Genomic DNA, 106,295 nt, shown 5'->3' with positions numbered 1-106,295 from the left:
ATCATATTATTACGTAATAAATTCGACAGTCATAACTTTTATATTTGATATTGGCATAAAAATTGCTTCCTATTCATGGCTTGCATGTGGTTTGCTTAAGAAGACACGTGCCGAACGAATATTGAAATACTAGAGGAACGTAATTTAATTATTTTTCAGACAGAAAATAGCCTATTGAGTCTTGTTTATAAACAACTATTTGCATGACGCAATATACAAGTACAAATCTTGTTTTGCTATTTCTTTCAACTTGTCAGTGGAGAGAATGAGAGAATGACGAACAATAGCTATGAAGTTATATTGGCTGATACTGAAGAAAGTAAAAGTATTCACTACAACCTAAGGTATCAAATTTTTTGTATGGAAAAGGGGTTTGAGGAGGCGAGCAAATTTCAGGATAAAATGGAAAAAGATGTTTATGACGATAATGCTATTCACTTTCTCGTCAAGAGAAATGATCGCTGGATAGGTACTTTCCGTCTTGTAATTGATAAGTTTGGAAATTTACCCTTCCAAAAGGTTTCTGACTCTCAAAAACTCATTCAAAGTGATCTTCTAGCAGCAGAATTTTCTAGGCTGGGGATACTCCGTCCCTTTCAGAAGCTCAGAAATAGCCAGCTGCCAAATGAAACTTTTGAGAACGAAACTGATGTCATGCTGAAAACGTTGCATGCAGCCCGTGATTACTGTCGCGCAAATGGAATCGGACACATTATTTGCTTTTGCCGACGTTCTATATCTCGCGTCCTCAAGCAGTTCGGACTTCAAGCTCACTCAATCGGTACTGTAATCTCTTACCGTGGGCCAAGAATCCCTCTTGCATTCGATCTGGCTGATATACAAGCTTTTGACTCCATTGTAAATTCATCTTTAACTGCTGGAAGAGCTTACTCAGTTTATTCTGAAATATTCTCCAACGAAGTTCCGCTACCGCTTGCAGCTTAGCGACCAATTGTCGTTGGCTGATTTTCAGATACTGAACTGAATAGCAGTAGTAATTGCTTAACAGCGTGGAAATATCAGTATTTAAATATATTTTACAATATCATTAGGTTATCTATAGTCTCCTCAGAAAGTTAGCAGACAATACGACAGTAAACTGATCTTTCCATGAGACTTTGAAATATGTTAAAGCAGCCTCAAACATAAGAAAGCAATATTTATTGCTGCACGTACGTAGGCAACTAAACAAGTTCGACTGCACCATCAGGTTCATAACCAGAATAATTTTTTTTCAGGTAGTGTGTGGTCGCTCTCGATTGCCATAAAGGTGTCTCCCATACACTTTGCGGATAATACCCATAACGTTGTTTGTAGACTGCAAACTGTGCTGGCAGATTATTGCCTTCATTGAAGGCACCCCAGCTGATGTGGTTAACACTGGCAATGCCTGCTGTCGTTAAGATTACATTCAGCTTGGTATGTGGTTTACTGAGCGTCATCGCATTAACGAACACTTGCTGGAAATGTTCAAAGGTCTCTTTCCCCATGCGTTGACAGATTGCTACGATAGTGAAGAGAAAAGGATTGTTTTTCTTGATAAGCAGAGAACCTTACAATGTATTGTAGATAGAAGTTTTCACGGGTCTGCGGACAGATTTTCTAATCGATTAAACGCAACTTGTGTTTAACGATTGCCACGCCAATTGCCAAACGCGCTACTTTTGCAGGCTGACCATATGTTGATGATAGTCTTTAATAATAACCGCTCGCATGCTCATGCAAGAGTATACATTGGCTAATGTTCACCTAGCGATTATCTGCATCCAGCTTTATGTCACATGGCGTTTCTAAGCCTTCGAAGGGAACTTGCTTCTGGTTTTTGTATATGATCATGTGCAAGCTATTTTGCTGGTGCTATTACATCATATAGTTTATATTATATGTAATATATTCAATATGTTATTATTTGTAGGCGGTTCTGCCTAGTATAGTGCAACACTAGGTTCGCTCATTTCAAGCTGGTTTACGTGCTGATGGTACTTGGCGACGAAAGTTTAACGCGTCGTCGGATCTAGCAAAGCTTGTCGATAATTTTGGACAATCGTTTTTTTGAGCTCCTGCCGACCGTCACCAAGCTCACGCATTTTAAGATTTGTAATTTCCCATTGGGTAGTCGATCTGTAACATCAACAATGTGTGATGCTTCGTCAATGCTAAATGTAATTTGCTCTTTAGTTTTCACCCAAAATCATGAAATCTTATTCTTGATAGATTATTTTTTTCAGGAGGTTGGGTAACTTATTAAAGTTGTTTTAGCAAGGCTCGCGCTTCTTCAATCTTGGAAAAATTTTTCTTGCTACCTAGAAGGTTCTCAAGTTCCTTTCGTGCCTTAGTTGTGTCGCCTGATTTAGCCAATCCAAGTGCCAAATGATATTGAATTTCTGCAGAATTCGGCGCTAATGAGCTTGCTTTTTGCAGAAGTGGCAAGCCGCGTGATGTGTTGCCTTGCTCTACCAGCATCCAACCCAGAGTGTCCAGTATTGCGGGGTTATCTGGTGCTAATTGATTGGCTTTTTCGGCAAACTTCAAGGCGCGAGGGTCTTTTTCCTGCTGATAAAGCCAAGCCAGGTTGTTCAGTGCCGGTACGTTTTTGGGCTCTTGCTGCAGGATGATCTCGTATTGCTCAATGGCTTCCTTGCTTTTCTTTTTAGCAAGATAGGTCCCGGCAAAGTAGTTCCGAGTTGCAGTATCAGCAGGGTGTTCCTTCAGCCATTGGGTCAAGCGGGAGTTTGCTTCGTTGTTTTTTCCTGCAAGGGTGAGCGATGAATGCAATTTTATAACCAATGGTCCATTTTTGCTGATAGCGTATGCTTGCTCATAGGCTTTCACAGCCAGATCTGATTTTTTTTGAGCCATCAACACATCACCTTCCAGCATGTAGCCTAAGGGTGATTTTGCGCTTTGTTTCTGAATTTGCCGGGCAATTGTGATGGCTGGTTCATAATTTCCTTTGTTGACCTCGAGAGAGGCTAAAGCCAATTGTGCTTTTAGATAATCTGGTTGTAATGTTAATGCCTTGTTGAGGGCATTTGATGCTGCAGATAGGTTCTGCATTGCCATGTGAACAGAGGCGAGAAGGAATTGGGCGGGAGCGGAGTCCGGCTTCATGGCGGCAAGTCTGTTATAAGTTTCCAGTGCGGCTGGCTTATCGTCGTTGGCGAATTGGGCTTGTCCCAAGATATTCAGGACATCTGGGTTGCTTGAGTTGGAGCCTTGAAGTTTTTGGGCGAGGGAAAGTGCTTCTTGTTTTTCGCCGATACGTAGATAGTGAGCTGCCAGTAGAAGGGCCGGTTGCAATTCGTCTGGATTTTCTTTGCTGGCATTTTCTAACCAAGTGGTGGCTTCTTTGGTTTGGTCTTGGGAGAGAGCAAGATTGGCCAACGCAGTCATAATTTGAGCATTTTTCTTGTCTTGTTCGAGGCTAGCTGCAAGGCGCTTTTTAGCTGCTTCTGGCTTCTTGTCCCATAGGTCAAGTTGTACAAGGTTCATCACAGCCGGAAAGTTAGTGGGTTGCATGGAAAGTGTTTTTTCGAAGCTTGTGCGCGCGGCAGTTCTATCATTTTTCCCTATGTAGGCAGCACCTTGCAGGTTATGAACCAATGGGTTGTCAGGCTGATCTTTCTCAAGGGTTTTCGCTGCTGCGAGAGCCTTATCGTATTCTTTAAGGCGAATGTGAGTCATTACAAGCAAGATGCCTGCTTTGGGTGATTGAGTGTCTAATGCTACAGCTGTTTCCATTTCGGCCACTGCGCGGTCATTCTCACCTAGCGCAAGTTTACTTAAGCCAAGGGCGGTGTGAAGTTCTGCAGCTTTGGGGGCAAGCGTGCTGGCTTTTGTAAAATATTCCGATGCTTTAGTGAAGTCTCCGGCCTGCATATATGATTCACCCGCGAGGGCAAACAGTTGGACATCATCTTGCTGTTGCGCGTCTTTAAGCGTAGGCGACAATACGTCAATTGCGTCTTGTGTACGACGGCTTTTCAATAACGTGGATATCATCAATTTACGAGCGTAGAGATTGTCGGGATTCTTTTCAAGGTATTTTTTCAAGTGTTGTTCGGCTTGTGACATTGATCCAAGCGAGTGTTGAACGGCTCCAGCCAGTAGGATGCTAGGCATGTGTTCTGGTGCTATCCGCAGAACTTGCTGCAGTGATTCCATCGCTACTGTATGCTTCCCTTGGCGGAAATCAAGCAGAGCTTGCGCATAAATAGTAATTAGGTTGTTTGGCGATGCTTTGCGTGCCGCGTCGAGCTCTGCCTTGGCGACATCGAATTTCCCTGCGTCAATTTCCAGAAAAGCCTTGTTGATGTGGGCTGAGTGATTGTCTGGCTGTAATTTTAAAGCTTGGTCGTAGGCTGCAAGAGCGGGACCGGTTTTTCCTTGGGCACGCAGAAGGTCACCTTTAAAGAGCAAAGCGTTCGCGTCTTGTGGATTTTTTGTTACCGCTTGATCTGATAAAAATATTGCTGAATCAATGCTTTGTTCGCTAATGGAGTGTTTGGCTAGCCCGATGAGCGCGTCAGGGAAGTCAGGTTTATGTTTTAGGGCTTGCTCAAAAGATTCTTTGGCTTCCTTGCCTTTGCCTAAGGCTAGGTAAGCATTGCCACGTAAGCTTGATATTTCAGCAGATTCATTTTCTCCTGTGGTTTGTTTAATTTCATCCAGAACCATTTGAAATTTGCCTTGCATAAGCAAGGTTTTTCCTAGGTAAGGAGACACCTTGGCCGGGCTCATACCCAAGCTCAAAGCCTTGCGGAGTTCCTTCTCGGCAGATAAAAAATCCGCATTTTCATTGTAGATAGAACCCAAGAGAAAGCGGGCTTCAACATCATCTGGATTTTTCTGCAATGCATTTTTTAGTTGGATGATAGCGGCCTTATTGTCGCCCTTTTGTTGATATTGCTTGGCTTCAGTAACTAGTGTCTCAGAGGTCTGCGTTTTGCCGCAGGCGGTCATGCCTCCCATGAACAGGATTGTTCCAGAAATTAAAGTAACAGATATTTTTTGCCTGTTTATGGTGGACATAACTTTTTTCCTTTTAGTTTTGCGGTGGCTTTAATTTTATAAGTGATTAATGTTAACCTGCAAGTAAAGTGTACATGCTCTTCCAAGGCTTTAAGTTATTTATTTCAGGTACTATGATAAATAAAGAGGGCGATCAACATTCAACCGTTAGTAGAATAAATAAATCCGTTCGTCGTACGCTTGTCGAAAGAGGTGCGACATTATTTTTCTCTAAGCGAGAAATTTACGTCCAGTCATTGCGCATCATAGCTCCATTATCTTTTTGCGGCTTAAATTTTTTGTTTGTATTTTGACCGAAAATTGGTATGGCTGGTGTAATAATGATTGTCGGCACAATGAAAAATTACTACCCAGAACATTCGTTTGTCCATTTTAGCAATCCATCTATCTTTAAGATAAGCGTAGGTCGAGCGCATGTTGAATTTTCAGTTTTTTTAGGTGATCACTTTGCATGTATCGAAGGGTTAGCAATTAAGCAGCGTGTGGCACGACCTACTTTAGTCCGTTTCAAATTGCAGTTATTCTTAGGGAAGAGCTGGCTTCTCGGGTTGCACGAAGCGGTATATTGCAGGCTCATAGGATGGAAAAGTTTCGGAGAGGGCGAACTGGCATATTGAGTGCCTCTAAATATTAAATTTTGAGAGCCACCGCTTGTTTGCTTACCCGTTTCGTCACAATACGGCGTTACTATTAGAAAATAATTGCAAACATATTAACAGTATGCAGCGTTAATCACTTTACTCCTGCCTTGTCATGTTTGGAAAAATGAATTTTTAGAGACGTCCTCTAGTTAAATCTAATTCCACCGAAAGCCACTCTGTTCGTTTCCGGAGATTGAATTGAATTCCTGCAAACTTCGCGGTATTTTTATTGTTGTCATTATCGCTGCCATGTTGGCGGCAGGGTACTGGTTGTTGAACCGCAATTCTGGTCCACAAAATTCACTCATTCTTTATGGGAACGTCGATATTCGAGAGCTTGATCTAGCTTTCCGTCAACCTGGTCGTCTGGCAAAGGTATTCTTTGACGAGGGTGCCACGGTAAAGACAGGCGAAGTTATGGCTGAGCTTGATGCTCAGCCATACCACGATGCACTGGCAGTCTCGGAGGCCGAGGTGCTACATGCTCGTGCCGAACTCGAAAAGTTGCGTCATGGAAATCGCCCTCAAGAAATTGCACAAGCAGGTGAATCAGTGCGCCAAGCCAAGGCAGTGTTTGAAAATACGGATAGCAATTTCAATCGTCAAAGTGCGCTTGTGAAATCAGGGTCGGTAAGTCAACGTGTTGGCGATGCCGCTCGTGCAACTCGTGACCAGGCAGAAGCGGCCCTTGCCTCAGCGAAACAAGCATTAGCTTTGAAAAAGGAAGGTTCCCGTCGAGAAGATGTCGCTGCCGGAGAGGCACGGTTAGCTGTAGCAGAGGCTATGGCTGCACAGTCTATGACAGCATTGGCTGATACTCGCTTGGTTGCTCCAATCAATGCAACCGTAATGTCTCGAGTACGCGAACCTGGTAGCATGGTGAATGCCAATTCGGCCGTCTATATCCTGTCGCTTCGTGATCCGGTCTACATAAGAGCTTATGTGAGCGAACCGGATCTTGGTCGGGTCATCCCTGGCGTCAAGGCGACTATACGAACTGATTCCTCAGAAAAGGTTTACCAAGGAGAGGTCGGGTTTGTCTCTCCACGAGCAGAGTTCACACCGAAATCTGTGGAAACTACAGACCTAAGAACTGATCTTGTATACCGCATACGAATTGTCGTTTCGAATGCAGATGGTGCCCTTCGCCAAGGGATGCCGGTGACGATTCAAGTTGCTACTGAAACAGATGTACATGACCAATGAGATGAGCGCTCAAGTTTCTCAGGCCAAGCTGTCATCACAGCCGGCAGTCAAAATTGTCGGTGTTACAAAAATTTTCGGAGTTGTCGAGGCTCTACACGAAATTTCGGCAAACATTTTGCCGGGCAGGCTGACTGGCTTGGTTGGACCTGATGGAGCAGGCAAAACCACTTTGATGCGTTTGATGGCAGCGCTAATGGCGCCAACCGCAGGACGCATCACAGTCGCCAACTGCGATACCGTGCGCGACAGTAACCGCATTCACACCTTAACGGGTTATATGCCGCAACGTTTCGGGCTCTATGAGGATCTATCGGTGATGGAGAATCTGCGTCTGTATGCGCAGTTACAGGGAGTCGAGCCTAACACCCACCAGGACATATTCGAGCGCTTGCTCACGTTTACCCGACTCGCGCCCTTTACACAGCGTCTAGCTGGCCGCCTCTCTGGTGGTATGAAACAAAAGCTGGGGCTTGCCTGCGCGATGATGGGGAAACCCCGCGTCTTGCTGCTGGACGAACCAAGCGTTGGGGTTGATCCCGTGAGTCGACAAGATTTATGGAAAATGGTGCGCGAACTAACTGACGAAGGCATGGCGGTGGTGTGGTCAACGGCATATCTCGACGAGGCCGAACGCTGCGCAACCGTACTGCTCCTGAATGATGGCAAAATCGAATACGATGGTCCACCAGATAAGCTGACGGCGACTCTGAAACACCGATGTTTTCGTCTGCTCGATCCAAAACAAGAGCGCCGGATCGTTCTGTCACGGGCACTGAACCTGAAATCAGTTTGTGATGGCGTAATTCAGGGTAATTCCGTTCGAGCCGTTCTGCGTAAGGAAGCTACCCGGGAAGAGATTGATGCTTTGGCCAAGGAAGTCGGCGCAGAAATTGCACCCGTTACTCCAAGATTTGAGGATGCCTTTGTCGATTTGCTCGGAGGGGGGCCGGGCGGGACATCAGCACTGGCAGAGCGTATGGAGCCCGTAAATCTCAAGGGGGACATTGCTGTCGAGTGTCATGAGCTCACTCGCCGTTTTGGAGATTTCATCGCTACCGATCATGTGAGTTTTCAGGTGAAGAAAGGCGAAATATTTGGTCTTCTCGGCCCCAACGGTGCAGGCAAATCAACGACTTTCAAGATGCTTTGTGGCTTACTTAAACCGACCTCGGGTGGAGCGCATGTAATGGGGTTAGATCTGCGCACAGCAAAGAGCGAAGCCAAGAGCCAGCTGGGCTATATGGCGCAGAAATTTTCCCTGTATGGTCTGCTTTCAGCACGACAGAATCTCGAATTCTCGGCAGGAGTCTACGGATTTGACGGCGCTACCAAGCGGGAACGTATAGAAGAAATGATCGAGATATTCCATCTGCAGAAATATGTTCGATCGTCGCCAGAAGACCTCCCGCTTGGCGTCAAGCAGCGGCTGGCACTGGCATGTGCGCTGATGCACCGGCCACCAGTTTTGTTTCTTGATGAGCCTACCTCAGGTGTTGACCCAATAACACGCCGAGAATTTTGGACGCACATCAATGGGCTAGTACGCAAGGGGGTGACTGTGCTAGTGACCACTCACTTTATGGACGAAGCCGAATATTGCGACCGTGTTGCGCTGATGTATCAGGCGAAGGTGATCGCGCTGGACACGCCTGACGCGCTGAAGCGGAGCGTATTCAAGGGCGGGAGCGATGAACCGACTATGGAAGACGCGTTCATACAGCTCATTCAATCAGCAGATGCAGAGAACGCTACCAGCCGGGCCACGAAGGCACCATGAGCGTCGCCGAAAAGCATGCTTCCCGATTCAATTTCCGGCGCCTATGGGCATTGGTGCAGAAAGAAAGTTTGCAAGTAGTCCGTGACCCTTCAACGATTTTAATAGCATTCGTATTGCCTGTGGTAATGCTCTTTCTTTTTGCATATGCTGTATCGCTTGATACCCAGGAAGTGCCCATCGGCATAGTTTTGGAATCTGACAGTGCCGCTGCGCAATCGTTAGCAGCGGCTTTTTCCGGCACCCGGTATTTTACCGTAACGCCGGCGCGTGACCGACGTGAGGTTGCTGGGGAGGTTGTTGGCGGGCGGCTTCGGGGTTATGTGGTAATTCCCCAAGACTTCGATCAGAGGCTAGCATCTGGTGCACGCCCCCCTCTTGTTCAGATCATAACTGATGGGGCGCAACCTAATACGGCTAGCTTTGTCGCAAATTATGCGCAAGGCGTGATTAAAATATGGCAGTCAGCTCACTCCCCAGCCGTAGGCAGTGTGCTTTCACTCGAGCCACGATTCTGGTTCAACCCAGAGATTGAAAGCCGTCGCTTTCTCGTGCCAGGCGCGATTGCTATTATCATGACGATAATTGGTACCTTACTAACGGCGTTAGTGGTGGCGCGAGAATGGGAGCGCGGCACCATGGAAGCGATCATGTCCACTCCCGCGTCAGTTGTTGAAATTTTGGTTGGTAAGCTATTGCCTTATTTTGTATTGGGTCTGGGCGCGACAGTCATCTCCGCGCTGCTAGCAATAACTGTTTTCGGCGTGCCTTTGCGCGGCTCATGGCTTACCTTACTGTCCCTCTCATCCGTTTTCCTTGTGCCCGCACTGGGTCAAGGTTTACTGATATCAGCAGTTACAAAGAATCAGTTTATTGCTGCGCAAATCGCACTCTTGTCCGGATTCCTCCCCGCATTCCTGCTCTCAGGTTATCTGTTTGAAATTGATTCAATGCCAGCACCGCTCCGTGTCCTGACTTATGTGATTCCGGCGCGCTATTTTGTCTCCTCGCTACAGACCGTATTTCTTGCTGGTGACATTTGGACTCTCTTGCTCCCAAATATGCTGGCGATGCTGGCCATTGGTATTGTATTTTTCGCAGTTGCACTGGCAAAAACGACTAAAAGTCTGGATAACTAGATTATGCGCCTGTTCTCTCCGCGTCTGATGGCACAAATTGTCAAAGAGTTACTCAGCGTGTTGCGCGACCCCAAGAGCCGTTTTGTATTGATCGTACCACCATTGGTACAGCTTTTTGTCTTTTCATTTGCTGCAACACTTGATGTGAGGAATGTCGATATTGCCATTTACGATCGCGATGCTGGCAAATGGTCACACGAACTTGTAGAGCGTATTGGCGCAGCTCAATTCGTTCACCGTTTGCTTCCAGCGCAAAGTCCTGCTGAGTTCAAAAAGATGGTTGAACAGCGTGAAGTCATTGCAGTGATCAACATACCAGAATATTTTTCCCGAAATATCGACGCCGGCCGCATAGGAAAAGTACAAGTTATTCTCGATGGCCGCCGTGCCAATACAGGGCAAGTCGTGCTGGGGTACCTGAATAACATCGCAGGCGGGCTTAATGCCGAATTAACTACAGAGTCTCGGCTCACAAATGAAAGTGCTGTGGTGAACCATTGGTTTAACCCGAACCTTATCTACCGTTGGTTTATTGTGCCGAGCATAGGTGGCATACTGGTAACATTTATAACGTTGCTCGTCACAGCGCTGTCAATTGCCAGAGAGCGTGAGCTCGGGACATTCGACCAGCTACTTGTGTCCCCATGTACACCCATTGAGATCATCGTATCCAAAATGGCACCAGCCTTACTCATCAATACCGTGCTTGGCTTGTTCATGGTGGCGGCAGGCATTTTTTTGTTTGGTATTCCATTCACTGGAAATTTCTTACTATTGCTAATCAGTATGGTTCTCTTCATCCTCTCTCTAGTGGGTATTGGATTGATGATTTCAGCAGTTTGCTCAACCCAGCAGCAGGCCATTCTCGGAACCTTCGCCATTGGTGTGCCCGCCGTCCTGATGTCTGGCTTTGCGACACCCGTTGAGAATATGCCAACCTTCCTCCAGTGGCTAGCGCAGGCGATTCCGCTCAAACACTACTTAATTATTCTTCAGGGCAGCTTCCTAAAAGCGCTACCTCCATCTGAAGTCTTTGCGAATGCTTGGCCGATGGCCGTCATTGCTATGGTCACCCTCACCGCCGCGACTTTATTTGTTCGCGGAAAGTTGCAGTGAGGTTTTAATGCTAATGACCCAGACTACCCGAGCACTTATATCATTCCGATTTAGCCATATGATGTTGGGGCGCTGTGCTATGGGCGCATTCGTTTGGCTGCTTGCTGCGTGTACGGTCGGTCCCGAGTACCGAGTTCCCGAAATAAACATTGGAAAAGGTTGGTCCCAGCCGTCAGTAGCTGGGGTGGTTGACCCAGAACTTGCCACATGGTGGCACTCCTTGGGCGATCCTATGCTGGATCGATTGATTGAAATGGCGCTCGCACAGAACCTGGACATTCGTCAGGCTCAATCACGTATCGCCGAAGAACGTGCATTGCGCGACTTAGCAATTGGTGCGAGAGTCCCCACGCTACAAGCCGATGTAAGTGTCAACCGGCGACGCCAAAGTTTGAATGGCCCACTTCCGATCGGAACTATTCCGGGGCTCAATCGCGACCAGACCATACACGATGTGGGCTTTGATACAACTTGGGAAATCGATCTTTTTGGACGCATACGCCGGATGGTGGAATCTGCCGAGGCCAATTTACAAGCTACCGAAGAGGCAGCAAGCGGTATACAAATAAGCATCGTCGCCGAGGTGGCCCGCACATACCTGACTTTGCGAGGAACTCAACGCGAGTTGGTTGCTCGCTCAGCGTCGGTCGAAACGCTGCGTCGAATTACTGATACGGTCCGGCGGCGTGCAGTCGAGGGTGATCTGGCACCGAGTGACTTTGATCGGGCGCAGGCCCAATTCGATACTGCCGCCGCCGTGTTACCTGGCATCCGGGCACGCATCCGGGCTGCCGCACTAGGTATTGGCGTTTTGCTTGGGGAATTGCCTGAGAGTCAATTGGTGCTCGCTGAGAGCGAAAGCGCTGAGATCATGCTTAGGCATATCCCTGTTGGTGAACGTGCCGACGTACTTCGCCGTCGCCCTGATGTACGTTCTGCTGAAAGGCGTCTTGCAGCCACTACAGCCAATATTGGAATAGCCACAGCCGAATGGTTTCCACGATTGTCGATTTCTGCGAATGGCGGATTCCAGGCGCTTGCTATAGACGACCTGATTAAGCCTTCCAGCCAGACTTTGTCCATCATCCCGTTGATTTCCTGGCGAATCTTCGACGGCGGCCGGATAAAAGCACAAATTCGGGCATCAGAGGCACGCCAAAAGGCTGCGGCACAAGTTTACGAAAAGACCATATTGTCAGCTTTGACAGATGCTGAGCGGAGTCTCAGTAATTACCAACTTTCACTTGAGTCGGTCCACGTTCAGCGCGCTGCCATTGAATCTGCTCGCCGCAGCTATGGCCATGCCAAGCAACGTTTCAAGTTTGGAGACATAGCGCTGGCAGACCTGTTGGAAGTTGTGCGCATTTTGCACGAAGCCGAATATTTATACGCAAAAACACACACAAACGCGGCAACTGATCTGGTTGCTCTGTACAAAGCACTTGGTGGCGGATGGTAGGGTGCTCGTGATAGAGTGGTCTGGCCAGTTGCCGTAAGCTTGTTAGGGCACCTATAGTTTGCACAGCTCCACGCTAAACTTAAGAGGCGGGTGAAACCGAATTAGAAGTTGAGAGATTATCAAAGTAATACGACGGCAAAGCTGGATCAAATGTATGAGTTATCTCATATCATTTAAATAATTAAATTTAATATTCAGCAGTTGTTCTAAGTCTGATTAATACTGGAAAACACTAAATTCTTTCAGAAGTAAAATAATTTACAATTTACCCTTATGAGACCCGAAATCAATTAATGAAGATAGATTATTCATAAAGAAGTTCTGTAAATGTGCCGCTTTTTCTAAGTTTCTTTAAACTCGACGGTTGCAGGAAGCTTTAATTAACTTATTGGCTTGAAGGGCAGCGCTGAACCCAAAATTCTTGTAAAAAAACAAGTGTTTTTTATTTCGCAATAATAGCTTTACTATTATACGTAGTGCTAAACCAGCTGTTCGGAGAGGTAAACAATGTTTAAAAACATTAGAAACGACTTGCCTGCCAGTATCGTTGTGTTTTTTGTGGCTCTTCCTTTATGTCTCGGAATTGCTTTGGCATCGGGTGCGCCTTTATTTTCGGGAATTATCGCAGGTATTGTTGGTGGTATTGTGGTTGGTATTGCCAGTGGCTCGACTCTTGGCGTTAGTGGTCCCGCCGCTGGTTTGGCTGTGATAGTGCTTTCAGCTATAGCGACGCTTGGCTCTTGGCCTGCCTTTTTATTAGCAGTGGTTATAGCCGGTATTATCCAACTTATTATGGGCTTTGCTAAAGTTGGTTTTATTGTCTATTTCTTTCCTTCTTCGGTGATTAATGGCATGTTATCAGGCATTGGCTTGTTGATTATTCTAAAACAAATCCCGCATGCATTGGGTTATGGAAAAGATGCTGTAGGTGCTGATGCGTTTTGGCAAGTAAGTGGAGAAAACACCTTTACATCAATTGTCAGTGCTTTAGATGCATTTTCCCTAGGCGCGTTATTAATCTCAGCACTGTCCTTGGTTATTCTGATCCTATGGGATACGGTTTTAATCAAAAAACATAAAGTATTTCAATTGATCCAGGGGCCAATCGTCGTCGTTGTGTTAGGCATTATTATGAACATGGCTTATCAAAATGGATTATTTAATTTTAGTTTGAAGGCTGATCAAGTCGTGAGACTTCCCGTACCTGATAGCTTTGCTGGATTTATTAATCAGTTTACTTTCCCTGATTTCTCGGCTATCAGCAATGTTGAAGTTTTGAAAGTTGCGTTTGTTATGGCAATTGTCGCCAGTTTAGAAACCTTGTTATGTGTGGAAGCAACCGATAAGTTGGATCCTGATAAAAGAGTGACCCCCGCAAATAGAGAATTAAAAGCGCAAGGATTGGGCAATATTCTTTCTGGCTTGATTGGCGGTTTGCCTATTACCCAAGTGATTGTGCGTAGTTCAGCAAATATTTCTTTTGGTGCTAAAAGCAAACTATCCACAATACTTCATGGCATTTTTTTATTAATTAGCGCAATTACTATTGCGGGTTTATTGAATCAAATTCCGTTAGCTAGTTTAGCGGCAATCTTGCTTATAATCGGCTATAAATTGGCTAAGCCTGCGCTGTTTAAAAAAATGTTCAAGTTAGGGTGGGAGCAGTTCGTGCCTTTTATTGCGACGATAATCGGCATATTAACGACCGATTTATTAATCGGGATTTCGATTGGTATGGTTTTTGGTATTTTTTTTACATTACACCACAGTTATCGAAATTCACATTTTGTAAAGAAAGTTATTAGCTCAGAGAATGGGCAAGAAGTTCATCATCTTGTTTTGGCAGAAGAAGTGTCATTTATCAATAAGGCGGGGATCTTAAATACCTTAAATGGAATCCCTAATAATGCCAAAGTGATTATTGATGCCACCTATTCAAAGTTCATAGCTTACGATGTTGCTGAGATCTTAAAAGATTTTGAGAGTAATGCTAGAACAAAAAATGTAACGGTTGAAACAAAAGTAAAAACATTAACCAAAATGCTACAGTCTGCCATTAGCCCTAGAATGGCATTAGGTATATTAAAAGAAGGCAATGAACGCTTTATCAATAATTTGAAAGTCAATCGCAATTTGTTGCTACAAGCTAATGAAACCGCAGAAGGACAGCATCCGTTTGCGGTAATTTTGAGTTGCATAGATTCCCGTACATCTACTGAGTTGATTTTTGATCAAGGGTTAGGCGATATCTTTAGTGTGCGTATAGCTGGCAATATCATTAATGAAGATGTATTGGGCAGCATGGAGTTTGGCTGTAAAGTCGCCGGTGCGAAGATCATCGTGATTTTAGGTCATACTAAATGTGGTGCAATTAAAGGAGCTTGCGACCATGTGGAAATGGGGAACCTGACAGCCTTGTTAAGTAAGCTTCAACCCGCTATTTATGATGAAAAAACTGTCACCGAAAATCGTACTTCAAGCAATGATGAATTTCTAGAAAAAGTGTCCACAGTTAATGTTAAACGATCAGTCCAAGCCATTATGGAATGTAGTCCGATTTTAAAAGAAATGATTGAAAAGGGCGAATGTGGGATTGTCGGTGCCACTCATAATATCAATACAGGCCAGGTTGTTTTTTATGAAGACACGTTAGTCATTCACTGATGTTACACATACGCCATTTCGATACAGGAAGAGTTCTTATTTCTTATCGCGCAATGACTCAATATTACTCCTAAAATTAGATCGACAAAATTGGCTCAAATGCATGAGGTATCAAATCTCATTGAAATAGTTAACTTTAATATTCAACAATTTTCTAAGCTTTATTAATACTGGAAAATACTAAATCTTCCAGAAATGAAATAATTTCCAATTCATCTTTATGAGAGCCGAAATCAGTTAATGAAGGTAGATTATTCATAAAGAAGTTCTGCAAATGTGCCACTTCAATGATCGTAGAGGCTAATGATTTCGGGTATTTGTAATTTGGATTACACTCTGTAATTATATTTCCGATGACAGCGCAAAGGTCTTTATAAGGTTTAAATAACTGATCTTTGTTATCTTGGGATACATTTTTGGTTAAATAGGTTTTTGAACCTTCAGTAATGATAATCTGATGCAGACAACGCTCATCTATATGGGCAGTACTGATATCATCCTCGACTGCGCTAGCGAGTAATTTAATAACTACTTTAAGCTTAACTATCGAATCTTTAATATTGTTGGTCTGGAAGCTAACCTGATATTCTAGCCAACTCCAATACCAAGCTGTCAAATAGATTAATATCTTGTGCTTATTCTCGAAATACCGATAAATACCGGCCTCGGTAGAGCCCATTTCTTTTGCCAGCTTTTTAAATGTAAAGTCTTCAAAACCATTTTTATGGATTAATTGAATGCTGTGCAAGATGATTTTTCTACCCAGCTCAGATTGTTCTGGGTTCCTGAGAAATAATTTCTCATTCATATTAATTTGTAATTGTATTTCCATTGCGCTACCTATTTATGCTTTGTACTAGCAGCTTGTTGGACTTAAGGGAAATCAGCAGTAAGTTGAACTGAGCGGTGAATTTATCGCCGCTTGTTGGGTAATAGTTAAACTAGTGCCCTGCAAAATCGTTAAGTGGGGTAAGCAGGCATTTCGCCCAAGGTGAAAGCTTGCAAAATGATCCCTCGTGCAGCTCAATTTTCGCTACGATTCTTTAAGTCCGACAGGTTGTTAAAAGCATTAATTTATTTGGAGTACTTTAAGGACATAGTTAGTTTCCAAAATTTTGTAAAAAAACAAAACAAGTGCTTTACAATCCTGTAATGATAGTTTTACTATCTCTGTAAAATGGCATTGCTATTTTACGTAATCCTAAACCAGCTGTTTGGAGAAGTAAACAATGTTTAAAAACATTAGAAACGACTTGCCTGCCAGTATCGTTGTGTTTTTGTTGGCTCTTCCTTTAAGTCTTGGAATTGCTTTGGCATCAGGTGCACCTTTGTTTTCGGGAATTATTGCGGGCATCGTTGGAGGTATTGTGGTCGGTATCGCCAGTGGCTCGTCTCATGGCGTTAGTGGTCCCGCCGCTGGTTTGGCTGTGATTGTGTTTTCAGGTATTGCGACTCTTGGTTCTTGGCCTGCCTTTTTATTAGCGGTGGTTTTAGCCGGAATTATCCAGCTTATTATGGGCTTTGCTAAAGCAGGTTTTGTTGTCTATTTCTTTCCCTCTTCAGTGATTAAAGGCATGCTAACAGGCATTGGCTTATTGATTATTTTAAAGCAAATCCCTCACGCATTAGGTTATGGCAAAGATGCTGTAGGTGCTGATGCTTTTTTGCAAGAAAGTGGAGAAAATACTTTTACATCAATTGTCAGTGCTGTAAATGCATTTTCCCCAGGCGCGTTATTAATTTCAGCGTTGTCTTTGGTCATTCTTATCTTATGGGATACTGTTTTAATCAAAAAATATAAAATATTTCAATTGATTCAGGGGCCGATCGTCGTCGTAGTGTTGGGCATTATTTTAAACATGGCTTATCAAAATGGGTTGTTTAATTTTAGTTTGACGGCTGATCAACTCGTGAGACTTCCCGTACCCGATAGCTTGGCTGGATTTATTAATCAATTTACATACCCCGATTTCTCAGCCATTAGCAATGTTGAGGTTTTAAAAGTAGCGCTTGTTTTGGCAATTGTCGCTAGTTTGGAAGCCCTGTTATGTCTTGAAGCAACCGATAGATTTGATCCTGACAAAAAAGTGACCCCTGCAAGTCGAGAATTAAAAGCGCAAGGTTTGGGCAATATTGTTTCTGGCTTGATTGGCGGCTTGCCGGTTACCCAAGTGATTGTGCGTAGTACAGCTAATATTTCATTTGGTGGTAAAAGCAAACTATCAACGATACTTCATGGTGTTTTTTTATTGATTAGCGCAATTACTATTGCGGGTTTATTGAATGAAATTCCGTTAGCGAGTTTAGCGGCAATCTTGCTTATAGTCGGTTATAAATTAGCCAAGCCTGCGCTATTTAAACAAATGTACAAGTTAGGGTGGGAGCAGTTCGCACCTTTTATCGCGACGATAATCGGCATATTAGCGACCGATTTATTGATCGGCATATCGATTGGTATGGCTTTTGGTATTTTCTTTACGTTACGCCACAGTTACCGAAATTCGCATTTTGTAAAAAAAGTTATTAGTTCAGAAAATGGGCAAGAAGTTCATCATCTGGTCTTGGCAGAAGAGGTGTCCTTTATCAATAAAGCGGGGATCTTGAATACATTAAATGGAATCCCTAATAATGCCAAAGTAATTATTGATGCCACTTATTCAAAGTTCATTGCATACGATGTTGCAGAGATCATAAAAGATTATGAGAGTAACGCTAAAACAAAAAATGTAACGGTTGAAACAAAAGTAAAAACATTAACCAAAACACTACAGTCTGCCATCACCCCTAGAATGGCATTAAGTATCTTAAAAGAAGGCAATGAGCGCTTTATCAATAACTTGAAAGTCAATCGTAACTTGCTGCAACAGGCTAACGAAACCGCAGAAGGACAACATCCGTTTGCAGTAATTTTGAGTTGCATAGATTCCCGCACATCTACAGAGTTGATTTTTGACCAAGGGTTGGGCGATATCTTTAGTGTGCGTATAGCTGGAAATATCATAAATGAAGATATATTGGGTAGTATGGAGTTTGGTTGTAAAGTCGCTGGCGCTAAAATTATCGTGGTTTTAGGTCATACTAAATGCGGTGCAGTAAAAGGGGCTTGCGATCATGTAGAAATGGGGAATTTGTCAGCCTTGTTAAGTAAGTTGCAGCCTGCTGTTTATAATGAAAAATCAGTCACAGAAAACCGTACTTCAAGCAATGATGACTTTGTAGAAAAAGTGTCCACGATTAATGTTAAACGAACCGTCCATGCCATTATGGAACGTAGTCCTTGTTTAAAGGAAATGATTGAAAAGGGTGAATGTGGGATTGTCGGTGCTACTCATAATATCACCACAGGCCAGGTTGTTTTTTATGAAGACACGTTAGTCATCCACTAATGTTACACATGCGCTATTTCGATATGGGGAGTGTGCTTGTATGTTTGTTATCGCGCAAAGACTCACATATTTATCCTAAAATCAGAATTACAAACATTTTGATAAATTCTATAGATACGTATTCAATGCGTTGACGTTGTATTTATTTCAATTACAACAACAGCTACTCTGCTGTATTAGGTGCAAAATGCGCATTGGGCGCATTAACGATGTGCGTCGATGCTGATCTCCCAAGCCCGTACGACCGCTATCTCAAGTTATGCATACTCTCGATAGGTAGCAGTAGAGGGCAAAAGTCCTCGCTGTACTTTGCCATCGAGTACATTCAGTGCAGAAATAGAGTTATCTTACCGTTGCGTTTTTCATCGCAGCACAGCACCAGCTATTTATGGCGCACTACAATAGATGTTTTGGTTGATCATGTCTTCTACCAAGGCACTGCCTGGGGGCAATGAACGCATGCTCAAAGACACGAATTGCCCGAGCATATTTTTGTTTACCACAGAGACCAGAGAATCATGATCCAAGTCAGAATGGCGTTCGTCAGTGCCAACAAAACGGCAGCGCCACCCATGTCTTTTGCTTTTTTGGCCAATGGATGTATATCGAGGGATATTCGATCCACTGTGGCTTCAATGCTCGAGTTGATCATTTCCATTATCAGTACCAACATGACGCTAGCCACCAACAACACTCGTTGAGTCATATCCACTGGCATCATGAAGGCCACTGGTACAAGAACGATGGCGAGGATAACTTCTTGGCGAAAAGCGGCCTCTTCTCGCCAAGCAACTAGTAGTCCAGACAGAGAACAGCTTAGGGTCTTTAACAGCCGTCGTGACCCGGTAAATTTATGGGGGTTCACTTTTGTCATGTTTGCAAATCTTATGCTGTGAATACAATTTCGAAGTAACGCATTGAATGGTGGTTTGTTCAGATGACTCGTTGTTCAGATGAATCCCACTAAGTTTCATTACTTCACGATTATTTCAAGATACCATCAAATTACCGATCTAATATTACGTATGGTCAGTTTTTTTCGTTTGGCTTTCCTATTATATGTCATTGCGGTTACACCGATCCTGTTGGGGCCTTGTCAAACGTGTTAAAAACTTGAACGAGAGCTATATTTAAAACGAAAAATGAGCTTTAAGCGATCAAATTTGGCAAGAATGGTTATGATAGGTCAAGTTACATGGTCCATTGTTTTAGTTGATGTAGATGAGATGGATGGCGAGCGGAGATTGACTGGTTGGGTATCACCGCTAGCTCGAGCGATGCAAAAGGCGCGCCGATGTACCCCGTTCCGAGTGACCCTGTCTCAGTCCGTAGCTTCTTAACGTTTAAAGCCCGTTGGCTGATGCGGGAAAATATTGAATCGTTACAGTGAGTGATGAAGTCTTGAGTCAAGATCATTCACTAGCCCGAACAACCCTGCGTACGAGGTCTGAAATCTGCAAGTGTCACGATTTACAGCATCACTGTTGCTTATGTGCGCAAGTGGAAAGGTTGTGAAAATTAACAGGAATGCTCTCATCGTCCACGTACATTCAATACAACGCTGATATTTGGTCATGCATTGCTCGTCGTCGAACTGCACCACATGTTTCTGTTACCGATGAATGATTTGCTGGCGATATCCGTGATCCATCAACGTGGATATTCCCAGTGCGAGCCTGGATCGTTGACCACGCCGTCATGAGGTATTCAATCTAATAAATAATCAGCCTCAAATCGATAAGAAAACCGCGCCATTCAAAACCTTCAAAGTCGATGTATTTAAATGTCCAAATCACCGTATCACATAGCGTGCTTTGAATTACCTGATGCTCATTCGGTAATTGAAAAAATAATGCCAATAACCGAGTTTATTGGTTAAACGCGCTTACAAAGAGGCGGGACTTGACAGCTAAAACTTTACATACTGGAACTCAAAAATAAACGACGGAAATTTTGTGTAGTAGCATGCCCCACCTCTGATAGAGAAATGCCACGTAATTTAGCTATTTCTTCCGCTACATGCTTAACATAAGCGGGCTGATTGAGTTTACCGCGATATGGCACCGGAGCGAGATAGGGCGAGTCAGTTTCAATCAATATGCGCTCAAGTGGAACATGCTGCGCTACTTCTTTCAGCAAAATAGCATTTTTGAACGTGACGATGCCGGAAAAAGAAATGTAAAAGTTCATCTCAATAGCGGCTTGGGCTACTTCCAGGCTTTCGGTAAAACAGTGCATGACGCCTCCAATCTCGGCGGCGCCTTCTTCAGCCATAAGACGCAGAGTGTCTTGTGCTGCCTCACGGGTGTGAATAATGAGCGGTTTGCGACATTCACGCGCAGCACGAATATGAGTACGGAAGCGCGTACGCTGCCACTCTAAATCACCTTTTAAACGAAAATAATCGAGACCAGTTTCCCCGATAGCAATGACTTTAGGGTGTTGTGCTAGCTGTACTAGCAGTGCTTGCGTTGGTTCGGTATCTGATTCGTGGTCTGGGTGTACGCCAACAGAAGCATAGATGTGTTCATATTTCTCTGCGAGAAGTTGAATTTGTGGAAAGTTTTCTAAATTTACAGAAACACATAGCGCGTGAGAAATTTCGTTCTGGCGCATGTTCGCCAGAACTTCATCGAAGATGGCGGTTATTTCCGGGAAATTGATGTGGCAATGCGAATCTATAAACATAAAGTGCTTTTGAGTAATGAATGATTATGGCGATTTTGGTGACCATCCAGCGTTATTTGTCGGCCTCCAACATCATGTGCCGGTAAGATAACAGAATGGATTCAAATAATAATTTTGGATTCAAAGGATGCAATGCCTCGCGTTTTGCGATTATTAACTCATTTTGGTAACGTAACAGATTGAATATGGCAACATTATTGGATAGGTTTTGAATTAAATCAGTAAGGTCAGGATGATACCTAACTTTTCCTGTTAGGATTGAGCTGCTTAGATCGTAGCACCATTGCTGTAACCAATGGATTACATGAAACGGTTCTATGCGTTGTAACTTTTCGGCTAAAGCAAACACATCGAACTGGGCCGGCTGTCTAATTTCCTGCAAGAAAATATTGTACTCCACGTCTCCTACAGTTTCCTCAGCCAAGCGTGCCGCTAATAAAGGAGCAAAGCTGGCTCTTGCCAATATCGCTACTGGATCGACATATTTCTGCAGTTGCAGCCAAGCAGCGCTGGCCTCGAGTGAAGGCATTGGAGCAACGAGCGTCAGGCATCGGCTTACGATGGTAGGCAGCAATTGTTGTGGTTTATGGCTAACCAAAATAATCAGCATTCGCTCGGGTGGCTCCTCCAGCGTTTTGAGCAATGCATTGGCTGCATTGGTATTCATGGTTTCTGCGGGATAAATCAGCACAACACGATGGCCACCCTGATGTGTGGACAGATTTATGAAATTGGCAAGTGAGCGCACTTGATGAACAGAAATCTCTTTGCTCGGTTTTTTTCCTTTTTTTTGTTGTTCGTCCAATACTTCTTCAGCGATATTCTTTGTCCAATTTTTCAATATCGAAGATGTTTGAGTTGCACTGGATTCTTGCATTTCAAGCGACTGTGAGCCTGATAACAGTAAACGGAAATCAGGGTGAGTACCTTGTTCAAACCAGTGGCAGGAAGTGCAACCTTGGCAAGCCAATTCGCTCCCCAATGATTTTTTGCATAGCAAAGAACGGGTGAGATTCATTGCGAAATCTAACTTACCTATTCCTTGCGGCCCTTTCAATAGGATTGCATGAGGCAAACGAGTTCGCAACTCTATCCAGCGCTGCCAAAGTGCATCTTGCCATGCGTACAGTTCACCCATTTAATAAATTACTCTATGCTGAATAAATTGAATTAGGCTAACGTGGTTACTGCTTGATTTCTGTTTCAGTATGTTTAATGCACATTTTGTCGAACTGAATCGGCCACTTGTATAACTGTACGTGGAGGAACTTCGCCAACCACCGTCACCAAGTAATCGTCCTTTATTTTACGGTAAACATGGATCGCACCTCGACTGGAAAGACCGAGTCTTTTTTTAAAATTATTCACTGATGTTTCGATAAAGACTGAAATGCCAGCCAATCCGTCGGAGAATACAATATGTATTACGTTTGTTTTTTTACCGTGAAGTAGGCGTCGCTTTTCCATAATTTTTTTAAATCCGGTAGGCACAGCAGCTACCTTCCACTCACTCGTTTCAAACTGTTCGCTGGTTTCGGGCGGCGTGGCAGAATGAGATTGTTGCTCCAAAGAACCATCGGATTGACCGAGCATCACTTGCGTACGCTCAATTTTACCGCCTATTTTCAACTCTATAAAAGTATATTGCTCAACTATCTCTTGACGTTCGTCCAGCACAGCAGCTTTCAGCAATAAGCCGGAATCCATGTGAGCCCACATTTTTTGGGTATAACGCAGAGAATCTTTAGGCTGGAATACGATAGCTTGAGTGTCAAAACCAGAGATACGCGCCTGTTCGGCAGTTTGAATCAGGTAATTCTCGTTAAGCGCGGACAGTAGTTCTGGCTGTAAAGCAGGGAAGCGCTTACTGCTGTATTGCCTTTCCACCTTTACGGCATTTTTGTCACCCGAATACCACTGTACTTCATTGTTATTACGGATGAATGCACGGCGTGGGCCGTCCATACTTTCAAGCTTCTCATGCTCACCGCTCTGGTCAGAAATGTGAGTAATGCGCGCGCTCTCCATATGGCCGTCATGTTGATATACATAAGTACCACTGTAATTGGTTTGGTGCGCTGCGAAAGCAATAATTTGTGGCCAATCCAAGTCAACTTGCCTGCCAATATCGGCAAACGCTGGAACGGCAACAAAATACAAAACTACGGTCAGCGAAAATCTGGCCTGCATAGCTACTGATCCTCCTGCTGGCTTGCTACTGTACTAACATAAGTCGGCATGCCATGCACGTTTAAACTGGGTGAAAGTTCTTGATGTGCCATCAGATAATCGTCCAATCCGTTTGCGGGCAGGTTGGCTGGACGCACAGTATTTGACTGCTGCATGGCGATTTGCGGAGCGGTCTCTGTTCCAACTTGTACCGATAGCCATGCTACTAGGGTTAATGCCATGACAGATGCAGCTGCAGAAAGTGCGAACCATCTGGCATTATGGCTAGCGCGGGTGCGCGGTGAGAGAATTGTGGGTTCGGCCTGTAAACGTTCATGTATGTTAATACTGATATTGGCATGAACGTTTTCAGACTGGCGCAGTACATCGCTAATCAGATGATAAGTTTGCCATTCTTCATGTTTGTCAGGATTTCGCTTCAGTTCGTCGAGAGTTTCTTCCGCATCGTCATCGAACAATTCACCATCCATCAATGCTGAAATTTCCTGTTTCATGTTTACCACCTCTTATCTTTACTAGTACCCAACAATGGGCGTAAATTCGTTGCAATCGCCTCACGTGCTCGAAAAATACGAGAACGCACGGTGCCTACCGGGCAATTCATCGCGGCTGCGATTTCCTCATAGCTCAACTCTTCAATTTCACGCAAAGTGAGTGCGGTACGCAGATCATCAGGCAGCTCTTGCAAAGATGAGTTCACTACGTTGACCACTTGTTTACTCATTAATTCATTTTCAGGTGTGCTAACTTCATGTAGCAACCCCGCATCTTCGAAGCCTTCTGACTCTTCAGCATCGAAGATGGTAGTGGTCGGAGTCCGTCTCTTAAGCGCCTGCAGATGATTTTTTGCGGTATTAATACCAATGCGATACAGCCAAGTGTAGAACGCACTTTCCCCGCGAAACGTCGGCAAGGCGCGATATGCTTTTATAAAAGCCTCTTGAGTTACGTCCTCAACCTCGACTGAATCGCGAACAAAGCGTGAAATTAATCGCAACAGCCGACGCTGGTACTTAGCGACCAGCAATTCGAAGGCGTGTTTATCCCCGCGCTGCGCGCGATCAACCAATTGCTGATCGACCTCCCTCTCGCTCATTCTATTACCTTAAGTATTATCTGCCGCCCCAACGGCGGTTCATAAGTATAACCGGACAGGCGAGTGGAGTCAGGTTTACCATTAAGGGATGAGGGTTCAATGTCCAATTTTGATGCATTCCATCGTTAGTTTCTTTCTTATGTGGTTAAGCATAGTAGCAAGAAACGCTTAGCAGCCTGTCGGTCAAATAGGATATCGGCGGCAATCCTCATAACATCTGCCGTTAAAGTTATTTAACATGAGTTTCGGGTAGAATAAACAGTTTTCAAGTTCATCTTTAAAGGCATCTTATTAATGTACAAAATTGCATCCAGTATTATTTCCGCCAATTTCGCCAAGCTTGGAGAAGAGATTGTCACTGTCATCGCATCAGGAGCAGACATTGTTCACATTGAAGTGATGAATAAGCATTTCATACCAACATTCAGAAATGGTTCGAAGGCATGTGCGGCCATCCGCCCTATTACTCAGGCACCGATCGAGATACATCTGACGAGTGGGTACAATGTAGATCATTCATTGAATGACCTTGTGCCGGAGTATGCTGATGCTGGTGCAAACATTATAACTTTTCATCCGCAAGCCGTTGATCGAGATGCGTACAATCTGCCATCCTTCGAAAACCTCGACAGTATCATTGATTTAATTCACGAACATGGATGTAAAGCTGGGTTAGCATTTAATGCTGGCACGCCTTTTAGCTACCTTGACCATGTTATAAGCAAGATCGATGTTGTCTTGATTATGTCGAAACAGACTGGCTTAATTGTTGGCCAAAAATTTATTCCCGAGTCGATTAATAAGATTTGCATGGCACGCAAAAAAATCAATGATAGTGGGCGCAATATCGCCTTAGAAGTTCACGGTGACCTGAATTTAGGCAACATCGCAGCAGTTGCTAAGGCTGGTGCCGATACTTTTGTGCTCGGATCTGCTGTGTTCGAAGCAGGCAATGAAAATGACCCGAATCGCTACGATTCCATTATAAATGCCTTGCGTGCGAAGATTGAAAAGGCTGGTTAACAAATGTTGTAGGTGACTTTTCTGCTCGGAATTTTACTATTTTTATCATGCTAAATTATGTCTTTGCCCATACCAGCATAGCTTTTAGGCTCGACATCGCTCGTTGCGGGACATTGGATGGTTAACTGTGTTAAACATCGCTGATGTTTTACATCGATTGAGTAATGCTTAATAGTGAAATACGCGGTGGTCGTTGATATTCACGTTGATGCAGAATTACGACGCTGAGTGACAGCAGTTAACTGCGCGCTTTCTTCATTGCTTGCTGAACCTCGCGAGTGGCATCGCGTTCACGTTCGGAGTCACGCTTGTCGTGTAGTTTTTTCCCTTTCGCAAGGCCGATATCCAGTTTGATGTGACTGCCTTTAAAATGCATATTTAATGGCATTAGCGTGTATCCGGCTCGTTGCACTTTGGCGATCAATTTATTGATTTCGTTTGCATGCAATAATAATTTGCGCGTGCGAACAGGGTCAGGGTATATATGAGTGGAAGCGGTAGTCAATGGGCTGATATGGGAGCCAAATAGATACAGGGCGCCATCTTTCACCGTAATGTAGGCTTCTTTGAGATTGGCGCGTCCGGCGCGAATCGCCTTGACTTCCCAGCCTTCCAGCATGATGCCAGCCTCATAGCGATCTTCGATGAAGTAGTCGTGGTATGCTTTTTTATTTTGGACTATGCTCATAATTTGTATATTCTACCAGCTTTGCATGGACGTACTGCTAGAATGGCTTTAGTTGAGAAATCAGTGCTGGTTCCCTACAGCGCGAAGCAGATGTTCGTTTTGGTGGATAATGTGGTGGATTATCCACGATTTTTGCCGTGGTGTGGCGGAGCCAGTGTTGTTCCGATGGGTGACGATACCGTGCATGCGACAGTACACATTAATTTTCACCATATTAAGCAGAGTTTTACAACTGAGAATGTGCGTCAATTTCCTCATCGTATTGACATCACGCTGAAAGATGGGCCGTTCAAGCACCTTGACGGGGATTGGCATTTTATACCGCTTTCCGAATCTGCCTGTAAAATAGAATTTAAGTTGCATTATGAATTTTCCAATAAGTTTTTGGAAAAAGTTTTCGGTCCTGTTTTTCATTTTATTACCAATAGCTTTGTGGATGCCTTTGTTCATCGTGCACAAAAGGTTTATATAGAAAATGAGAGACTGGATTAGATTCTATAATATCTATATAAACATATAGTTATGTTTTGTGCAATTCGAAATTACATAAGGTTACCAAATGTTAGATTACGACCTGCATTGTCATTCAACTGTTTCGGATGGATTGCTATCGCCCACAGATCTGGTTGCGCGTGCTGCTGAGCGTGGAGTGAAGGTTCTCGCTTTGACTGATCATGACGATATTTCCGGCTTGGCTGAAGCAGCAACTGCCGCTGCACAGCACGGTATGCAATTTATCAATGGAGTGGAAATTTCGGCAACTTGGCGCAACTACACTCTGCATATTATTGGTTTACGTATTGATCCGGCAAATAAACCACTGGCGGACGGCCTGCGTAACATTCGTAGTGGGCGTGGAGCACGTGCGCAACTGATGGCAGATTCACTGGCCAAAAGCGGTATTAGCGGGGCATTGGAAGGCGCTTATCAATATGCAGATAACCACGGCATTATTGGACGCACGCACTTCGCACGATTTTTGGTCGAGAAAGGCTACTGCAAGGATGTACGTAGCGTGTTCAAAAATTATCTGGTTAAGGATAAACCTGGATATGTGCCTCATCAATGGGCTACGTTACCAGACGCAGTCAGTTGGATATGCGGCAGCGGTGGTGTCGCCGTGTTGGCACATCCAGGTCGTTATACTGTGGCGCGCAAAGGTATGGGGCAGAAGACCTTGCGTGAATTGCTGCGTGAGTTTATCGACATTGGTGGGCAGGGGATCGAAGTAGTGTGTGGTAGTCACACGCCAGAGCAATATGCAGAATTTGCCCGCTATGCTAATGAGTTTAATTTACTGGCTTCGTGTGGTTCGGATTTTCATGGGCCAGGTGAGAGCTATCGAGATTTAGGGCGTTTGCCTGACTTTCCATTGGATTGCCGTCCTGTATGGTTGGCGTGGGAGGCTGATCCATCTCCGGCTTCAGAAGCCGCGTTCATCTCTTCAGAGGAGAACCAAAGGGGAACAGATAGAGTTAACCGTTGATCATGTCACAATTTTTTACGATCCACCCAACAAATCCACAGCCACGACTGATTAAGCAAGCCGCCGATTTAGTGCGCAATGGCGCGGTAATTGCCTACCCCACAGACTCCTGCTACGCCTTAGGTTGTCATCTGGGAGATAAGGATGCAGTGGCACGCATCCGCCAGATACGTGGTGTGGATGATAAACACCATATGACGATGGTTTGCCGTGATTTGTCCGAACTCGCTCGCTATGCGCGTGTAGATAACGTGCAATTTCGATTGCTGAAAAATAACACCCCCGGTAGTTATACGTTTATTCTTCAAGCTACCAAAGAAGTTCCCAAGCGCCTGCAACATCCCAAACGCTGCACGATCGGTATGCGCATCCCCGATCACCCGGTAGCGTTGGCGCTGCTGGAAGAGCTAGGTGAGCCGTTGCTAAGTTCAACATTGATTTTGCCAAATGAGGAATTTGCACTGAATGATGCCGAACAGATTCGCGACCTGTTACAGCATCAAATTGATTTAGTGATGGATGGTGGTGCGGTTGGTTTAGATGCGACTACGGTAATTGACCTAACCAAGGACGTACCTGCATTGGTGCGGCTCGGCAAGGGTGATGTTTCACCGTTTTTAATTGAGAAATAATTATTAAATGCAGATCGACCAATTAATACAAACCATTGCCATTGCAGCTATTCCGGTTTTATTCGCAATTACCTTGCATGAGGCGGCGCATGGCTATGTGGCACGACATTTCGGAGATATGACGGCATATCAGCAGGGGCGTATAAGTTTGAATCCCATCCGCCACATTGATCCTGTCGGTACTATATTGTTACCGATACTGACGCTAACGATGGGCGGAATCTTATTTGGTTGGGCCAAGCCAGTGCCTGTGAACTTTGCCGCTCTACGCCGTCCCAAGCAAGATATGCTTTGGGTGGCGCTAGCTGGTCCGCTTGCCAACTTGTTCATGGCCCTACTATGGGCGATGATGGCCAAACTCGCATGGATGTTACCAACAAATTATTTTGCCTCGCCGTTGCTGGAAATGGCTCAGATCGGCATTAAAATAAATATTATTTTAATGGTGCTGAATTTGCTGCCATTACCACCTTTAGATGGTGGGCGTGTGGCCGTTAGCCTGCTGCCACATCGGCAGGCATCTATTCTGGAGAGAGTTGAGCCCTATGGTATATTCATACTGATCGCTCTTGCGATTTCGCCTGTTCTCGGCTGGATATTGGGACCGCCTGTAATCGGGCTTATTCTGTTAATTAATTCTATTATTGGACTGTAATATATAGCTATGCTGGTTGATCGAGTGTTATCTGGAATGAGGCCCACGGGTAGTCTGCACCTTGGGCATTACCATGGCGTGTTGAAAAATTGGGTGGAGATGCAGCAAAAATATGAATGCTTTTTTTTTGTTGCCGACTGGCATGCGCTGACCACGCATTACGATACCCCTCAGATTATTGAGCAAAGTGTATGGGATATGGTTATTGACTGGTTGGCTGTAGGAGTTGATCCAGCGCAAGCCACGTTGTTTATTCAATCCAAGGTGCCAGAACACGCTGAACTACATCTGCTACTATCCATGATCACACCGCGGGGGTGGCTAGAGCGTGTGCCGACTTATAAAGACCAGCAAGAGAAGCTGTCAGAGAAGGATTTAGGTACGTACGGTTTTCTCGGCTATCCGCTATTACAAAGTGCGGATATCCTTATTTACCGTGCTGCCCAAGTGCCAGTTGGTGAAGATCAGGTGCCTCACGTTGAGTTCACGCGCGAAATTGCGCGTCGTTTCAACCATATTTATGGGCGTGAATCGGGATTCGAAGATAAAGCCAAAGCTGCTGTCAAAAAGCTGGGAAGCAAAAAAGCAAAACTGTATAACGAGCTGCGTACTCGCTATCAGGAGCAAGGTGATGATGAGGCGCTGCAATCAGCCAAATCATTACTCGACGAACCGCAAAGTCTAAGCATGGACGAGCGCGAACGTCTGTTCGGCTATCTTGAAGGTGGTGGAAAAATAATTTTGTTAGAGCCGCAGGCCATGCTAACTGCGGCTTCTAAAATGCCCGGGCTAGACGGTCAGAAAATGTCGAAATCTTACAACAACACAATTAGTCTGCGCGAGGACGAAGCCAGTGTAACCAAGAAAATTCGTACCATGCCGACCGATCCGGCGCGTATACGTCGTACAGACGTGGGAAATCCGGATAAATGTCCGGTGTGGCAGTTACATCAGGTATATTCCAATGAAGATACTAGGCATTGGGTGCAACAAGGCTGTACGAGAGCGCACATAGGCTGTATCGAATGCAAACAACCCGTGATTGATGCTGTGCTGGCTGAACAAACTCCCATGCGCGAGCGCGCTCAACTCTATCTGGATGATCCTACGCTGGTGCGTGATATTATCTCTGATGGTTGCGAAAAAGCGCGCAAGCTGGCGGCCGAGACCATGCGTGACGTGCGTGAGGCGATGGGTCTGAGTTACAGCTAAACATGGCAAAAGATAGGCCTGACTTATCGGTGCTGGCATAACGGTAAATATTTTGGAGCACTCTCCAGTCAATGCGCACGACGTTTATATCCATGGCCAACCGCTGTTGGAGATGCCGCATGACCTTTTCATTCCGCCAGATGCATTGGAAATCGTTCTTGAGACTTTCCAGGGGCCGCTGGACTTGTTGCTGTACCTGATTCGAAAGCACAATTTGGATGTGCTCGATATACCGATGGCACAGTTGACGCAACAATACATGATCTATATTGAGATCATGCAGCGTGGCCGCTTAGAATTGGCCGCTGAATATTTGCTAATGGCGGCGGTGCTGATAGAGATTAAATCACGCATGTTGTTGCCACGCTCGCCCAAGCTTGTGGATGAGGGTGAGGAAGATCCGCGTGTCGAGCTGATGCGTCGTTTGCTGGAATACGAACAGATGAAGCTGGCTGCACAGAAACTGAACGAATTGCCACTGGCCGGGCGTGATTTTGAGTTAGTTCAAGTCCTGATCGAACGTGTTGAAGAGCAGCGATTACCGAATATCACAGTGGAAGATTTGCGCCAAGTCTGGCTGACACTGCTAGCGCGTGCAAAACTGAATATTCACCACACGGTGCGGCGAGAGGAGCTGTCTGTACGCGAACAAATGACACGTGTATTGCGCCAGTTGCGGCACGGTGAATTCGAAGCATTTGAGAATCTTTTTGAAGTGAGCGATGGTATCGCGTCGCTAGTGGTAGCTTTTATTGCAATTCTGGAGTTAGCCAAGGAAACATTGGTCGTCATTACGCAAGCCGAAGCATTGGGAAATATTTATGTCCGGGCAAGCAATAACCTTACCGTTGAGTGAAGAAGGCACTGTACAAATTAATGCTGTGCAACTCGAGAAATTATTAGAGGTTGCGCTGTTGACTACTCCAGAGCCACTGTCACTAGCAGAGCTGAAAAAACTTAGTGATGAGCCGGTAGAAAACAATATTATAGAAAAAATTCTGGAACAGTTGGCCCAGAAGTATGCAGGCCGCGGAGTGGAGCTCAACCGAGTGGCGAATGGCTGGCGATTTCGCGCATGTCCTGACATGCAGCCGTATTTAGATCGCCTCAGCCCACAGAAATCGCCGCGCTATTCGCGTGCGGTAATGGAAACACTCGCAATTATCGTTTATCGTCAACCGGTAACGCGTGGCGATATCGAAGAAATTCGCGGGGTGGCAGTCTCATCACAAATTTTGAAAACGCTGGAAGCGCGCGGCTGGATAGATACAGTCGGCACACGCGATACACCCGGCAAACCAACACTGTTTGCTACCACCAAACAACTGCTGGATGACCTTAACCTACGTTCGTTACAGGAACTGCCGCCGCTTGAAGAAATAAGCAATTTGCTTGAGCTCGATGAGGCATGAATTTTACATGCAAGCTGAACCATGAAACACATCAGTTCGCACAGCAATCCTTTCTTTAAAGAACTGCTCAAGCTGGCCGGTTCAGCGCGCCAGCGCCAAAAGACTAAGCAGACTCTATTGGAAGGTGCACATTTATTGCAAGCTTATCATGCATCCGGCAACCAACAGCCACAGCATTTGTTGGTAACTGAAGCGGCAGTTAAAAACCGAGAAGTATCTGAATTGTTAAAAACATTTCATGACGTACCACTATCTCTATTGGACGATAGCTTGTTTGCAGAACTGTCCGAGCTCAAAACGCCCAGCTGTATACTTGGTCTAATTGAAATACCTCGAATCCTAACCTCATCAATGCAAAGTGGTTTTTGCTTGTTGCTGGAAGACATCCAGGATCCTGGCAATCTTGGTTCCATTCTGCGTTCCGCTGCTGCAGCAGGTTGTGATGCAATTTTTTTGTCGAAGAGCTGCACAGATGCATGGTCGCCTAAAGTGCTGCGTGCCGGGATGGGTGGGCATTTTGTATTAAGTATTCATGAATCAGTTGATTTGCTTGCCATGGTTAATGCATTCCAAGGGACGATTTTTGCTACTGTAGTAGGTGCGAAAAACAATCTGTATGACTGTAATCTTCGTAGTAATATTGCTTTTGTGCTTGGAAATGAAGGGGCAGGGCTGTCTGAAAGTTTGCTGGCAGCGATCAGCCGGCACATCACCATCCCGATGCCTGGGCGCAGTGAATCATTAAATGTTGCTGTGGCAAGTGCTATATGTCTGTTCGAAGCGGTGCGGCAACGCAGGTAATTATGGATCTTGAAATTACCTGTATAGATTAAGGAAATTGTTGCTTTGAGAACTACTCCAGTTGAAGTTGAAAGGATATGTTTATTTACGCAGCATTTTATGGCGTCCAAGTGTGCGACTTGATTTGCTCAGTTTTGATTGTTATAGTGGAAACAGTAAATAGCGCTTCTTAATGAAAGGAAAATTTAATAATGGGCACGCTAGGGGCGACAACATCCACCGTGGATATTTCAAAGGAGAAACTAATGGACGATATGAAAGTAGTGGTGGCAGATGCTGAAGAACTACTTAAAGCAACTGCTAATCAAACTGGTGAACGCATTACGGCGGCACGCGCCAAGGTGGGAGAGTCATTGCAAGCAGCCAAGGTTCGGGTCGCAGACGCTCAAGCAGCGGTGATGGATAAAACTCGAGCTGTCGCTACGGCCACGGATGACTACGTACGTGTTAATCCATGGCAGGCCATAGGGATTGCTGCGGCTGTCGGCATCCTTCTCGGCGCGCTGATTTCTCGTCGCTAAGTCCACTTTTGAATCCTGAATCTCGGGATTCTGTCTCAGGTCAACAAACTGGGCTGTTTGGTTCTCTCTAGTTACGTTATTCGTAATAGTTGTTTTGGGATACTCACCGTTTGTTGATCTTGTTCATTTTAGCGTTTCTGTCTCTGCTGGTAATGATATCTACTTCGCGGAGTAGCACTTAGAAAAGCTCAGGTTAGACCAGAATGGTTTTCAGCCAGCCTTGCAGAATAGTTAAAAGACTATGAACACAGTTAACCCCCCTTCTGTATAAACATTAATATGATCAAATTGGTGAGGTAATAGGGCGAAAGGTTGATCTCGGCAAAGTCAATATTAACGCCTTTACGCAGTAAGCAACGATACTCACATTCCATCGCGTAGAATAAACCTGCATCAATTTTTTGGGTATGGTCAACAAAGTTTTGCATGACTATCACAGTAATGCGAAAGCAGCGTCCAGCTTTTCACTATCTATTCTGGCTGATATGAAGGTAAAGTTGATCGCATTCACATCTAGCTTCACACAAATAAAAAGACTGCGTACATCAAGAAATGAAGATGGTAAAATATTTCGAATAGATGATAACAAGTTAATGCTTTCTTTCGTTGAAATCGGTCACAGGGCCATAACGAGATTCGTATGACTTGAAATTGTCTGAGTGATCAGATCAGTATTTTCCCTTTAAGCAATGTCTAAAATATTCGCACTTGTTCCCGCCGCTGGTTGTGGTTCTCGCATGGGTAGTGAATTACCAAAGCAATACATGCTGCTGGCTGGACATCCGATGATCTATCACGCACTAGTAACGTTATGTGCCAGCCCAGAGATTGATACCGTCTTTGTCGTGCTTTCTCCTGATGATGCGTACTGGCTTAGTTATGACTGGTCACCATTAGGAGATAAGTTGCAGCCGTTATTTTGTGGTGGCGCAACGCGCGCTGAAAGCGTGCTGAATGGATTAATAGCTGCAGAACTTGAACGGGATGACTGGTTGTTGGTACATGATGCTGCGCGGCCTTGTTTGAGCCATAAGCAACTTGCACGCTTGATTGAAGCATTGCGTGACGATGACGTTGGCGGCATTCTTGCTGTGCCTGTGGCGGATACTTTGAAGCGTGCCGATGCGGAATGCCGAATTGTGCAAACTGAGGATCGTGAGGGAGTATGGCAGGCGCAGACCCCGCAGATGTTTCGAACAGGGTTATTGCTGCAGGCGCTACAAATCGCCCCGAATGTAACGGATGACGCTTCTGCAGTCGAGTCGCTAGGTTTCCATCCCAAGCTCGTGACAAGCAGTTCCAGCAATTTTAAAGTAACCTATCCGCAAGATGTCGAGTTGGCGGAATTGTTGTTAGGGGTGAGGAAATAGCCAAAATTTCGTTTTTGAGGGACTGACGAGATATAGTGCTAGACATTTAGTGCAGTGTGGCTAGTCACACGAGCAAAAAATAACAACACAATATGCCTATCAGCTCCTTAAATAGAGGTGTTGGTTATTTCATTATCCCGCAACTACTAAAAGTAAGCTCAAGGAATACAAACATGAGAGTCGGACAAGGTTTTGATGCTCATCAATTGGTCGAGGGTCGCAAGCTAATTATTGGCGGTGTGGAGATATCCCATGATAAGGGGCTGCTGGGCCATTCCGATGCTGACGTGTTGTTGCACGCCATCTGTGATGCGTTGCTGGGTGGCGCAGCACTAGGCGATATCGGGCGTCACTTTTCAGATACGGATGCCAAGTTTAAAAATATTGATAGCCGCATTTTATTGCGCGAAGTTGCGCGTATGGTTACCAATGCGGGATTCCGCATTGGTAATTTGGATGCCACTATCATTGCACAAGCACCCAAGATGGCACCTCACATTCCACGCATGGTAGAGAATATTGCCGCTGATTTGGGCGTAGCGGTGAATGCGGTGAATGTGAAAGCAACCACCACTGAAAGGCTGGGCTTTAGCGGGCGCGGGGAAGGAATCGCGGCACAGGCTGTCGCGCTACTGTTGGTCTGAATTATTCCCACTTAAACGGGAATATTAAAAGTACATATTATTTGATGGAGTAATTCTTAATAATGGTGCGTATATTGGCGCTGGAAACATCCACTGAGTATTGCTCTGTCGCATTATGGCAGGACGGTAATGTAGTCAATCGTTGCGAGCTGGTTGGGCAACGCCATTCCGAATTGTTGATGGGAATACTGGATAATTTATTGCATGAAGTGGGTATAAAGCTCTCCGAGTTAGATGGCATTGCATTCGGTGCCGGGCCGGGTTCATTCACGGGGGTGCGTATTGCCTGTGGGGTGACGCAAGGCTTGGCGCTGGGAGCAAATTTACCGGTGGTGGGAGTGTGTACGCTGCAAGCATTAGCGCAAGCCGCTGGTCACGATAAAGTGATAGCTACAATAGATGCGCGCATGGGTGAAATTTATCATGCGGTATATGAAAAACGAGCGGGGTCATGGGTGACGATTTGCGAGCCGAATTTGTGTTTGCCGCAACAGGCTCCCCAAGTTCAGGGTACTGGGTGGTTTGGCACAGGGAGTGGTTTCGCTAAGTATGGTGCTGAGTTAGATAGTTGTTATGCTGGGCAAATTGCTGATAGCGATACTCAGGCCGTACCACAGGCCATTGCTGTTGCAGAATTTGCCGCGCCTTTTTTTGCTGCTGGTCGAGGCATGGATGCGGCGCAAGCCATGCCATTTTATTTACGTAACAAGGTGGCGCTGAAAACCAGCGAGCGATGAGTTTCCCTCAATTGCTTGACCGCGCCGTCTTGCGTGATATGAATTCAGCAGACTTGGCTGGAATAGTGCGCATTGAGCAACACGTGCATGCTTGTCCGTGGACTTGCGGGAATTTTAGCGATGCGCTTAAAAATAATTATGTATGCAAGGTGTATGAAGCAGATGGTGAAATATTAGGCTATGTTGTGCTCATGCTTGCAGTTGATGAGGCCGACTTACTTAATATCAGCATCGTCGCCGAATATCAACGCAAGGGGCTGGGTCGTCGGTTATTGGGTGCAATAATGGAAGTTGCGCGCGGTTGTAACATGCGACGCATGTTGCTCGAAGTGCGTCCTTCGAACCTAGCGGCGCTGGGACTATACCTTGATGTTGGATTTCGAAAAATTGGTCTGCGCCACGGCTATTATGCGGCAGACAATGGGCGCGAAGATGCGATCGTGATGGAGTATTTACTGTGAATCGAGAAGAAGCAATATTACGTGAGCTCAATCTCTATCCGCAGTGGCAACGGCGCGGACAAGCCAATTCTGTGCTTGAGCAAGTGACTGTAGCGACTCAATCTATAGCTGAGCAAGTAGTAAGTGAGTCTGATTTAGAAAAAGAAGACAAGCAGACCCTGGGTAGCCACAACTGGCCTGAGTTAAAAGCATTGGTTAAAAATTGCATGGCCTGTAAGCTGCGTGCGGGTTGTACACAGACAGTTTTTGGTACGGGTGATGTGCGAGCAGACTGGCTGTTCGTGGGCGAATGGCCAGGTGCGGACGATGATATTCAAGGTGAACCATTCGTTGGGCAATCCGGCAAGTTGCTCGATAATATGCTGGCTGCAATCAAGTTAAAACGTGGCCACAATGTGTACATTACCAATATTCTTAAATGCTACCCAGCTGGTGCTCGTACGCCAGAAGCCAATGAGCTTGCTCAATGTATGCCCTACCTGGAACGCCAGATTCAACTCATCCAGCCCAAGCTGATTGTGGCTCTGGGTGAAACAGCTGCCTTATTGTTGGGGCATGACGCCACGTTGTCTGAGCTGCGTGGCAAGCTATTTGATTATTGTGGTTCATCCTCTCAGTGCTGGGTGAAAAGTATTCCACTCATCATTACTTACCATCCAGCCTATCTGCTACACGCCCCTTTGAAAAAAGCACAAGCATGGGATGATCTGCGCTTGGCAGTTGCTACGATGCAGAGGTTGGTTTGAAATTTAAAGGTTACATCTCCCCTGTGTCTTGATCATGACGGTGCTTTTTATACAGCATGGTCATGATGCTGGAGAGGAACAGTCCGAACACTAAAGTAATAGTGAGAATATCTAGTTCCATTTTTTGCATTAAGGCAAACAATGCGAGCATGGCAAAAATGCTTATATTTTCATTAAAATTTTGCACTGCGATTGATCTACCGGCACCCATAAGCAAGTGACCACGATGCTGAAGCAGGGCATTCATGGGGACCAAGAGGTAGCCACCCATTGCGCCAATAATGATGAGTAGCACGATGGCAAGTGGTGAGCTGGTAACCGGGATCATGGCCAGCACCATTAGCCCCATGGCGATGCCTATTGGTAGTACTTTCACGGCGTGATCCAGTTTGACGAATTTAGCGGCTAGTACAGAGCCGATGGCGATGCCGATGGCGACCCAAGCGGTGAGTTGGGCGGCTTCGCCAATATCGTAGTTAAGTACGGTGACAGCCCATGCCAACACGATTAACCGTAACGTGGCGCCTGCCCCCCAGAAAAGCGTGGTAACGCTCAACGATACTTGTCCTAGCGGGTCTTTCCATAGCAGCTTGAAACAATATGCGAATTCAGTTATCAAGAAAGCTGGGTTACGGTTTAATGGCTTGTGTTCTATTGAAACACGCGGAATGTAAAGATTGAACAACGCGGCGATGAGATAAACAACAGTGACGATAGAAATAGCCAGTTCCGGCGCAGAGTCGATGCCGGTTTCTATCATTGGTACGTCCCACCATTGCAGCATTTGACTTGAGATGGTCGGGCCGATGAGTATGCCCCCCAGCACTGCGCCAAGCACAATAGCGGCGACAGTCAACCCTTCTATCCAACTATTTGCCAGTACTAATTTTTCGGGTGGTAAATATTCGGTAAGGATGCCGTATTTTGCTGGGGAATAAGCCGCTGCACCCAAACCCGTCACTGCATAGGCGAGGAGCGGATTTACCCCGACCAGCATGGCGATACAGCCGAACAGCTTAATGCTATTGCTGATGAACATCACTTGACCCTTGGGCAGCGAATCAGCGAAGGCGCCTACAAAAGGTGCCAGCACGATATAGGACACCACAAATGCTGCTTGCAATATAGGGGTGTGCCATTCTGGCGCTTGTACTTCGTGAAGTAAGGCAATGGCGGCAAATAGCAGGGCATTATCTGCGAGCGCAGAAAAAAACTGCGCCGCAAGTATGATATAAAATCCGCGATTCATGAGGAGGCGCAATTTTTAAGAGCACGTTTTATATCACGAAAATTGCATGCCTGCTATCATTAACGGTAACCTATCTTATCCCGCAATATTTCATCCATGCCCCGTCCGATCCAAGCTCGCATTGATCTTTCAGCGTTAGAGTACAACCTGCAGGTCGCACGTCGCGTGAGCAGCACACGCATCATGGCGGTGATCAAAGCTAATGCTTATGGCCATGGTTTATTACGTGCTGCTGAAGCGCTAAATGCAGCAGAAGGTTTCGCGCTGCTGGATATCCGCGATGCGATAGGTTTGCGTGATGCAGGGTTCAATCAGACTATCCTGTTACTGGAAGGATTCTTCTCTCCTGACGACTTGTCTCTGGTGGCCGAGTATGACCTCGCCTGTGTGATTCACAGTCAGCAACAGATCGATATGCTGGAGGCCTATCCGAGTCGTGGCAGCTTGGAGGTGTGGTTCAAGATCGGCAGCGGCATGAATCGCTTAGGCTTTGCTCCAGATAAGGTTCCCACTGCGTTGGAAAGACTCAAGGCTCACCCTGCTGTACGCAACATCACACTGATGACGCATTTTGCTCAGGCTGACGAAGCGACAGGTGTGGCTGCGCAATTAGACGTGTTCAATACACTAGTTGCACCCTATCGCATGGCGCGCTCGCTGGCCAATTCTGCAGCCCTGTTGCGCTATTCTGCAACCCATGCTGATTGGGTACGCCCTGGCATCATGCTGTATGGCGCATCACCGTTCGCAGAAATCAGCGCGCAACAACTCGGCTTGCAGCCAGTGATGACACTGCAAAGCCGCATCATTGCTGTACAAGAGTTGCGTGCGGGCGAAAAAGTCGGATATGGTGGGTTATTCCGTACTGAGGCTCCCATGCGCGTCGGCGTGGTCGCTTGCGGATATGCCGATGGTTATCCGCGCCATGCGCAGACAGGCACACCAGTGCTGGTGGGAGATCAGCGTACGCGCATTTTGGGGCGAATCTCGATGGACATGCTGAGTGTGGATTTAAGTGCGTTACCCGCTGCTGACGTAGGTAGTCGTGTGACGTTGTGGGGAGAAGGTTTGCCAGTGGAGCAGGTGGCCCATGCAGCAGACACTATCAGCTATGAGCTGCTGTGTGCGCTAACAGTACGTGTTCCGATCGTGACTTCTGATCTGACCCGATGATATGTCAAATTGTTTATAGAACGCACATTTCCTGAACGTTGCTTAAAAATTGATCAGGGGTTTGCTTCAGCTTCACGATATCCGTCAGTAGCTTCGCGAAACTGGCTTTGGTTAGTACTAGCGCAAATTCCCATTTCCTGCCAATGATTAGCATTGAATCGTTCCTCTGGAATGAGCTGGGGCTTTATAACTTGGCAGGTAGAATAGCTCAATCAGTTTGTTGAGTTCGGCCACCCAGGCTTGCACTATTCTGCTGCGGTGTTCCCGCAGTTCGTCCAAAAACAAAAACTTTCTTTCTTGCATTCTTGACCCGATTTTAGTAATTGGACGAGCTTGTAATGATCATACGTCATCAATAATCATGTATCGTGCCTTGCCCTAATGGGTCACTTTGGCGATCGTGGAAAGCTTCCGCCAATGTACCTCTTAGAAGTTGCCAAACTTGCTGCATGGTTGGGACACGACTATAGGTGGACAGCCGTCTATGCCAACGATAAAAAAACGCTTAAGCACTTCGCAAGCAAGGTAAAGCATTTCAGCAGAAAGCGTGCTTACTCCATCAAACCGCCTCCAGATGCTAATATGGGAACCACCCCCAAGAAGATTGCATATGTGTACAAGAGTCGATTAGGCGGATTCAACTCTGAAGTGCATTTTTTGTAAGTGAATTTAGGAGGCGAGCTGGGTTAATTTCGTACCTATGAATACTGTGCAGCGTTTTCCCCTTTGTTTATTTTAGTTTGTCCAAGTTATTAAAATAAAATCATAACAGGATGCAATCTATACTAGCGATTTGATACTGACACCAATGGCTATTAAAAATTGTCAGAATTTTTATTTTTAGGACTATAACATTAAGGTTAATACTTTGAACTCACAGTGTTCGATTTCGTCACCAAGCGCTGACTGTAATGTTAGTGAGCCAATTTTCTCTACAAATGAAGTCATGCGTCTTCATGCTGTAAGAAGATACGATATATTAGATACACCTCCGGACGGTGCTTTTGATCGAATTACCGCTCTTGCAGCGCGTATATTCAATGTTCCAATCGCCATTGTAAGCATCGTGGATACTGATCGAATATGGTTTAAGTCCCATTTTGGTATTGAGGGAACTGAAGTTAGCCGCGAGCCTGGTCTTTGCGCATCAGCTATATTGCAGAATTGCCCATATATTATTGAAGATGCTGCTCATGACGCACGCACTTTAACCAACCCGCTTGTTGTCGGGGAACTGGGTTTTAGGTTTTATGTAGCCATTCCATTGACCACCAGCGATGGCTTTAACTTAGGAACGCTGTGCGTGATTGATAGAAAACCCCGTAATCTAAATGATGGGGAGATAACGAATTTACAAAATCTCGCGTCACTTGTTATTGATCAGTTGGAGCTTCGACTTAACTCAATTCGTGCTTTAGTCAAATTGAATAACGCTAAATGTTCAGCTGAAAATGCCAGCTTAGCAAAATCAGATATTATTTCCAATCTCTCCCATGAACTGGGATCACCCCTTAATTCTATGCTTGGCTTTGCCCAATTGCTGCAGTCGGATGACTCATCACTAACTACATCTCAATTGTTTAATATTAATCAAATTATTCAAGCAGGTTGGCACCAAAAAAAAATTGATTGAAGAGCTTCTTAGTCGTGAGGCCATTGAATCAGGGAGGTTGCCAGTCAGGGTAGAGTCGCTATGCCTGCATAGCATTTTAAGGGAATGCCAGGCAATGATGAACCCGCAAGCTAAAATAAAAAGCATTCATGTGAGCTTTAATGAAAGTGATAATCCTATCTATGTTTATGCGGATCGCACTAGATTAAAGCAAATCTTCATCAATCTCCTTTCCAATGCGATCAAATACAACCAGGTAGGAGGGACAGTCAATATCGAGTGCAGTAGTAGCAGTCTGAAATGGGTTCATATTAGTGTGAAGGATACTGGTTCAGGCATACCTCTGGAAAAATTAGATCAGCTATTTCAGTTACATAATCGACTGGGTCAGGAATTCGGTACAGAAGCAGGTAGCGGTATCGGCTTATTCGTCACTAAAAAATTGGTTGAGTTGATGGGAGGAGTTATTGGGGTGGAGAGTACTGTCGGAGTGGGTAGCATATTCTGGATTAAGTTACCTTCCGAACGATCTGGAGATGATAATGTTTCAGCGACTGAATTCGAGGTAACGTCTAACGGTTAAATCTAAATTCGTACACTACATTCATGCATCCTGGTATACAACAACTTTCAATTGTCTAGCGATTACATTTAAGGCACTTCAGAAATGGTTTGCTGCCAATAATGTGCGTGACTCTTACGATACCGCTCCACACTTATGCTGTGCGTATCCATTTCCACTACAATTGCGCCGTCATTGTCCGAGCGCAGTAATTCGCTGCCAATTGCACGATAACGCTCAACTACTTCTTCCGGGGGATGGCCGAAGCGATTGCGGTAGCCCATAGAGAATACTGCATAGCGAGGATGAACGGCTGCTACGAAAGCATTCACAGACGAGGTCTTGCTGCCGTGGTGTGGCACCACCAAGAGCGTAGCGGGGAGCTTGTCCTCATGTTGTTTAAGTAATCGCCATTCGGACTGTTTTTCGATGTCGGCGGCGAGCAATACGCTGTATTTGCCCGTGGTGATTTTTAACACGCAGCTGCGATTGTTATCGCGGATTTTTTCTTCAGAATAACTTTCCTTTGTCGGGTGCAGTACTTCAAAATGCACTCCGTCCCATTCCCAAGTTTGCCCATCCGTGCAGCGTTTGATGTTCGATGAGTATTGCAACAGGGGATGATTTTCTGCCAGCGAGGATGAGATCCAATTTACCGGCATACCTTGCAAAATAGATAATGCGCCGCCGGTGTGGTCGCTGTCATCGTGGGTAAGTATCAGGCCGTCGAGTTGCGCGATGCCCATGCCGCGCAGCGCCGGGATGAGAATGCGGTTGCCACTGTTGGCCTCGCTATTAAAATTGGGGCCGGTGTCATACAGTAGTGCATGGTTGCGTGTCTGTGCAGCTACCGCCAAGCCTTGCCCGACATCAAAAATTACCAAGCGTAGTGTACCTTCTGGCAGTGTGGCGGGCAGTGCTAGAAACATCGGCAGCAGGGCGATCAGTCCCAGCCACCGTGCGGGAAATCCGCGCGGTAATAGCATCCATAACACTCCAAAAATACCGATGGCTATGCTCCATGTGGGCGGTGCGTGCTGTGTCCACACCACTTCTGGCAGGCTGTTCAGCCATTCCAGCAGGTAGATGCATACACCCATGGCCTCATGTGCCAGCCGCAGCAGCCAATCGAAAGGAAGCACAGCGCCCAGCAGAGTGAGTGGCACCACCACGAAGCTGACTAACGGAATGGCAAAAGCATTAGCGATGGGCGATACCAGTGAAACTTGTTGGAACATCACCAACAGGGGTGGAATCAGCCCGATGCTCATTGCCAATTGAACGCGGCCATAGGTTACTAACCAGTGAGGAGGCCGTAAACGATGTGCGGTCACATAAAAAATCAATGCCACCGCACCGAAAGAGAGCCAGAATCCAGGTGACAGAACCGCCCATGGGTCGAGCAATAATACAACGACTAAGGCGGCAGCAAGAATTTGCGATGGTGCGACAGTGCGAGAGAGCCATAATACGGAAGCGATAGTTGCCAGCATATATACTGTGCGTTGCGCTGGTACACCATAACCTGCCAGTAGCGCATAGCCGAGTGCTACCAATAAGCCGATGAGTGCGGCAGCTTTGCGTGCCGGTAGTGCGCGCGTGAGACGCACACTGCGCCGCCATAACCAATAACTTGCAGCAAAAGCCAGCCCTGACAGCATGGTGATGTGCAGGCCGGAAATACTCATCAAGTGATTAACGCCGGTGCGTGTAAAAACTTGCCACTGTGCCGCAGGAATGCTGGCATGGTCGCCGATGGCAAGTGCGGTTAATACGCCAGCGTAATTGTTTTTTTCGATGACATTCACGTCAGCGCTATCGCGAACATTTTTCTCACTTGAGGTGTATGGACTTTTCAGGGGATGAAGCTGATTGGGGGTGGGGTTTAACGTACTCTGAATATGGTCGCGCACTTTTTCGCGTAGGTTCTGGATATAGTAATCAGGTGATTTCACTAAAGCATCCAGCCTCGAATTATCTCTATTTCGACGAATATAACCGTTGGCGCGCAGATTGTTTTCCAGCATCCATGCTTCAAAATCAAAATTGTGGGGGTTGCTGCTGCCATGCGGTTGCTTCAAGCGTACAGTGAATCGCCAGCGTTCACCGGCATGGATGACCAGAGGTTCTTTCTGTGCATTATCGTAGCTAGCAAGCAGAATGTGTGACGGAACAATGGCATCGGGGGTGAGCACCTGTTCCACATCGAAGATAAAACGAAGTCCGTGCTCATGCTTTCTGGGAAGCTTTCCCACCACGCCTATTATTTGAATGTTTTTGCCCTGCCATTCGGCGGGTAGTGCATCAGACAGACGTTGTTGCGCAAAAAATGCTGCGTAGAAAAAACCAAAGGTACAGGCAAATACTGCCAGAAGGGCGGGGTATGTTTTGCGTAGCAAAAGATTGTTACGCGGTAGCGCCAATGCAGGTGCGAGCAATAAAGTTAGTCCACCCCAAGCGAGATTGGGAAGCACTGCCTGTTGTTGCAACAGCCATACGCCAAATGCAAAAAATAAAACGGCATATTGCATGGCCTGCTTAGTGCCGTTGAATGAACTTGAGCAATTCGAACCAAAGTACGCTGCATAGACCAGTAGCGAAACTTAGCGCGAGTTGATATGCAGGAGCGTTATTTACCCTGTCGCCAGTCATTACCACAATATCGCCGTTTGACTTGAGCGTGTTCACCAATCGCTGTATTTGCGCCAGAACCATGTGTGCGAAAAGAGCTCTGTGGCGGATGCGTTCGCACACCATTTTCAATGCAATCGCAAAAATGTCGCGGCGGCTCCTGGCTGTGGGCAATGCGTTGATTACTTTAGCTTGCAGTTCCTTACGTACTTCGGCATGCGTCAGGTCGCGCTTATCATTTGGATCGGACATTTTGTGCCTCACGTGTGCAAACTTCCCAAAGAGGGCTGGCGTATTCAATAAAATCAGGTAATCTACAACCATATTTTGCTTGGTCATGATTTTGCCTTAATTACCGAATACCAGTGCCGAAAAAATATTTCAGAAAATTCCTGCCTAGCCATGAAACAATCAAACAAAGCCGTTGGGCGGGTTGGTTTGGCGGCTGGCTAAATCATCCTAATCTATGGCATCTTAACCGCCATTCCGTGTCGGGCGGCGTCGCTGTCGGTCTGTTCGCCGGACTGATTCCTGGTCCGCTTCAAATGATTGGCGCAGCTTTGCTGGCAGTGCTGTTTCGCGTTAATTTGCCGGTAGCTGCGGTCTCCACGCTGTACACCAACCCATTTACCATCGTGCCTCTCTATGCGTTGGCATATCAGCTGGGTGTATTTGTTACCGGACATAATAACGGCCAATCGTCCGTTAAGCTTTCCTTACCGGAAATGACTTGGCTTAACTGGCCTACCGTCATGCTGGATTGGTTTATGTCATTAGGTAAACCACTCGCTGCTGGTTTGCCGCTGTTGGCGTTAAGTTTCGCTATTGTGGGATATTTTAGCGTGCGTATATTGTGGCGAGCGATGGTTGTATGGGAATGGCGAAAACGTGCATTACGGCGGCGGTGATGGCTTGCATGGGCGGCATGCACGCCACAAAGCTTAATTGTTTTATAACCTTGTATGAATTTAAGTAAACCGGATTTAAATTATTCCTATGAAAAAACTTGATCAATTGAATTTTGATAATACTTTTTCTCGGCTACCAGCTGTTTTTCATAGTTGCTTGAATCCCACACCTTTACCCCATCCCTATTTAGTTAGTTTTAATGCTAGTGCAGCCAAATTAATTAATTTGGATGCAAGCGAGGTTGAGAGCGCGGATTTCGCCGAGTATTTTATCGGTAACCTTTTGTTGCCTGGTAGCGAACCTTTGTCGATGCTCTACGCGGGGCACCAGTTTGGTCACTTCGTGCCGCAACTGGGAGATGGACGCGCAATTTTGCTTGGTGAAATAAAAAATAGCGATGGAGAGTCTTGGGATATTCAGTTGAAAGGGGCGGGTATTACACCATTCTCACGCAATGGAGATGGACGTGCCGTGCTGAGATCCAGTATTCGTGAATACTTGTGTTCAGAAGCTATGCATGGATTGGGCATTCCGACTTCTCGTGCTTTGTGCATTGTGGGAAGCGATGCAGAGGTGTACCGTGAGTCTATTGAAAGCGCAGCCGTGATTACTCGTTTATCACCGTCGCATGTGCGTTTCGGTTCGTTTGAGGTGTTCGCCTATAGGGGTCAACACGAACCAATCGCCTTACTCGCTGACTATGTTATCGACAAGCATTTTCCTGACATCAGCGATGCGCCGGACAAGTATTTACGTTTTTTGAATGAGGTAATCACGCTCACCGCACATCTGATGGCTAAATGGCAGTCTGTCGGTTTCGCACATGGCGTGATGAATACAGACAACATGTCGATTCTCGGGCTGACTTTCGATTATGGTCCTTTCGGTTTCATGGAAACCTACGATCCGGGATTTATTTGTAATCACTCCGACCATGGCGGCCGCTATGCCTTTGATCAGCAACCGCAAATAGGTCTGTGGAATCTGGCTTGTCTGGCACAGGCTTTAACGCCCATTATCGAGGTGGAGGAGGCGCAAAAGGCACTGGAGAATTACGAACCGACATTCTACGAACACTATGCTGAATTGATGGGCAAGAAGCTGGGACTAACCAACGTCAGCAAAGAAGATGTTTCTCTTGTTACACCATTGCTGGAAATGATGCGCGCCAGTCAACTGGATTACACCAACCTGTTTCGTAGTTTGAGTCTGTTCAAACTCGCGCCGGATGAGAAAAATAGCGAGCTACGCGATCAATTCGTCGATCGACTGGCGTTTGACGCTTGGGCCGAAGCTTATCGTATACGCTTGCAAAGCGAACCGGGAACTGACGAGGATCGCAAGGTGCGTATGAACAAGGCCAATCCAAAATATATTCTGCGTAACTCCATGGCGCAAAGTGCGATTGCCTTGGCTGAACGGGAACGCGACTTTTCGGAAATAGATCGCTTGTTGGCATTGCTTAGTCGCCCCTTTGATGAGCAACCCGAAATGGAAGATTATGCCGCGCCTGCACCAGATTGGGCGCGCCATGTCGTGGTAAGCTGTTCATCCTGATGCAAAGCTGCCTATACCATTCTTTGGTTGCCAAAGCACACTACAAGGCACCCATAAATATCTCCCATTGAGCATAGCCGAAATCTAAGCTTGGCTGAGTGAGTAGAGATTATGTGTTTTTTGATAATAAACTTTTTCTGCAGAAGTCGTGCACGTATGCTACCAGAATTAATAATAATCAATAAATCATTAATTAACAATCAGCTAGGTAGACATGTTGGATAAGTATAGCGCATTGAATGACTGGCTTGCCTATCTTGAGACCAAGCACCCTAATGCTATTGAGTTGGGTCTTGAGCGTGTAACAAAAGTTAAGCAACGTCTTGGATTCAATCCAACTTTTCCTATCATTGTTGTCGGTGGTACCAACGGCAAAGGTTCAGTGTGTGCAATGCTAGAAAATATGTTGCACGCTGCTGGCTATTGCGTCGGCTGCTACACCTCGCCGCATTTACTGGATTACAACGAGCGTGTTCGCATTGGACAGCGCCAATCCAGTGATGAGGTTTTGTGCGCAGCATTCGGGCGGGTTGAGCTGGCGTGCGCTGGCCAACCCTTGGAAAAAACAGGGACTAGCTTGCTGGATGATGAATCATCAGAAATTTCGTTAACCTATTTCGAGTTCGGCACGCTAGCTGCGATGCAATGTTTTATTGATCAGTCAGTAGAGGTAGCGATACTGGAGGTTGGTCTAGGTGGGCGGCTGGATGCAGTCAATATATTTGACCATGATTGTGCTGTGGTTACCAGTATAGATTTGGATCATACTGAGTATCTAGGCGATACGCGTGAACAAGTTGCGTTTGAGAAGGCGGGGATTTTTCGTGTCGGGAAAGTGGCCGTGTTTGGCGATATGGATATGCCGATTGCAATTCGTACGCAGGCCCAGCATGTCGGCGCGCAGTTGTGGTGTCTGGGCGAGCAATTCAGCTTCTCGGCAGGCGCGCAACAATGGAATTATCATGGTGTGAGCGGCACTCGTAGCGCCTTGCCTTATCCAGCTTTGCGTGGAGCATTTCAATTAAACAATGCTAGCGCCGCATTGGCGGTATTGGATGCACTTAAAAGTCAACTGCCGGTAAGTATGGCTGCAGTGCGGCGCGGCTTGGTCGAGGTAGTTCTGCCAGGTCGTTTTCAGGTTGTGCCCGGCAGACCGACGCTGATTTTGGATGTGGCGCACAACCCTCATGCGGCGCGCTCACTGGCGCAAAATTTGGCCGACTTGCCGCCTTGCCGTAAGACTTTTGCAGTGTTCGCCATGCTTAAGGACAAGGATATGGCCAGTGTGGCACGTGCGCTCAAGGAGCAGGTGGATGTCTGGCTAGTGGCTGGTATTGCCACGCCGCGTGGTGTAACGGCCACGGAATTAGCCAGTGTGTTAGATGCAGAGGGAGTGAAAAGCGCGGTACTTACGTTTGTCACGGTATCCGATGCATTACAGCATGCCTGTAATGAGGCCGTCGAAAATGATAGAATTATAGCCTTTGGTTCATTCTATACAGTAGCTGAAGTGATGCGCGCGCAGTCTGCGCTACGCTTGATTTGATTTGCGCGGAGAAACATGATGGCAAAACAACTCATGGATGATGAAGTCAATCTGAAACGTCGAGCGAGACGTCGGTTGATTGGCGCGGTGGCACTTACCATCGTAATTGTAGTATTGCTGCCCATGGTGTTGGACAGCGAACCCAAGTTATCAGGGCAGGATATTGAACTGCGAATTCCAGACAAGGATAAGGTGGGTGAGTTCATGCCCAAAATGGGCATACCGTCAGCGCCTGTCTCCGATCTTGAGGATTCATCACCAGTTGCTGTTCCTGCTTCAGCAGAGCCCAGCGTACCAGATGTTAAAGAAAAAGTAGTCGCGGCACCACCGCCAGCGATTAAAAGTAAGCCTGCTCCTGTCAAGTCTGAAACTAAGCCTGTTAGTGATATTTCCAAAGAGAATAGGCAGTCCACAGCACACACCGGTTTTGTGGTGCAGGTCGGCGCATTTTCAAATGCCAACACCGCGTATCAATGGAAGAAAAAATTAAGTAAGCAAAATATGAAAGTTTACACTGAGAAAGCAGATGGCAAGACTCGTGTACGCGTTGGGCCTTATGCCTCGCGCGATGCTGCAAACAATGTGTACAACAAGCTAGTGGCGCAAGGGCTTAAACCGACGGTAAGTCCAGAGTATTAAATAATGACTTGGTTTGATTATGTTGTCATTGGGATTGCCGCATGGTCAGTGTTGCTGGGCTGGTGGCGCGGCTTTGTGTATGAAGTGCTTTCGCTACTTGGTTGGGTGATAGCGTACGTGGTGGCACGTTGGCAGGCAGATAATTTGGCAGCATTGATGCCGGCAGAGTTGGGGGTGGATGCGATTAAAGTCACTGTTGCTTTTGCTTTGTTGTTTGTGGGCACCTTGATTGTCAGTAGTATTGTGGTATGGATGTTGTCGAAATTGATTAAATCGATTGGCCTCGGATGGTTAGATGGCTTATTTGGTAGCATGTTCGGTATGTTACGGGGTACGTTATTAGTGCTGATATTAGTGCTACTGGCGGGATTAACTGATTTGCCGAAGGAGCCGTTTTGGCGTGAGGCGAAGCTGAGCAAGCCGTTGGAAAGTCTGGCACTGGCTAGCCTAGTCTGGTTGCCAGATAGCGTGGCGAGCCGTGTGCATTTTGGATTGAAAAAATAAATATTGGGGTTAAAACATGTGTGGCATTCTAGGTATTGTCGCTCAAACATCGGCCAATCAAATTTTATATGATGGCTTGCTAGTGTTGCAGCATCGCGGTCAGGATGCCGCGGGTATTGCTACTATCGAAGGCAATACCTTCCACTTGCACAAGGGTAATGGCATGGTGCGCGATGTATTTCGAACACGTAACATGCGAGCGCTGCGCGGCAATGCGGGCATAGCGCATGTCCGCTATCCTACTGCGGGTTCTGCCATCGATCATAATGAAGCTCAGCCGTTTTATGTAAATTCGCCATTCGGCATTGTGCTTGGACATAACGGAAACTTGACCAATACCGAACAATTGCAGCAAGAATTGTTTCTGGAAGACAGGCGTCATGTAAACACCAATTCCGATTCGGAAGTGCTGCTCAATGTGCTTGCACACGAGTTGCAAGCCAATTCCACAATGCGCTATCGGCTGGACATTAAAAGTATCTTTGATGCCGTATCTGGGGTGCATCGTCGCTGCCGTGGTGCTTACGCAGTGGTGGCAATGGTTGCGGGTTATGGCCTATTGGCGTTCCGCGATGCTTATGGCATTCGGCCACTGGTATTGGGTAGTCATCAAACCGAAAGTGGCACGGAATATTTGATTGCTTCGGAAAGCGTCGCGCTGGATACGTTAGGATTCAAATTTATACGCGATATTGCACCAGGTGAATCGGTGTTTATTGACTTTGATGGAAACTTTTATAGTCAGCAATGTTCAGAAAATCCTACACTTAACCCATGCATTTTTGAGTATGTTTATCTGGCACGCCCGGATTCCGTGATCAATGGAGTTTCGGTATATGAGACACGTTTGAACATGGGTGAAAACCTGGCCGACAAAATCACGCGCGAATGGCAGCAACATGATATTGATGTAGTTATTCCCATTCCGGATTCCAGCCGCCCTAGTGCCTTGCAATTGGCTAATCGTTTGGGTATTTCCTTTCGCGAAGGTTTCGTGAAAAACCGTTATATCGGACGTACCTTCATAATGCCGGGGCAGGCGATGAGGAAAAAATCGGTGCGCCAGAAACTCAATGCAATTAGCGTGGAATTCAAAGATAAAAATGTCTTGTTGGTGGATGATTCCATCGTACGTGGCACCACTAGCCGTGAAATTGTCCAAATGGCGCGTGATGCCGGTGCGCGCAAGGTGTACTTTGCCTCCGCCGCTCCTCCAGTGCGTTTTCCTAATGTGTATGGCATAGACATGCCGAGCCGCAATGAGCTGATTGCCACCGGCCGCAGTGATGAGGAAATCTGCCGTGAGATCGGAGCAGACAGGTTGGTGTATCAGGATCTTGATGATCTCAAAGCAGCAGTACGCAAAACGAATCCGGAACTTAAATACTTTGATGCTTCATGCTTTGATGGAGATTACATAACCGGAGATGTTACTTCAGAGTATCTCGATACAATTGAATCGGCGCGTGAAAAAAATAGTAAAGTAAATACGGATGATGATGCCAGTCAGCTCGATCTTGATTTAGTCATTAATCAATAATATGGAATTTTGGTAAAAATCAAAGCGGTCAAATATATTCTATAGAAATAGTACCTCTCCTTGATACTGAGCCTGAGAATTGAATTTGTTTGACAGAGGCTGGGCTTTTAGCATAAAATTCGCGCCCTTCGAAGTTCACTAATTTTTGTTTTAGGAAGTGCCATGAAAACATTTTCAGCTAAGCCCCATGAAGTCCAGCATGACTGGTATTTGGTAGATGCTGCCGACAAAATTTTAGGTCGTTTAGCCAGTCAAATTGCAGCCCGTCTACGCGGCAAACATAAGGCGATATATACACCGCACGTAGATACGGGTGACTTTATCGTCGTGGTCAATGCTGAAAAGCTGCGCGTTACCGGTAACAAGGCGCAAGACAAGTTCTATCACCGTCACACCGGTTATCCTGGTGGACTTTACACCACCAACTTTACCAAATTGCAGGAGCGTCATCCAGACCGTGTGTTGCAAAAAGCGGTCAAAGGTATGCTGCCAAAAGGTCCTTTAGGCTATGCCATGTTGCGCAAGCTTAAGATCTATGATGGTGCTGAACACCCACATTTGGCACAGCAACCTAAACCTATTGATCTATTGAAAGCTTAATTATGAGTGTGACTTACAACTATGGTACCGGTCGTCGCAAGAGCGCAATAGCTCGAGTATTCATTAAATCAGGCAAGGGCGATATCGTGGTAAACGATAAGCCAGTCGATATATTTTTTTCGAGAGAGACTGGCCGCATGATAGTGCGTCAGCCGCTAGAGCTGGTAGAAATGCTTGATAAATTCGATATTATGGTAACCGTTTGTGGCGGTGGTGAATCTGGTCAAGCTGGAGCAGTGCGTCATGGCATTACTCGAGCTCTGATAGATTATGATGCGAGTTTGAAGCCAGCGTTGAGCAAAGCCGGGCTTGTTACCCGCGATGCGCGTGAAGTTGAACGTAAAAAAGTTGGTTTGCGCAAAGCGCGTCGCCGTAAGCAATTCTCCAAGCGTTAAGCGTATTTGGAGTGTTTGGAAAAGCCGCCTTTGGGCGGTTTTTCATTTTCGAAAGCTTATTTTGAAAAATAAATAATTGGCAGATGGCTGAATATTTATAAACTGGAATAACGCACTGTTATTTTGAATGCGGGCTGCATAGGCAACGATCTATTATCATGCCTCCTCGCGGAGGCCGATTTTCAATAATTTGAAAACAGTCTGGCAGGGTTGAATTCCTTAAAGTGGTTTAACCTAATTACAAATTAAACAAGTATGGCACTGTTAGCTACCTTCACAGGATCAATGGTTACTGTAATAATATTCGACATAGATAAAGTAAAATGCAATAGGGGAAGCTAGTGATTAAAGTTGGTATTGTTGGAGGCACAGGTTATACGGGAGTTGAGTTGCTAAGACACCTGGCACAACATCCGCAAGTGGAGTTGTGTGCCATTACCTCGCGTGCTGACCAAGGAATGCCAGTCAGCCAGATGTTTCCCAGCTTGCGCGGCTATGTCGATTTATGTTTTAGCCATCCAGACGAAGTGCATCTGGACCAATGCGACTTGGTATTCTTTGCCACACCCAATGGCATTGCCATGCATCATGCACGTGCATTGCTTGACGCAGGGGTGCGAATAATAGATTTAGCGGCGGACTTTCGTATTCAAGACGTGGAGGAATGGGAAAAGTGGTATGGCATGAGCCACGCCTGCCCCGATCTTGTGTCTGAAGCAATATATGGTCTACCAGAGCGGAACCGAGAGCAAATTAAAGATGCACGGTTAGTGGCCAATCCGGGCTGTTATCCAACGGCTGTGCAGCTTGGCTTTATACCTTTACTGGAAGCGGGAATTGTGGACTGCAACAGCTTAATTGCCGATGTTAAATCCGGCGCGTCTGGCGCCGGACGCAAGGCAGAGACTAGTATCCTGTTTGCCGAAGTGGCAGATAATTTCAAAGCTTATGGTGTATCTGGGCATCGCCATTTACCAGAAATAAGTCAAGGACTCGCGCGAGCGGCACAACGGCAAGTTGATCTGACCTTTGTGCCACATCTTACCCCGATGATACGTGGTATTCATGCCACCTTGTACGCGCGCATACAAGGTGATGCCGACCTGCAGGCGCTATATGAACAGCATTACGCCAAAGAGATATTCGTGGATGTAATGCCAGCCGGTAGTCATCCGGAAACGCGTACAGTACGCGGTTCGAATTGCTGTCGTATCGCGGTACATCGGCCACAACAAGGTAATACTGTAGTTGTATTGTCAATAATTGACAATCTGGTCAAAGGTGCAGCCGGTCAAGCAGTGCAAAACATGAATATCATGTTTGGCCTGCCCGAAACAACTGCGCTGACTAGTATTCCACTGCTGCCTTAGAATGCTCAAAGATAGCCTTAGCGGGCTTAAGCGAGACAGATGCTTATCGCACCTGTTTACACGCAGAATAAAGGCTTGGGCAGCTTAGACACGAGTTTTTAGCGAGTCACGCTTCGTCTTGTGTACGTCAGTATTCGTTTGACCTTAGTGGTCTGCATATTCTCCCATTAACCGCAGATCAAGAAGTTCACAAAGTCAGGATGCCATCCGTCAAAACTGAATTTTATAATCCTTTTCTTTCATGTTTAAACAATACAATTGCTTCATAAAGTATACGGAAAACGTTAGAATCGCGGTCTTTGTAATATTCTGAAGGAATTTCAACCATGTCTATGGCTGACCGCGACGGTTTTATCTGGTATGACGGCAAACTCGTGCCTTGGCGAGATGCCACAACACACGTATTGACGCATACCCTCCACTACGGCATGGGCGTGTTTGAAGGTGTGCGTGCCTACAAGACTGATCAGGGTACGGCAATCTTCCGCCTCAAGGATCATACTGACCGCCTATTTAATTCAGCCTATATCTTCAAGATGAAGATGCCATTCGACAAAGAAACTCTGACTGAGGCGCAATGTGAAGTAGTGCGCGCCAACAATCTGGAGTCCTGTTACATTCGTCCCATAGTATTCTATGGCTCTGAAGCCATGGGTATTGCCGCCACTGCTGTGAGTGTCCATGTTGCCGTTGCGGCTTGGCCATGGGGCGCGTATCTTGGTGCAGAGGGAATGGAAAAAGGCATTCGTGTAAAAACTTCCAGTTTCACCCGCCATCACGTAAACATTAATATGTGCCGATCAAAATCAGTCGGTACCTACACCAACTCCATTCTGGCCCATCAAGAAGTAGCGCATGATGGCTATGACGAGGCGCTTTTACTGGACGTGGATGGCTATGTAGCGGAAGGGGCGGGCGAGAACATCTTTATTGTGAAAAAAGGCAAGCTGTATACACCCGACCTGACGTCCTGCCTGGAAGGCATTACGCGTGACTCCATCATTACACTGGCGGCTAGTCTTGGCATACAACTAATCGAAAAACGCATCACGCGCGATGAGGTATATTGTGCTGACGAAGCTTTCTTTACTGGAACTGCGGCAGAGGTTACACCGATCTGCGAGCTAGACAACCGCACTATTGGCAATGGATCGCGCGGGCCGATCACAACGCGCTTGCAAGCGCTGTTTTTTGATTGTGTCAGCGGAAAAAATTCGCAATATGCCGATTGGTTAGCACACGTTTAAAGGGAATTATATGAAAACCGACCACGCCAAGCTACGCTATATCGAAGTGAGCGCCGCAGATTTACCAGTTTATTGTCCCATGCCTAATACGAGCCTATGGAATGCACATCCCAGAGTAGTCATTCCAGTCGACAAAACCGGCGAAGCGCGCTGCCCCTATTGCGGCACACTATATAAGTTCAAGGGCGAGTTACCTAAAGGACATTAAAAATCCCCTCAGGTACAAAATCATGGAGTGCTTGAAGTCGACTCATCAGGATCAAACACTCCCGCTAACGCTGTTTTGCGACTTTTGAAAAAGTCATGCGTATATCCTTATCCAATTAATGGAGTAAAACCATGCAAAATATACCTGCAGAAATTTTCAAAGCCTACGATATTCGCGGCATTGTCGGTAAATCACTGACCCAGGAAATTATTGAGGTAATTGGTCACGCCATTGGCTCAGAAGCCACTGCACGCGGCCAACATACAATTGCCATTGGTCGTGACGGACGTTTGTCTGGTGTGGAATTTACCGCCGCTTTGGCGCGCGGTATTCAGAAAAGCGGCATCAATGTCATTGATGTTGGGCGCGTGGCCACGCCCATGGTGTATTTTGCAGCTTATCATCTGGATACGCATTCCGCCGTTATGATTACCGGCAGCCACAACCCCCCTGATTACAATGGACTGAAAATGGTACTGGGAGGAGAGACGCTCTCCGGTGATGCCATACAAGCGCTACGCACCCGCATTGAGCAAAATGATCTCAGCCATGGTGCGGGTGACTATTCGCAATACGATATAAGCCCCGTATACATTGCACGCATCGTTTCCGACATCAAATTAGAACGGCCCATGAATATTACGGTCGATTGCGGCAATGGTGTGGCCGGAGATTTTGCCGCCAATTTGTATCGCCAGTTGGGTTGCACAGTCACTGAAATGTTTTGTGAAGTAGATGGCAACTTCCCTAATCACCATCCTGATCCTTCACAACCGGAAAACCTGCAAGATCTGATCCAAGCACTCACCAGCAATGATAGTGAACTGGGTTTGGCCTTCGACGGCGATGGTGACCGCTTGGGCGTTGTCACCAAGGATGGCAACATCATTTTTCCAGACAGGCAATTAATGCTTTTTGCTGCCGATGTGCTGGCGCGCAATCCTGGTGCAGAAATTATTTTTGATGTTAAATCCACGCGCAAACTGTTTGGATGGATCACACAACATGGTGGTAAACCCATACTCTGGAAAACCGGCCATTCCTTCATCAAGTCAAAAATGAAAGAATGCGGCGCATTGCTGGCAGGCGAAATGAGTGGCCATATATTCTTCAAGGAACGTTGGTATGGCTTCGATGACGGACTGTATGCGGGTGCCCGATTGCTTGAATGCTTGAGCAAACAGACAGATGCAAATAGCACGCTGAATGACCTACCCAATTCAATAAATACACCGGAACTGCAAATTAAGCTAAAGGAGGGCGAGAACTACGCTCTAATCACTCAACTGCAGAAGGAAGCCAAATTCACCAATGCGCAAGACATTATCACCATAGACGGGCTGCGTGTGGAATATGCCGACGGCTTTGGCTTAATACGATCCAGCAATACAACACCAGTGGTTGTCTTACGCTTCGAAGCAGATAATGAAGAAGCGTTAACAAGAATCAAGCAAGACTTTCGCCAAGTGCTGCTGAAGGCTAATCCAAGTCTACAGCTACCATTCTGATCTGAATGATTGGATATCCTAATTCACTAAAGCACTAGATTTTTCTAAAGATATTATTGTATTCACATAGGTTGCCAGCTCGTCAGCTGGTAGTGGGCGGCTATAGAAATAGCCCTGAATCAACTCACAATTATGCTTGCGCAAGAAATCAAGTTGTGCCTGTGTTTCAACACCTTCGGCAACCACATTTTTATTAAGGGCATGAGCCATAGCAATAATAGTGGCGGCAATGGTGCCACCTTCACCATTGTGCTGGATCTTGCGCACAAATGACATATCAATCTTTAGAGTATCAAAAGGAAGTTGCTCCAGATAAGACATAGAAGAGTAACCGGTGCCAAAATCATCTATTGAGAGTAGCACACCGAGCTGTTGCAACTGGTGAAGCACACCTAGAACAACCTCAGTATCATCCATCAGTACACTTTCTGTAATTTCTAGCTCAAGACAATGTGCCTGCATATTATTGTTATGTAATACAGCTTCGACTGTTTGCAAGAAATTGGGCTGACAAAATTGTTTGACCGATACGTTAACTGCGACATACTCTAGTACGACTCCTTGATTAAGCCACGCACGAAATTGTGCACATGCATCAGCTAAAACAATTTGCCCGATTTCTGCTATTAATCCTGCATCTTCAGCAATACTAATAAAATACCCAGGTGAGACAAGACCATTTTCAGGATGATTCCAGCGCACAAGCGCTTCAACTCCGCGAGTCAGGTTGGTTTCTGGATCAACTTGTGGTTGATAATGTAGAACAAATTGTTGTTCGGAAATCGCACGTCTTAACTCTTTTTCAATGGTTGCACGCTTGATTACTTCTGCATTCATGCTTTCTTCAAAGAAGATATACTGATTTCCGCTCTTTGCTTTTGCTCGATACATCGCAATATCTGAATTGCGCATTAAGTCTGTGATATTTTCCCCATCGTATGGATAAATAGCGATACCGATACTGGCAGTTACAGTGTTGTCTTCTCGATCGATAACAAATGGTTTGGCTAATGCATTGATAACATAACTGGCCACTGAGGTAACTTGATGCTCAGATTCTATCTGATTGATTATAATTGCAAATTCATCGCCACCAAGACGGGCGACTGTATCGCTTTTCCTCACGCATTGTTGTAATCGTTTGCCCGCATCACATAATAACTTGTCGCCAACAGAGTGCCCAAGACTATCATTAATTTTTTTGAAATGATCAAGATCAATATAGAGCACAGCTAATTTTTTTTCCGTACGCTGATTTTGTGCAATTTCTTTTTGCAATTGTTCAACAAAGAGGAATCGATTTGGCAGGCCTGTTAGAAAGTCGATTCGTGCTTGTCGAATCAATAGTTCTTCTCGGTTTTTGGTAAAAAGAGCAACTGCTATCCGATCTGCATAATCCTGGATGCGTTTTATTTCGTTTGATTTCCATTGCGCCGTGACTGGGAATCCCAACGAGACAAAGCCAACCATCTGATCTTTCCAATTCAGCGGAAGCAGAAAAAAATGCCGGATAGCAGTTGTCTCTTTGGTTTCTGCTTGCTGATAGATCAGTTCATTATCAATCCATATTCCTTTGGGATTATGGATCAGCAACTGCCGAGTGCTGTCCAACAATAAATGAATCTGGGAAAGTTGCTGTTTTCCATTCTCGTCTATTTTATAGATTTGGATCTCTTGTGAAGAATGATCATTTATTACTGAGATACTGACAGAATGTGCGGATACAATTTTCTGCAAGTGAATTAAAACATCTGCGGCGATTCTTTCAATATTAAGGGTTGAAAGTATTTCCTGGTCAATTTTTGAAAGTGCTGCAAGTGTTTCGAACTGGTCTCCTAATTCTTCACTCATGGTATTGAACGATGATGCCAATTCCCCGAATTCATCGGAACTGATTACATCCACCTTGGTGGTGAAATCATGACTGCCAAGACGTCGTGTGCCTTCGATAAGTCGTTCCAGTGGAACCAGAACACGTCGGATTTGCATCATGCTAAACAATAAAATCAAAAGCACTGAAAGAATAACGCTACTCCAGAAAATAGTATTGAATTTCTTCAATGAATCGAGCGCGTCGGTTTCTGGTTGTGTTGCAACGACAAGCCAGCGGGGTGTTAAGAATTTTGGTTCGAGAAATATTTCACTATAGTTCGCAATGTATTTTTCATCATTGTTGTACCAGGTAAAATCTCCTTTGATAGCGTGTGTATGTTCTTTAATATCTTGTGGATAGATATTCGGATTAGTGCAAAATATTTTTATATAATCACCGTTGTACACACAGAGATTAAAATCAAGTAGAAAAGTATCCGAGTCTCCCCACAGAAAATCAGAAATTACTTCGGCTATCAGAATTCCGTTTTTAGGGGCCAAAGGATTTGGTGCATGCAAGATAAAAATCTTGGTTTCTGAACCATTATTTTGTGTTAGAAGCAAAGAGTTGCCATTGAACAAATGCTCTAAAGCATCAGCTTTAAGTGGCAACTTTTCGGTTTCTTTGCCAAACAGCTTGATTGTGTCATTTGTTGGAAATTGCAGCACTAAGTTATGAAATTTTCTACTTAGCCGCGTCTCAAGAGTTGTTGGTAGCTTACCTTCTGTGAAAGGTTGTGATACTTCCTTAAGCGTTTGATCCAGTAATAGCAATCTGTCGTAAATTGATGATTTGTAAATAGCACTGACAGCATCCAAGCGAGTATGGGCTTGTTTGACCAATAATTGATTAGATTCCCAGTAGGATAAAAATGCGAGAAATAATACGGGGATGAAGGCTGATAATACAAAAAAAGTCAGCATCCTGCGAGCAACTTTACTTCGGAGAAATTTTTGCTCAAGCCTCATTTTTGCTGAGTTTAATACTTGGAAGCTAAACCAATAAACCGTCCGTCACTTGCTCGGATAACATCATCTTGACTTGCTTTTGCTGTTAACGGAGAGGTGCTTTTTCCGTCTTTACCCATACTATACAAATCAAAATCTGAATTAATTGGTACTAAATTGTGGTCTTTGCGAGCTTTTCCTTTGACCCCCTTGATATTTGGGTCTGATAGATTAAGGTATTGGTAGGAATTTTTCCATGGGTCGATAATTGTATCTGCATTAATCTCAGCCAATGTAGAAGGGTAGTTGTTATTGAGGCTGGAATGGTCTTGAAGGCTTCGACTAATATTTCGAATGTCTATGATTGCCAGTGCTATTATAGTTTTTTCCACATAATCTTGGTATGCGGGTATAGCAATGGAGGCAACCACGCCAATGATTGCCGTTGTTATCATCAACTCAATTAATGTGAACCCTCGTTGGGTAAAGGACATTTCCCTATGTACCTGTAAAGAACAGTTGTAGCGAAGATATCTAATCATATCGAGAAAATGCTGATGGGCAACGGATGCAATATCTATAATTTACGTCAAAATGCTGGATATCTTAAGTAAAAAATGTAGTGATGAGGGTAATATAGTTGTATTGCAACTATCAGAAATACTTGGCAGCTTATCGAAACTTAAGGGAATCGGTTGAAAGTTTAGCTAAGTGGTGAATATTTTGATGCCTTTTGGGAAAACAGAATAACTATGACCCTGCAAAATCGTCAAATGAGGTAAGCAGGCATTTTGTCGCAAGGTGAAAGCTCTCAAAATCTTCCTTCGTGCAGCTAAATTTTCGCTACGCTTCGTTATGTCCGACAGGCTGCTAGTTTTTAATTACATTGAAAATATTGATTAAGTCGTAAGGCGTAATTAATATTGCGCCGAAAAATTCATTCGGTGCAATGCGCTATGCTTATGCACCTTACCTGCTCAATCGAAATCCACAAAAGTTCAACAATATTGCCCAGCAGCATAACCAGATGACCATGCCCACTGAAAATTGTAGCCACCCAACTGACCTGTTACATCAACTACTTCACCGATAAAATATAGGCCGTTCACGTCCTTGGCTTCCATGGTTTTAGACGATAAGGCACGGGTGTCAATTCCACCGCAGGTCACTTCTGCCTTGCTGTAGCCCAATGTGCCGCTAGGCGTAATTTGCCAATTATGCAGTTTGGCGGCAAGTGCAGTGATCTCTTTATTCGAATACTGGTTAATGGGTTTATTACCAGAAAGATTAGTGCCAGCCAGCTGGGCGCACCATATTTCAATAAACCGCTTGGGTAAATGTTGCGCAAAAAAGTTGCTTAACAGCATGCGACTGTCTCGTTGCTGTTCGAATAATTGCAGTGTGTCATGATCCGGCAGCAAATTAACGTGCAGCGGCTGGCCTGGTTCCCAATAAGAGGAAATTTGCAAGATGGCGGGGCCACTGAGGCCGCGATGGGTAAAAAGTAGATTTTCGCGAAAAACGTGTTCACCGTAACTTACCACCGCATCAACGGAAATTCCGGCGAGATCAACATAAGGCGCCCAAACATCTGGATGAAAACTCAGAGGTACCAACCCTGGCTTGAGCTTAGTCACGGGAACGTCGAATTGCTGCGCGAGCTGGTAACCGAATGGTGTTGCGCCAATCTTGGGAATAGACAGGCCACCGCTGGCAATCACCAATGACTGCGCGCGGAATGTGCCATGATTGGTATTGCAACTAAATCGTTCGGTTGGTGGATGCGTATTGCCTCTTGCTTCTGGCTCTTCTTCTGCTTGAGGAAAAGGGGAGTTGAGGCGCTCAATCTTATGCACTACGCAAGCCATAAGCCAACGTACTCCCGCTGCATCGCATTCGTTTATTAGCATCGCAATGATGGCAGTCGATCCTTCATTACAAAACAGTTGCCCGAGTTTCTTTTCGTTATAACCGATGCCTTGCTGGATAAGCCATGTGATGAAATGCTGGGGGGTGTAGCGCGCCAACGCAGAGCGACAGAAATGCGGATTGCCAGATATGTAATTTTCTGGCTTGGCGTACAAGTTGGTGAAGTTACAGCGGCCACCACCGGAGATGCGGATTTTTTCCGCCAATTTTTTTGAATGATCAAGTATCTGCACAGAGCGCCCTCTGCGAGCAGCCTCGATGGCGCACATCATGCCGGCCGCGCCGGCACCAATTATCAATACATCCACATCGACACTCATTACAACGGGCAATTAGACGATTTCAACAGCCTGTCAACTTGGCCGTGCTTCTAATATGAGATATCACGGCTGCTCCTCCAAAAGGTCCAACTGTTTCCACAAACATGCGCCCTTGCTGGCTTTATCGATGTCGTCTAATTGCTGTGCGTGTTGTGCTAACTCATCAACGCTAGCAGGCAGCACATGTAGCTTTAAACGTGATAAATCTGTGGAAACTATGATCGGCACTTCTTCCTGTTCATTGTTTCCATCATCCAATAAACTTTTCTGTCCGCGCGTCATGGACAGATAAACCTCTGCCAACAGCTCGGTATCCAATAACGCGCCATGTAAGGTGCGGTGAGAGTTGTCTATCTGGTAACGGTCACACAATGCGTTCAGATTATTTTTCTTGCCAGGATGTAAATCTTTGGCCATCTTGAGTGTGTCAATGACAGATGCACAATAGGTATTCAACACAGGTAAATTGGATAGTTCCAATTCCATATTAAGGAACCCGACATCAAACGGCGCATTGTGAATGATGAGTTCTGCACCACTGATAAACTCAAGCAGCGCCGGTGCAATCTCAGCAAATTTCGGTTCGTCCTGAAGGCGTTCTAGCGTCAAGCCATGCACTTCGGCCGCGCCCGCATCAATCTCGCGTTCTGGGTTGAGATAGCGGTGAAAACGTCGGTCAGAAACTTTGCGGTCGCATAATTCGATAGCCGCCAGCTCGATAATGCGGTGCCCTTTCTTTGGATCCAGACCGGTGGTTTCAGTATCCAACACGATTTGTCTCATCTCATGCTTTCGTTTAACAGTTGCTCAATACCGCGATTGGCCAGTTCATCCGCACGCTCGTTTCCATCATGCCCGGCATGTCCTTTAATCCACTCCCATTGCACATGGTGCTTGCCCGCCAGCTCATCCAGAGTGCGCCACAAGTCTTCATTTTTGACCGGCTTTTTATCGGCAGTCTTCCAGCCACGTTGCTTCCAGTTATGTACCCAGACGCTAATGCCCTGTTGCACATACTTTGAGTCGGTATGCAGGATTATCCGGCACGGTCGCTTTAATGCTTCCAGCGCGCGGATTGCGGCTAGCAACTCCATGCGATTATTGGTTGTATGCGCTTCGCCACCACATAACTCGCGCTCCTTGCCATCGATCTGCAATAAAGCGCCCCAGCCGCCCACGCCAGGATTTCCTTTGCAAGCCCCATCAGTATAAATTTTTACTATATCTTCACTTGCTGCCAAAAGTTTACTCATTCAGGTTCCGTTTCTGTACGCTGCGATACGCCTCTATTCAGCTTAGGCGCTGCAGGTAAAATGCCAACTAATCCTCGGTTCCATCTTGGCTTGACCAGGTTCATTCCCGGCACATGCTTAATCGCTTGCAAAAAATATATCCCGCCCCACATTGCCCACCAGCGGTCGCCTGCTGGCTCCATAAAATCAAAACGGTTAAGCCAATTTGGATTCTTGAGCGGGGGGGCGTAACAAGCAAAGCGTCCCGTTACCACTTCAAATCCCAACAGTGCCAGCCAATCCTTCAATCGCGACAAAGCTATAAAATCTCCGCACCAGGGGAAATTTGTCTGTGAACCCAATACACGCCGTGTCCCCCACAGGCTATGCGGATTGAAGCCGCTGATGATGACATTTCCCTCCGGCCTTAGCGCACGCGCAACTTCACGTAGAATTTGATGAGGATGGGCATTGAATTCCAGCACGTGCGGCAGCAGTACCAAGTCCAAGCTGCTGCATTCGAATGGCAATTCATCTGCATCCAGCCGCACTTTCACCTTGGCCTCGTTCCCAACCACTGCGCGCAGTGGCATACGACTGGCACGCAGAAAATCATGTTCGGCCAGCCCGAGCTGCAGCGCGTTGAAGCCAAAAATACCAGCTACACTATGATCAAACAATGTCTGCTCGCACCCCAGCAAGTATTTCCCAGGAGGTGTGGCGAACCATTCATTCAGCGTATTTGTGGTTGACATGCAATACTCTTTTACTTGAGTATAGCTAAATAAAAAACGGACATTTCCATGTTAAATATTATTCCCATCCCTGCATTCAATGACAATTATATTTGGATGCTGCATGACAACCAATACGCGGTGGTGGTCGATCCAGGTGATGCTGCGCCGGTGCTGGCTTATCTCAACCTGCATAAACTCCAACTCGCCGCCATTTTGTGTACTCATCATCACTACGATCACGTTGGTGGCGTTAGTAAACTTATTGAATTATACAACGTGCCTGTGTATGGGCCACGGTTAGAAAATATTCCTAGTGTCACTCATAAGCTTGGCGATGGTGATGTAATTGAAATTCCGGAATTCAATATCAAGCTGAGTGTTCTTGATATCCCCGGTCATACCCTCGGACACATCGCTTATCTGGGCGTCGGCAGCGTATTTTGCGGTGACACTCTGTTTGCTTGTGGCTGTGGCAGGTTATTTGAAGGAACGGCTGCACAATTGCTCGATTCCCTGCAACGGTTGGCAAATTTGCCCGATGAAACAAAAGTATATTGTGGACATGAATATACCGAGGCCAACATTATCTTTGCGCTAGTCTGCGAACCCGACAATGCTCGACTCAAGCAACGTCAAGCAGATGTAAAGATATTACGCGCTGCCGGTTACCCAACTTTACCATCGACGATTGTCCTGGAAAAAGCCACCAACCCTTTTCTACGCTGTGCTGAACCAAGCGTCATCGCGACTACAATGCAAATGACACAGGTAAAAGATAGCAGCGAAATCAGTATTTTTACGGCACTTCGTACGCTAAAAAATAGTTTCTGAGATTATTTTAGATTGCGACAAAGACCTTTCTGGTTTATCCTGCGCGGCCTTCGGAGAGGTGGATGAGCGGTTTAAGTCGCACGCCTGGAAAGCGTGTTTAGGGTAATATCCTAACGCGGGTTCGAATCCCGCCCTCTCCGCCAGTATCATTGGCCTGTTTTGCAAATGCTGAACAAATGCTGAACAAATGCTGAATATTTGAATCTTAGATTGAGATCAGTTCCATCCTTTTCTGCCTGGGTCGTGGATTGTTATTTCAATGCTCCGGATGGTTTTGCTTGCTGTGTCACTAATTGTAGTTATGTCCAATTCACTGATGCGTATATCGGTGACGGTAATATTGGCATCGTCCTCTAGTTTTTTTAAAATACTCTTGATTTCCCGCTTCGCATTATTGATTAGATTATTTAGTTCTTGGTTGTTGAGCATAATTTCTTATCCTTAGTTATTTGCTATTTTCCCAAAGATCGCCACCGCTTTATTCCCCGCTTCCGGCTGGGCGTCTGGCATCCATTTGCCGTAAACTTTTGCAATCATTGTCCAGTCTGTGTGCCCCATTTGTTTCGCGACCCACATGGGGTTTTCGCCTGCTGAGAGCATCATGGATGCGTAGGTGTGGCGGGTTTGGTAGGGGCGGCGGTAGCGGACGCCGCTTTTCTTCATGATGGTCACCCACATTTGTCTGATCTGCTGGTCGCCTGTCCAGCGGCGCAGGTTGAGCGGGTTTTGGAATACTTCCAGCCCTTTCAGGTAGGTGAATTCTTTCTGGGCGCGTAGTGCGTCGATTGCTGGGGGTAGTAGTTTGATGGTGCGGATCCCTGATTTTGTTTTCGGGACTTCTGGTTCGGCTGAATCTTGTGTCCAGGCCTTGTTTACCCGGCATTCGCCCACGGCGACATCGATGTCGGCCCAGTCCAGGGCGACGAGTTCGGAGGTTCGCAGGCCGGTCCATAGGGCAAATTGAATCAGGTTTTTTGCTTGCGCGCTGATTAGGGCGGCGAGGATGCGGGTTTGTTCTTCGATTGTAAACGGGTCAACGTCGCTGGCTTTTTTGATGGATTCTTTTCGTTTGTACGAGAATCCGTCGAGCGGGTTGGCAGTTATCAAGCCGTTGTCCAGGGCGGATTGGAGTGCGGATCTGAATACTGAGAGGATGTTCGCGATCCGTTTGTTGCCAGCGGTGAGGGTGCTGCACCATTGGCGGATTTCTATTTTATTAATGTCGGCCAGTTCGGTGTTGCTGAAGCTGGGCAGGATGTGGCCGCGTATGATTTTTTGATAGTCTTTCCAGGTGGAGGCTTTGAGGTGGCTTTTTTGCCAGTCTAGCCAGGTGTCGAGGTGGGATTCTGTGCTTGTTTTGGGTGTGGCGGCTGGGTTGAATAGTTTTGCCCTGGTTGAGTCCGGAAACGATACTTCATAGTCGAATGTGCCATTTTCAATGGCCAGCACTACCGAGCTGCGAAAGCGGTCGGCGCGGGTCAGGTTGGTGGGCGAGGGCTTAAGCTTGAGCCTTTCGCGACAGAGCGTGCCGCGGTAGCGGAAGTTGATCTCAATGCTGGTTTTTGATGCCACTCTGACACCAGTGAGTTTTCGACCCATTGGTTATAGCCTTCCACGTCAATTAATACGCGGCCATCCGGGGCGCGCTTCCATACGCCACCCTCTGGCCATTTGCTTTCTTTTATTTTGCATCGGATTGCGGCTGCAGTATAGCCGCTCTCTTTGGCAAATTGCTCGATTGTTTTGTATTTGATCATTTGAGGCTTTTTAGGGCGCGCCGTAACTCTTGTGCGCACTCGTAACATTCCGCTGCGATGCTTTCAATTCGCCTCGCTTCGATTTGGAGGTTTTCATGTTTGGCGGCGATATAATAATTTCGGGAGCGTTGCTCCCATAAATCGCAAAGGGCTTTCAGCTTTTTTAGATCCATGTTAATTTCAGCTGAAGCGCTAACGCCTCGGAGTCGCCCGGCGCGCTTTCTATCCCGAGGCTTTCAGATTTTCCCCAGCAGCGCGCTCTGCCATTCGCTAGCCGCGCAAACCCCGCCGATATTATTTCGCCACCGCATTTTTCAAGTATTAGCTCCCCCATGTTTCTATGCCATAAAGCATCTGTCTTAGCCCATAGGACGAAACCGATTGCGCTGTGTCTTATATATTTAAGTTCCATTTTAAGTCCTCGTTAATAGTGCTTTCGCTGCCTTGGCCTTCTCGCGCCATTCCCTGTTTTTCTGGGTGTTGTAAGCAGTTTTGTTTTTTTCGTGAGCCAATAGTGCCGCGATGCAGCGGCGTGATTGGGCGCTTTTGAATTCGCTGACGGGATGCTTTTTTTTGCAGCTCATGCACCAGCGTTTTTTAACGGCTTCTTTGGCCAGCACGGATAGTCTGTATTTTTCCAGGCGCAGCGCTCGGATGCATTGATTGCAGCGGCGGCTGCCGTTAATGAAGGCGCTGAGGGGTTTTGGTACCAGGCATATTTTGCATTCGCGGGCTTCCTCGACTTTTTTGATGGATGGATTAAATTTGTTTTCGCTGGCGAGTATCTTTTGCGCCGGGTTGAGCGTGTCAAAATGGTGTTTGCTGTTGGTCAAGTGGCCTCCCAGCCAGTAGACATCGTATGTGTGGCCTGCTTTGGTGAGTCGGCAGCTGAATATAATGCCGCTATCGAGTAAGGCTTTAATCGCGGCAATCACATCGGTTTTTTTGCCAAGGGAAAAAAGCGTCGTGTCCAATACGGGGTCATGGCTGCTGGATTTGGCCAGGGCGGATTTTATTTTGTCTGTTGATAATGAGGTCATTTTGTAACGCCTGATTTATTTTAGTCGGTGGGTGATGGTATTGGCGGTTGGTAGCTGTGCCGTCGCGTCGCGGCGCGCTTTTTCATCAAGAAATCTGACTTCGCTGCCGCCCTGTACTTTCAGATATTCAACTTCGACCTTGGCCAGGTTAATGGCGGTTTGCACGACGCCAGCGACGGCTTTGGCGCGGTCGATATCCATTGGTGCTTCTTTGTTTTTAAGTTGCGCAAGCGTGTCGAAAATCGCGCTGTAAAGTGCGTCTGCGTTATTTGCCATTTGTTTTTCTCCTGAGTACACCTAAAAGTTGAATGGTTTTTTTGAGTTCTTCTGGAAGTCGTTGAACGCTGTTCTCGTCCATCATTGTCGCTTTGTTGGATATTTCCAGATTGTCGATTGTTGGTGGGCCCGGTTTATTCCTGTCTTTAAAACGTAATACTTCTGGATGCACAGGTGGCGGATTGCCTGCTTGTTCCCAGATAATATGATGGGTTAACCGCCATTCATTTGGTTCGCCCACTTTGGTAAAGTGGTACCCGTCTTTGCGAATCTTGGTCGATCCGACGGGATGGTGGTTGTGTGGGCGGTTGCCGTGCTTGAAGCGGGATTCGTGGTTGTTCGGGTTCAAGCCTTTTTTGCCCTTGTTCCATGTCTGGTGGCCTTTTTTAAAGCGGTGTTTAATGCCTGCTTCGCCGCCTGTGATGCGTGATGATTGATCGCTAGCGTAGAATTCGGCGGTTTTATGCAGGTTTAATTCGGATGCTTTGGAATATATTGAGTCGATTGTCCGGCCGATTATCGGCACGAGCAGCGCCGTTTTTTTGTGCGGGTAGTGCTTTTTTAGCGCACGCAGTTGTTTGGGTGTCCAGGGTTCGCCTCTCATGAGTAGCGCCTGATGTGTTCCATCAGCTCCTTGTTAGAGTTGATTATGCAAGCACCTTTTACGATAATACTGCCGCCGATTGCGGTGCACCCACACACATTCATGTCTTCGCATATTTGTGCGGTTCCCTTGGCGACGACGTTATGCCAAAGTGCGGCGTTGTCGCATAGCACGGCCTGATCGCGTAGTTGTGCGTGGTCCATCAGCCATGCGTTGTGGCTGACTCTTGAGCCGTGCACGGCTTTGGCGTAGTAAGTTATCCAGCAGTTGCTCGTATGCGAGAGGTTGTATTCTGATTGCACTAGCCCGCCGAAGTCTCCGGCGTTAACGGAGCCGAAATCGATCACCGCCTGGATGCGAAATAGCGGCTGACCTTCAAAGGCGACGTCGCTGGGGGTAAGAATGTATTTTTTGTTGGCCATGCCTATTCCAGGTTTAGTCTTCGCCATCACCTAACAGCAGCTGCTTAATTTTACCTTCCGGTTTCCAGTACCTTGGACCTTTTAAGAACTTGCCGTTTTCGTCATAGATTGGGCGGCCGTCTTCGCCTAACTTACTTTCGTTGCTATCCATGATGATATTGATCACGTGCTCAAGTGGTATCCCGTATTTCATGGCTTCGGATCGAGCGTATACTGTGATATCTCCAAGCCAATCCGCTATAAGTGTTAGTGCGTCAATGTTTTGGACGCCATCTTCTATGTTAATTATTATCTCGTTTACTTCATGGATTTCGTCTAGTAAAGTTTTTTTAAATTTAGATAGTCTTTCTACGGAGTTTTCAGGTAGTGTCGGTAAGGTATGGCATGGCAATGCATACATCCTGTTCATGTTATGGATACGATCTGCAAATGTTTTGGTGGTCATGATTTTCCTTTTTAATTGATTTATAAATGCTGCCCGTTATCAACCCGGCGATGCACCTCTGCCAGTGCTGTAATAATTTGGGCGCGGCCAGCTTCTTTCAGTTGTTCGTTGTGGAATTTAAATGCGCAGTCGAGGGCGAAGGCGTGAATGCCTAGCGTCCATACCCCGCTTTGCTGAGCGTGCGCTTTAATGCGTAGCAAGGCGTCTTGCCCTTGCTGGATTACCGCCAACCCTTGCGGCCGCACGCCGTTTTCGGCCAGCACCATGGCCACGTTGATCGAGCACGCGAGCGTGCCCCACAGTTGCTGTGTTCCGTGCCCGGTGGCCATGCCGCGCAGCGCACCCAGATAAGCCAAGCCAAGGTCGCGCAGCTGGGTTTCGTCCAGCGGGGCCATGGTGCATTGATTGAGCAGGGCGAGGCCGCCGTTGTGGCTGGCTGGGCGGTGCTTGCGGGGTTTTTTGGGGCGGGGTTTTTTCATGTCAGGCTTTTAGTGTTCTTCTAGTGTTATCGTGTATTTCGCGCCTCCGCAATGAGGCTGCGAAGTCTTGTTTTTAATAAATGCGGCGCGCAGCGCTTTTTCTTCGTCCGTTTTTACTTTATGGATCCATGAGTCGTATCCAGAAAGAAAAATCCATGCCTCGGTCACCAAAATTGTAGCGACTAAAATGCAAATCCCTAATGTTCCCATGCGTGTTGCTCCTGTGTGGTGTGCATCTTGCAAAACTTTTTCTCAGCTTATTATGGAACTCGTTTTTTACGCACACCCACCAAATACGGATGCGCACACATCGCGGCATAGATACCAACCGGCCCGCCCAAAATAAATGCCGCCGATTCGATAAAGCTGGCGTCCGGCGCGAGTTTGAATAGCACCAGCTGGCTGCTACCGATAAAAAAACTGGTAAAAATCGCCGCGATGCGGTGGCCGTTGTTGACGTTGAGGCTTTGCAACCCCAGCGCCATGACGAGCACAAAGGTGCTTGAAAAAAGCGCCAGCGCGGTCATGCTTTTCTCCGCTGACAAGGTGTCTGTTTGCTGTTGTGCTGCATTTTTCTTTGTGGATCGGCGATGCGGTTATGCTCGGCAATGATCGCGGCCATGTGCTTGTATTTGGTATTATAGGATTCGATCAACGCATTGGCTGTTGCGATAACCTTGGCGGAATGCTCGACTGATTGTTTGCACAGCTTTTGCCATTCAATAAATTTTTTAGCAATCCAGCAGGTCGTTACCAGGTAAGCCGCAATCAGCGCGGCCAAAATGGTGAATATGGTTGAGATGTCGACCGTGCTCATGATTCCATCCACCATTTAAGCGCCGCCCAGGCGAACATAAAGACAAAGCCGATGCTGCCAGCGGCCGGCACTAGCCACGATTTAATAAACCAGCGAATTTTCCAGGTGTGGTTTCGGGTGCTGTTGCTGGCGATGGCGCGCCGCAGGCTTTCTGCATTGTGCGCGGCGTGCGCCAGCAGGCGGTTGGCCAGGCGTACAATTATGGGTGGCCGGTTAAACAGGCGGCGGTCTGATCTGATGGGTAGAAATGTGGCCATGGTTTTCTCCTATTTATTTGCTGTTTCAAAGCTGGCTTGAATTACTTTACGGGTGCCATTTTTTTGTAACGGCGTGACAACACCTGCAAGCTCAAGGCTCTCCAATAGACGTGCTGCGCGGTTGTAACCAATAAACATCTTGCGTTGCAAGGAAGATATGGACGGGTTTCCCCCGTTTTTCAAAAAATCCACCGCTTCACGATAAAAGTTGTCAACCTCCGGTATGTGCTTTTGTGCAGCGGTGCGTAAGGTGTCTAATGGTGGGTTCGGAATGCTGCTCATGGTTTTCTCCTTTATAGTTTGCTGCCGGGTTGAATGTGTCTGTTTAAAAACGTTACAGCGTCTGCGTGGGTTTGCACTAATGTTGAGTATTGCTTGCTTTGCTCGGCCTCTAAATCGTTCACCACGTTGAGCGCGTTCAGCGCAGATTCGGTGTTGCCGCCGCCTTTAAGCGTGGAGTACAAAACTTCCAGCTGATACAGGCGGGTGGTTTTGGTCGCAACCAGCTTGTCCCATGCTTGCTGGCTGGCCTGAAACAGGTCGTGGCAGTCTTCGTGGGTAATCATTGGTTGCGGGTGGCTTGATGTTCAAGCGCTTCGGTGAGGGTTTGCAGGGCTTGCGGTGTGTCTACCATAAGCGCTGGCATATTTAAATTTGGGTTTGACCCGTGGCCTTTTATAAAAAGGTCGTAGTTGCTGATTGCTAAAACGTTACAGGGTAATTCTTTAACGCCATCCCACTCATGCACAACAGACGTGCAGCCAAGTGCAATGGCGATGCGGTTCGCGGCGATGCTTTTGCCAATTCCTTGCGGGCCGATTAGTAGAATTTGTTTCATTTGGTTTGGTGTGGTTGGTTGTGGTGAGGCTATAGTAGTGATACTTCTATTCATTGTCAACAGTAACGCTTCTATTAGTTTATTGATACATACTCCTCTAGATTAATTGGCAATAAAAAAACCCGCCGAGGCGGGTTGGGGGAGTGGCTCTGGTGATGTGTAAAGCGTTGCTATATAAAATAGCTTCTTTTTATGGGCTATCTATCGGCTACAGACCGGGATGGTTTTTTAAGGTTGATCAGTAATGATTTGCTAACTAAGTTTAATTTTTTGCATTTCATTCCGTCGCCGAGCCCATATACCAAATTAATTACAATCTCGTTTTTTGAAATTGATTCAGCTTTTATTTTGACGGTAGATATATTAGAAAAAGATTCACTGTCTTTAACTCTCCATAAAGTAACTAGCGGGTCACCAGCATGAATTTTTTCCGCCAAATTGCCACCTTCTTTATTGCTTAGTCGTATGAATGGCATCCCATATTTTGCGGTTAGCATGGATTCCAATTTTGAAAATTTTGTTAAGAATATATTTTTATCGTCATCTGTTCTCAATGGCCCAGTCATGCCGGCTACGTTACACAAGCCTTCTTCCGGTAGGATACTTAAAACGTATTCTTCAAAATCAGGATAAGGTGTTGGCACTGTGGTTGCGTGGTACCAGCCACTGTTAGTATCGTTCTGCTTCAAGTCCATTAATTTGTTGAGTTCATCAATTTTTTGTCCCATCTTAAGGCCAAATGGCCCTGCGTTGCGGTCAGCATCATAATAAATATCAACATGCTTGATAGTATTATTTTCATGTGTTGTGCTGATTGATTGTATGTCTTCGGTATGAGCTAGGTAGTGTTTACTTATAGGTAACCCCGGTATAAATTCAATTCCAGTGCGGCGCACAAGCTCCTCATAAGTGATAGGCTTCCCGACGCGTGCTTGGTTGGTATTGTCAAGCCAATGGGCCCATGATCGATTGGTTATTGGGTCGTATACCAGTTTAAATAAATGATTTGGAATCCACACCTTATTCATGCCAATTGTTTGTGGGTTTGGCCCGAACACTGGGCCAGAGATAACAAAAACATCTCCTTTGGCCCGCATAATATATTTCCGTGTTGCCCTTTCGATGCCTGCCCACGATTTGCGGTTATTGACAGAGTATTGTGGCACGATATTGGCCAGCGAAAAGCTTTGATCCATCGATTCTTCTGTTGCCATATTGGCCGCTGGTGCCATGTGGCCTCGATCCATCCCGGACTGGTGATAATCTTCAAGAGTGGCTCGTTCTGATTGTGGTAGCCGTGCGTCTGCAAAAAATCGGTTTGATCTGGGTATTTTTTCTTCTACGATCCCTTTGTTGAGTCGTTGCGCGACATATATTGGAGTACGACTTTTCCCTGAATGCAAAATAGCAAATTCGCTGTAACATAATGCTCGAGGTTTCAGGTTTTGATCTGGAATTACTGGGATTTCGTTATTAGCGAACATCTGCTTGCATTGCGAAAAATCGTCATTAGCTGCAAAGCCGATGGAAGCAGCCGCTAGCAGGATTATTGCGGAAAGGTAGGTTATAAATATGGTTGGCATATGGATTTTTTAAGGTTGTTTGTCTATTATTATTCTATCCGAAATGAAATAAATTTCGGCTGTATGCCCAGGTTTTAATGTTGATTGATGGCGTGATTGATTGTGTGTTAACGCGTATCTGTCCGCCCAGCTATTTTTTTCTGTGTGTTAGACGTTGAATCTACATTCAGAAGGTAGTTCCGCACAATACCGCAGATTTCTATTCTAGTTATTTCAGATGTGTTTTCCATCAGTTGTACTACGGTGCGAATAATCTCGTTTTTATGCGGAGGTGGTTTTGATGGAGGTGTGATTTTGTTAAAGCCTTCTTCCAAAATATTAAAACGTTTTATTTCGGCAATATGAACTTTAAATAGATTTGCAAACTTGAATGTTACCTCTAATCCAAAAGGCAGTTCGCCGCGCAGGTATTGTCCAAATGCGCTTTGCGTCATTCCGATATCAGAAGCGCTTTTTTCCTGAGTAGCTGATTTATTAAGTTGCTTATATTCAGCCCATAATTCAGAAAGGCGTTTAGCCGCCGCCTTATCCTCGTTGCTTGGTTCTTTCTTTGTTTTCATATTAGAAGGGATACTCATATTTACTTTATGCAAGGTCAAGAAGTAATGCTGTTGACAATCCATAGAAGTGATACTACTATCTATGCCATGAAGCTAAATGAATATTTAATCACCACTTCACAGGCGAAGCTCGGAAGTCTTCTTAATGTATCCCAATCGGTGGTAAGTCAATGGGTTCGTGGTGAAACGCGAATAACCGCTGAGCGGGCGATACAGATTGAAAAAGTAACGAAAGGGCAGGTCTCACGGGAAGAGTTGCGGCCTGATTTATACGAACGAAATATGCCAGTCATATGAACATTTTTCGCGGGGTAGAGCAGTTGGCAGCTCGTCGGGCTCATAACCCGAAGGTCGCTGGTTCGAGTCCAGCCCCCGCAACCGTGCAGGCTCACCCCTCCTGCTCCGTGCATCACCACGTGCGGAACATTCGCCGCCCGCTTGTATAGGGGCGGCATTTTTTTGGGGTGTCAGTTTTTCCATGTGTACAGAATAACTAAAAGCGTTTTTTTGAAAAACGTAAATAAAAGGAGTTTTTAAACATGAATTCTGAATTTAATGAAGGGAAAGAGCAGGCATATCCGCATGTAAATGATGGGCCGAAGCGAGCATTTATTCCTGTGATTTTGCGTGGGGTAACAGCTAATCCCGCTAGTCTGGTCGATGCGATGGGGATTGGCTTTAATTGTGAGGATGGGCGGGTTATTCGGTTGTTGATTACGACTGAAACTGCGGCGATGGTCGCCGATTGTCTAAGCTCAACCTGTCAACGCTTTGTTGAGTTCACTAATTCCCACTCTGACAGGTCGTCCGGCAGTCCGAGTGTTGACGTATCGACCCCCGAAGAATGAGACCAGGTATAGCCACCAACGAGGTCGTCCAGCGCTTGCTCTGGTATTGGATACGCCCCCAGAAATTCATCTGTGATAACGGCATGCCACTGTCCATTTTGAAACAGGATGCGTGCGACGCCTATAGCGGTTGGATGTCGCCAATATTTGTTCATGGGTATTCCTTTCGTGATAGTTGGTTGTGTGGAAACGCCATGCTATCACGGTTGCGGATACCCTCTTTTTGCCAGTGCCGCGCTGCGTGTGGCCGCTTTGTATTTTAAAAACACAGCTAAGGGAGGTCGTAGATATGACGTGTGCGCTGAATAAATTAAACCCGCTGGATGTTCTGAAATTATCGTGTAGCCATTATCCCGGTGGGGTAGAGGCGTTGGCCGCACGTCTGGGGATGAGTGCAGCGGTGCTGCGCAATAAGCTTTCTGGGGGGGTGTCTACCCATCATTTGAACTATCCCGAGCAGGTGTCGGGCATCTTGGATTGCTTAAAAGAGGCGCACGTGCCGGATTGGGACGCCCCGGCGCATGCCTTTGCTTATCGGCATGGGTTTATGTTGGTAAAGATTCCCGATGCGAGCAGCACGGTTACCAGCGATGAGCTGGCGTTGTTGATCTGCAAGATGATGAGCGAGGTGGGTGATATAGCGCGGGTGATCGCGCAGTCGCTGGCGGATGATCAGCAGGTGAGCTCGGCTGAGTTTAATAAGATCGACGTTGAGGTTAAAGAGGCATTAACGGCGATCGCGTTGTTGCGCGAAAAAATGCACGAGATTCATAACGATGGTGTGCACCGCGGTTTGGTGCATTGATCATGTTATACAAATCGTCACGCTTTAGCGGGTTTAAACGCCGTCGCACCCGCGCCGAGATGTTTGTGTATGGCGCGCTGTATTTTCTGCTGTTGATCTTTTGCGGGGTGTGCTGGTGGGCGGTGTTTGACGCTGCCGGGTGGGTGATGGATCACACGATGCGGGTGTTGCATGGTTGAGCGCGTGGATTTTAAGCTGATTGCAGCGGCCGCGCTGGCGGCGGCTGATTCGTTGCTGAACATGTGGCTGCCGGGTGGCAGGCGTGAGGGGCATGAGTATAAATCGCTGAATCCGGTGCGCGCTGATCGTAAGGTTGGCAGTTTTTCTATTAATGTTAATACCGGCGCCTGGGCAGATTTTGCGGATGATGCAAAAGGTGGTGATTTAATCAGCTTGTATTGTTACCTCAACGGAATGTCCCCGATGGACGCGGCGATTGAGGTGGCTGGTCTGGTGGGCGTTTCTGTCCCTGAAAAATCATCAAAGCGTGCGCCTGCGCAAGCCGCACCAGCGGTTAAAAAAGTTTTAGCGCCGCCACCGCCACCCGTCGAGAAGTGGGTGCCGGTGTTGCCCGTGCCAGATGACGCGCCCCCGCACCCTGTCGCACATCCTTATCGTGGTATCCCTAATACTAAATGGCGGTATAAAAACGCGGATGGTCAGCTGCTGGGCATCGTCGGCCGCTTTACGAATTCCGAAGGCGGCAAAGAGATTATTCCGCTCACGTTTTGCCGCCACGAAGCGACCGGCGCGACTGACTGGCGCTGGGTTTCTTTTCCGGATCCGCGGCCGCTTTATATTCCCGCCCTTAAATTCACAGAAAATAAAACCCGGCTGATAGTCGAGGGCGAAAAGTGTGCTGATATTGCGTTTGAGCAGTTACACGATCGCTTTGATGCCGTGACGTGGCCAGGGGGTGGCAAGGCTGCCAGCAAGGCCGATTGGAGCGCGTTTGGTGAGGGCGACAAGGTTATTATCTGGCCGGATTGTGATTCGCAGCGCGAGCGGTTGACTCCGGAAGAAAAAGCGGCCGGTATCGAGCGCGAAAGCAAGCCGATTTTGCCCGAGAAAAAGCAGCCGGGCATGATTGCGGCGGAAAAAATCGCCAGCATTCTGGTTGAGCGCGGCTGTGTGGTGCGGATTGTCAAGATTCCCGCACCAGGTGAAGTGGCGGACGGCTGGGATATTGCCGATTCGGTGCTTGAGGGTTGGGATGCCGAGAAGATCAAGGCGTTTGTGCTGGATAACCTGCGGGCGCCGCATACAGAGAACAAAAGCATTCCTCCCGCTGCCCCGGCTGGCGCGGACGACTGGAAAGACAATTTATATTCCAAGAATGGTTCGTGGCGTGAATGCCGCGAAAATGTATACCAGGTGTTGCACTGCCACCCTAACTGGCGGGGCTGTTTGTGGCGGGATGATTTCTCTAATCGGATCGTGGTCCGGAAAGACACGCCAACCGGACTAAAAGCGGGTGAGGAATGGCAGGAAGAAGATGACTTCAAGCTGGGCTTGTGGCTGGCTGATAATTTATCGTTGTTCATCAAAGCGAATGTGATGATTTCGGACGGGGTGAAAGCGGCGGCGGATGCCAATCGATTTCACCCGGTAAAGGAGTGGCTGGAAAGTTTGGTCCACGACGGCACGCCGCGCTTAAGAAATTGGCTGACTGATTATGCCGGGGTTGCGCCTTCGCGGTATTCCGAGCTGGTCGGGATGTATTTTATGATCGGGATGGTGGCGCGTATATACCGCCCCGGCTGCAAGATGGACTACATGCCGATTTTTGAGGGCGTGCAGGGCAAGGGCAAGTCCACTATTTTAAACGCGCTAGGCGGGGAATGGTCGGCCGACACGCCGTTTGTGATGGGCGATAAAGATTCATTTATGGCGCTGCGAGGGAAATGGCTCTACGAAATAGGCGAGCTGGACTCGTTTAATCGGGCAGAAGTCACCCGCGCCAAGGTGTTTATTAGCTCGTCTACCGACTCGTATCGCGCCCCATACGATCGCAACGCAAAAGACTGGCCACGCCAGTGCGTATTTTTCGGCACTACCAATCAAACAGAATATTTCAAAGACAGCACGGGAAATCGTCGCTACTGGCCTTTGTTGAGCCTGCAGGCTATGAATATACCCGGACTGATCGTTGCGCGCCCACAGCTCTTTGCTGAGGCCGTGGCGATGTTTAAAGCGGGGGAGAAGTGGTACCCGTCCAAAGAAGAGCAGGACGAGCTGTTTACGCCCGAGCAGGAGTCACGCGAGATTGGTGACCCGTGGATGACCAGCATCTTTTTATGGCTGGACAGCCATTCATTCAAGGAAGTGAGTTCACTACAGGTTTTAACCGATGCCTTGAAAGTTGAGGTGTCAAAAATCGACGGCGCCCGGCAGATGACGACGCGTGTAGGCATCTGCATGCGCAAGCTGGGGTGGGGTAAGAAACGATTAACTGGCGGTGCGCGTGATTATGTGTACACCAGGCCGCAGGTAATCAAGACAGTTGAGGACGATGATGATATTCCGTTTTAGCCAGGGATCGCAAAAGGTTTTGGAGGGCGTCCAACGTGTGGCGTTTCGTCCAACCTGCGCGGAAAAGGTTAGACGGATATTTTCGTTTAAAATCAATCTACTGTCTAACCTCCTAACCTCGTCTAACCTAGCCGCGCCCGCCCGCGTACATATGCGCACATACGCGCACACCCGCGCGCATGTGCAACCCATATTTAGGTTAGGAAGGTTAGGAGGTTAGACAGTTGATTGAATACAAGCGTTTTTTTCCGTCTAACCTCCGTCCAACCTCTAAAAACAGGTTAGACGGATTATCGAAAGGGCAGGCATGAGTGCCAATGAAAACGGGTCAATGCGGGACAAGATGCCCGGCGTGACGGCGTTTATCGACGAATGTCGTGATGCCTTTGGAGCAGCTGAGGTTAATAGCTGGATCCGCGAAGGGTTGAAGGATGGATCGTTCTGGGCAGAAGAAAACGGCCACACGGTTGGCGTCAAGCAGGAAATGACCGGCGACCGCACCAGTCTGGCGCAGTGGTTAAAAGGCAGCGACACAATCGAGCGCGATGAGGCGCGGAGACAGGCGAACGAAAGGAAAGAAAAATGGTACAGATGAGCGACAAGACCAGCGAAGGATTGCCGGAGGTATTGCACGATGTGTGGGTGAGCCATTGCCTGGGAAACGGTGCAGCGGCTGAGTATGATCAGGCGGTTAAAAAAGGCATGGCGCTGTGCTGGGAAGCGATACTGAACGCCCGTGCGGCACAAAGCCCTGCCCCGCCTCCCGAAGGGTGGAATTGCCAACGCATCGCGCGCCTCGGCTATCGTCTGCAATGGCAGGGTGACAACGTGGAAGAGATGCACAGATTCTTTGCATCTAACGGCTGTGTCAGTGAAGCAATGTGCAATGGCCGTCACCTGCTGCTGAGCATCAACGGCGAAACCAGAGGCATGGCGATTGGTAGCTGGGTTGTCAAGGGTGAGGATGACAAGCTCAGGATATACAGCGACGAAGAGATGCTGGCTATGTACGTGGTCTACGGCCCGTGTGTTGATCAAGATGTCGACGCTTACCTGGAGATGATGGGATGAGGATTCGACTGGGGCACAACCTGCCGGATATCGCACGAGCGATGCGCGAGAATGCAAGACAAGTTCCATTTGCTTTAGCAAGGGCATTAACCAAGACGGCGCAGGATGTACAGGCCGCAGAGAAGGCGGCGATTGTCCGCGTGTTTGATCGCCCCACGCCTTTCGCCCAGCGCTCGGTGTCTATTCGCCCAGCCAAGAAGGCAAAACTGGAAGCCGAGGTGTTTCTGAAAGGTGATGGCACGCGGGATAGCGCAACCCGTAGAAACTTCCTGGGCGCGCAGGTTATTGGCGGTGAGCGCGACACAAAGCGTTTTGAAAAACGAATGGTTCACCTCGGTTATATGCGCTCGGGCGAAAAAGTTGTGCCGGGTGAGGCTATGGCTTTGAACTCGTATGGAAATATCAGCCGGGCACAAATCAAAAAGATACTTAAAGCGCTTGAAGCAACGAACGGCACCGGCACTTATAACGACGGCCGTCGACGCAAGGAGGTTTATTTTGTCAGCCGTGGTCGAGATCGCACTGTTGGCCGTAGAGCGTGGCGTGGTGGCAGAAAAGAACAGCACCTGCCCAGAGGGGTATGGGTGCGCACGCGCTTTGCACTGGGTTCGTCGGTGCGGCCTGCGATGCTGTTCGTTGATCGTGCAGCTTATAGTCGCCGCCTGCAGTTCTTCACGCTGGCCGAACAAATCGCACAGTCACAATTTCCAATGCGGTGGCAAGAAAGCTGGGACATCGCAAGGCGGACAGCTCAATGATAACCACCCCCGCCAAGGTACTTCCAGCGCCCCTTAAGGCGAGGGTAATTCAGAGGCTCGTTTCTTCGCTAGTGTATTGTTTTTTAAAATGGTAAGCAGGTATTGTGAGCACTCATAAAAAAGGGATTTCTCAAAACGCTATCGGTCGCGCCATTGGGTTGTCGTCGGCGGGGATGGTTAAGCTGAAAAAGCAAGGCTGTCCGATGGATTCAGTTGAAAGCGTAATGGCGTGGCGTAAAAACAATCAAAACATTGCGGCGCGTAAGCCTGAAATTGTTGCGCCCGTAAAACCACAGGAAGTGGAGTCTGGCGCTGAAACATTTGATAAAGCGCGCACGCGGCGCGAAGTGGCGGACGCGAACAAGTCTGAAATGGAAGTCGCGGAATTGTGCGGGTTATTGATCCGCGTGGATGCGGTAAAGATTGCTCTGGCATCTTCGTTTTCAACGACGCGAGAAGCGCTGCTTCAAATTCCGTCGCGCCTGTCGTCGTTACTCGCGGCAGAAGGTGACCCAGCAAAAGTGCAAAATTTGTTGCATGCCGAAATCCATAATGCACTGCATCAATTATCAGGAAGTATTGATCAGGTGGGGAATGTAGATCGTGCGTCGAATGACTAAATACAAATCTCGGCCTGACCATATCCATACTCCTTGCGATTGCCGAGGGCTGCGCACTGTTTATTTGGATGGCGTCGAATTAAAAAACTGTTTTTTTGCGGATACCCGTCGCGGGATTGCTGACGTTTATTTGCAGCCGCTTAGATTGGATAAGTTTAAAAAACGAGCGTTGACTGAGCGATTGCGTGGCGTTGTTACTGTGGTATTTATTTGATGGTGACAGCCGACATGGGTGACATATCCCGCGCGGAAGACTTGGTGGCGCAGCTTATGCGCCAATATATGGCCCCGCCGCCGCGTATTGATACCGCGGAGTGGGCGGCGAAGTATCGGTATATTGCAAAAGGTCCGGAGCGTGGACCGTGGCGTAATGAGCGCACCCCGTATCTGGTGGAGCCGATGCAGTGTGCTTCCAGTCATGCGCCGTATGAACGGGTTGTTTTGTGGTTCGCGACGCAGATGGGCAAGACGGAAGTAATTTATAACACGTTTATGCAACGGATCCACACTGACCCGCAAGACATGATGATTGTGCAGCCCACCCTACAGGACGCACAAGATCATAGTATGCAGCGTTTTATTCCGACTGTTCTGCAAACGCCGGTTATGCAGGGCAAAGTCTCTGTGCGTAGAAGCCGGGATTCTTCTACCAGCTGGCGCAGTCGCTCTATTCAAGGCGGGTTCACTGTTTTTTTTGGTGGCGCAAATAGTGCGTCGTCGCTGGCGTCAAAGCCGCTCGGTTTAGCCGCGGCTGATGAGGTGGATAAGTGGCCGGCGGATGTGGATAACGAAGGTGATCCGCTGGGCCTGCTGGAAGAGCGTATGAGTAATTTTTCTAATCGGCTGCTGGTCGTTGCTTCGACGTGTAGTATCAAAGGGCAAAGCACGATCGAAAGTGAATATGAGGCCAGCGACCAGCGCAAGTATCACGTGCCGTGCCCACATTGTGGAGAAGCCCAGATTTTAACGTGGGGCGCAAAAACAGAATGGGGTATTAAGTGGCTAAAAACGGCCACAGGTGAAGCCCGTCCGGAAACAGCCGTTTATATCTGCAGGCATTGCGCCGCTGCAATCGAAGAGCATGAAAAAAAATACATGCTGGCGAACGGCCTCTGGATACCGTCCGCCCCAGGTGCAGGCATGGGAAAACGTGCCGGGTTCTGGATTAATAAATTGTATTCACCGTTAGGTTGGAAATCATGGCCTGCCCTGGTAGAGGGGTGGATTGGCGCCAACGAAAAAAAACGCACCGGCGACAGCGCCCCGCTTAAGAAATTCATGAATTCGTCCCTGGCGGAAACATGGGAAGAATTGGGCAGTGGCGGTGATAGTCGCGCATTGTCTGCACGTGCTGAAGATTATGAGCTGAATACGGTTCCATATGGTGGATTGATGCTGGTGATGGGCGTTGATACCCAGCCGGATCGGCTAGAGGCGCGGGTATGGGCGTTTGGTCGCGGAGAAGAAAGCTGGCTGGTTGGGCGGCATATTATTTACGGCGACCCGAATCTGGATGAAGATACCGAGGGCAGCCCGTGGACGCGTCTGTCTGAGATACGGCGCACGCCGATTATGCACGCCAGTGGCAGCCAGCTGCTGATTGAAGCAACCTGTATTGACTCCGGTGGGCATAACACGCACGCGGTTTATGTTTACTGCAGGCACCACGAACGCGCCAACGTGCTGGCCGTAAAAGGTGCCAGCACCTACGGCAAACCTGTGCTGGGCAAGCCGAGCATGATCGATGTTACCCATCGCGGCAAAACGATGGCGCGCAGCCTGAAGCTGTGGCCGATCGGCACCGATACCGCAAAACACCTGATTTATGGGCGAATGCGCGTTACGCAAGTTGGGCCGGGCTATGTGCACACGCCAAAGGCGCTGCAAGGCACGGACGAGTATGAGCAAATGACCGCCGCCCGTTTGAAACCTGTGGTTATCAACGGAAAATCAAGCATGCGCTGGATTACACCACATGGCACCCGCGAAGAGGGCGGCGATTGCATGGTGTACGCCTATGCGGCGGCTTGCCATTTGGGTATTCAAACATTCCGTGAGCCGAGCTGGGCGCGGCGTCAAGACAAGATATCACCACGTGCGCCGGATTTGTTCTCGCAATCGTTACCCACTGTGTCCGCCCCGGTGGCTGCAGAGAATAAACCGGTGAATGCGTCCGGCGGCCGCATCTCCGTTGCGGCACTGCGGCGCAGTTAACGTATGCGCGATGACAGCGCGGACGAGCAAGATCCGGACATTGTTTCGGCTATTCTCCAGCGTGTGGTCAATGTCGCACCGGGGTTTGATGGTGTGTTGGCGCAGCAGGTTGAGCAGCAGGTGCGTGCTGAGTACGGTGGGCGACGGTTTTTTGTGCACAAGCGCGCACCGCGCATGACGCCGAGGCAGCGCCATGCCGCTTTTGCGGACGGGCTAAGTGATATGAGTACGACTGAGCTGACTAAAAAGCATAAAATAAGCCGGGCTACGGTTTATCGGCTGATGAAATCGGGTGGGCGTTTTGGTCAAGTCTAGGGGCGGCTGCGCTGCCCGAGGACACTTCCAAGGACAGCGCGTGTGGAACGGGCGCTATTGCCACCTCGCTGCATTCCCTAAATTCGGTACGTGGCGCGCTGGCGCGCGCCTCCGTCCCAAATTTTGCAAACGCGGCTGCGGCGGCTCCAGTAAAACCTTTGAGTTTCTGCTTTATTATGTATTAGCTCTTGGGGTTGGCTTCAGCAGCATTTACTGAATATGGAAGTGGTTCAGGCACGTTTTCTAACTTAATACCATTCAATGCAACAACACCAGCAGGAGATGCATCAGAGCCATCTGCTTCCTGTCCGATATTCATTGCACTAAATCTTAATTTAGCCGCCAATACCCAATGGCCTGCGTGAATTTCTTTATCTCGTAGCAAAGCGGCTACTAGTTCTTTGTTAGAATATTCGATGCTATTAGAATTTGACATTTGCTTATCCCGCGTATATAGGTTGTGACATTGGTCCGCTCAAATATTTAGATCCAGCAACTTCCGATGGGATTGAAACTTGAGATGGCGTTACGTTCATGAATTGTAATGAAGCGTTTTGCCAAGCGTATAAGCCGCTTCTAACAACATGTGCTATATGGAGTGCTGCCTCAGAAACTACTTTTGATATTCCGTCGATTTCACCTACATATGTAGCAATAGCTGTTACCAAATATTGATTCACACTCACATCTTCTTTGGCGGCAATTTTTGAAACTTTTGCATGAAGAGATTTCGGTAGACGCAAAGTAACTCGCCCGCTGAATTCATCAGCTGGAGATGGGTAGGGATGCGGAAACTCAGAGTGAGTTTCATCAGAAATTTTCTTTAGCGTCTGAATTGCGTCAATAACTAAAGTGCGAGTCGTCTCGAAATTATCCTCGAATGCGCTGATATTAGGGAACTCTGCGACTCGTCCAGCATAATAAATATCACCGTCAATTTCTTCTTTACGGATTGTGATTGTGTAGGCCTCAGGATCGAATTTCATTTTAAGTACTCCTTAATGGCGTCTTCATGTTGCTTAACAAACTTGTACAATTTTTTAATGTAGGGGCGCTTAACTGCTTCACCTGAATTGTGCCCACAGTTGTAATCGGGAAAATCACTAAGTGAGATTGCGGGATGTCTTGCGATCTTGTGACCGGCGCTTCCGCACTGTTCGATAGTGAATCCGATATCCTCCAACACCCTGGTAAACTCTCTGCATGAAGCGTTTGCACTACTGGTCAGCTCACCGAGCTTTCTAAATGATTTCTCAAAATCTGCCATAATTTGACACCGCCCATAGTGTCTAGTTTAACCGTTTGAATAATTAAAGTAACTGCAAATTACTAAGTTTCGCAAAAATGACACTATCAGCAGTGTCAAGTATAGCCCATGGGAAACAAAAATGTAGATTTTATTGCGGTATGTCACCAGAACTACGTAGCTGAAGTGTCATTACTGAAAAATAAGAATTTTATTATGGACTGCATTTGTGAAAACGAGCTTTGTTTATATCATCAGCCTACCCCTGGTATTGATAAGCGTGTACCTTTAGTTACCGTTCCGATATCGTATTTAGATCTACCGCGTGGCATAGCTCGTAAAAGTTACGGTCCATGCGCAGATGTTACTGTTCGTCGGTTTCTATATCGTTCCAGTGAGGATAAAGAATATTGCCTGTGCGAGGTGTGTCACGCCGCTGTGCAATTTGTAGTGGGTAAGCCTTATAAACGTTGAACCGAAATCATCACTTACTTGACAATTTGTATTGTATTGTGCAGATTGCTTGCGTCAAATTTGCAAAAGTAAATGTCACGCCTTTCCCCCCGTAACACACCAAACACCCCTTAAATCTTCTAAAGTCGTCTCATTTTGCCCTATTTGAGACAAACATAATTCAGTACATTAAAGCTTCTTACTGGAGCTTTAATGGCTGGAATCACACTTGCACAGGCACAAACGCAGCTCGACGCCTATTTGGCGGCGGAAACGGCGGTTTTGGGCGGGCAATCTTACAAGATGGGTTTGGGCGCGGGGTCTGAGCGCTGGCTAACCCGTGCTGATCTTGAAATGGTGCAGAGGGGGATTGAAATATGGCATAACCGCGTTGTTAATCTTACCCGCCAATCTGCTGGCCGTGGCCGGGCGCGCACTGTGGTGGTGGGCGGATGAATAAGCCACTTCTTTCTGACCTTTCCGGTCAAAACATTCTCGACAAAACCATCTCTTATTTTATGCCGGGCTTGGCGCTTAAACGCACCTTGCAGCGTAGCCAATTGGCAGTTGCTGGCGGCTACACCGGCGGCAAAATAGATAGAGCACAGTTATCGCGCTGGAATCCGCATGCCGGATCGGCGAACGCGGATACCCTCCGCGACCTACCCATGCTACGCGCCCGAAGTCGTGACCAGATGCGCAATGCGCCGGTTGCGCTGGGTGCGTTGAATACAACCGTCAGCCATGTAGTCGGTACCGGACTGACGTGCACCCCGGCGATTGATGCCAAGTTTTTGCGTTTGAGCGAAGAACAGGCAGAAGCTTGGCAGGATGATGTAAAGCGCCGCTTTAAAGTGTGGGCAGAATCTGCTGATTGCGATGTTGCGCGGCAAATGGATTTTTATGAGATTCAGGATATCACTTGCCGCTCTTACCTTGAGTCTGGCGATCTGTTTGTTTTAACCCCCCGGGTCGCGCGTAGTGGTAAGCCTGCCCGGCTGGCCCTGCAAATTATTGAGGCTGATCGGGTATGCAACCCAAACCGCGCTGCTGACACGCCGACCGTTATCGACGGCATCGAAATATCACCCGCTACCGGCGAGGTTATCGCCTGCCATATCGCGCGCCATCACCCCGGCGACACGCGCCTTATTGGGTCGCAGAAATGGGACAGGGTTGCAATTCGCGGTAATTCATCCGGTCGCCTGAACGTACTCTCTATTTTCAAACCATTGCGCCCCGGCCAATTGCGTGGCGTGCCGTGGATTGCACCGATTTTGGAGCCGCTTAAGCAGCTGGCGCGCTGGAGTGATGCCGAGCTGAATGCCGCCGTGGTGTCTGGATTGATGGCCACGTTTATCAAGATGGATCCGACGGCTTTCGACAATCTTTACGACGAAGACGCGCAAGCCGCGATTGTCGATACGGCGGGCAAATGGTCTGGTGAGATGGAATCCGGCAAGGCAATCAACCTGCTGCCCGGTGAAAGTATTGAATCCAACACCCCGGGCCGCCCAAACCCCGCTTTTGACCCATTCTGGACAGCAATGGTGCGTCAAATTGGCATGGCGCTTGAGATGCCGTTTGAAGTGCTGGTGATGCACTTCCAAAGCAGTTACAGCGCCTCGCGTGCTGCGTTGCTGATGGCGTGGAAAGCGTTTCGCTCCAAGCGTGATTTTCTGGCCAAGAAATTGTGCCAGCCGGTGTTTGAGTTGTGGCTGGCGGATGAAGTGGCCGAAGGGCGTATTAGCGCGCCGGGATTCTTTACCGATGACGTGGTGCGCGCCGCCTGGTGTGCCGCAATCTGGACTGGTGACGGCCCCGGCTCAATCGACCCAAGCAAAGAAGTAGACGCCGCCCAAAAGCGCGTTGATCTGGGTATCAGCACCAAGCAAGCCGAGAGCATATTGCACGACGGTGTGGACTGGGAACAAAAGCACGAGCAACGCGTAAAAGAAATCAACGCCGAGAAACGCGACGGCATTTACATTCCGCCCGCTGGCAGCCCGGCTGCCCAGCCCGAGGCAGATGATGACGAACCAGCACCCAAACCCGAAAAAGACAAATGAAAATACTCGACATACTGACAGCACCCTGGGCAATCGAGCCTGCCAAGTTGCTCGAAATTCAAGCCGTTTATGCCACCCATTTACGCGGTGAAAAAATAGACATTGCTGCGGTTGAAAAAGAGCTGGGGCGTGCGCTGAATAACGAAGCGCAGGGCTATGCCATTCGCGATGGTGTGGCGATTATCCCGATGGAAGGTGTGATTGCCAAAAAAGCCAACCTGTTCAGCAAAATCAGCGGTGGCGTGTCCACCGAGCTGGCCGCGCGCGACCTGCGCGACGCGATGAACGATCCGGCGGTGCACAGCATTATTTTGTCGATCGATAGCCCCGGCGGCACGGTAGATGGTACGCAAGCGCTGGCCGATATCGTGTCGGCATCGACCAAGCCGATTGTCACGCTGGCCGATGGCACGATGGCCAGCGCTGCGTATTGGATAGGATCCGCTGCCAATTCTGCCTACATCGCCGACAGCACCACGATAGTGGGCAGCATCGGCGTAGTGGCAACACACACTGACATTTCAAAAGCGCAAGAGCGTGAAGGCGTTAAAACCACGGAAATCTTTGCCGGGCAATACAAGCGTATTGCCAGTAACTATGCCCCGCTGAGCAAAGAAGGCAGGCAAACCATGCAAGACCAGGTGGATTACACCTACTCACTGTTTGTTTCTGCTGTGGCGAGCAATCGCGGGGTATCTACCGACACCGTTTTAGCGGATATGGCAGACGGTCGGATATTTATCGGCCAGCAGGCAATTGATGCGGGGCTGGTAGATGGCGTGATTACGCTCGATGCGCTGGTGGCCCAGCTTAACAGCGGGGCACCGCAATCTATTAAAACTATGACGAAAGGAAATACCGTGGACGTAAAAGCAGAAAACAAAGTCATCACCCCTCTTACAGCGGAAACAATTGCTGCTGAATATCCTGAAATTGCGGCGGGTTTTCGTGCGCAGGGTGCTGCAGATGAGCGTGACCGTATCGCGGCGATTGAAGCCCAGCTGATACCAGGACATGAAGCGTTGATCGGCAAGCTCAAGTTTGATGGCACATCTAACGCAGGCGATGCCGCACAAGCGGTGCTGGCGGCAGAAAAAAGTAGCCGTCAGGCGGCGGCTAAATCAATGGCAGATGAAGCGCCTGCGCCGGTTGCTTATGTTGCTGCACCTTTTGCGTCTGCCGACCAGTTTGAGAACTTGCCGCTGGATGAGCGCTGCCAGGCAAAGTGGGATAGTGACCCGGCTATTCGCGCCGAATTCCGTTCGTTGGCGGCGTACAAGGGTTATGAGACGGCAATGGCGGCAGGCCGTGTAAAGCAACTTTCAGGCCGCGCTTAAGCATTAAAAGCCCCGTTTAATAATTAAAAGGATTTAACCATGACTACCCTTGCCGCAAATTTAAGCCGTCCATACGAAATGGGCTCACGTAACGCCCACCCGGTGATCGCCGCCGATATTATTTATCAAGGTGCCGCGGTTGGGCTGGTGGCCGCCACGGGCCATGCCCGCCCCTTGGTTTACCCAGACCGCTTTGCCGGATTTGCTGAGTCAATTGCCGACAATTTGGCCGGTGTTGCCGCTGCGGCCAGTGTTCGAGTGATTGCGAATGGCGAAGTGCAATTGTCCGTGGCGGATGCGGTGATAACCGACACCGGCCAGCCTGTGTATGCCACTGACGACAATACTTTTGTATTCAGCCCGGTTGATTCGGTATTTATCGGCTTTATCAAGCGCTTTGTTTCTGCGGGCGTTGTGGTTGTTGAATTCGATGCGGATTCGATGCAGGACCCTTATGCAGAATACAGCGTGCGCGAAACAATCAGCGCGAATAAAACACTGGATATTGAAGACAACGGCAAGTGTTTCTTTGTGGATACCGACGCCAAGGTTGTCACACTGCCTGCCACGGCGACCCCTTTACATTGCAAGATCGTGAATCTGGGCGCGTATGGCACGGTTCTTCTGAAAATCTCCCCGCAAGCTGCTGACAAAATTCAAGGTCCGAATTTACCCGGCACAGACAACACTGCGCTGAGCAACACCAAGGCCACTGCACGCCGGGGCGACTCTGTGGTGCTGGTGCCGGGTGATGCAAATGGCCCGGCTGTTGCTGCCCTGCGTGGCACGTGGGCTACCGCTAATTAAGGTAGCGAAACATATTTAAAACTTATTGATAAGGATCGTCATGAATATCATCACTAGCAGGGCAATCATCGGGGAATATTACGCGCGGTTGGATACGGGGAACAATGCGCCGTGGATCAATGGCGTAAGTAACCTTTTTAGCTCAGATCAGGAATCTGAGACGTATGCGTGGCTGGGGATGTCGCCCGCTTACCGAGAGTGGGTCGGTGGGCGGCAGGCAAGTGGCCTGACAGAGACATCCATAGCCATCAAAAACAAGCACTTTGAGGCAACGCTGGAAGTCGCCGTGCGTGATGTTCGGCGTGATAAAACAAGCCAAATAATGGTGCGGGTGCAGGATTTGGCCGATCGATCAACTACGCATTGGGGTAGTTTGTTGAGCACATTAATTGTGGCGGGCGAATCAACAGCTTGCTATGACGGCCAGTATTACTTTGATACAGACCATGCCGAGGGTGACTCTGGCACACAAAGTAATCACCTTACGATTGACCTGAGCGATTTGCCAGCAGCAGTGCACGGCATCGTCACCGCGCCATCGGTTGAAGAAATGCAGCAGTGCATTCTAAAAGCGGTTGCCGCGATTCAGGGATTCCGCGACGACAAAGGTGAGCCGATGAACGAATCGGCGTCTGAATTCGTGGTGGTTGTGCCAACCAGTCTTTATCTGACCGCGCTTTCTGCTGTCACCAATGCCACGCTAACCAGTGGCGCTTTCAATATTCTGCCGAATGTTCCCGGCTTGCGCATCAGCGTGCAAATGAATGCGCGTCTAAGTTCGTGGTCGTCTCAATTTGCCGTGTTCCGTACTGATGGCGCGGTGAAGGGCTTGATTCGTCAGCAAGAGACAGAGGGCGAATTGAAAGCCAAGGCAGAGGGATCGGAATTCGAATTTGACAATGATGCGTGGCAGTTTGGTATTGATACCTGGCGCAATGTTGGCTATGGGTTGTGGCAGCAAGCGTGCCTGGTAACGATGGTGGCGTAAATGCTTGGCAGGGCGCGCAGTTCGCGCCCTGATGAAGTCACTTTATAAGGCGCAAAAATGAAATACAGAGTTTTGGAACCGATTTTATTTCATGCCGGACAGGTTTTATTCCTGGACGCAAAACAAGTAAAGCCGCGCCGGGCCGTGTTAAAGCCGCTGGGTGGAAATGGCTATGCTGTCTTGACAGAAGCCAGTTTTAAGGCGGGGGAAATTATTGGTTTAGAGGATGCCGTGCCTAAATCAATGATCAACAGCATGCGTCCGGTGCGTGCGCCCAAGCCAGACCAGGATAAAGCATAAATGGCCTTCACCGAAAATCTCGCCCCCTTTTTTCGCACCGAAGATTTTGCAGTTGATGCAACGCTGGACGGTGTGGCGGTGGTGGGGATATTCAATAACGACTACGACCTTGAAGACACCGGGGGCGGGGCTTCTGGCAGCAGCCCGGTGTTTACGCTGCCGAGCAGCGATGTGCCCACGCCGGTTGCGGGCTTGACTCTGGCACCACATCCAAACCCGGTTAAAGGGACTATCCCATCTACTTACAAGGTTGTCGAGCCTATGCCGGACGGCAGCGGCATCACCAAATTAAGGCTACGCACATAAACACATTTAATTTAAGGAGCTGTCATGGCAGTCGGAACAGTAACAATTTACAGAAAGAATTTGGACGTTTTGAACATGGCGGACCTGTTGGGCGCCACGGTAAAAATGGCGTTAGTGAAAAGCACTTATACGCCAGATTTTACCAATACCGGCGACTCGGTCTGGGCGGATATTTCAGCCGATGAAATCGCCAACGGCAACGGCTATACAACGGGCGGACAAGCGCTGACCACAGATGTGGCAACAGCGGTCACAGACGGATTTAAATATAGCAGTGATAGCCCAGTGTGGAATGCGACGCCGTCTGATATTCCGGTTTGGCGCTATGCGGTGATGTATGTCGAGGGGAGCTTATGGGGGGTGACCAATCCGCTTGTTTGCGCATTTTTGGGCGATACGACACCGGCAGACGTGCCTGCTACGTCCGCCGGTAATCCGTTGACGATCAATACGCCTACGGACGGTTGGTTTGATACGACGCAGCCATAAATTATGAAACGCGATTTTCTGATGCTGGTTGCTTTGGCGGCTGTGTTGATTACGACGGGTTGCGCGCAGCTTAATGCGGCGGCTGGTTCCCGGCTGGATGACACCATCGAAAACACAAAGGCCGCGAATGACAACATCGCCAAAGGCGTGAAAGCGGCCGTGTGTGGCGTGTCGTTTGGCGCGGTGATGCGGGATAGCGAGTTAAAGGCGGTGGCGGAGCCTTTGTGCACGCCTAAAAGCAAATAACTCAGCACAATTTAAATTTAACTATAGGAATACTAAACCATGGCACAACCAACTAAGCGGTATTACTTGGCGGACTTGATGGGTGATGGCGGGGAATTCAACCCGTGGGCACTCACTATTCAAAACTATAACGTGCCGATGACGACGCTTAAAAAAGAAGCGTCCTATGATTGGGGGCTGGCGATTGTTGAGACGGACGACCATTCTGCATTGCTGGCCGATTCTACAATCACCAGCTTGCCCGACTTCCCGATAGATGGTCGATTAAGCTCAATAAACACCTCAACCGTGCTGCAGATGGTTGTAGACCTGCAGGCGCGTGGCATAGACGCAGCGTTTACAGTCTCTGCAGACGGTTATGCCGACGTTATTCAAAGTATCGGCGCGCTTCTGGATCCGGCGTTCGATGTACAAGCATTTAAGATAACCGAGTAACTCGTGGGCCAGTTTTCTTCAGCAACATTCACCGGGGCGGATGGCTTAGAGCTATCCACCAGTGATGCTGCGTGGACGAAACATTCGAGCTATACCGGTGAGTGCAAGCTTATTGACAACAGGGTAAGACAAAGCACCTCGACCGCTGCTTGTTACTATCACTCTGGCGTTCCGGCTAGTGCGGATTACAGTGTAGAGGCTGATTTCTTCACCAAAGAAACCGGGGGCGGCCTTTCGTATGGCGGCATTGCTGGCCGCATAGATACATCGGCTAATACGATGTATTTTGCCCGGCACAACCCTGTTAGCGGCTGGCAATTGATGAAAGCAGATGCGGGCACATTCTCGCAAATAGGCCCAAGCGTTGCCACCTCCCTAACCGACGAGACCACGTACCACATCCGGTTAGAGATGATCAGAATTCCGGAAACCTCGAATTCTGCAATCAAGGTATATCTGAATGGCAGCGGCACGCCGATCATTTCGCAAACAGATGGATCTATAACCGCAGCCGGAAAGGCTGGCTTGCGGGTAGGATCCTCTGGTGCGCCGTCTGATTCCACCGAGATACATTTCGACAACTTTAGTGGTGACGATGCGGCCACTGGCATTACGCTATCCCCAGACGCTGGTGCAATCGCCATCAGCGGCCATGCGCCCACCATCTCGCAGCCGCTCAGCCTTTCGCCTGCCGCTGGCGCGATCACGATTACGGGTAATATCCCCGGTATCTCGCAGCCGCTGAGCTTGTCGCCGGTGGGGGGCTCAATTTATCTGTCGGGTAATACGCCGACTATTTCTCAGCCGCGCACTTTATCCCCTGGTGCGGGTGCGATTGTAGTTTCGGGTGGGGTTCCGAGTATTGCGCAGAATACCAGCCTGTCGCCTGTAGGTGGTTCAATTTCGATCACGGGTTATGCGCCCACCATCTCGCAGCCGCGAACGTTATCGCCGGGTGCAGGCGCGATCACGATTGCGGGCAATGTGCCCACCATCTCGCAAAGCACCAGCTTATCCCCTGGTACGGGATCGATCACATTATCCGGCTACGCGCCCACAATTTCGCAGCCGCGCACTTTATCCCCTGGTGCAGGCGCGATCACGATTGCGGGCAATGTGCCCACCATCTCGCAAAACACCAGCTTATCCCCTGGCACGGGATCGATCACATTATCCGGCTACGCGCCCACGATCTCGCAGCCGCGCACTTTATCCCCTGGCGCGGGCGCGATTACGATCACGGGCAATATTCCCGCTATCTCGCAAAGCACCGGCGCAATCAGCATTTCGCCGTTTACCGGATCCATTTCAATCACCGGCTTTTCGCCCTCGATCTCGCAGCCGGGCGCGCCTGCGCAGCTGCAAATTTTGAATGCGCTTAAAACGCTGCTGGTGGCAGGTAGCACGGCTGCGGGTGCGCGGGTATTCCTGCACCGCACCGATCCACTACAGGCTGATGAGCTGCCCGCGCTGGTGATTGAAGAGGCTGGCCCGATCACGATGGAGACCATCATGATGGACGGCAGCGAAAGGCGCGACATGGACGTAATCGTCTATTGCGCGCTGGCGGCATCCGATACCGCGGCGGCAGACAGTATGACCTTTGGCTTGGCCACTGAAAAACTGATTGCCGCGGATACCGGCTTGCAAACGCTGTGCCAGTTTGGCGTAAATATTCTCGAGCGCAGCAACCCGATGAATGGCGAAGGCGACCGATTTTTGGCCGCCAGCCAACAGAAATGGCGATTTGGATACTGGGTTCACCCGCTCAATCCGGACGTTATTAACCCCCTTTAATTTATAACCAGAAAGGAAATACAGCCATGGCTATCACCCTCTCAACCGGCACCACCGCTGCCATCGCCAGCACCTACGACTCGGCGGCCACATTCACTTCGGCCAGTAACGCCAGCGAGTGTGTTTTATCGTATGTATCTGACCCCGGCTACATTGTAGGCGACATCCTCGAAGTATCGTCTGGCTGGGGCTTGCTGAATGATCGTGTGGTACGCGTGGGCGCAATCGCAGGCGCTGGCCCGTACACGGTCACACTGGAAGACGTAGACACAAGCTCTACCAGCGACTATCCAGCCGGTACCGGCGGCGGCACCACCCGCGAAATCACTGCCTGGACAGGTATCAGCCAGATTAAAGGTATCTCCACTTCCGGCGGCGATCAAAACTTTACCGATGTCAGCACAATCGAGGACGTCACCGAGCGCGAAATTCCGACCACGAAATCTGCGGTAAAGGTCGAGCTGGAAATGTATGACGACGCCGCACTTGCGCACTATGCGGTCGTGGTTGCAGCAGCCGACACCAGCACCAAAACCGCGATGCGCCTGGCATTCAAGAACGGCTCATTCCTCTATGCCAATGCCTATTGGTCTATCCAGAAAGTGCCAAGCATCACCAAAAACGAGCCATTGATGGGAAAAATCAGCGCCTCTTATGCTGCCGAAGCCATCCGCTACGCATCCTAACCAACCCGCCCGGCTTGCCGGTCGCTACTTATTACTCAGGGAATAAAACATGTTCAAAATACAACCCAGCCCCACCTTCTGGGGCAAAGTGCCAGTCGGCATTCCAGGCGTAGCAAAGCCAGCCATGCTCGACATCGAGTTCCAGCACAAAAAGCGTGAGGAGATTCAAGCTATTTGTTTAAGAATGAAAGATAACGAAATCTCCCCACAAAATATTAAAACGACAGCTAAAGAGGTTGTTGTTGGCTGGAAAGAGGTAGACGAAGAATTCTCGCAGGATGCGCTTGAGCTTCTACTGGAAAACTTTCCCAGCGCCGCGTCCGCCATGGTTGAAACTTACCTTAAAGAATCGATCGAGGCCAAGGGGAAAATCTAGCCGCCATTGCCAGCGCTTTTTATGCTGGCGGTGGCGGCGGGCCGACAGACGAAGAACTGAAAGCGGCCGGGTTAACACGGGATGATATCGCCGGGGAGGAAGATGAGATTGTATGGGTTTGGCCAGAACATGAAAAAGCGCTGGACCTGTTTAATGCGCTGGTCACCCAGTGGCGTAGCGGGTTTAACGGTGCTACGGGGCTGGACTACAACGTTTTGCCGTTTTTGTTCGAACTGTACAGCGTTGAAAAAGCCCAGCAATTAGCGCGATTTGATGAGCTTCAAATAATGGAGCGCGCAGCACTTAAGGCGATGAAGAAATGATGAGCCAGGTAATCACCGAGGGATGATATGAGCACCAGAATTAATTTTTTATTGACCCTTGTTGATAACGCATCCAATGGCCTGCGGCGATTTGGCGCAGGTGCCGAAGCGGTTGGCCGCTCGATGGAAGGTATTGGCCTGCGTATCGGCGCGATGGGGCTGGCGGCGAATGCGGGCCTTTCCAGGATGGGGCTTGATCTTACGAGTGTGGCCACGTCGGCGATTGACGCCGAAAAGTCATTGATAGGCATCGCCAGCACAGCGGGAATCAACGGCGATGCCGCAAAAGATGTGGCGGACAAGTGGGGCGACGCACTGTTTGGCATTGCAAAAGGCGCGAATCAGGCCAGAAGTGATGTAATTGTTGCGTTTCAGGATTTGGTCGGTAAGGGTATTAATGACCAGGACGCACTTAAAATGCTGGCCCCGATCGGACGCGCTGCAACGGCCACCAGCTCAAATATCAGCGATCTGGCTTCGGCCACCGCCGCCGGATTTACCAAGCTTGAGATTGATGCTGGTCGGGTAGGTAAAGCGCTCGACATCATGGCGCAGGCGGGTGACCGGGGCGCTTTCGAGCTGAAAGATATGGCGCAGTTTTTCGACATGTTGACGGCTAAATCGGCCGACCTGGGCGTCAAAGGTGAGGCAGCGCTGGCACAACTGGCCGCTGCTGCGCAGATTGCCCGGCGTGGCACGGGTGACGCCGCCAGTGCAGCGACCAACCTTGCGAACTTCCTCGATAAATTAAACGCGGTTACGACGGCCAAGCAGTTTGCAAAAATAGGCGTTGATCTGAGCGAGATTAAAGATGAGGCGCGCGCCAGCGGTGATTTTATCGGTGGGATGATCGCCAAAATAAAAGAGCTTTCGGGTGGTGATGCGGCGAAGATATCAGCGCTTTTCCCGGATGTTCAAGCGGGGTCATTTGCCCGGCAAGCGGTGCGCGACATCGAGCTGTATCGCGACATCGCACTGGATGCGGCCGCCGCAACGGGCGTGGTGGGAGAGAAATTTGATACCCAGCTTCTGGGTACCGCCGAAAAACTTAAAGGCGCGCAAATCAATTTAGAGGCCGCAATCTCGGCTAGCGACGCAATTAAAAAGCTATCTGATGCGCTGGAAGGGCTTTCAGATTGGGCAGCAAAAAACCCGGATACGGCCGCCATGATCGGGATTGGTCTGGCGACAACGGCGGCGGTTGGATTGGTGGGCGGGGCTATTGTGGCGGGGGTTGGCACCCTTATTACGACCGTGGGCGCACTGTCGAAGGCACTGAGCGGGGTGGCGACATTCATGCTGGCTAACCCGGTCGTAGCGGTTATTCTTGGTGTGGCTGTTGCTGGGGCTGCAATTTATTATTACTGGGATGACATAACGGCCGCGCTAACGTCGTTTTGGGCATCTACCAAAGCATTGTTTTCCGAGGGTGCGGAAGCGGTAAAAAAGGGATTTGATGCGCTGAATCCCTTGCCCTGGATTAAAGATAAATTTAGCGCTGCGCTGGCGTATTTGTCTGGCGTTGCTGCCAGCTGGAACGCCGCCGGAGCCGGTTTAATCGCCGCTTTGCGTGCCGGTATCACCGCAAAGCTGGCAGGCGCGCTGGGGATTGGCGAAAAAATATCCGGCGCGATTGATTATTTGAAGGGCGAGGTGGGCAAGTGGTCGCATATCGGCAAGGACCTGATGCAGGGATTGCTGGACGGCATTAAAACCAAATACACCGAAATTGTCGACCGCGTGAAAAATCTCGGTAGCGACATGCTGAAATCGATTAAGGATGTGCTCGGCATTCGCTCGCCGTCATATGAGATGCAAAAGGTCGGAGAGGCGACGGGTGAGGGGTTGGAGGTGGGGATAAAGTCCACCCAAGATTCTGTTGTTGACGCCGCTTTAAGTTTGGGCAGCGTGGCGGTAAACATTCTGCTTGCAAAACTGGGGCTTATTCAAGACAAGGTCAGCGTTGCGCCCACCACTTTTACCGCCCGTCTCGAAGAGGAAAATGTTGTATTAAAAGAGAATGCAATCCAGGTTGAAAAAAATATCACCCTGTGGGAAGCGTTTGTTGGACGAGCGGGTGACGCGTGGCGTAGCGTGGTCGCAATAAAAAATAATTTTAGCGCAAGCATATCCCAGTCCTTAACGGACGGCATTGCCGCCGGGAAGGAAGCCGGTTTAATTTTAGAAGGTACTTACAACGGGATTGCCAGTACATTAAGCAATACATTTATGTCCGTCGCGAAAGATTTGCGCGACCAGCTTAAAGAAATGTTTAATAGACTAGTGTTGCGTCCGGTTATAGAGGCCGGGGTGCAGGGCGTTATCGGCCCGTTAACATCCGTCTTTGGCACCTTGGCGGGCGCGCTGGGTCTGGGTGCTGCTGGGTCTGCGCAAGCCGCTGGCACGACTGGTGCAAGCGGCAGCGGCGACCTGTTGTCGTTGGCCAGCACGCTTAAAACCGGTTATCAGGCGGTATCAGGTTTTTTTAGCGGTGGCTCAGCCTCTGCCGCCACAGCCGGCACCACAACCGCCGCCACATCGTCGGCCTCTAGCGCTGCGCCATCTGCTGCCCTTGGTACCGCCGCCACCTACCTTGGATCGGCCGCCGCCGGGTTTGTGGTTGGGAAAATGATCTCGGGTGGATACAGCGCGCTAGGCAAATCAGGAAACGCCGCGGTGATTGCCGGTACGGCCATCGGGGCACTAACCCCGCTGGGGCCGTTAGGCGCAATTGTTGGTGGTGCGATCGGCGGCGTTGTTAACCGTCTGTTCGGCCAAAAACTAAAAGAAGTTGGGCTGCGCGGGACATTTAGCGATAGCGGCTTTTCGGGCGAGAATTATACTTTTTCAAAGGGCGGTCTATTTGCCTCGAATAAAACCACAACATCAAAGCTTGACGCAGGTATGCAGGCGTCTCTCGATAGTGCTTATAGCAGGCTGAAAGGCTCGGCTATTCTGCTGGGCGGTGTATTTAAAGACACCTCCGCGGACTTGGATGATTTTTCGTATGCGCTCCAGCTTAATTTTAAGGGGTTGGACGAAAAACAAAGCGCAGCATTGCTGACCGGTGAATTGACCAAAATGGGCGACGCCATGGCCGCGCAGGTGCTGGATAGCATCGCCCGTGCCGAGCTGGAATCTGCTGGCATGGCTGATGTGCTCGCCGCAGATATTACCCTCTTTTGGCGCAAATTAAGCCGCACCGGCGAGAGCGCCTCAGACACGATGAACCGTCTGTCCGGCAGTCTGGCCGGAGTAAACGGCTGGCTAGAGCGCACCGGCATGGCCCTGTATGCAACCACCCTGTCCGCCGCCAATATGGCCTCGGGACTGGTCGATCTGTTTGGCGACATGGATAAATTCAATGCCGCCTTGACTGGATATACCGCCAATTATTTCACCGCTACTGAGCGCATGAATATTGCCACCGGCGACATGACCGACCAGTTCGCGGCCCTCGGGCTGGTGCTGCCGGGCACTACCGAAGAGCTGCGCGCAACCATTGAAGCGCAAGATCTCACCACAGCATCAGGCCGCGAAACCTTTGCCACACTGGTGCAGCTGTCCGGCGGGTTTAAAGAGCTGACCGCCGCCGCAGGCGGCGCAGCCCTGAACGGCCGCACGCTGATGAAAGCCTGGGAAGAGCAGGGCACGACGATGGCGGGGTTGATTAATACCTTTGATCGTAGCGCGGCATCTGAAAGCCAGCTGACCAACGTGGCACGCTCGCGTTATGAGATCGAGCTGGCCCTGGTAAAACAAATCGAAAGCGCGCTGCAAAGCACGCAAGCGATGTTTGCCAACACCATCGAAGAAATGAAGTTCTCGATTCTGGATGAAGAGGGTAAATATAACTTTCTGGTCGACAAATCCAAAACATTGGAAACGTTATTCGCCGCGGCTACTGACCCCAGCGAAATCGAGCGTCTGGCCGGTGAGCTTAACCAGACCAGCCGCGACGCCTGGATGCTGCTGGGCGACGAAGAGAAAAAAATCAAGCTGGCCAGCTTTGAAACCTATTTGAAAGAGCTGGACGCGCTGACAACCTCGAAACTGGGTGAGGTGAATGCCAGGATTAAAGACGAGGGCAGTAATTCCAAAAACTCAAACGAAGCGATCGCCGACGCGATTTCACGCGGTATCGAAAGCGCGCTGGCACGCGGGGCAAAAGGATTTGAAAAAGCGGCTACGGCGATGAAGGACGCCGCCGAAACGCCAGTAAAAGTTGATAACCGCGTGACGGTGGATGTCAATGTTGATATGCCTTCGAATGTGGAAGTGGGGATTGCATGAGCGACGATAAGAAGCAAGATTTATTGAATGCCGTGACGGCATCAATTCCTTTTAAAGAGGTAACGGAAATAAGTTTTTTTGCTTTATCGGGAAGTGCTGAGCATAAAGGCGAACATATATCGCTCGGCATCGACCTGGGGTGTGGTTTGAATATTAAATACAAGGGGAAGCACTATCGAGCGTCACCGGCTGACATTATAGGTGGGGTGATTGAAGCGGTAGATAAGGCTGATGAATAAGGATTTTATGAGATGCGTAGATTAACAACACGTCTTGGATCGGATAAATGATCACCACCCCTGCCTATTTCGTTCAAATCAACTTCAGTACCGTGTTGCGCCTGTCTTCGCGTGGTGACCAGAGCTGGGACGGTTACGCCTGGACAGGGGGACGGCTGGGTATTGTTCAAATAGGCAATAACGGCGGGCAAATCGAGCTGATCAACACCGATCTGGTGGCCGGTGCGCTGGCGCTGAATGAGGGCGTGACCGACCGTGCCGTGACTGTGTGGGCGTTTGACGGTGATAACCCGGCCAGCCCGGTGCTGATTTTTTCCGGTGTGGGCGATCGGCTGGATATTGGCGCGGACAAGGTGCGCATTGCGCTGGTGACAGAAAACAGCCGCACGTTGTCCAGCCCGCGGCGTTTTGTTAATTCCACGGCGGGGTTTAATCACTTGCTGCCTGCTGGCACCAGCATCGCGTGGGCTGGCCAAAACTACCTATTGGAGCGCTAATGGCAACCTATCCGACATTACCCACCCGCCCCGGCGGTGACCCAAAGCCCATAAACGGCATCGAGATTGATCGCGCCGAAGACGGCACCGCCCGCGGTCGCAGTTATCACAGCAGCGAAAAGTCGCGCTTTGTGCTGGACCACCCATGGCTGACCTTTGCGCAAAAAGATGCGCTGGCCACGTTTTACGCGACCAACAAATTAATCCCGTTCGATTATTATTCGATCACTTCTGCGGCCACGCACAGCTGCCTGTTTTCCGCCCCGCCTGCCTATGAATACCACGCCAGCGGCTACTGGACGGCTAAAGTAGAAATGGAAGAGGTGTAAATGCCACTACCCGCCTACGGCCCCCCGCCGCTACCAGAACGCTTTGCTAATCGCCAGGCGCAGAACGTGCTGCGTCTGGCGCGTCTTGAGGCTTCGCAGGCAGTTGTACCAACCCGCCTCGATATTAACGCAGTGGCGACCCCGCCAAAGGCGTCGCAATTAAGCGTCGCCGCTGAAAATGCGCCGTTGCGGCTGGTTTATGGTCGCCAGCGCCTGGGCGCGCAGTTGGCCAACCTGATGATCTACGAGAATCAGCTGGTCGTGCATGCGATCTGGTGTCAGGGCGAAATCAGTTCGTTTGAATTGTTTACGATGAACGATGCCGCCCTGCCGGCCAGTGTTACCGCTACCCATTACACCGGTGCGCCTGGCCAGACAGCAGACGCCACCCTGATCGCCGCGTTTGCCGCCATGGGCATTACCTATGCCGACACGCTGGACGGCATCGCGTATTCTGTTTTTCAGGTGCCGGTGGATGTCAGCAGCGGCTTGCCGCAATTCGCGGCAGAAATAAAAGGCTTTGAAGTCTACGACCCGCGCACGCTGACCACGGCATGGAGCGATAATCCGGCGCTTTGCCTGGCTGATTTTATCGCGTCCGCCAGTTACGGGTTAAATCGCACCACGGATAGCGCCAGCGTCGAAGATGCCGCGGACGAGTGTGACGAAGTGGTGGGCGCGAATGCCCGGCGGCGCTTGAATCTGGTGATTGATAAAGTGGCCACCACGCGCCAGCACCTTGAAGCCCTGCGCGCATATGCCGGATGCTTTATCGTTGAAACAGGTGGCAATCTAAAGCTGGTACCGGACCGCCCCCGGGCGACCGACCACACCGTTACCGGCTCGGATATTATGTTCGGATCGTTAAAACTTTCTCGGCTGGGCGTGCAGGATGTGCCGACCGTGGTCGATGTGCGCTGGACAGATACGTCGGTTACACCGTGGATCGAGCGCAGCGCCATAGCTTATGCCGACGGCGTTATTGCAGGCACCACCCCACGCCGAGAGTCTCAAATAAGCCTGCCCGGCATCCATTTGTATAGCCAGGCATACCGCGAAGCGGTGGAGCGTCTGAACCATTTTGCACTGGAAGATCTTGAAGCGGAATGGACCGGCTTTGATGAAGCAAGCGCCATCCTGCCCGGCCATATTGTCAGCCTGACCCACCCTGTCGGCCTCACGGCCAAGCTGATGCGCGTGGTGGACGCCACGGCGGTTTCAGCTGGCCGCTGGCGAATCAAAGCCCGCGAATACGATCCTGCCGCCTATTCCGATGACGTGGTGAGCGAGCCAACCTATAGCGACACCAGCTTGCCCAGCCCTGCCAATCCTGATGCTGTTACCGGGCTGGTGCTGACTGAAGAAGTTTACCAAATGGCAAACGGCACCTGGACTACGCGCATAAAAGCGGAATGGGATGCGGCGGACTATCCCTATATCCGCCACTATCGGGTCGAGGTCTACCAGTTGGGAGAGCTGATTTATTCCGGCACGCCAGAAACGCCGATTTATCGTACACCACCCGTGCAAGAGCTGGTGGCGTATGTGGTTAAGGTTTCAGTGGTCAGCACGATCGGCGCGGTGGGTACGGTCGCGCAGGCGGATATCGACATTCTGGGAAAATATCTGGTGCCGTCCGATGTGCCCGAGCTCACCGTTTTCGAGGCGGGTGGTAGTGTGTATATGGCTTGGAATCCGGCGGTAGACGTTGATATCTGGCGCTACGAAATACGTTACGGCATTGTCAGTGGTGACTGGGAGTCCGCCACGCTGCTCGACCGTGTGGACGCGCTGCGCTTGACGACCAACACCATCGCCACCGGCACCTGGGTGGCTTATGTAAAAGCACTGGATTCTGTGGGCTTGTATTCCAATGCTGCAGCCTCTGCCACGTTTACTGTTACCAGCGACGCCGCCGCGTTTCTGGTGGATACCTACAACAGCGACACACCCACCCTGACCAACATGGCCGAATACGACCTGTTTGACGGCGTGCGAAACTGGGTGACGGAAGACGGCGTCGCCTTTGCCACCAAATGCAGCGCCAATTTAGACACCTACACCGACCCGCTGGCCACCTACCACAGCAGCCTGACCAGCGAATGGCTGGGCGAGTCGGCAGATTTTGGCCTGTTGGTCGGGGGGCAATGGACGGGCACCGCGTCGGTCTCCGCGCTCAACGGCAGCATCGCCAGCTCGATGGGATTCAGCGATGACGGCACCACCTGGGCATACCAAAGCGGACTCTCGCACCGCATAAGCTCACGGTTCGCTCGCCTGAAACACCAGGCACTTACCACCAGCACGCTAAAAGCCAGCGTGCCGACGCAAAGTATCCGCCTCGATGCCGTGCCGCGCGAAGAGGTGGGGGCGTCCACCAGCAGCGCATCCGGCCCGATAACAATCACGCTGGACAATGTTTATGTGGCCGTTAAGCGCATCATCATTACGCCAGAGGGCACCACCGCCCGCAGCTCCACTTACGACAACATCGTCATGAGCTCGCCCACCACCTTCGACGTGTACATTTTCAATGACGCAGGCGTAAAAATTGCCAGCCCCTTCCGCTGGGCTTTTCAAGGAGTTTAAGTAGTGACCTATACCGCATTTGATAAAACCCTGCCGGATGCGACCACGCAAAACGGCACGCAGTTCGCCCAGGCGATTCGCGACAACCAAGCCGCTTTGCGCGATGCAATTGTGGTGGGCGCGCTGAAGGGCTGGAATTTCAGCAAGTCAGGCGGCACAGACGAGCAGCCCGCCACAATTCTGTATAAAAACAGCACGCAATGGCTAAAGATTGCGCTGACCTGGGGCACAACTGGCGGCGAGGCAGGGAATGTGACCGTGGCGGTTTACTCGTATTCAAGTAATAGCGGCGTGGCTTACGACACCATTGGCACCAAAACCATCACCTGGGACGCAGCCGGGCTGATTACTGCTACAACATGGAGCTGAAATTGAATCTTAATAAAGACCTGAATACGGAGCTAAAAAAATGATTGAAGTATTGCTGGGAGTACCTGCCAAGGTTAAGACATTAGTCGACCGCTTGACCGCCACACGTGCTGCAAGGCTGGATTATTTGGATGCCGCCATCTCCTCTAGAGCTCCGGCTTCTACGGCGGCATCCAATGCAGTATGGACGGATCCACGGGCGGCGAAGCTGGATACGGTTGCGCTAGAAACCACGCCATTACTGGCCGCGCCGAAGGTGGCCGGATTAATTCCGCAAGCGCCAACGGCCGTCACGCTCTCTGCGACCACAGACGTCTATACAAAAAATTCCGGCCTGGAACATTTGGCCGTCACATCGACCAGTTACGTTAATGCTGTGAATTACACCGGCAAAGGGGTGCTCGAATTCGCCGCCGCCCAGCATGACACAAACAGCATGACCACAACCATGAAAATCACAATCGACGGCGTGAGCAATATTGAGGCACCGGTCGTGGGGAGTGGATTCACCGGTACCGTCGCAGCGATGGTGGGCGTTATTAACTCCAGCGCCCAGGTGTCACTGGCGGCCATCCCGTTTAAAACCTCGTTGAAAATAGAAGTAAAAGTAACAGCCGGTACCGGCCGATCATTTATTAAATACAGAAAGGTGGCCTAAATGTCTTATCGACTTGCAGAACGCGGCGTCATCCGTTTATCAGACGATTTATTAATCACGATAGATATGCCCGAATGGCAGGACTATCGCGAATGGATCCGCATGGGCGGCCTACCTCAACCAATGGCTGCGCCAGCCGGGCCATCAATGGTAGAGGTGTGGGCTGAAATTAAAGCGGCTATCACAGCAAAGCGTGACTTGGTGATGTATGGCGGGATAACGGTGGACAGCGTTTTGTATAACACCGACGCGGCCTCAATGGCCCTGCTGGCGCAGCTCATGCTGTTCTCAAATAACGACACCGACCGCGAATTCAACGTAAAAGCCGCTGATTTGCATCATGTAATTAAAACCCACGCGACGCTTACGGAAATGTTCGACGCGGTGAGTGAGCGCGTGGCGCTGTGCTTTGACAATGAGGCGACGCATTTCGCTAACACGGACGTGATTGCGATCAGCGGATTGTCCGATGAAAACAAGATCATTGAGCTGCGCGCTTATGATTATTCTACGGGCTGGCCAACCTGAGCAGTGGATACCACTTTATTAAATGAGACGTTGACTGTCGAAATGCTCGAAGGGCGCGTGCTGATTATTCGACGTCACATTGATTCAGAGAAAGTGCCGGGGCCGGTTGCCTGGTCGTGCGCGGTGTATTTCTGTCCGAACGCGATTGCAGAGGTGCATATTCTGCACGGCACCCCGGGGCCTACGCGAAAAGAAATCCGTCTATGCGCCCGCCATATCGAATCTTTTGGATACCGCGTTATCTGGCGCAGACACAAACACGCCGTTCGAAAATTGGTTACGTTAAAACCTGAAAGGAAAAAGAAGTGAAAAACTTGATCGCGGTGCTGTTTGTTTTGTTCAGTGTTGAATGTGCGGCGCAGCTGGTGCCGAAAGAAGCCAACACATTGAGCGTTGATCGGCAAAAGGTCACGGGTGAATTCAGGGCTGATAATAACTTACACACGGGCATTAAAAGCGACACGTCAATTGACTTTAATTCCGGCATGGCCGGTGCCAACTTCAGCATTTACGGTATCGCGCGCGGCAAGAACAATGCAGGCTGGTGGGGCGTGCACGACATTGTTGGCGTGCACGGCACCGCAATCAAAAATGGTATTTTTTGGGCAGCAGGAATGCATTGTGATGTTTATGATTATGTCTCTGGCGGCACATCAATTTGCCTTAATGTTGAGTTCCCGCAAACACAAATCGGCACGAATACCATCGGCATGAACTTGCAGCCACACCCCGAATCGAGAGGGATAACGGGTATAAATTTCCAGCACCACAAATCATTTGATACCTCAATGGATGCGCCGAATATGAACTTTATTTTCGGTGAGGTTGATTTTGTACCATTCGGATTTCGCTTTAATACAGAGCGGCAATCGCTGGTGTTTTATCGCGCCATCGGCTGGCCAGAAGAAACCCGCGTACATGAAATAAAAATGGACTTTGGCCAAGCTTTTTAAGGGGTTTCAGATGATGGATAAAGACCCCACGAAATGGGAAGAAGGAATATGGCTGCTGGCCATCGGCATGTCGTTGGCGGGTGGGTTGGCCAAGTGCTATGTCAAATTTATCGGCCGCAAAATAACCGTGCGCGTCTGTATCGAATTTGTCGCAGAGCTATGTATTTGCGTCATGGTCGGCTTGGCCGTATTTATGGGCGTGATGTCGTTTGATTATCCACCTGGTGTGTCCGTCTCGCTAGCCTGCATGGGCGCGCATATGTCGACTGGCCTGATTCAACCCATTGAAAACGCAATTCGAAACCACTTGAAAAAAAGGGGAAATTAATGTTTGAATTAATACCGCCAAACAGAGGTACAGACAAATGGGGCAGCGGACACTACCACGCGTCACGCGGCACGCATTTGCATAACGGCGTAGACAAACTGGCCATGGCAGGCAGCCAGCTTAAATCGTTGACTGATGGCTACGTCACAAAACTTGGATTTGCCTACGCGGATGATTTAAGTTATCGCTACGTGCAAGTGTCGGACGGCCAAGGCCATGACCTCAGATATTTTTATCTGGACCCGAAAGTTGAAGTTGACCAGCGGGTTTACAAAGGCGACATCCTGGGCGAAGTACAAAATCTTGGCCGACGCTATGCTGGCATCGGCAATCATTTTCATTTTGAAGTGCGGCTGAATGGCGGGTTTATTGATCCTGAGCAATATATTTTAACGCTGCGAACAGGGCGGGTGGCGGCATGAAAAAAACAAAGCGCGCCTGCCTAATGCTGGTGAAATCAAAAACCAATATATTCGCGGCCGTGCTGGCTGGCCTAAGCGCCCTGCAGCTCGCTATGCCGTCCCTGGTCAAAAGCATGACACCTGAAATGTTTGCTGCAGTAGGCGTCTGCATAGCCGTGGCAATTGCTTTTTTTCGAAGCCTGACAAAAGATTCGTTAGGTGACAAAGTGGATAAACCGACTGAAAAGACGGACGAATAAAAATGATCCAGGCTTGGATTGCAAAATATATATTTTTAATCGGCGGGGTTCTGTTGCTGGCCGTGCTGGCTGGTCTGTTTGGATATAAAGCAGGCCGCGTCCACGTGCAAGAAAAGTGGGACGCCGCCAGCGCCGCCCAACTGGCGGCCACCAGCCAGGCAATCATCCAGCGCGTGCAAGAAAACGAAGCCCTGCGCCTGCAGCACTTAAAAGAAAGCAAACAACGAAAAGAAGATTATGAAAACGAAATCGCTGCTCTTAATAAGCGTCATCATGACGGCCTGTTCATCAGTAAAGCCGCCGCCTGTGACAGTAGCCCTGCCGTGCGCACCCCCCAGGCAGCCACCAGCCGAACTGATGACCCCCCCGCCAGCATCAGACTACCAGGACAGATTGAACAAGATCTTCGGGCTTTAGCTGATGATGCAAACCGCTGCGCGGTCAAGCTGAGAAGGCTGCAAAATTGGGCGGTTGATATGGTTAGCCAATCTTAACTCTTTAAGAATTTGGCCGCCTTTGTGGAATGCTTCCCCTGTCTGTGCGGCTGTTATACCAAAATCAACTATAGCCACCTCAATCGCCGCAAGCCTTTTGTCGTCCATGTTCTCACCATCCTAATTTAGATTATTAACCTGTGTTTATTATGATACACAAAGTCAAGCGTAATTATGTTTTTTTGCCGCCTAAAATGCTGAACAAAATGCTGAACAACCAGACGCAAAACAGCACTAAATAGCACCAAAAGCGAACATCCTAAAATACATAAGTGTTTGACATTGTTGATATATCAATATTGGATAGCGGGTTCGAATCCCGCCCTCTCCGCCAGTATCATTGGCCTGTTTTGCAAATGCT

119 protein-coding genes, 2 tRNA genes and 2 pseudogenes are annotated in these 106,295 nt (G+C 48.3%); 83 read left to right on the top strand and 40 right to left on the bottom strand.

What is annotated here, in order from left to right; genetic code table 11:
* Positions 1–273: 273 nt before the first annotated feature.
* Positions 274–945: a PEP-CTERM/exosortase system-associated acyltransferase gene (locus MJ770_RS09555; protein WP_239253340.1), complete on the top strand. Its 672-nt coding sequence runs from the start codon at positions 274–276 to the stop codon at positions 943–945.
* Between the two features lie 239 nt (positions 946–1,184).
* On the opposite strand, the gene MJ770_RS09550 is transcribed toward MJ770_RS09555, so the two are convergent.
* Both MJ770_RS09550 and prsT read right to left on the bottom strand, forming a co-directional pair.
* Complete coding sequence (locus MJ770_RS09550) at positions 1,185–1,490, bottom strand: hypothetical protein (protein WP_239253339.1); 306 nt, start codon at positions 1,488–1,490, stop codon at positions 1,185–1,187.
* 754 nt (positions 1,491–2,244) lie between these two features.
* Positions 2,245–5,031, bottom strand: a complete 2,787-nt coding sequence (gene prsT, locus MJ770_RS09545; RefSeq protein WP_239253338.1) for an XrtA/PEP-CTERM system TPR-repeat protein PrsT — start codon at positions 5,029–5,031, stop codon at positions 2,245–2,247.
* A gap of 305 nt (positions 5,032–5,336) precedes the next feature.
* On the opposite strand from prsT, the gene MJ770_RS09540 reads away from it, so the two are divergent.
* From MJ770_RS09540 to MJ770_RS15690, 8 genes and pseudogenes are all read left to right on the top strand, one after another.
* Entirely contained in the window at positions 5,337–5,648 is a 312-nt protein-coding gene (locus MJ770_RS09540) for a hypothetical protein (RefSeq protein ID WP_239253337.1), read from the top strand.
* Positions 5,649–5,870: 222 nt separating this feature from the next.
* Entirely contained in the window at positions 5,871–6,878 is a 1,008-nt protein-coding gene (gene hlyD, locus MJ770_RS09535; protein ID WP_239253336.1) for a secretion protein HlyD, read from the top strand.
* Positions 6,868–8,655, top strand: coding sequence for an ATP-binding cassette domain-containing protein (locus MJ770_RS09530; protein WP_239253335.1), 1,788 nt, complete (start codon positions 6,868–6,870; stop codon positions 8,653–8,655). The genes hlyD and MJ770_RS09530 overlap by 11 nt, the downstream gene beginning before the upstream one ends.
* Entirely contained in the window at positions 8,652–9,791 is a 1,140-nt protein-coding gene (locus MJ770_RS09525; RefSeq protein ID WP_239253334.1) for an ABC transporter permease, read from the top strand. Before MJ770_RS09530 ends, MJ770_RS09525 begins: the two co-directional genes overlap by 4 nt.
* A 3-nt stretch (positions 9,792–9,794) precedes the next feature.
* On the top strand, positions 9,795–10,907 hold the full coding sequence (locus tag MJ770_RS09520; protein ID WP_239253333.1) for an ABC transporter permease: 1,113 nt from the start codon (positions 9,795–9,797) through the stop codon (positions 10,905–10,907).
* A gap of 79 nt (positions 10,908–10,986) precedes the next feature.
* Positions 10,987–12,366: an efflux transporter outer membrane subunit gene (locus MJ770_RS09515; protein WP_239253332.1), complete on the top strand. Its 1,380-nt coding sequence runs from the start codon at positions 10,987–10,989 to the stop codon at positions 12,364–12,366.
* 507 nt (positions 12,367–12,873) lie between these two features.
* Positions 12,874–14,385: pseudogene (locus MJ770_RS09510) on the top strand (SulP family inorganic anion transporter); the annotation flags it as partial.
* 12 nt (positions 14,386–14,397) lie between these two features.
* A pseudogene (locus MJ770_RS15690) lies at positions 14,398–15,030 on the top strand (carbonic anhydrase family protein); the annotation flags it as partial.
* 154 nt (positions 15,031–15,184) lie between these two features.
* Here MJ770_RS15690 and MJ770_RS09505 read toward each other — a convergent pair.
* A complete protein-coding gene (locus MJ770_RS09505) occupies positions 15,185–15,862 on the bottom strand; it encodes a TetR/AcrR family transcriptional regulator (protein ID WP_239253330.1) in 678 nt (225 codons plus the stop codon).
* A 397-nt stretch (positions 15,863–16,259) separates the two neighbouring features.
* Between MJ770_RS09505 and MJ770_RS09500 the strand changes: the two genes are divergently transcribed.
* Entirely contained in the window at positions 16,260–18,416 is a 2,157-nt protein-coding gene (locus tag MJ770_RS09500) for a bifunctional SulP family inorganic anion transporter/carbonic anhydrase (protein ID WP_239253329.1), read from the top strand.
* A gap of 496 nt (positions 18,417–18,912) precedes the next feature.
* Here MJ770_RS09500 and MJ770_RS09495 read toward each other — a convergent pair whose 3' ends face one another.
* Complete coding sequence (locus MJ770_RS09495) at positions 18,913–19,290, bottom strand: diacylglycerol kinase (protein ID WP_239253328.1); 378 nt, start codon at positions 19,288–19,290, stop codon at positions 18,913–18,915.
* Between the two features lie 304 nt (positions 19,291–19,594).
* Between MJ770_RS09495 and MJ770_RS09490 the strand changes: the two genes are divergently transcribed.
* Positions 19,595–19,756: a hypothetical protein gene (locus tag MJ770_RS09490; protein WP_239253327.1), complete on the top strand. Its 162-nt coding sequence runs from the start codon at positions 19,595–19,597 to the stop codon at positions 19,754–19,756.
* Positions 19,757–20,333: 577 nt separating this feature from the next.
* Here MJ770_RS09490 and MJ770_RS09485 read toward each other — a convergent pair.
* From MJ770_RS09485 to rpoE, 5 genes are all read right to left on the bottom strand, one after another.
* Entirely contained in the window at positions 20,334–21,104 is a 771-nt protein-coding gene (locus MJ770_RS09485; protein ID WP_239253326.1) for a TatD family hydrolase, read from the bottom strand.
* A 52-nt stretch (positions 21,105–21,156) separates the two neighbouring features.
* Positions 21,157–22,242: a DNA polymerase III subunit delta' gene (holB, locus tag MJ770_RS09480; protein ID WP_239253325.1), complete on the bottom strand. Its 1,086-nt coding sequence runs from the start codon at positions 22,240–22,242 to the stop codon at positions 21,157–21,159.
* Between the two features lie 74 nt (positions 22,243–22,316).
* Positions 22,317–23,294: a MucB/RseB C-terminal domain-containing protein gene (locus MJ770_RS09475; protein WP_239253324.1), complete on the bottom strand. Its 978-nt coding sequence runs from the start codon at positions 23,292–23,294 to the stop codon at positions 22,317–22,319.
* A gap of 2 nt (positions 23,295–23,296) precedes the next feature.
* A complete protein-coding gene (locus tag MJ770_RS09470) occupies positions 23,297–23,788 on the bottom strand; it encodes a sigma-E factor negative regulatory protein (protein ID WP_239253323.1) in 492 nt (163 codons plus the stop codon).
* A 2-nt stretch (positions 23,789–23,790) separates the two neighbouring features.
* On the bottom strand, positions 23,791–24,390 hold the full coding sequence (rpoE, locus tag MJ770_RS09465) for an RNA polymerase sigma factor RpoE (RefSeq protein WP_239253322.1): 600 nt from the start codon (positions 24,388–24,390) through the stop codon (positions 23,791–23,793).
* A gap of 294 nt (positions 24,391–24,684) precedes the next feature.
* Here rpoE and MJ770_RS09460 point away from each other — a divergent pair, with 294 nt between their 5' ends.
* Complete coding sequence (locus MJ770_RS09460; protein ID WP_239253321.1) at positions 24,685–25,413, top strand: ribulose-phosphate 3-epimerase; 729 nt, start codon at positions 24,685–24,687, stop codon at positions 25,411–25,413.
* Between the two features lie 238 nt (positions 25,414–25,651).
* Here the strand turns inward: MJ770_RS09460 and smpB are convergent, their stop codons facing one another.
* On the bottom strand, positions 25,652–26,101 hold the full coding sequence (gene smpB / locus MJ770_RS09455; protein ID WP_239253320.1) for an SsrA-binding protein SmpB: 450 nt from the start codon (positions 26,099–26,101) through the stop codon (positions 25,652–25,654).
* Positions 26,102–26,143: 42 nt separating this feature from the next.
* Here smpB and MJ770_RS09450 point away from each other — a divergent pair, with 42 nt between their 5' ends.
* From MJ770_RS09450 to MJ770_RS09385, 14 genes are all read left to right on the top strand, one after another.
* Positions 26,144–26,593, top strand: a complete 450-nt coding sequence (locus MJ770_RS09450; protein ID WP_239253319.1) for a type II toxin-antitoxin system RatA family toxin — start codon at positions 26,144–26,146, stop codon at positions 26,591–26,593.
* 67 nt (positions 26,594–26,660) lie between these two features.
* On the top strand, positions 26,661–27,587 hold the full coding sequence (locus tag MJ770_RS09445; RefSeq protein ID WP_239253318.1) for a 3',5'-nucleoside bisphosphate phosphatase: 927 nt from the start codon (positions 26,661–26,663) through the stop codon (positions 27,585–27,587).
* A gap of 2 nt (positions 27,588–27,589) precedes the next feature.
* Positions 27,590–28,219 (top strand): L-threonylcarbamoyladenylate synthase, encoded by a 630-nt coding sequence (locus tag MJ770_RS09440; protein WP_239253317.1) that lies wholly within the window; start codon positions 27,590–27,592, stop codon positions 28,217–28,219.
* Between the two features lie 7 nt (positions 28,220–28,226).
* Complete coding sequence (locus MJ770_RS09435; protein ID WP_239253316.1) at positions 28,227–28,874, top strand: site-2 protease family protein; 648 nt, start codon at positions 28,227–28,229, stop codon at positions 28,872–28,874.
* 9 nt (positions 28,875–28,883) lie between these two features.
* The gene (locus tag MJ770_RS09430) at positions 28,884–30,086 is read left to right on the top strand and encodes a tryptophan--tRNA ligase (protein ID WP_239253315.1); all 1,203 of its coding nucleotides are present in this window, start codon (positions 28,884–28,886) and stop codon (positions 30,084–30,086) included.
* A gap of 112 nt (positions 30,087–30,198) precedes the next feature.
* Positions 30,199–30,942, top strand: coding sequence for a segregation and condensation protein A (locus tag MJ770_RS09425; RefSeq protein ID WP_239253343.1), 744 nt, complete (start codon positions 30,199–30,201; stop codon positions 30,940–30,942).
* Positions 30,908–31,498: an SMC-Scp complex subunit ScpB gene (scpB, locus tag MJ770_RS09420; protein ID WP_239253314.1), complete on the top strand. Its 591-nt coding sequence runs from the start codon at positions 30,908–30,910 to the stop codon at positions 31,496–31,498. The genes MJ770_RS09425 and scpB overlap by 35 nt, the downstream gene beginning before the upstream one ends.
* Before the next feature lie 21 nt (positions 31,499–31,519).
* A complete protein-coding gene (locus MJ770_RS09415; protein ID WP_239253313.1) occupies positions 31,520–32,299 on the top strand; it encodes a TrmH family RNA methyltransferase in 780 nt (259 codons plus the stop codon).
* A gap of 191 nt (positions 32,300–32,490) precedes the next feature.
* Complete coding sequence (locus tag MJ770_RS09410) at positions 32,491–32,820, top strand: DUF883 family protein (RefSeq protein ID WP_239253312.1); 330 nt, start codon at positions 32,491–32,493, stop codon at positions 32,818–32,820.
* 689 nt (positions 32,821–33,509) lie between these two features.
* Positions 33,510–34,190, top strand: a complete 681-nt coding sequence (gene ispD / locus MJ770_RS09405; protein ID WP_239253311.1) for a 2-C-methyl-D-erythritol 4-phosphate cytidylyltransferase — start codon at positions 33,510–33,512, stop codon at positions 34,188–34,190.
* A gap of 173 nt (positions 34,191–34,363) precedes the next feature.
* A complete protein-coding gene (ispF, locus tag MJ770_RS09400) occupies positions 34,364–34,834 on the top strand; it encodes a 2-C-methyl-D-erythritol 2,4-cyclodiphosphate synthase (RefSeq protein ID WP_239253310.1) in 471 nt (156 codons plus the stop codon).
* A gap of 65 nt (positions 34,835–34,899) precedes the next feature.
* Positions 34,900–35,571: a tRNA (adenosine(37)-N6)-threonylcarbamoyltransferase complex dimerization subunit type 1 TsaB gene (gene tsaB / locus MJ770_RS09395; RefSeq protein WP_239253342.1), complete on the top strand. Its 672-nt coding sequence runs from the start codon at positions 34,900–34,902 to the stop codon at positions 35,569–35,571.
* A complete protein-coding gene (gene rimI / locus MJ770_RS09390; RefSeq protein WP_239253309.1) occupies positions 35,568–36,032 on the top strand; it encodes a ribosomal protein S18-alanine N-acetyltransferase in 465 nt (154 codons plus the stop codon). The genes tsaB and rimI overlap by 4 nt, the downstream gene beginning before the upstream one ends.
* The gene (locus MJ770_RS09385; protein ID WP_239253308.1) at positions 36,029–36,778 is read left to right on the top strand and encodes a uracil-DNA glycosylase; all 750 of its coding nucleotides are present in this window, start codon (positions 36,029–36,031) and stop codon (positions 36,776–36,778) included. The genes rimI and MJ770_RS09385 overlap by 4 nt, the downstream gene beginning before the upstream one ends.
* Before the next feature lie 10 nt (positions 36,779–36,788).
* Here the strand turns inward: MJ770_RS09385 and lplT are convergent, their stop codons facing one another.
* Complete coding sequence (lplT, locus tag MJ770_RS09380) at positions 36,789–38,027, bottom strand: lysophospholipid transporter LplT (protein ID WP_239253307.1); 1,239 nt, start codon at positions 38,025–38,027, stop codon at positions 36,789–36,791.
* 96 nt (positions 38,028–38,123) lie between these two features.
* Between lplT and alr the strand changes: the two genes are divergently transcribed.
* The 4 genes from alr to MJ770_RS09360 all read left to right on the top strand — a co-directional run bounded on the left by alr (position 38,124) and on the right by MJ770_RS09360 (position 41,395).
* Complete coding sequence (alr, locus tag MJ770_RS09375; RefSeq protein ID WP_239253306.1) at positions 38,124–39,200, top strand: alanine racemase; 1,077 nt, start codon at positions 38,124–38,126, stop codon at positions 39,198–39,200.
* A gap of 417 nt (positions 39,201–39,617) precedes the next feature.
* Positions 39,618–39,863: a hypothetical protein gene (locus MJ770_RS09370; RefSeq protein WP_239253305.1), complete on the top strand. Its 246-nt coding sequence runs from the start codon at positions 39,618–39,620 to the stop codon at positions 39,861–39,863.
* Positions 39,864–40,146: 283 nt separating this feature from the next.
* Entirely contained in the window at positions 40,147–40,833 is a 687-nt protein-coding gene (locus MJ770_RS09365) for a sensor histidine kinase (RefSeq protein WP_239253304.1), read from the top strand.
* A gap of 94 nt (positions 40,834–40,927) precedes the next feature.
* Positions 40,928–41,395, top strand: coding sequence for a sensor histidine kinase (locus MJ770_RS09360; RefSeq protein ID WP_239253303.1), 468 nt, complete (start codon positions 40,928–40,930; stop codon positions 41,393–41,395).
* A 68-nt stretch (positions 41,396–41,463) separates the two neighbouring features.
* Here the strand turns inward: MJ770_RS09360 and MJ770_RS09355 are convergent, their stop codons facing one another.
* Together MJ770_RS09355 and MJ770_RS09350 are read right to left on the bottom strand one after the other, a co-directional pair.
* A complete protein-coding gene (locus MJ770_RS09355) occupies positions 41,464–43,905 on the bottom strand; it encodes a DNA internalization-related competence protein ComEC/Rec2 (protein WP_239253302.1) in 2,442 nt (813 codons plus the stop codon).
* Between the two features lie 7 nt (positions 43,906–43,912).
* Positions 43,913–44,344, bottom strand: coding sequence for a hypothetical protein (locus tag MJ770_RS09350; RefSeq protein WP_239253301.1), 432 nt, complete (start codon positions 44,342–44,344; stop codon positions 43,913–43,915).
* A gap of 26 nt (positions 44,345–44,370) precedes the next feature.
* Between MJ770_RS09350 and MJ770_RS09345 the strand changes: the two genes are divergently transcribed.
* The 12 genes from MJ770_RS09345 to MJ770_RS09290 all read left to right on the top strand — a co-directional run bounded on the left by MJ770_RS09345 (position 44,371) and on the right by MJ770_RS09290 (position 56,028).
* Positions 44,371–44,913, top strand: a complete 543-nt coding sequence (locus MJ770_RS09345) for a DUF2062 domain-containing protein (RefSeq protein WP_239253300.1) — start codon at positions 44,371–44,373, stop codon at positions 44,911–44,913.
* 88 nt (positions 44,914–45,001) lie between these two features.
* A complete protein-coding gene (locus MJ770_RS09340; RefSeq protein WP_239253299.1) occupies positions 45,002–46,471 on the top strand; it encodes a protein adenylyltransferase SelO in 1,470 nt (489 codons plus the stop codon).
* A gap of 214 nt (positions 46,472–46,685) precedes the next feature.
* On the top strand, positions 46,686–48,017 hold the full coding sequence (gene folC, locus MJ770_RS09335; RefSeq protein WP_239253298.1) for a bifunctional tetrahydrofolate synthase/dihydrofolate synthase: 1,332 nt from the start codon (positions 46,686–46,688) through the stop codon (positions 48,015–48,017).
* Between the two features lie 15 nt (positions 48,018–48,032).
* Entirely contained in the window at positions 48,033–48,656 is a 624-nt protein-coding gene (locus tag MJ770_RS09330) for an SPOR domain-containing protein (protein ID WP_239253297.1), read from the top strand.
* A gap of 3 nt (positions 48,657–48,659) precedes the next feature.
* Entirely contained in the window at positions 48,660–49,160 is a 501-nt protein-coding gene (locus MJ770_RS09325; RefSeq protein WP_239253296.1) for a CvpA family protein, read from the top strand.
* A gap of 16 nt (positions 49,161–49,176) precedes the next feature.
* Positions 49,177–50,700, top strand: coding sequence for an amidophosphoribosyltransferase (gene purF, locus MJ770_RS09320; protein ID WP_239253295.1), 1,524 nt, complete (start codon positions 49,177–49,179; stop codon positions 50,698–50,700).
* A 162-nt stretch (positions 50,701–50,862) separates the two neighbouring features.
* Positions 50,863–51,300 (top strand): 50S ribosomal protein L13, encoded by a 438-nt coding sequence (gene rplM / locus MJ770_RS09315; RefSeq protein ID WP_239253294.1) that lies wholly within the window; start codon positions 50,863–50,865, stop codon positions 51,298–51,300.
* Between the two features lie 2 nt (positions 51,301–51,302).
* Positions 51,303–51,695 carry a 30S ribosomal protein S9 gene (gene rpsI / locus MJ770_RS09310; RefSeq protein WP_239253293.1) on the top strand — a complete coding sequence of 131 codons (393 nt, stop codon included), beginning with the start codon at positions 51,303–51,305 and terminating at the stop codon, positions 51,693–51,695.
* Positions 51,696–52,036: 341 nt separating this feature from the next.
* Positions 52,037–53,065, top strand: a complete 1,029-nt coding sequence (gene argC, locus MJ770_RS09305; protein WP_239253292.1) for an N-acetyl-gamma-glutamyl-phosphate reductase — start codon at positions 52,037–52,039, stop codon at positions 53,063–53,065.
* A gap of 326 nt (positions 53,066–53,391) precedes the next feature.
* Positions 53,392–54,312 (top strand): branched-chain amino acid transaminase, encoded by a 921-nt coding sequence (locus MJ770_RS09300; RefSeq protein ID WP_239253291.1) that lies wholly within the window; start codon positions 53,392–53,394, stop codon positions 54,310–54,312.
* 10 nt (positions 54,313–54,322) lie between these two features.
* Complete coding sequence (locus tag MJ770_RS09295; protein ID WP_239253290.1) at positions 54,323–54,520, top strand: zinc-finger domain-containing protein; 198 nt, start codon at positions 54,323–54,325, stop codon at positions 54,518–54,520.
* A 131-nt stretch (positions 54,521–54,651) separates the two neighbouring features.
* Complete coding sequence (locus tag MJ770_RS09290; RefSeq protein WP_239253289.1) at positions 54,652–56,028, top strand: phosphomannomutase/phosphoglucomutase; 1,377 nt, start codon at positions 54,652–54,654, stop codon at positions 56,026–56,028.
* An 18-nt stretch (positions 56,029–56,046) separates the two neighbouring features.
* On the opposite strand, the gene MJ770_RS09285 is transcribed toward MJ770_RS09290, so the two are convergent.
* The 6 genes from MJ770_RS09285 to MJ770_RS09260 all read right to left on the bottom strand — a co-directional run bounded on the left by MJ770_RS09285 (position 56,047) and on the right by MJ770_RS09260 (position 63,084).
* Positions 56,047–58,869, bottom strand: coding sequence for an EAL domain-containing protein (locus tag MJ770_RS09285; protein ID WP_239253288.1), 2,823 nt, complete (start codon positions 58,867–58,869; stop codon positions 56,047–56,049).
* 11 nt (positions 58,870–58,880) lie between these two features.
* Complete coding sequence (locus tag MJ770_RS15460; protein WP_305855790.1) at positions 58,881–59,342, bottom strand: prepilin-type N-terminal cleavage/methylation domain-containing protein; 462 nt, start codon at positions 59,340–59,342, stop codon at positions 58,881–58,883.
* A 504-nt stretch (positions 59,343–59,846) separates the two neighbouring features.
* Positions 59,847–61,097: an NAD(P)/FAD-dependent oxidoreductase gene (locus tag MJ770_RS09275; RefSeq protein ID WP_239253287.1), complete on the bottom strand. Its 1,251-nt coding sequence runs from the start codon at positions 61,095–61,097 to the stop codon at positions 59,847–59,849.
* 63 nt (positions 61,098–61,160) lie between these two features.
* Positions 61,161–61,880, bottom strand: coding sequence for a DNA polymerase III subunit epsilon (dnaQ, locus tag MJ770_RS09270; RefSeq protein ID WP_239253286.1), 720 nt, complete (start codon positions 61,878–61,880; stop codon positions 61,161–61,163).
* The gene (gene rnhA / locus MJ770_RS09265) at positions 61,877–62,350 is read right to left on the bottom strand and encodes a ribonuclease HI (protein WP_239253285.1); all 474 of its coding nucleotides are present in this window, start codon (positions 62,348–62,350) and stop codon (positions 61,877–61,879) included. Before rnhA ends, dnaQ begins: the two co-directional genes overlap by 4 nt.
* Entirely contained in the window at positions 62,347–63,084 is a 738-nt protein-coding gene (locus MJ770_RS09260; protein WP_239253284.1) for a class I SAM-dependent methyltransferase, read from the bottom strand. The genes rnhA and MJ770_RS09260 overlap by 4 nt, the downstream gene beginning before the upstream one ends.
* A gap of 48 nt (positions 63,085–63,132) precedes the next feature.
* On the opposite strand from MJ770_RS09260, the gene gloB reads away from it, so the two are divergent.
* Positions 63,133–63,897 carry a hydroxyacylglutathione hydrolase gene (gene gloB / locus MJ770_RS09255; RefSeq protein WP_239253283.1) on the top strand — a complete coding sequence of 255 codons (765 nt, stop codon included), beginning with the start codon at positions 63,133–63,135 and terminating at the stop codon, positions 63,895–63,897.
* Positions 63,898–63,949: 52 nt separating this feature from the next.
* Positions 63,950–64,040, top strand: a tRNA-Ser gene (locus MJ770_RS09250).
* A 73-nt stretch (positions 64,041–64,113) separates the two neighbouring features.
* On the opposite strand, the gene MJ770_RS09245 is transcribed toward MJ770_RS09250, so the two are convergent.
* The 17 genes from MJ770_RS09245 to MJ770_RS09165 all read right to left on the bottom strand — a co-directional run bounded on the left by MJ770_RS09245 (position 64,114) and on the right by MJ770_RS09165 (position 72,975).
* Complete coding sequence (locus MJ770_RS09245; protein ID WP_239253282.1) at positions 64,114–64,326, bottom strand: hypothetical protein; 213 nt, start codon at positions 64,324–64,326, stop codon at positions 64,114–64,116.
* A gap of 12 nt (positions 64,327–64,338) precedes the next feature.
* A complete protein-coding gene (locus MJ770_RS09240) occupies positions 64,339–65,496 on the bottom strand; it encodes a site-specific integrase (RefSeq protein ID WP_239253281.1) in 1,158 nt (385 codons plus the stop codon).
* A 571-nt stretch (positions 65,497–66,067) separates the two neighbouring features.
* A complete protein-coding gene (locus MJ770_RS09235) occupies positions 66,068–66,487 on the bottom strand; it encodes a hypothetical protein (protein ID WP_239253280.1) in 420 nt (139 codons plus the stop codon).
* Positions 66,488–66,709: 222 nt separating this feature from the next.
* Positions 66,710–66,970, bottom strand: a complete 261-nt coding sequence (locus MJ770_RS09230) for a hypothetical protein (protein ID WP_239253279.1) — start codon at positions 66,968–66,970, stop codon at positions 66,710–66,712.
* Positions 66,960–67,574 (bottom strand): hypothetical protein, encoded by a 615-nt coding sequence (locus tag MJ770_RS09225; protein ID WP_239253278.1) that lies wholly within the window; start codon positions 67,572–67,574, stop codon positions 66,960–66,962. The genes MJ770_RS09230 and MJ770_RS09225 overlap by 11 nt, the downstream gene beginning before the upstream one ends.
* Positions 67,571–68,023 carry a hypothetical protein gene (locus tag MJ770_RS09220; RefSeq protein WP_239253277.1) on the bottom strand — a complete coding sequence of 151 codons (453 nt, stop codon included), beginning with the start codon at positions 68,021–68,023 and terminating at the stop codon, positions 67,571–67,573. Before MJ770_RS09220 ends, MJ770_RS09225 begins: the two co-directional genes overlap by 4 nt.
* Positions 68,010–68,441, bottom strand: a complete 432-nt coding sequence (locus tag MJ770_RS09215) for a hypothetical protein (protein WP_239253276.1) — start codon at positions 68,439–68,441, stop codon at positions 68,010–68,012. Before MJ770_RS09215 ends, MJ770_RS09220 begins: the two co-directional genes overlap by 14 nt.
* A gap of 20 nt (positions 68,442–68,461) precedes the next feature.
* A complete protein-coding gene (locus MJ770_RS09210) occupies positions 68,462–68,920 on the bottom strand; it encodes a hypothetical protein (protein WP_239253275.1) in 459 nt (152 codons plus the stop codon).
* 9 nt (positions 68,921–68,929) lie between these two features.
* A complete protein-coding gene (locus MJ770_RS09205) occupies positions 68,930–69,130 on the bottom strand; it encodes a hypothetical protein (RefSeq protein WP_239253274.1) in 201 nt (66 codons plus the stop codon).
* Positions 69,131–69,180: 50 nt separating this feature from the next.
* Positions 69,181–69,447, bottom strand: a complete 267-nt coding sequence (locus MJ770_RS09200; protein ID WP_239253273.1) for a hypothetical protein — start codon at positions 69,445–69,447, stop codon at positions 69,181–69,183.
* Positions 69,444–69,737 carry a hypothetical protein gene (locus MJ770_RS09195; protein WP_239253272.1) on the bottom strand — a complete coding sequence of 98 codons (294 nt, stop codon included), beginning with the start codon at positions 69,735–69,737 and terminating at the stop codon, positions 69,444–69,446. The genes MJ770_RS09200 and MJ770_RS09195 overlap by 4 nt, the downstream gene beginning before the upstream one ends.
* Entirely contained in the window at positions 69,734–69,994 is a 261-nt protein-coding gene (locus tag MJ770_RS09190) for a hypothetical protein (protein ID WP_239253271.1), read from the bottom strand. Before MJ770_RS09190 ends, MJ770_RS09195 begins: the two co-directional genes overlap by 4 nt.
* Before the next feature lie 9 nt (positions 69,995–70,003).
* The gene (locus MJ770_RS15420; RefSeq protein ID WP_256448815.1) at positions 70,004–70,276 is read right to left on the bottom strand and encodes a DNA translocase FtsK; all 273 of its coding nucleotides are present in this window, start codon (positions 70,274–70,276) and stop codon (positions 70,004–70,006) included.
* Positions 70,277–70,287: 11 nt separating this feature from the next.
* The gene (locus MJ770_RS09180) at positions 70,288–70,560 is read right to left on the bottom strand and encodes a hypothetical protein (RefSeq protein WP_239253270.1); all 273 of its coding nucleotides are present in this window, start codon (positions 70,558–70,560) and stop codon (positions 70,288–70,290) included.
* Positions 70,557–70,832 carry an RNA helicase domain-containing protein gene (locus MJ770_RS09175; protein ID WP_239253269.1) on the bottom strand — a complete coding sequence of 92 codons (276 nt, stop codon included), beginning with the start codon at positions 70,830–70,832 and terminating at the stop codon, positions 70,557–70,559. Before MJ770_RS09175 ends, MJ770_RS09180 begins: the two co-directional genes overlap by 4 nt.
* 197 nt (positions 70,833–71,029) lie before the next feature.
* Positions 71,030–72,316, bottom strand: coding sequence for a DNA/RNA non-specific endonuclease (locus tag MJ770_RS09170; RefSeq protein ID WP_239253268.1), 1,287 nt, complete (start codon positions 72,314–72,316; stop codon positions 71,030–71,032).
* Positions 72,317–72,522: 206 nt separating this feature from the next.
* On the bottom strand, positions 72,523–72,975 hold the full coding sequence (locus MJ770_RS09165) for a helix-turn-helix domain-containing protein (RefSeq protein ID WP_239253267.1): 453 nt from the start codon (positions 72,973–72,975) through the stop codon (positions 72,523–72,525).
* Positions 72,976–73,002: 27 nt separating this feature from the next.
* Here MJ770_RS09165 and MJ770_RS15685 point away from each other — a divergent pair, with 27 nt between their 5' ends.
* Entirely contained in the window at positions 73,003–73,272 is a 270-nt protein-coding gene (locus tag MJ770_RS15685; protein ID WP_445083145.1) for a transcriptional regulator, read from the top strand.
* A gap of 8 nt (positions 73,273–73,280) precedes the next feature.
* Positions 73,281–73,353: transfer RNA gene (locus tag MJ770_RS09160), tRNA-Met, on the top strand.
* A gap of 385 nt (positions 73,354–73,738) precedes the next feature.
* Here MJ770_RS09160 and MJ770_RS09155 read toward each other — a convergent pair.
* Positions 73,739–73,978 (bottom strand): hypothetical protein, encoded by a 240-nt coding sequence (locus MJ770_RS09155; protein ID WP_239253266.1) that lies wholly within the window; start codon positions 73,976–73,978, stop codon positions 73,739–73,741.
* 134 nt (positions 73,979–74,112) lie between these two features.
* Between MJ770_RS09155 and MJ770_RS09150 the strand changes: the two genes are divergently transcribed.
* The 9 genes from MJ770_RS09150 (at position 74,113) to MJ770_RS09110 (ending at position 82,138) form a co-directional block, all read left to right on the top strand.
* A complete protein-coding gene (locus tag MJ770_RS09150; RefSeq protein ID WP_239253265.1) occupies positions 74,113–74,628 on the top strand; it encodes a phage regulatory CII family protein in 516 nt (171 codons plus the stop codon).
* A gap of 2 nt (positions 74,629–74,630) precedes the next feature.
* On the top strand, positions 74,631–74,807 hold the full coding sequence (locus tag MJ770_RS09145; protein ID WP_239253264.1) for a hypothetical protein: 177 nt from the start codon (positions 74,631–74,633) through the stop codon (positions 74,805–74,807).
* Positions 74,808–74,868: 61 nt separating this feature from the next.
* On the top strand, positions 74,869–77,160 hold the full coding sequence (locus MJ770_RS09140) for a VapE domain-containing protein (protein WP_239253341.1): 2,292 nt from the start codon (positions 74,869–74,871) through the stop codon (positions 77,158–77,160).
* 307 nt (positions 77,161–77,467) lie between these two features.
* Positions 77,468–77,755 carry a hypothetical protein gene (locus MJ770_RS09135; RefSeq protein WP_239253263.1) on the top strand — a complete coding sequence of 96 codons (288 nt, stop codon included), beginning with the start codon at positions 77,468–77,470 and terminating at the stop codon, positions 77,753–77,755.
* Positions 77,743–78,231, top strand: a complete 489-nt coding sequence (locus MJ770_RS09130) for a hypothetical protein (protein WP_239253262.1) — start codon at positions 77,743–77,745, stop codon at positions 78,229–78,231. The genes MJ770_RS09135 and MJ770_RS09130 overlap by 13 nt, the downstream gene beginning before the upstream one ends.
* Entirely contained in the window at positions 78,228–78,989 is a 762-nt protein-coding gene (locus MJ770_RS09125; protein WP_239253261.1) for a hypothetical protein, read from the top strand. Before MJ770_RS09130 ends, MJ770_RS09125 begins: the two co-directional genes overlap by 4 nt.
* Before the next feature lie 104 nt (positions 78,990–79,093).
* Positions 79,094–79,609 carry a hypothetical protein gene (locus tag MJ770_RS09120; protein ID WP_239253260.1) on the top strand — a complete coding sequence of 172 codons (516 nt, stop codon included), beginning with the start codon at positions 79,094–79,096 and terminating at the stop codon, positions 79,607–79,609.
* A 228-nt stretch (positions 79,610–79,837) separates the two neighbouring features.
* On the top strand, positions 79,838–81,823 hold the full coding sequence (locus MJ770_RS09115) for a phage terminase large subunit family protein (protein WP_239253259.1): 1,986 nt from the start codon (positions 79,838–79,840) through the stop codon (positions 81,821–81,823).
* 3 nt (positions 81,824–81,826) lie between these two features.
* On the top strand, positions 81,827–82,138 hold the full coding sequence (locus MJ770_RS09110) for a hypothetical protein (RefSeq protein WP_239253258.1): 312 nt from the start codon (positions 81,827–81,829) through the stop codon (positions 82,136–82,138).
* Positions 82,139–82,319: 181 nt separating this feature from the next.
* Here MJ770_RS09110 and MJ770_RS09105 read toward each other — a convergent pair whose 3' ends face one another.
* The 3 genes from MJ770_RS09105 to MJ770_RS09095 are packed head-to-tail and all read right to left on the bottom strand — an operon-like array spanning position 82,320 to position 83,405.
* On the bottom strand, positions 82,320–82,574 hold the full coding sequence (locus tag MJ770_RS09105) for a hypothetical protein (RefSeq protein WP_239253257.1): 255 nt from the start codon (positions 82,572–82,574) through the stop codon (positions 82,320–82,322).
* Positions 82,575–82,578: 4 nt separating this feature from the next.
* Positions 82,579–83,124, bottom strand: a complete 546-nt coding sequence (locus MJ770_RS09100; RefSeq protein WP_239253256.1) for a toxin-antitoxin system HicB family antitoxin — start codon at positions 83,122–83,124, stop codon at positions 82,579–82,581.
* Positions 83,121–83,405 carry a hypothetical protein gene (locus MJ770_RS09095; RefSeq protein WP_239253255.1) on the bottom strand — a complete coding sequence of 95 codons (285 nt, stop codon included), beginning with the start codon at positions 83,403–83,405 and terminating at the stop codon, positions 83,121–83,123. Before MJ770_RS09095 ends, MJ770_RS09100 begins: the two co-directional genes overlap by 4 nt.
* A gap of 645 nt (positions 83,406–84,050) precedes the next feature.
* Between MJ770_RS09095 and MJ770_RS09090 the strand changes: the two genes are divergently transcribed.
* Genes MJ770_RS09090 through MJ770_RS08960 form a run of 28 tightly spaced genes read left to right on the top strand, consistent with a single transcriptional unit; the run spans position 84,051 to position 105,934 of the window.
* Positions 84,051–84,293: a DUF6148 family protein gene (locus MJ770_RS09090; protein ID WP_239253254.1), complete on the top strand. Its 243-nt coding sequence runs from the start codon at positions 84,051–84,053 to the stop codon at positions 84,291–84,293.
* Entirely contained in the window at positions 84,290–85,906 is a 1,617-nt protein-coding gene (locus tag MJ770_RS09085) for a phage portal protein (protein WP_239253253.1), read from the top strand. Before MJ770_RS09090 ends, MJ770_RS09085 begins: the two co-directional genes overlap by 4 nt.
* On the top strand, positions 85,903–87,243 hold the full coding sequence (locus tag MJ770_RS09080; protein ID WP_239253252.1) for a S49 family peptidase: 1,341 nt from the start codon (positions 85,903–85,905) through the stop codon (positions 87,241–87,243). The genes MJ770_RS09085 and MJ770_RS09080 overlap by 4 nt, the downstream gene beginning before the upstream one ends.
* A 39-nt stretch (positions 87,244–87,282) precedes the next feature.
* Entirely contained in the window at positions 87,283–88,050 is a 768-nt protein-coding gene (locus MJ770_RS09075; RefSeq protein ID WP_239253251.1) for a hypothetical protein, read from the top strand.
* Between the two features lie 40 nt (positions 88,051–88,090).
* Entirely contained in the window at positions 88,091–89,038 is a 948-nt protein-coding gene (locus MJ770_RS09070) for a Mu-like prophage major head subunit gpT family protein (protein WP_239253250.1), read from the top strand.
* 57 nt (positions 89,039–89,095) lie between these two features.
* Positions 89,096–89,338: a hypothetical protein gene (locus MJ770_RS09065; RefSeq protein WP_239253249.1), complete on the top strand. Its 243-nt coding sequence runs from the start codon at positions 89,096–89,098 to the stop codon at positions 89,336–89,338.
* On the top strand, positions 89,339–89,644 hold the full coding sequence (locus tag MJ770_RS09060; protein ID WP_239253248.1) for a head-tail joining protein: 306 nt from the start codon (positions 89,339–89,341) through the stop codon (positions 89,642–89,644).
* A 24-nt stretch (positions 89,645–89,668) separates the two neighbouring features.
* Positions 89,669–90,133, top strand: coding sequence for a hypothetical protein (locus MJ770_RS09055; protein WP_239253247.1), 465 nt, complete (start codon positions 89,669–89,671; stop codon positions 90,131–90,133).
* A 3-nt stretch (positions 90,134–90,136) separates the two neighbouring features.
* Positions 90,137–90,379 (top strand): hypothetical protein, encoded by a 243-nt coding sequence (locus tag MJ770_RS09050; RefSeq protein WP_239253246.1) that lies wholly within the window; start codon positions 90,137–90,139, stop codon positions 90,377–90,379.
* 39 nt (positions 90,380–90,418) lie between these two features.
* The gene (locus MJ770_RS09045; protein WP_239253245.1) at positions 90,419–90,814 is read left to right on the top strand and encodes a hypothetical protein; all 396 of its coding nucleotides are present in this window, start codon (positions 90,419–90,421) and stop codon (positions 90,812–90,814) included.
* A 3-nt stretch (positions 90,815–90,817) separates the two neighbouring features.
* Positions 90,818–92,611 (top strand): hypothetical protein, encoded by a 1,794-nt coding sequence (locus MJ770_RS09040; RefSeq protein ID WP_239253244.1) that lies wholly within the window; start codon positions 90,818–90,820, stop codon positions 92,609–92,611.
* A gap of 26 nt (positions 92,612–92,637) precedes the next feature.
* Positions 92,638–93,297, top strand: coding sequence for a phage tail protein (locus tag MJ770_RS09035; RefSeq protein ID WP_239253243.1), 660 nt, complete (start codon positions 92,638–92,640; stop codon positions 93,295–93,297).
* Positions 93,298–93,346: 49 nt separating this feature from the next.
* A complete protein-coding gene (locus MJ770_RS09030; protein WP_239253242.1) occupies positions 93,347–93,673 on the top strand; it encodes a phage tail assembly chaperone in 327 nt (108 codons plus the stop codon).
* The gene (locus MJ770_RS15680; RefSeq protein ID WP_445083146.1) at positions 93,646–93,996 is read left to right on the top strand and encodes a DUF1799 domain-containing protein; all 351 of its coding nucleotides are present in this window, start codon (positions 93,646–93,648) and stop codon (positions 93,994–93,996) included. The genes MJ770_RS09030 and MJ770_RS15680 overlap by 28 nt, the downstream gene beginning before the upstream one ends.
* Before the next feature lie 27 nt (positions 93,997–94,023).
* Positions 94,024–98,289, top strand: a complete 4,266-nt coding sequence (locus MJ770_RS09025; protein ID WP_239253241.1) for a phage tail tape measure protein — start codon at positions 94,024–94,026, stop codon at positions 98,287–98,289.
* Entirely contained in the window at positions 98,286–98,528 is a 243-nt protein-coding gene (locus MJ770_RS09020; protein WP_239253240.1) for a hypothetical protein, read from the top strand. The genes MJ770_RS09025 and MJ770_RS09020 overlap by 4 nt, the downstream gene beginning before the upstream one ends.
* 47 nt (positions 98,529–98,575) lie before the next feature.
* On the top strand, positions 98,576–99,025 hold the full coding sequence (locus tag MJ770_RS09015; protein WP_239253239.1) for a hypothetical protein: 450 nt from the start codon (positions 98,576–98,578) through the stop codon (positions 99,023–99,025).
* Entirely contained in the window at positions 99,025–99,354 is a 330-nt protein-coding gene (locus MJ770_RS09010; RefSeq protein ID WP_239253238.1) for a hypothetical protein, read from the top strand. The genes MJ770_RS09015 and MJ770_RS09010 overlap by 1 nt, the downstream gene beginning before the upstream one ends.
* Complete coding sequence (locus tag MJ770_RS09005) at positions 99,355–101,943, top strand: phage tail protein (RefSeq protein ID WP_239253237.1); 2,589 nt, start codon at positions 99,355–99,357, stop codon at positions 101,941–101,943.
* A 3-nt stretch (positions 101,944–101,946) separates the two neighbouring features.
* The gene (locus MJ770_RS09000; RefSeq protein ID WP_239253236.1) at positions 101,947–102,312 is read left to right on the top strand and encodes a hypothetical protein; all 366 of its coding nucleotides are present in this window, start codon (positions 101,947–101,949) and stop codon (positions 102,310–102,312) included.
* 40 nt (positions 102,313–102,352) lie between these two features.
* On the top strand, positions 102,353–102,970 hold the full coding sequence (locus tag MJ770_RS08995) for a hypothetical protein (RefSeq protein WP_239253235.1): 618 nt from the start codon (positions 102,353–102,355) through the stop codon (positions 102,968–102,970).
* On the top strand, positions 102,971–103,498 hold the full coding sequence (locus MJ770_RS08990; RefSeq protein WP_239253234.1) for a DUF4376 domain-containing protein: 528 nt from the start codon (positions 102,971–102,973) through the stop codon (positions 103,496–103,498). It abuts the gene before it with no gap.
* A 3-nt stretch (positions 103,499–103,501) separates the two neighbouring features.
* Positions 103,502–103,807 (top strand): hypothetical protein, encoded by a 306-nt coding sequence (locus MJ770_RS08985; protein WP_239253233.1) that lies wholly within the window; start codon positions 103,502–103,504, stop codon positions 103,805–103,807.
* Complete coding sequence (locus MJ770_RS08980) at positions 103,804–104,451, top strand: hypothetical protein (RefSeq protein ID WP_239253232.1); 648 nt, start codon at positions 103,804–103,806, stop codon at positions 104,449–104,451. Before MJ770_RS08985 ends, MJ770_RS08980 begins: the two co-directional genes overlap by 4 nt.
* 10 nt (positions 104,452–104,461) lie before the next feature.
* A complete protein-coding gene (locus MJ770_RS08975) occupies positions 104,462–104,779 on the top strand; it encodes a phage holin family protein (RefSeq protein WP_239253231.1) in 318 nt (105 codons plus the stop codon).
* Positions 104,779–105,201 (top strand): M23 family metallopeptidase, encoded by a 423-nt coding sequence (locus MJ770_RS08970; RefSeq protein ID WP_239253230.1) that lies wholly within the window; start codon positions 104,779–104,781, stop codon positions 105,199–105,201. The genes MJ770_RS08975 and MJ770_RS08970 overlap by 1 nt, the downstream gene beginning before the upstream one ends.
* Positions 105,198–105,440, top strand: coding sequence for a hypothetical protein (locus MJ770_RS08965; protein ID WP_239253229.1), 243 nt, complete (start codon positions 105,198–105,200; stop codon positions 105,438–105,440). Before MJ770_RS08970 ends, MJ770_RS08965 begins: the two co-directional genes overlap by 4 nt.
* A 2-nt stretch (positions 105,441–105,442) precedes the next feature.
* Complete coding sequence (locus MJ770_RS08960; protein WP_239253228.1) at positions 105,443–105,934, top strand: hypothetical protein; 492 nt, start codon at positions 105,443–105,445, stop codon at positions 105,932–105,934.
* The last annotated feature ends 361 nt before the right edge of the window (positions 105,935–106,295 follow it).

The sequence above is a fragment of the Candidatus Nitrotoga sp. M5 genome, assembly GCF_927904885.1.
In the GTDB taxonomy this organism is placed as follows: domain Bacteria; phylum Pseudomonadota; class Gammaproteobacteria; order Burkholderiales; family Gallionellaceae; genus Nitrotoga.
Note: the sequence above shows the minus strand (reverse complement) of the source record. Positions and strands in the feature narration are given on the sequence as shown.

Bases quoted from the DNA above. Each gene is read 5' to 3' on its own strand.
- MJ770_RS09555 (WP_239253340.1), top strand. From the start codon at position 274: ATGACGAACAATAGCTATGAAGTTATATTGGCTGATACTGAAGAAAGT.
- MJ770_RS09550 (WP_239253339.1), bottom strand. From the start codon at position 1,490: ATGGGGAAAGAGACCTTTGAACATTTCCAGCAAGTGTTCGTTAATGCG.
- prsT (WP_239253338.1), bottom strand. From the start codon at position 5,031: ATGTCCACCATAAACAGGCAAAAAATATCTGTTACTTTAATTTCTGGA.
- MJ770_RS09540 (WP_239253337.1), top strand. From the start codon at position 5,337: ATGGCTGGTGTAATAATGATTGTCGGCACAATGAAAAATTACTACCCA.
- MJ770_RS09530 (WP_239253335.1), top strand. From the start codon at position 6,868: ATGACCAATGAGATGAGCGCTCAAGTTTCTCAGGCCAAGCTGTCATCA.
- MJ770_RS09525 (WP_239253334.1), top strand. From the start codon at position 8,652: ATGAGCGTCGCCGAAAAGCATGCTTCCCGATTCAATTTCCGGCGCCTA.
- MJ770_RS09520 (WP_239253333.1), top strand. From the start codon at position 9,795: ATGCGCCTGTTCTCTCCGCGTCTGATGGCACAAATTGTCAAAGAGTTA.
- MJ770_RS09515 (WP_239253332.1), top strand. From the start codon at position 10,987: ATGGGCGCATTCGTTTGGCTGCTTGCTGCGTGTACGGTCGGTCCCGAG.
- MJ770_RS09505 (WP_239253330.1), bottom strand. From the start codon at position 15,862: ATGGAAATACAATTACAAATTAATATGAATGAGAAATTATTTCTCAGG.
- MJ770_RS09500 (WP_239253329.1), top strand. From the start codon at position 16,260: ATGTTTAAAAACATTAGAAACGACTTGCCTGCCAGTATCGTTGTGTTT.
- MJ770_RS09495 (WP_239253328.1), bottom strand. From the start codon at position 19,290: ATGACAAAAGTGAACCCCCATAAATTTACCGGGTCACGACGGCTGTTA.
- MJ770_RS09490 (WP_239253327.1), top strand. From the start codon at position 19,595: ATGATAGGTCAAGTTACATGGTCCATTGTTTTAGTTGATGTAGATGAG.
- MJ770_RS09485 (WP_239253326.1), bottom strand. From the start codon at position 21,104: ATGTTTATAGATTCGCATTGCCACATCAATTTCCCGGAAATAACCGCC.
- holB (WP_239253325.1), bottom strand. From the start codon at position 22,242: ATGGGTGAACTGTACGCATGGCAAGATGCACTTTGGCAGCGCTGGATA.
- MJ770_RS09475 (WP_239253324.1), bottom strand. From the start codon at position 23,294: ATGCAGGCCAGATTTTCGCTGACCGTAGTTTTGTATTTTGTTGCCGTT.
- MJ770_RS09470 (WP_239253323.1), bottom strand. From the start codon at position 23,788: ATGAAACAGGAAATTTCAGCATTGATGGATGGTGAATTGTTCGATGAC.
- rpoE (WP_239253322.1), bottom strand. From the start codon at position 24,390: ATGAGCGAGAGGGAGGTCGATCAGCAATTGGTTGATCGCGCGCAGCGC.
- MJ770_RS09460 (WP_239253321.1), top strand. From the start codon at position 24,685: ATGTACAAAATTGCATCCAGTATTATTTCCGCCAATTTCGCCAAGCTT.
- smpB (WP_239253320.1), bottom strand. From the start codon at position 26,101: ATGAGCATAGTCCAAAATAAAAAAGCATACCACGACTACTTCATCGAA.
- MJ770_RS09450 (WP_239253319.1), top strand. From the start codon at position 26,144: ATGGCTTTAGTTGAGAAATCAGTGCTGGTTCCCTACAGCGCGAAGCAG.
- MJ770_RS09445 (WP_239253318.1), top strand. From the start codon at position 26,661: ATGTTAGATTACGACCTGCATTGTCATTCAACTGTTTCGGATGGATTG.
- MJ770_RS09440 (WP_239253317.1), top strand. From the start codon at position 27,590: ATGTCACAATTTTTTACGATCCACCCAACAAATCCACAGCCACGACTG.
- MJ770_RS09435 (WP_239253316.1), top strand. From the start codon at position 28,227: ATGCAGATCGACCAATTAATACAAACCATTGCCATTGCAGCTATTCCG.
- MJ770_RS09430 (WP_239253315.1), top strand. From the start codon at position 28,884: ATGCTGGTTGATCGAGTGTTATCTGGAATGAGGCCCACGGGTAGTCTG.
- MJ770_RS09425 (WP_239253343.1), top strand. From the start codon at position 30,199: ATGCCGCATGACCTTTTCATTCCGCCAGATGCATTGGAAATCGTTCTT.
- scpB (WP_239253314.1), top strand. From the start codon at position 30,908: ATGTCCGGGCAAGCAATAACCTTACCGTTGAGTGAAGAAGGCACTGTA.
- MJ770_RS09415 (WP_239253313.1), top strand. From the start codon at position 31,520: ATGAAACACATCAGTTCGCACAGCAATCCTTTCTTTAAAGAACTGCTC.
- MJ770_RS09410 (WP_239253312.1), top strand. From the start codon at position 32,491: ATGGGCACGCTAGGGGCGACAACATCCACCGTGGATATTTCAAAGGAG.
- ispD (WP_239253311.1), top strand. From the start codon at position 33,510: ATGTCTAAAATATTCGCACTTGTTCCCGCCGCTGGTTGTGGTTCTCGC.
- ispF (WP_239253310.1), top strand. From the start codon at position 34,364: ATGAGAGTCGGACAAGGTTTTGATGCTCATCAATTGGTCGAGGGTCGC.
- rimI (WP_239253309.1), top strand. From the start codon at position 35,568: ATGAGTTTCCCTCAATTGCTTGACCGCGCCGTCTTGCGTGATATGAAT.
- lplT (WP_239253307.1), bottom strand. From the start codon at position 38,027: ATGAATCGCGGATTTTATATCATACTTGCGGCGCAGTTTTTTTCTGCG.
- alr (WP_239253306.1), top strand. From the start codon at position 38,124: ATGCCCCGTCCGATCCAAGCTCGCATTGATCTTTCAGCGTTAGAGTAC.
- MJ770_RS09370 (WP_239253305.1), top strand. From the start codon at position 39,618: ATGTACCTCTTAGAAGTTGCCAAACTTGCTGCATGGTTGGGACACGAC.
- MJ770_RS09365 (WP_239253304.1), top strand. From the start codon at position 40,147: ATGCGTCTTCATGCTGTAAGAAGATACGATATATTAGATACACCTCCG.
- MJ770_RS09360 (WP_239253303.1), top strand. From the start codon at position 40,928: ATGATGAACCCGCAAGCTAAAATAAAAAGCATTCATGTGAGCTTTAAT.
- MJ770_RS09355 (WP_239253302.1), bottom strand. From the start codon at position 43,905: ATGCAATATGCCGTTTTATTTTTTGCATTTGGCGTATGGCTGTTGCAA.
- MJ770_RS09350 (WP_239253301.1), bottom strand. From the start codon at position 44,344: ATGACCAAGCAAAATATGGTTGTAGATTACCTGATTTTATTGAATACG.
- MJ770_RS09340 (WP_239253299.1), top strand. From the start codon at position 45,002: ATGAAAAAACTTGATCAATTGAATTTTGATAATACTTTTTCTCGGCTA.
- folC (WP_239253298.1), top strand. From the start codon at position 46,686: ATGTTGGATAAGTATAGCGCATTGAATGACTGGCTTGCCTATCTTGAG.
- MJ770_RS09330 (WP_239253297.1), top strand. From the start codon at position 48,033: ATGATGGCAAAACAACTCATGGATGATGAAGTCAATCTGAAACGTCGA.
- MJ770_RS09325 (WP_239253296.1), top strand. From the start codon at position 48,660: ATGACTTGGTTTGATTATGTTGTCATTGGGATTGCCGCATGGTCAGTG.
- purF (WP_239253295.1), top strand. From the start codon at position 49,177: ATGTGTGGCATTCTAGGTATTGTCGCTCAAACATCGGCCAATCAAATT.
- rplM (WP_239253294.1), top strand. From the start codon at position 50,863: ATGAAAACATTTTCAGCTAAGCCCCATGAAGTCCAGCATGACTGGTAT.
- rpsI (WP_239253293.1), top strand. From the start codon at position 51,303: ATGAGTGTGACTTACAACTATGGTACCGGTCGTCGCAAGAGCGCAATA.
- MJ770_RS09300 (WP_239253291.1), top strand. From the start codon at position 53,392: ATGTCTATGGCTGACCGCGACGGTTTTATCTGGTATGACGGCAAACTC.
- MJ770_RS09295 (WP_239253290.1), top strand. From the start codon at position 54,323: ATGAAAACCGACCACGCCAAGCTACGCTATATCGAAGTGAGCGCCGCA.
- MJ770_RS09290 (WP_239253289.1), top strand. From the start codon at position 54,652: ATGCAAAATATACCTGCAGAAATTTTCAAAGCCTACGATATTCGCGGC.
- MJ770_RS09285 (WP_239253288.1), bottom strand. From the start codon at position 58,869: ATGAGGCTTGAGCAAAAATTTCTCCGAAGTAAAGTTGCTCGCAGGATG.
- MJ770_RS15460 (WP_305855790.1), bottom strand. From the start codon at position 59,342: ATGTCCTTTACCCAACGAGGGTTCACATTAATTGAGTTGATGATAACA.
- MJ770_RS09275 (WP_239253287.1), bottom strand. From the start codon at position 61,097: ATGAGTGTCGATGTGGATGTATTGATAATTGGTGCCGGCGCGGCCGGC.
- dnaQ (WP_239253286.1), bottom strand. From the start codon at position 61,880: ATGAGACAAATCGTGTTGGATACTGAAACCACCGGTCTGGATCCAAAG.
- rnhA (WP_239253285.1), bottom strand. From the start codon at position 62,350: ATGAGTAAACTTTTGGCAGCAAGTGAAGATATAGTAAAAATTTATACT.
- MJ770_RS09260 (WP_239253284.1), bottom strand. From the start codon at position 63,084: ATGTCAACCACAAATACGCTGAATGAATGGTTCGCCACACCTCCTGGG.
- gloB (WP_239253283.1), top strand. From the start codon at position 63,133: ATGTTAAATATTATTCCCATCCCTGCATTCAATGACAATTATATTTGG.
- MJ770_RS09245 (WP_239253282.1), bottom strand. From the start codon at position 64,326: ATGCTCAACAACCAAGAACTAAATAATCTAATCAATAATGCGAAGCGG.
- MJ770_RS09240 (WP_239253281.1), bottom strand. From the start codon at position 65,496: ATGGGTCGAAAACTCACTGGTGTCAGAGTGGCATCAAAAACCAGCATT.
- MJ770_RS09230 (WP_239253279.1), bottom strand. From the start codon at position 66,970: ATGGCAAATAACGCAGACGCACTTTACAGCGCGATTTTCGACACGCTT.
- MJ770_RS09225 (WP_239253278.1), bottom strand. From the start codon at position 67,574: ATGAGAGGCGAACCCTGGACACCCAAACAACTGCGTGCGCTAAAAAAG.
- MJ770_RS09220 (WP_239253277.1), bottom strand. From the start codon at position 68,023: ATGGCGAAGACTAAACCTGGAATAGGCATGGCCAACAAAAAATACATT.
- MJ770_RS09215 (WP_239253276.1), bottom strand. From the start codon at position 68,441: ATGACCACCAAAACATTTGCAGATCGTATCCATAACATGAACAGGATG.
- MJ770_RS09210 (WP_239253275.1), bottom strand. From the start codon at position 68,920: ATGAAAAAACCCCGCCCCAAAAAACCCCGCAAGCACCGCCCAGCCAGC.
- MJ770_RS09205 (WP_239253274.1), bottom strand. From the start codon at position 69,130: ATGGGAACATTAGGGATTTGCATTTTAGTCGCTACAATTTTGGTGACC.
- MJ770_RS09200 (WP_239253273.1), bottom strand. From the start codon at position 69,447: ATGACCGCGCTGGCGCTTTTTTCAAGCACCTTTGTGCTCGTCATGGCG.
- MJ770_RS09195 (WP_239253272.1), bottom strand. From the start codon at position 69,737: ATGAGCACGGTCGACATCTCAACCATATTCACCATTTTGGCCGCGCTG.
- MJ770_RS09190 (WP_239253271.1), bottom strand. From the start codon at position 69,994: ATGGCCACATTTCTACCCATCAGATCAGACCGCCGCCTGTTTAACCGG.
- MJ770_RS15420 (WP_256448815.1), bottom strand. From the start codon at position 70,276: ATGAGCAGCATTCCGAACCCACCATTAGACACCTTACGCACCGCTGCA.
- MJ770_RS09180 (WP_239253270.1), bottom strand. From the start codon at position 70,560: ATGATTACCCACGAAGACTGCCACGACCTGTTTCAGGCCAGCCAGCAA.
- MJ770_RS09175 (WP_239253269.1), bottom strand. From the start codon at position 70,832: ATGAAACAAATTCTACTAATCGGCCCGCAAGGAATTGGCAAAAGCATC.
- MJ770_RS09170 (WP_239253268.1), bottom strand. From the start codon at position 72,316: ATGTTCGCTAATAACGAAATCCCAGTAATTCCAGATCAAAACCTGAAA.
- MJ770_RS09165 (WP_239253267.1), bottom strand. From the start codon at position 72,975: ATGAAAACAAAGAAAGAACCAAGCAACGAGGATAAGGCGGCGGCTAAA.
- MJ770_RS15685 (WP_445083145.1), top strand. From the start codon at position 73,003: ATGCAAGGTCAAGAAGTAATGCTGTTGACAATCCATAGAAGTGATACT.
- MJ770_RS09155 (WP_239253266.1), bottom strand. From the start codon at position 73,978: ATGAACAAATATTGGCGACATCCAACCGCTATAGGCGTCGCACGCATC.
- MJ770_RS09150 (WP_239253265.1), top strand. From the start codon at position 74,113: ATGACGTGTGCGCTGAATAAATTAAACCCGCTGGATGTTCTGAAATTA.
- MJ770_RS09145 (WP_239253264.1), top strand. From the start codon at position 74,631: ATGTTATACAAATCGTCACGCTTTAGCGGGTTTAAACGCCGTCGCACC.
- MJ770_RS09140 (WP_239253341.1), top strand. From the start codon at position 74,869: ATGTGGCTGCCGGGTGGCAGGCGTGAGGGGCATGAGTATAAATCGCTG.
- MJ770_RS09135 (WP_239253263.1), top strand. From the start codon at position 77,468: ATGAGTGCCAATGAAAACGGGTCAATGCGGGACAAGATGCCCGGCGTG.
- MJ770_RS09130 (WP_239253262.1), top strand. From the start codon at position 77,743: ATGGTACAGATGAGCGACAAGACCAGCGAAGGATTGCCGGAGGTATTG.
- MJ770_RS09125 (WP_239253261.1), top strand. From the start codon at position 78,228: ATGAGGATTCGACTGGGGCACAACCTGCCGGATATCGCACGAGCGATG.
- MJ770_RS09115 (WP_239253259.1), top strand. From the start codon at position 79,838: ATGGGTGACATATCCCGCGCGGAAGACTTGGTGGCGCAGCTTATGCGC.
- MJ770_RS09110 (WP_239253258.1), top strand. From the start codon at position 81,827: ATGCGCGATGACAGCGCGGACGAGCAAGATCCGGACATTGTTTCGGCT.
- MJ770_RS09105 (WP_239253257.1), bottom strand. From the start codon at position 82,574: ATGTCAAATTCTAATAGCATCGAATATTCTAACAAAGAACTAGTAGCC.
- MJ770_RS09100 (WP_239253256.1), bottom strand. From the start codon at position 83,124: ATGAAATTCGATCCTGAGGCCTACACAATCACAATCCGTAAAGAAGAA.
- MJ770_RS09095 (WP_239253255.1), bottom strand. From the start codon at position 83,405: ATGGCAGATTTTGAGAAATCATTTAGAAAGCTCGGTGAGCTGACCAGT.
- MJ770_RS09090 (WP_239253254.1), top strand. From the start codon at position 84,051: ATGGCTGGAATCACACTTGCACAGGCACAAACGCAGCTCGACGCCTAT.
- MJ770_RS09085 (WP_239253253.1), top strand. From the start codon at position 84,290: ATGAATAAGCCACTTCTTTCTGACCTTTCCGGTCAAAACATTCTCGAC.
- MJ770_RS09080 (WP_239253252.1), top strand. From the start codon at position 85,903: ATGAAAATACTCGACATACTGACAGCACCCTGGGCAATCGAGCCTGCC.
- MJ770_RS09075 (WP_239253251.1), top strand. From the start codon at position 87,283: ATGACTACCCTTGCCGCAAATTTAAGCCGTCCATACGAAATGGGCTCA.
- MJ770_RS09070 (WP_239253250.1), top strand. From the start codon at position 88,091: ATGAATATCATCACTAGCAGGGCAATCATCGGGGAATATTACGCGCGG.
- MJ770_RS09065 (WP_239253249.1), top strand. From the start codon at position 89,096: ATGAAATACAGAGTTTTGGAACCGATTTTATTTCATGCCGGACAGGTT.
- MJ770_RS09060 (WP_239253248.1), top strand. From the start codon at position 89,339: ATGGCCTTCACCGAAAATCTCGCCCCCTTTTTTCGCACCGAAGATTTT.
- MJ770_RS09055 (WP_239253247.1), top strand. From the start codon at position 89,669: ATGGCAGTCGGAACAGTAACAATTTACAGAAAGAATTTGGACGTTTTG.
- MJ770_RS09050 (WP_239253246.1), top strand. From the start codon at position 90,137: ATGAAACGCGATTTTCTGATGCTGGTTGCTTTGGCGGCTGTGTTGATT.
- MJ770_RS09045 (WP_239253245.1), top strand. From the start codon at position 90,419: ATGGCACAACCAACTAAGCGGTATTACTTGGCGGACTTGATGGGTGAT.
- MJ770_RS09035 (WP_239253243.1), top strand. From the start codon at position 92,638: ATGGCTATCACCCTCTCAACCGGCACCACCGCTGCCATCGCCAGCACC.
- MJ770_RS09030 (WP_239253242.1), top strand. From the start codon at position 93,347: ATGTTCAAAATACAACCCAGCCCCACCTTCTGGGGCAAAGTGCCAGTC.
- MJ770_RS09025 (WP_239253241.1), top strand. From the start codon at position 94,024: ATGAGCACCAGAATTAATTTTTTATTGACCCTTGTTGATAACGCATCC.
- MJ770_RS09020 (WP_239253240.1), top strand. From the start codon at position 98,286: ATGAGCGACGATAAGAAGCAAGATTTATTGAATGCCGTGACGGCATCA.
- MJ770_RS09015 (WP_239253239.1), top strand. From the start codon at position 98,576: ATGATCACCACCCCTGCCTATTTCGTTCAAATCAACTTCAGTACCGTG.
- MJ770_RS09010 (WP_239253238.1), top strand. From the start codon at position 99,025: ATGGCAACCTATCCGACATTACCCACCCGCCCCGGCGGTGACCCAAAG.
- MJ770_RS09005 (WP_239253237.1), top strand. From the start codon at position 99,355: ATGCCACTACCCGCCTACGGCCCCCCGCCGCTACCAGAACGCTTTGCT.
- MJ770_RS08995 (WP_239253235.1), top strand. From the start codon at position 102,353: ATGATTGAAGTATTGCTGGGAGTACCTGCCAAGGTTAAGACATTAGTC.
- MJ770_RS08990 (WP_239253234.1), top strand. From the start codon at position 102,971: ATGTCTTATCGACTTGCAGAACGCGGCGTCATCCGTTTATCAGACGAT.
- MJ770_RS08975 (WP_239253231.1), top strand. From the start codon at position 104,462: ATGATGGATAAAGACCCCACGAAATGGGAAGAAGGAATATGGCTGCTG.
- MJ770_RS08970 (WP_239253230.1), top strand. From the start codon at position 104,779: ATGTTTGAATTAATACCGCCAAACAGAGGTACAGACAAATGGGGCAGC.
- MJ770_RS08965 (WP_239253229.1), top strand. From the start codon at position 105,198: ATGAAAAAAACAAAGCGCGCCTGCCTAATGCTGGTGAAATCAAAAACC.
- MJ770_RS08960 (WP_239253228.1), top strand. From the start codon at position 105,443: ATGATCCAGGCTTGGATTGCAAAATATATATTTTTAATCGGCGGGGTT.